The 111,080-nt window shown below is 68.4% G+C and carries 113 protein-coding genes, 2 tRNA genes and 1 pseudogene (1 of these 116 running past the window's edge); 71 read left to right on the forward strand and 45 right to left on the reverse strand.

Translation table 11 applies throughout. The features are described 5' to 3' along the window. Positions 1–293, reverse strand: a 293-nt coding sequence (locus GGR33_RS23280; protein ID WP_246413425.1) for a GTP-binding protein, incomplete at its 3' end; no start/stop codon positions are given. A gap of 323 nt (positions 294–616) precedes the next feature. On the opposite strand from GGR33_RS23280, the gene GGR33_RS23285 reads away from it, so the two are divergent. From GGR33_RS23285 to GGR33_RS23295, 3 genes are all read left to right on the forward strand, one after another. Further along, positions 617–1,651, forward strand: a complete 1,035-nt coding sequence (locus tag GGR33_RS23285) for an aspartate-semialdehyde dehydrogenase (protein ID WP_183512042.1) — start codon at positions 617–619, stop codon at positions 1,649–1,651. A gap of 201 nt (positions 1,652–1,852) precedes the next feature. Next, on the forward strand, positions 1,853–3,046 hold the full coding sequence (locus GGR33_RS23290) for an HlyD family secretion protein (protein WP_183512048.1): 1,194 nt from the start codon (positions 1,853–1,855) through the stop codon (positions 3,044–3,046). Further along, positions 2,983–4,650 carry a DHA2 family efflux MFS transporter permease subunit gene (locus tag GGR33_RS23295; protein WP_183512051.1) on the forward strand — a complete coding sequence of 556 codons (1,668 nt, stop codon included), beginning with the start codon at positions 2,983–2,985 and terminating at the stop codon, positions 4,648–4,650. Before GGR33_RS23290 ends, GGR33_RS23295 begins: the two co-directional genes overlap by 64 nt. On the opposite strand, the gene GGR33_RS23300 is transcribed toward GGR33_RS23295, so the two are convergent. Beyond that, positions 4,644–5,777, reverse strand: coding sequence for a transglycosylase SLT domain-containing protein (locus GGR33_RS23300; protein ID WP_183512062.1), 1,134 nt, complete (start codon positions 5,775–5,777; stop codon positions 4,644–4,646). The two genes, GGR33_RS23295 and GGR33_RS23300, sit on opposite strands and share 7 nt — an antisense overlap. A gap of 311 nt (positions 5,778–6,088) precedes the next feature. On the opposite strand from GGR33_RS23300, the gene GGR33_RS23305 reads away from it, so the two are divergent. The 13 genes from GGR33_RS23305 to GGR33_RS23365 all read left to right on the forward strand — a co-directional run bounded on the left by GGR33_RS23305 (position 6,089) and on the right by GGR33_RS23365 (position 21,951). Then, positions 6,089–7,279: an inositol-3-phosphate synthase gene (locus tag GGR33_RS23305; RefSeq protein WP_183512064.1), complete on the forward strand. Its 1,191-nt coding sequence runs from the start codon at positions 6,089–6,091 to the stop codon at positions 7,277–7,279. After that, entirely contained in the window at positions 7,279–8,199 is a 921-nt protein-coding gene (locus GGR33_RS23310; RefSeq protein ID WP_183512066.1) for an HD domain-containing protein, read from the forward strand. Before GGR33_RS23305 ends, GGR33_RS23310 begins: the two co-directional genes overlap by 1 nt. A 31-nt stretch (positions 8,200–8,230) precedes the next feature. Next, positions 8,231–9,415, forward strand: a complete 1,185-nt coding sequence (locus GGR33_RS23315) for a class I SAM-dependent methyltransferase (protein ID WP_183512072.1) — start codon at positions 8,231–8,233, stop codon at positions 9,413–9,415. Beyond that, positions 9,415–10,431, forward strand: a complete 1,017-nt coding sequence (locus GGR33_RS23320; protein ID WP_183512078.1) for a Gfo/Idh/MocA family protein — start codon at positions 9,415–9,417, stop codon at positions 10,429–10,431. Before GGR33_RS23315 ends, GGR33_RS23320 begins: the two co-directional genes overlap by 1 nt. A gap of 165 nt (positions 10,432–10,596) precedes the next feature. Then, a complete protein-coding gene (locus tag GGR33_RS23325) occupies positions 10,597–12,216 on the forward strand; it encodes a YcaO-like family protein (RefSeq protein ID WP_284212093.1) in 1,620 nt (539 codons plus the stop codon). Next, positions 12,213–13,115: a sugar phosphate isomerase/epimerase family protein gene (locus GGR33_RS23330; protein WP_183512082.1), complete on the forward strand. Its 903-nt coding sequence runs from the start codon at positions 12,213–12,215 to the stop codon at positions 13,113–13,115. The genes GGR33_RS23325 and GGR33_RS23330 overlap by 4 nt, the downstream gene beginning before the upstream one ends. After that, complete coding sequence (locus GGR33_RS23335) at positions 13,115–14,341, forward strand: glycosyltransferase family 4 protein (protein WP_183512086.1); 1,227 nt, start codon at positions 13,115–13,117, stop codon at positions 14,339–14,341. The genes GGR33_RS23330 and GGR33_RS23335 overlap by 1 nt, the downstream gene beginning before the upstream one ends. After that, positions 14,338–15,102 (forward strand): PIG-L deacetylase family protein, encoded by a 765-nt coding sequence (locus GGR33_RS23340; RefSeq protein ID WP_183512855.1) that lies wholly within the window; start codon positions 14,338–14,340, stop codon positions 15,100–15,102. Before GGR33_RS23335 ends, GGR33_RS23340 begins: the two co-directional genes overlap by 4 nt. A gap of 204 nt (positions 15,103–15,306) precedes the next feature. Continuing rightward, positions 15,307–16,353 (forward strand): lysylphosphatidylglycerol synthase domain-containing protein, encoded by a 1,047-nt coding sequence (locus GGR33_RS23345; RefSeq protein WP_183512091.1) that lies wholly within the window; start codon positions 15,307–15,309, stop codon positions 16,351–16,353. A 27-nt stretch (positions 16,354–16,380) separates the two neighbouring features. After that, a complete protein-coding gene (locus GGR33_RS23350; RefSeq protein WP_183512095.1) occupies positions 16,381–17,688 on the forward strand; it encodes an ATP-binding protein in 1,308 nt (435 codons plus the stop codon). 23 nt (positions 17,689–17,711) lie between these two features. Then, positions 17,712–20,225, forward strand: coding sequence for a heavy metal translocating P-type ATPase (locus GGR33_RS23355; protein WP_183512101.1), 2,514 nt, complete (start codon positions 17,712–17,714; stop codon positions 20,223–20,225). Then, the gene (gene cueR / locus GGR33_RS23360) at positions 20,222–20,695 is read left to right on the forward strand and encodes a Cu(I)-responsive transcriptional regulator (protein WP_183512109.1); all 474 of its coding nucleotides are present in this window, start codon (positions 20,222–20,224) and stop codon (positions 20,693–20,695) included. The genes GGR33_RS23355 and cueR overlap by 4 nt, the downstream gene beginning before the upstream one ends. Before the next feature lie 80 nt (positions 20,696–20,775). Next, positions 20,776–21,951: a M20 aminoacylase family protein gene (locus GGR33_RS23365; protein WP_183512114.1), complete on the forward strand. Its 1,176-nt coding sequence runs from the start codon at positions 20,776–20,778 to the stop codon at positions 21,949–21,951. A gap of 106 nt (positions 21,952–22,057) precedes the next feature. Here the strand turns inward: GGR33_RS23365 and truB are convergent, their stop codons facing one another. The 6 genes from truB to rimP all read right to left on the reverse strand — a co-directional run bounded on the left by truB (position 22,058) and on the right by rimP (position 29,879). Beyond that, positions 22,058–23,116: a tRNA pseudouridine(55) synthase TruB gene (truB, locus tag GGR33_RS23370; RefSeq protein WP_183512124.1), complete on the reverse strand. Its 1,059-nt coding sequence runs from the start codon at positions 23,114–23,116 to the stop codon at positions 22,058–22,060. 120 nt (positions 23,117–23,236) lie between these two features. After that, entirely contained in the window at positions 23,237–23,662 is a 426-nt protein-coding gene (rbfA, locus tag GGR33_RS23375; protein ID WP_183512130.1) for a 30S ribosome-binding factor RbfA, read from the reverse strand. 114 nt (positions 23,663–23,776) lie between these two features. Next, positions 23,777–26,644: a translation initiation factor IF-2 gene (gene infB / locus GGR33_RS23380; protein WP_183512135.1), complete on the reverse strand. Its 2,868-nt coding sequence runs from the start codon at positions 26,642–26,644 to the stop codon at positions 23,777–23,779. Continuing rightward, complete coding sequence (locus GGR33_RS23385; RefSeq protein ID WP_183512141.1) at positions 26,641–27,432, reverse strand: RNA-binding protein; 792 nt, start codon at positions 27,430–27,432, stop codon at positions 26,641–26,643. The genes infB and GGR33_RS23385 overlap by 4 nt, the downstream gene beginning before the upstream one ends. Positions 27,433–27,454: 22 nt before the next feature. Continuing rightward, positions 27,455–29,089 (reverse strand): transcription termination factor NusA, encoded by a 1,635-nt coding sequence (nusA, locus tag GGR33_RS23390; RefSeq protein ID WP_183512147.1) that lies wholly within the window; start codon positions 29,087–29,089, stop codon positions 27,455–27,457. 58 nt (positions 29,090–29,147) lie between these two features. After that, positions 29,148–29,879, reverse strand: a complete 732-nt coding sequence (rimP, locus tag GGR33_RS23395; RefSeq protein ID WP_183512152.1) for a ribosome maturation factor RimP — start codon at positions 29,877–29,879, stop codon at positions 29,148–29,150. A 452-nt stretch (positions 29,880–30,331) separates the two neighbouring features. Between rimP and GGR33_RS23400 the strand changes: the two genes are divergently transcribed. From GGR33_RS23400 to GGR33_RS23410, 3 genes are all read left to right on the forward strand, one after another. Continuing rightward, positions 30,332–30,589, forward strand: a complete 258-nt coding sequence (locus GGR33_RS23400; protein WP_183512156.1) for a hypothetical protein — start codon at positions 30,332–30,334, stop codon at positions 30,587–30,589. Positions 30,590–30,599: 10 nt separating this feature from the next. Continuing rightward, positions 30,600–30,833 carry a hypothetical protein gene (locus GGR33_RS23405; protein WP_183512162.1) on the forward strand — a complete coding sequence of 78 codons (234 nt, stop codon included), beginning with the start codon at positions 30,600–30,602 and terminating at the stop codon, positions 30,831–30,833. A gap of 116 nt (positions 30,834–30,949) precedes the next feature. Beyond that, on the forward strand, positions 30,950–33,436 hold the full coding sequence (locus GGR33_RS23410; protein ID WP_183512166.1) for a PBP1A family penicillin-binding protein: 2,487 nt from the start codon (positions 30,950–30,952) through the stop codon (positions 33,434–33,436). Positions 33,437–33,460: 24 nt separating this feature from the next. Here the strand turns inward: GGR33_RS23410 and GGR33_RS23415 are convergent, their stop codons facing one another. The 4 genes from GGR33_RS23415 to GGR33_RS23430 all read right to left on the reverse strand — a co-directional run bounded on the left by GGR33_RS23415 (position 33,461) and on the right by GGR33_RS23430 (position 36,121). Continuing rightward, positions 33,461–33,865, reverse strand: a complete 405-nt coding sequence (locus GGR33_RS23415) for a carboxymuconolactone decarboxylase family protein (protein WP_183512171.1) — start codon at positions 33,863–33,865, stop codon at positions 33,461–33,463. A 28-nt stretch (positions 33,866–33,893) separates the two neighbouring features. After that, positions 33,894–34,184 (reverse strand): DUF1330 domain-containing protein, encoded by a 291-nt coding sequence (locus tag GGR33_RS23420; protein WP_183512177.1) that lies wholly within the window; start codon positions 34,182–34,184, stop codon positions 33,894–33,896. A 167-nt stretch (positions 34,185–34,351) separates the two neighbouring features. Continuing rightward, positions 34,352–34,609, reverse strand: coding sequence for a hypothetical protein (locus tag GGR33_RS23425; protein ID WP_183512182.1), 258 nt, complete (start codon positions 34,607–34,609; stop codon positions 34,352–34,354). Between the two features lie 18 nt (positions 34,610–34,627). Beyond that, positions 34,628–36,121 carry an AMP nucleosidase gene (locus tag GGR33_RS23430; protein WP_183512193.1) on the reverse strand — a complete coding sequence of 498 codons (1,494 nt, stop codon included), beginning with the start codon at positions 36,119–36,121 and terminating at the stop codon, positions 34,628–34,630. Between the two features lie 123 nt (positions 36,122–36,244). On the opposite strand from GGR33_RS23430, the gene tsaA reads away from it, so the two are divergent. After that, on the forward strand, positions 36,245–36,745 hold the full coding sequence (gene tsaA, locus GGR33_RS23435) for a tRNA (N6-threonylcarbamoyladenosine(37)-N6)-methyltransferase TrmO (protein ID WP_183512206.1): 501 nt from the start codon (positions 36,245–36,247) through the stop codon (positions 36,743–36,745). Positions 36,746–36,893: 148 nt separating this feature from the next. Here tsaA and GGR33_RS23440 read toward each other — a convergent pair whose 3' ends face one another. The 3 genes from GGR33_RS23440 to GGR33_RS23450 are packed head-to-tail and all read right to left on the reverse strand — an operon-like array spanning position 36,894 to position 42,204. Beyond that, positions 36,894–39,986: an efflux RND transporter permease subunit gene (locus GGR33_RS23440; protein WP_183512218.1), complete on the reverse strand. Its 3,093-nt coding sequence runs from the start codon at positions 39,984–39,986 to the stop codon at positions 36,894–36,896. Then, on the reverse strand, positions 39,983–41,071 hold the full coding sequence (locus tag GGR33_RS23445; protein WP_183512224.1) for an efflux RND transporter periplasmic adaptor subunit: 1,089 nt from the start codon (positions 41,069–41,071) through the stop codon (positions 39,983–39,985). Before GGR33_RS23445 ends, GGR33_RS23440 begins: the two co-directional genes overlap by 4 nt. Further along, positions 41,068–42,204, reverse strand: a complete 1,137-nt coding sequence (locus GGR33_RS23450; RefSeq protein WP_183512228.1) for an efflux RND transporter periplasmic adaptor subunit — start codon at positions 42,202–42,204, stop codon at positions 41,068–41,070. Before GGR33_RS23450 ends, GGR33_RS23445 begins: the two co-directional genes overlap by 4 nt. Positions 42,205–42,302: 98 nt before the next feature. Here GGR33_RS23450 and GGR33_RS23455 point away from each other — a divergent pair, with 98 nt between their 5' ends. After that, complete coding sequence (locus GGR33_RS23455) at positions 42,303–42,869, forward strand: TetR/AcrR family transcriptional regulator (RefSeq protein ID WP_183512232.1); 567 nt, start codon at positions 42,303–42,305, stop codon at positions 42,867–42,869. Positions 42,870–42,926: 57 nt separating this feature from the next. On the opposite strand, the gene GGR33_RS23460 is transcribed toward GGR33_RS23455, so the two are convergent. Beyond that, positions 42,927–43,823, reverse strand: a complete 897-nt coding sequence (locus tag GGR33_RS23460; protein WP_183512237.1) for a histone deacetylase family protein — start codon at positions 43,821–43,823, stop codon at positions 42,927–42,929. Positions 43,824–44,031: 208 nt separating this feature from the next. Between GGR33_RS23460 and GGR33_RS23465 the strand changes: the two genes are divergently transcribed. Beyond that, complete coding sequence (locus GGR33_RS23465) at positions 44,032–45,192, forward strand: ceramide glucosyltransferase (RefSeq protein ID WP_183512240.1); 1,161 nt, start codon at positions 44,032–44,034, stop codon at positions 45,190–45,192. A 65-nt stretch (positions 45,193–45,257) separates the two neighbouring features. On the opposite strand, the gene GGR33_RS23470 is transcribed toward GGR33_RS23465, so the two are convergent. After that, positions 45,258–45,692, reverse strand: coding sequence for a Ros/MucR family transcriptional regulator (locus tag GGR33_RS23470; protein WP_183512245.1), 435 nt, complete (start codon positions 45,690–45,692; stop codon positions 45,258–45,260). A 317-nt stretch (positions 45,693–46,009) separates the two neighbouring features. On the opposite strand from GGR33_RS23470, the gene GGR33_RS23475 reads away from it, so the two are divergent. After that, positions 46,010–47,170 (forward strand): helix-turn-helix transcriptional regulator, encoded by a 1,161-nt coding sequence (locus tag GGR33_RS23475; protein ID WP_183512250.1) that lies wholly within the window; start codon positions 46,010–46,012, stop codon positions 47,168–47,170. An 83-nt stretch (positions 47,171–47,253) separates the two neighbouring features. Here the strand turns inward: GGR33_RS23475 and GGR33_RS23480 are convergent, their stop codons facing one another. Together GGR33_RS23480 and queE are read right to left on the reverse strand one after the other, a co-directional pair. After that, positions 47,254–47,583 carry a PAAR domain-containing protein gene (locus tag GGR33_RS23480; RefSeq protein ID WP_183512254.1) on the reverse strand — a complete coding sequence of 110 codons (330 nt, stop codon included), beginning with the start codon at positions 47,581–47,583 and terminating at the stop codon, positions 47,254–47,256. Between the two features lie 165 nt (positions 47,584–47,748). Next, complete coding sequence (gene queE / locus GGR33_RS23485) at positions 47,749–48,381, reverse strand: 7-carboxy-7-deazaguanine synthase (protein ID WP_183512259.1); 633 nt, start codon at positions 48,379–48,381, stop codon at positions 47,749–47,751. A 292-nt stretch (positions 48,382–48,673) separates the two neighbouring features. Here queE and GGR33_RS23490 point away from each other — a divergent pair, with 292 nt between their 5' ends. The 11 genes from GGR33_RS23490 to GGR33_RS23540 all read left to right on the forward strand — a co-directional run bounded on the left by GGR33_RS23490 (position 48,674) and on the right by GGR33_RS23540 (position 58,946). Next, complete coding sequence (locus tag GGR33_RS23490; RefSeq protein WP_183512265.1) at positions 48,674–50,128, forward strand: D-alanyl-D-alanine carboxypeptidase family protein; 1,455 nt, start codon at positions 48,674–48,676, stop codon at positions 50,126–50,128. A 317-nt stretch (positions 50,129–50,445) separates the two neighbouring features. Further along, complete coding sequence (locus tag GGR33_RS23495; protein ID WP_183512268.1) at positions 50,446–50,925, forward strand: MarR family winged helix-turn-helix transcriptional regulator; 480 nt, start codon at positions 50,446–50,448, stop codon at positions 50,923–50,925. Beyond that, a complete protein-coding gene (locus GGR33_RS23500; protein WP_183512272.1) occupies positions 50,922–52,964 on the forward strand; it encodes an FUSC family protein in 2,043 nt (680 codons plus the stop codon). Before GGR33_RS23495 ends, GGR33_RS23500 begins: the two co-directional genes overlap by 4 nt. After that, entirely contained in the window at positions 52,961–53,170 is a 210-nt protein-coding gene (locus tag GGR33_RS23505) for a DUF1656 domain-containing protein (RefSeq protein WP_183512277.1), read from the forward strand. The genes GGR33_RS23500 and GGR33_RS23505 overlap by 4 nt, the downstream gene beginning before the upstream one ends. Before the next feature lie 48 nt (positions 53,171–53,218). Beyond that, positions 53,219–54,130: an efflux RND transporter periplasmic adaptor subunit gene (locus GGR33_RS23510; protein ID WP_183512282.1), complete on the forward strand. Its 912-nt coding sequence runs from the start codon at positions 53,219–53,221 to the stop codon at positions 54,128–54,130. A 268-nt stretch (positions 54,131–54,398) separates the two neighbouring features. After that, positions 54,399–54,782, forward strand: coding sequence for a response regulator (locus tag GGR33_RS23515; RefSeq protein WP_183512290.1), 384 nt, complete (start codon positions 54,399–54,401; stop codon positions 54,780–54,782). A gap of 203 nt (positions 54,783–54,985) precedes the next feature. Then, the gene (locus tag GGR33_RS23520) at positions 54,986–55,186 is read left to right on the forward strand and encodes a hypothetical protein (RefSeq protein ID WP_183512293.1); all 201 of its coding nucleotides are present in this window, start codon (positions 54,986–54,988) and stop codon (positions 55,184–55,186) included. Between the two features lie 373 nt (positions 55,187–55,559). Then, positions 55,560–55,733, forward strand: coding sequence for a hypothetical protein (locus tag GGR33_RS23525; RefSeq protein ID WP_183512294.1), 174 nt, complete (start codon positions 55,560–55,562; stop codon positions 55,731–55,733). 114 nt (positions 55,734–55,847) lie between these two features. Then, positions 55,848–56,972 (forward strand): CobW family GTP-binding protein, encoded by a 1,125-nt coding sequence (locus GGR33_RS23530; RefSeq protein WP_183512298.1) that lies wholly within the window; start codon positions 55,848–55,850, stop codon positions 56,970–56,972. A 113-nt stretch (positions 56,973–57,085) separates the two neighbouring features. Next, positions 57,086–58,090 (forward strand): GNAT family N-acetyltransferase, encoded by a 1,005-nt coding sequence (locus tag GGR33_RS23535; protein ID WP_183512300.1) that lies wholly within the window; start codon positions 57,086–57,088, stop codon positions 58,088–58,090. A 340-nt stretch (positions 58,091–58,430) separates the two neighbouring features. Further along, a complete protein-coding gene (locus tag GGR33_RS23540; RefSeq protein WP_183512304.1) occupies positions 58,431–58,946 on the forward strand; it encodes a hypothetical protein in 516 nt (171 codons plus the stop codon). 129 nt (positions 58,947–59,075) lie between these two features. On the opposite strand, the gene GGR33_RS23545 is transcribed toward GGR33_RS23540, so the two are convergent. Both GGR33_RS23545 and GGR33_RS23550 read right to left on the reverse strand, forming a co-directional pair. After that, entirely contained in the window at positions 59,076–59,402 is a 327-nt protein-coding gene (locus tag GGR33_RS23545; RefSeq protein WP_183512308.1) for a hypothetical protein, read from the reverse strand. Continuing rightward, positions 59,399–59,971, reverse strand: a complete 573-nt coding sequence (locus tag GGR33_RS23550; RefSeq protein WP_183512313.1) for a hypothetical protein — start codon at positions 59,969–59,971, stop codon at positions 59,399–59,401. The genes GGR33_RS23545 and GGR33_RS23550 overlap by 4 nt, the downstream gene beginning before the upstream one ends. Positions 59,972–60,178: 207 nt before the next feature. Here GGR33_RS23550 and GGR33_RS23555 point away from each other — a divergent pair, with 207 nt between their 5' ends. The 3 genes from GGR33_RS23555 (at position 60,179) to GGR33_RS23565 (ending at position 61,398) form a co-directional block, all read left to right on the forward strand. Continuing rightward, a complete protein-coding gene (locus GGR33_RS23555) occupies positions 60,179–60,448 on the forward strand; it encodes a DUF6894 family protein (protein WP_306484383.1) in 270 nt (89 codons plus the stop codon). A 144-nt stretch (positions 60,449–60,592) separates the two neighbouring features. Beyond that, entirely contained in the window at positions 60,593–60,913 is a 321-nt protein-coding gene (locus GGR33_RS23560) for a hypothetical protein (protein ID WP_183512318.1), read from the forward strand. Positions 60,914–61,182: 269 nt separating this feature from the next. Next, positions 61,183–61,398 (forward strand): hypothetical protein, encoded by a 216-nt coding sequence (locus tag GGR33_RS23565; RefSeq protein ID WP_183512324.1) that lies wholly within the window; start codon positions 61,183–61,185, stop codon positions 61,396–61,398. Positions 61,399–61,485: 87 nt separating this feature from the next. Here GGR33_RS23565 and GGR33_RS23570 read toward each other — a convergent pair whose 3' ends face one another. The 4 genes from GGR33_RS23570 to GGR33_RS23585 all read right to left on the reverse strand — a co-directional run bounded on the left by GGR33_RS23570 (position 61,486) and on the right by GGR33_RS23585 (position 64,245). After that, positions 61,486–61,683: a hypothetical protein gene (locus GGR33_RS23570; RefSeq protein WP_183512329.1), complete on the reverse strand. Its 198-nt coding sequence runs from the start codon at positions 61,681–61,683 to the stop codon at positions 61,486–61,488. 67 nt (positions 61,684–61,750) lie between these two features. Further along, positions 61,751–62,077: a DMT family transporter gene (locus GGR33_RS23575; RefSeq protein ID WP_183512333.1), complete on the reverse strand. Its 327-nt coding sequence runs from the start codon at positions 62,075–62,077 to the stop codon at positions 61,751–61,753. Next, complete coding sequence (locus GGR33_RS23580) at positions 62,074–63,240, reverse strand: SDR family oxidoreductase (protein ID WP_246413427.1); 1,167 nt, start codon at positions 63,238–63,240, stop codon at positions 62,074–62,076. Before GGR33_RS23580 ends, GGR33_RS23575 begins: the two co-directional genes overlap by 4 nt. A gap of 138 nt (positions 63,241–63,378) precedes the next feature. Then, positions 63,379–64,245 (reverse strand): MipA/OmpV family protein, encoded by an 867-nt coding sequence (locus GGR33_RS23585; RefSeq protein ID WP_183512337.1) that lies wholly within the window; start codon positions 64,243–64,245, stop codon positions 63,379–63,381. A 372-nt stretch (positions 64,246–64,617) separates the two neighbouring features. On the opposite strand from GGR33_RS23585, the gene GGR33_RS23590 reads away from it, so the two are divergent. The 12 genes from GGR33_RS23590 to GGR33_RS23645 all read left to right on the forward strand — a co-directional run bounded on the left by GGR33_RS23590 (position 64,618) and on the right by GGR33_RS23645 (position 76,623). Next, complete coding sequence (locus tag GGR33_RS23590) at positions 64,618–65,715, forward strand: efflux RND transporter periplasmic adaptor subunit (RefSeq protein WP_284211903.1); 1,098 nt, start codon at positions 64,618–64,620, stop codon at positions 65,713–65,715. Continuing rightward, complete coding sequence (locus tag GGR33_RS23595) at positions 65,712–68,813, forward strand: efflux RND transporter permease subunit (protein ID WP_183512348.1); 3,102 nt, start codon at positions 65,712–65,714, stop codon at positions 68,811–68,813. Before GGR33_RS23590 ends, GGR33_RS23595 begins: the two co-directional genes overlap by 4 nt. Before the next feature lie 253 nt (positions 68,814–69,066). Next, positions 69,067–70,407 (forward strand): aminotransferase class I/II-fold pyridoxal phosphate-dependent enzyme, encoded by a 1,341-nt coding sequence (locus GGR33_RS23600; protein ID WP_183512361.1) that lies wholly within the window; start codon positions 69,067–69,069, stop codon positions 70,405–70,407. Between the two features lie 156 nt (positions 70,408–70,563). Further along, positions 70,564–72,255 carry a single-stranded-DNA-specific exonuclease RecJ gene (recJ, locus tag GGR33_RS23605; protein WP_210302187.1) on the forward strand — a complete coding sequence of 564 codons (1,692 nt, stop codon included), beginning with the start codon at positions 70,564–70,566 and terminating at the stop codon, positions 72,253–72,255. Between the two features lie 119 nt (positions 72,256–72,374). Further along, positions 72,375–72,458 (forward strand) — tRNA-Tyr (locus GGR33_RS23610). 57 nt (positions 72,459–72,515) lie between these two features. Next, a tRNA-Gly gene (locus GGR33_RS23615) sits at positions 72,516–72,589 on the forward strand. A gap of 263 nt (positions 72,590–72,852) precedes the next feature. Beyond that, positions 72,853–73,296 (forward strand): hypothetical protein, encoded by a 444-nt coding sequence (locus tag GGR33_RS23620; protein ID WP_183512365.1) that lies wholly within the window; start codon positions 72,853–72,855, stop codon positions 73,294–73,296. Between the two features lie 287 nt (positions 73,297–73,583). After that, the gene (locus GGR33_RS23625) at positions 73,584–74,459 is read left to right on the forward strand and encodes a hypothetical protein (protein WP_183512368.1); all 876 of its coding nucleotides are present in this window, start codon (positions 73,584–73,586) and stop codon (positions 74,457–74,459) included. A gap of 2 nt (positions 74,460–74,461) precedes the next feature. Then, a complete protein-coding gene (locus tag GGR33_RS23630; RefSeq protein ID WP_183512372.1) occupies positions 74,462–74,731 on the forward strand; it encodes a hypothetical protein in 270 nt (89 codons plus the stop codon). Positions 74,732–74,779: 48 nt separating this feature from the next. Beyond that, the gene (locus GGR33_RS23635; RefSeq protein WP_183512376.1) at positions 74,780–75,106 is read left to right on the forward strand and encodes a hypothetical protein; all 327 of its coding nucleotides are present in this window, start codon (positions 74,780–74,782) and stop codon (positions 75,104–75,106) included. A gap of 217 nt (positions 75,107–75,323) precedes the next feature. Next, positions 75,324–76,184 (forward strand): ArdC family protein, encoded by an 861-nt coding sequence (locus tag GGR33_RS23640; RefSeq protein ID WP_183512380.1) that lies wholly within the window; start codon positions 75,324–75,326, stop codon positions 76,182–76,184. 52 nt (positions 76,185–76,236) lie between these two features. Further along, positions 76,237–76,623, forward strand: a complete 387-nt coding sequence (locus tag GGR33_RS23645; protein ID WP_183512384.1) for a hypothetical protein — start codon at positions 76,237–76,239, stop codon at positions 76,621–76,623. A gap of 208 nt (positions 76,624–76,831) precedes the next feature. Here the strand turns inward: GGR33_RS23645 and GGR33_RS23650 are convergent, their stop codons facing one another. Then, positions 76,832–77,080, reverse strand: coding sequence for a hypothetical protein (locus GGR33_RS23650; protein ID WP_183512389.1), 249 nt, complete (start codon positions 77,078–77,080; stop codon positions 76,832–76,834). Positions 77,081–77,258: 178 nt separating this feature from the next. Then, on the reverse strand, positions 77,259–77,927 hold the full coding sequence (locus GGR33_RS23655) for a hypothetical protein (RefSeq protein WP_183512394.1): 669 nt from the start codon (positions 77,925–77,927) through the stop codon (positions 77,259–77,261). Between the two features lie 387 nt (positions 77,928–78,314). Here GGR33_RS23655 and GGR33_RS23660 point away from each other — a divergent pair, with 387 nt between their 5' ends. From GGR33_RS23660 to GGR33_RS23680, 5 genes and pseudogenes are all read left to right on the forward strand, one after another. Then, complete coding sequence (locus GGR33_RS23660) at positions 78,315–79,058, forward strand: hypothetical protein (protein WP_183512399.1); 744 nt, start codon at positions 78,315–78,317, stop codon at positions 79,056–79,058. A 146-nt stretch (positions 79,059–79,204) separates the two neighbouring features. Next, on the forward strand, positions 79,205–79,561 hold the full coding sequence (locus tag GGR33_RS23665; protein ID WP_246413428.1) for a hypothetical protein: 357 nt from the start codon (positions 79,205–79,207) through the stop codon (positions 79,559–79,561). Continuing rightward, a complete protein-coding gene (locus GGR33_RS23670; protein WP_183512407.1) occupies positions 79,558–79,740 on the forward strand; it encodes a hypothetical protein in 183 nt (60 codons plus the stop codon). Before GGR33_RS23665 ends, GGR33_RS23670 begins: the two co-directional genes overlap by 4 nt. A gap of 143 nt (positions 79,741–79,883) precedes the next feature. Further along, a pseudogene (locus GGR33_RS26615) lies at positions 79,884–80,108 on the forward strand (relaxase/mobilization nuclease domain-containing protein); the annotation flags it as partial. Between the two features lie 493 nt (positions 80,109–80,601). Beyond that, positions 80,602–80,829 carry a hypothetical protein gene (locus GGR33_RS23680; protein WP_183512415.1) on the forward strand — a complete coding sequence of 76 codons (228 nt, stop codon included), beginning with the start codon at positions 80,602–80,604 and terminating at the stop codon, positions 80,827–80,829. A 238-nt stretch (positions 80,830–81,067) separates the two neighbouring features. On the opposite strand, the gene GGR33_RS23685 is transcribed toward GGR33_RS23680, so the two are convergent. The 7 genes from GGR33_RS23685 to GGR33_RS23715 all read right to left on the reverse strand — a co-directional run bounded on the left by GGR33_RS23685 (position 81,068) and on the right by GGR33_RS23715 (position 84,185). Beyond that, complete coding sequence (locus GGR33_RS23685) at positions 81,068–81,703, reverse strand: hypothetical protein (RefSeq protein ID WP_183512420.1); 636 nt, start codon at positions 81,701–81,703, stop codon at positions 81,068–81,070. Further along, on the reverse strand, positions 81,703–82,113 hold the full coding sequence (locus GGR33_RS23690; RefSeq protein WP_183512424.1) for a hypothetical protein: 411 nt from the start codon (positions 82,111–82,113) through the stop codon (positions 81,703–81,705). The genes GGR33_RS23685 and GGR33_RS23690 overlap by 1 nt, the downstream gene beginning before the upstream one ends. Continuing rightward, positions 82,113–82,547 (reverse strand): hypothetical protein, encoded by a 435-nt coding sequence (locus GGR33_RS23695; RefSeq protein WP_183512428.1) that lies wholly within the window; start codon positions 82,545–82,547, stop codon positions 82,113–82,115. Before GGR33_RS23695 ends, GGR33_RS23690 begins: the two co-directional genes overlap by 1 nt. After that, complete coding sequence (locus GGR33_RS23700) at positions 82,540–83,040, reverse strand: hypothetical protein (protein ID WP_183512433.1); 501 nt, start codon at positions 83,038–83,040, stop codon at positions 82,540–82,542. The genes GGR33_RS23695 and GGR33_RS23700 overlap by 8 nt, the downstream gene beginning before the upstream one ends. Before the next feature lie 109 nt (positions 83,041–83,149). Next, the gene (locus tag GGR33_RS23705; RefSeq protein WP_183512438.1) at positions 83,150–83,518 is read right to left on the reverse strand and encodes a hypothetical protein; all 369 of its coding nucleotides are present in this window, start codon (positions 83,516–83,518) and stop codon (positions 83,150–83,152) included. Positions 83,519–83,672: 154 nt separating this feature from the next. Beyond that, positions 83,673–83,957 carry a hypothetical protein gene (locus tag GGR33_RS23710; RefSeq protein ID WP_183512444.1) on the reverse strand — a complete coding sequence of 95 codons (285 nt, stop codon included), beginning with the start codon at positions 83,955–83,957 and terminating at the stop codon, positions 83,673–83,675. A gap of 60 nt (positions 83,958–84,017) precedes the next feature. Then, a complete protein-coding gene (locus tag GGR33_RS23715; protein WP_183512446.1) occupies positions 84,018–84,185 on the reverse strand; it encodes a hypothetical protein in 168 nt (55 codons plus the stop codon). Between the two features lie 223 nt (positions 84,186–84,408). Between GGR33_RS23715 and GGR33_RS23720 the strand changes: the two genes are divergently transcribed. Then, positions 84,409–84,906: a hypothetical protein gene (locus tag GGR33_RS23720; RefSeq protein ID WP_246413429.1), complete on the forward strand. Its 498-nt coding sequence runs from the start codon at positions 84,409–84,411 to the stop codon at positions 84,904–84,906. A 7-nt stretch (positions 84,907–84,913) separates the two neighbouring features. On the opposite strand, the gene GGR33_RS23725 is transcribed toward GGR33_RS23720, so the two are convergent. The 4 genes from GGR33_RS23725 to GGR33_RS23740 all read right to left on the reverse strand — a co-directional run bounded on the left by GGR33_RS23725 (position 84,914) and on the right by GGR33_RS23740 (position 88,734). After that, positions 84,914–85,186 carry a hypothetical protein gene (locus tag GGR33_RS23725; protein WP_183512448.1) on the reverse strand — a complete coding sequence of 91 codons (273 nt, stop codon included), beginning with the start codon at positions 85,184–85,186 and terminating at the stop codon, positions 84,914–84,916. Continuing rightward, a complete protein-coding gene (locus GGR33_RS23730) occupies positions 85,183–85,674 on the reverse strand; it encodes a hypothetical protein (RefSeq protein WP_183512449.1) in 492 nt (163 codons plus the stop codon). Before GGR33_RS23730 ends, GGR33_RS23725 begins: the two co-directional genes overlap by 4 nt. Before the next feature lie 456 nt (positions 85,675–86,130). Further along, positions 86,131–87,423: a hypothetical protein gene (locus GGR33_RS23735; RefSeq protein ID WP_183512451.1), complete on the reverse strand. Its 1,293-nt coding sequence runs from the start codon at positions 87,421–87,423 to the stop codon at positions 86,131–86,133. 864 nt (positions 87,424–88,287) lie between these two features. Then, positions 88,288–88,734 (reverse strand): MerR family transcriptional regulator, encoded by a 447-nt coding sequence (locus GGR33_RS23740; protein ID WP_183512456.1) that lies wholly within the window; start codon positions 88,732–88,734, stop codon positions 88,288–88,290. 70 nt (positions 88,735–88,804) lie between these two features. On the opposite strand from GGR33_RS23740, the gene GGR33_RS23745 reads away from it, so the two are divergent. The 16 genes from GGR33_RS23745 to GGR33_RS23815 all read left to right on the forward strand — a co-directional run bounded on the left by GGR33_RS23745 (position 88,805) and on the right by GGR33_RS23815 (position 102,399). Further along, a complete protein-coding gene (locus GGR33_RS23745; RefSeq protein WP_183512461.1) occupies positions 88,805–89,542 on the forward strand; it encodes a cation efflux transmembrane domain-containing protein in 738 nt (245 codons plus the stop codon). Between the two features lie 37 nt (positions 89,543–89,579). Beyond that, a complete protein-coding gene (locus tag GGR33_RS23750; RefSeq protein ID WP_183512467.1) occupies positions 89,580–90,551 on the forward strand; it encodes a cation diffusion facilitator family transporter in 972 nt (323 codons plus the stop codon). 7 nt (positions 90,552–90,558) lie between these two features. Then, positions 90,559–91,245, forward strand: a complete 687-nt coding sequence (locus GGR33_RS23755) for a ZIP family metal transporter (protein WP_183512473.1) — start codon at positions 90,559–90,561, stop codon at positions 91,243–91,245. A 15-nt stretch (positions 91,246–91,260) separates the two neighbouring features. Further along, positions 91,261–92,010, forward strand: coding sequence for a response regulator transcription factor (locus tag GGR33_RS23760; protein WP_183512478.1), 750 nt, complete (start codon positions 91,261–91,263; stop codon positions 92,008–92,010). Next, complete coding sequence (locus tag GGR33_RS23765) at positions 92,007–93,335, forward strand: ATP-binding protein (RefSeq protein WP_183512489.1); 1,329 nt, start codon at positions 92,007–92,009, stop codon at positions 93,333–93,335. The genes GGR33_RS23760 and GGR33_RS23765 overlap by 4 nt, the downstream gene beginning before the upstream one ends. A 99-nt stretch (positions 93,336–93,434) precedes the next feature. Next, complete coding sequence (locus GGR33_RS23770; protein ID WP_183512494.1) at positions 93,435–93,692, forward strand: hypothetical protein; 258 nt, start codon at positions 93,435–93,437, stop codon at positions 93,690–93,692. 40 nt (positions 93,693–93,732) lie between these two features. Next, positions 93,733–93,864, forward strand: coding sequence for a hypothetical protein (locus GGR33_RS26325; protein ID WP_281381212.1), 132 nt, complete (start codon positions 93,733–93,735; stop codon positions 93,862–93,864). A 119-nt stretch (positions 93,865–93,983) separates the two neighbouring features. After that, positions 93,984–94,220: a hypothetical protein gene (locus tag GGR33_RS23775; RefSeq protein ID WP_183512500.1), complete on the forward strand. Its 237-nt coding sequence runs from the start codon at positions 93,984–93,986 to the stop codon at positions 94,218–94,220. 70 nt (positions 94,221–94,290) lie between these two features. Beyond that, positions 94,291–94,653: a hypothetical protein gene (locus GGR33_RS23780; protein WP_246413430.1), complete on the forward strand. Its 363-nt coding sequence runs from the start codon at positions 94,291–94,293 to the stop codon at positions 94,651–94,653. Between the two features lie 144 nt (positions 94,654–94,797). Then, positions 94,798–96,204: an efflux RND transporter periplasmic adaptor subunit gene (locus GGR33_RS23785; RefSeq protein ID WP_183512506.1), complete on the forward strand. Its 1,407-nt coding sequence runs from the start codon at positions 94,798–94,800 to the stop codon at positions 96,202–96,204. Positions 96,205–96,215: 11 nt separating this feature from the next. Next, entirely contained in the window at positions 96,216–99,473 is a 3,258-nt protein-coding gene (locus GGR33_RS23790; RefSeq protein ID WP_183512512.1) for an efflux RND transporter permease subunit, read from the forward strand. Positions 99,474–99,477: 4 nt separating this feature from the next. After that, the gene (locus GGR33_RS23795; protein ID WP_183512515.1) at positions 99,478–100,026 is read left to right on the forward strand and encodes a threonyl-trna synthetase; all 549 of its coding nucleotides are present in this window, start codon (positions 99,478–99,480) and stop codon (positions 100,024–100,026) included. A gap of 73 nt (positions 100,027–100,099) precedes the next feature. Further along, on the forward strand, positions 100,100–100,270 hold the full coding sequence (locus tag GGR33_RS23800; protein WP_183512519.1) for a hypothetical protein: 171 nt from the start codon (positions 100,100–100,102) through the stop codon (positions 100,268–100,270). 60 nt (positions 100,271–100,330) lie between these two features. Continuing rightward, positions 100,331–100,597, forward strand: coding sequence for a metal-sensing transcriptional repressor (locus GGR33_RS23805; RefSeq protein WP_183512532.1), 267 nt, complete (start codon positions 100,331–100,333; stop codon positions 100,595–100,597). A gap of 10 nt (positions 100,598–100,607) precedes the next feature. Further along, positions 100,608–101,933 (forward strand): MFS transporter, encoded by a 1,326-nt coding sequence (locus GGR33_RS23810; protein WP_183512538.1) that lies wholly within the window; start codon positions 100,608–100,610, stop codon positions 101,931–101,933. Positions 101,934–102,126: 193 nt separating this feature from the next. Next, complete coding sequence (locus GGR33_RS23815; protein ID WP_147076138.1) at positions 102,127–102,399, forward strand: hypothetical protein; 273 nt, start codon at positions 102,127–102,129, stop codon at positions 102,397–102,399. A 155-nt stretch (positions 102,400–102,554) separates the two neighbouring features. Here the strand turns inward: GGR33_RS23815 and GGR33_RS23820 are convergent, their stop codons facing one another. From GGR33_RS23820 to GGR33_RS23850, 7 genes are all read right to left on the reverse strand, one after another. Then, complete coding sequence (locus GGR33_RS23820) at positions 102,555–103,301, reverse strand: glutaredoxin family protein (protein WP_183512543.1); 747 nt, start codon at positions 103,299–103,301, stop codon at positions 102,555–102,557. A gap of 46 nt (positions 103,302–103,347) precedes the next feature. Next, positions 103,348–106,521, reverse strand: coding sequence for an efflux RND transporter permease subunit (locus GGR33_RS23825; protein WP_183512548.1), 3,174 nt, complete (start codon positions 106,519–106,521; stop codon positions 103,348–103,350). Next, positions 106,518–108,020 carry an efflux RND transporter periplasmic adaptor subunit gene (locus tag GGR33_RS23830; protein WP_183512552.1) on the reverse strand — a complete coding sequence of 501 codons (1,503 nt, stop codon included), beginning with the start codon at positions 108,018–108,020 and terminating at the stop codon, positions 106,518–106,520. Before GGR33_RS23830 ends, GGR33_RS23825 begins: the two co-directional genes overlap by 4 nt. Further along, the gene (locus GGR33_RS23835) at positions 108,017–108,412 is read right to left on the reverse strand and encodes a FixH family protein (protein WP_183512557.1); all 396 of its coding nucleotides are present in this window, start codon (positions 108,410–108,412) and stop codon (positions 108,017–108,019) included. The genes GGR33_RS23830 and GGR33_RS23835 overlap by 4 nt, the downstream gene beginning before the upstream one ends. 82 nt (positions 108,413–108,494) lie before the next feature. Then, a complete protein-coding gene (locus GGR33_RS23840; protein ID WP_183512900.1) occupies positions 108,495–108,890 on the reverse strand; it encodes a hypothetical protein in 396 nt (131 codons plus the stop codon). Positions 108,891–108,935: 45 nt separating this feature from the next. After that, on the reverse strand, positions 108,936–110,102 hold the full coding sequence (locus GGR33_RS23845) for an MFS transporter (RefSeq protein ID WP_183512562.1): 1,167 nt from the start codon (positions 110,100–110,102) through the stop codon (positions 108,936–108,938). 31 nt (positions 110,103–110,133) lie between these two features. Then, positions 110,134–111,080: the 3' portion of an arsenic resistance protein gene (locus GGR33_RS23850; protein ID WP_183512567.1), read on the reverse strand. The gene runs 34 nt beyond the window's last position; only the last 947 of its 981 coding nucleotides appear in the window; the start codon falls outside the window, past its right edge; the stop codon is at positions 110,134–110,136.

Below are 111,080 nucleotides of genomic sequence, written 5' to 3' on the forward strand. Positions count from 1 at the left end.
TGCGCCGCGCCCGTGATCATGTTCTTCACGTAGTCGGCGTGGCCGGGGCAGTCGACGTGGGCGTAGTGGCGGTTGGCCGTCTCGTACTCGACGTGCGCCGTCGAGATCGTGATGCCGCGCGCCTTCTCCTCGGGAGCCTTGTCGATCTGGTCATACGCCGTGAACGACGCGCCGCCCGACTCCGCCAAAACCTTCGTGATCGCCGCCGTCAGCGACGTCTTGCCGTGGTCGACGTGGCCGATCGTGCCGATGTTGCAGTGCGGCTTGCTGCGGTTGAATTTTTCCTTGCCCATCGGTCCAATCAATCCTGAGCGGGGGCGCCCGGACCAAGACCGGGCGCAAGGCGCCGTCCGCTTAGAGGTTCGGCCGGCTCCGATCAAGTCTAGGCGCGTCGGGCATGCTTTCGGACGTCTTGACAGCCGGGCGCACGAGGCGTCTTGCTCCGCGCGCCGAGAGAACCCACCTCGTCCACACGGGGGCGGGTTCTTTCGTTTTGGCGCAGTGTCGAACCTGCGCGAGGGGCCGGAGGGGATCCGGCAGCCGGGCCGGCCGACGGATCGCGTCGGCGAGCCGGCACAGAGCGGTCGCGATGAGACCGCGAAGTGGAGTGATCGAGATGGGTTACAAGGTCGCCGTCGTCGGAGCCACGGGCAATGTGGGCCGTGAGATGCTCGACATCCTGGCCGAGCGCGCCTTCCCGGCCGACGAGGTCGTGGCATTGGCCTCCCGCCGCAGCCAGGGCCAGGAGGTTTCCTTCGGCGACAAGATTCTGAAGGTCAAAGCGCTCGATACGCACGACTTCTCCGACACCGACATCTGCCTGATGTCGGCCGGCGGCGAGACCTCGAAGGAGTGGAGCCCCCGCATCGGCGAGCAGGGCTGCGTCGTCATCGATAACTCATCGGCGTTCCGCTACGATTCGGACGTGCCGCTGATCGTGCCCGAGGTGAATGCCGACGCGATCGTCGGCTTCACCAAGCGCAACATCATCGCCAACCCGAACTGCTCGACCGCTCAGCTCGTGGTCGCGCTCAAGCCGCTGCACGACGCGGCGACCGTGAAGCGCGTCGTCGTCTCGACCTACCAGTCGGTCTCCGGCGCCGGCAAGGAAGCCATGGACGAACTGTTTCAGCAGACCCGTTCGGTCTTCACGGCCGGCCAGATGACCATGGCCAAGTTCCCTAAGCGCATCGCCTTCAACGTCATCCCGCACATCGATGTGTTCATGGAAGACGGCTATACGAAGGAAGAGTGGAAGATGGTCGCCGAGACCAAGAAGATGCTCGATCCCAAGATCAAGCTCACGGCGACGGCCGTCCGCGTTCCGGTCTTCATCGGGCACGCCGAGGCGGTGAACGTCGAGTTCGAGCGCCCGCTCTCCGTCGAGCAGGCCACCGAGATCCTGCGAGCGGCGCCGGGTGTGCTCGTCGTCGATAAGCGCGAGGCCGGCGGCTACATGACCCCGCACGAGGCGGCGGGCGAGGATGCCACCTACATCTCCCGCATCCGCGAGGATGCCACGATCGAGAACGGCCTGAATTTCTGGTGCGTATCGGACAACCTGCGCAAGGGCGCTGCGCTGAACACGATCCAGATCGCCGAGGTCCTGATCAACCGCAAGCTCTTGAACCGGGCCAAGCAAGCCGCCTGACCTTCCGACGGCCGGACAGCCCGGCCGTTTAGATCAGGTTCGAGATCGGGCCGCCGTGCATTCCGCGGCGGGCCGATCTGCGTTTCGCGTAAGCGACGGACACCCGTCCGGAACATTTCGCGCTGCATTGCTTTTGCACCGCGAGGCGGGTTTCCGGCGTTCGAATCCTTTGGAGGCGGGCGCAACGACTGTGCGACCGCAATGCTCGACGACCAAAATCAGAATCCCGACGGCGGCAAACCCGCCGCCGGCGCGAAGCCGGACACGGCTCGCGCCGAGCGACCGGTCGACCTCGATCGGAAGCCAGCCACCGCGGCGCCCGATACGGAGCCGGACGATGGGTCCGAGCCGGATTCGGAAAAACAGCCGGGGCTGATCCGCCGGCACCCGATCCTGACCTTCGTCGCGCTCGTGGCCCTGGTACTGCTCGGCGTCGGCGGTTTCCTGTACTGGCAGGCCTTCCTCCACCCCTACGAGAGCACCGACGACGCCTTCGTCGACGCGCGCAAGTTCACCATTGCGCCAAAGGTCGGCGGCTACGTCGTCGACGTTCCGGTGACCGACAACCAGCATGTCGAGGCGGGCGCCGTCCTCGCCCAGATCGACAAGCGTGATTACGAGGTTGCCCAGGCCCAGGCCCAGGCTCAGGTCGAATCGGCGGAGGCCTCGATCCAGAACATCCTGGCGCAGATCGAAGGCCAGAAGGCGCAGATCGATGTCGCCAAGGCGCAGGTCGAGACCTCGAAGGCAGCCCTGCAGTTCGCCAAGGAGGATGCGGATCGCTACCAGACCCTGGCCCAGCGCGGCGCCGGCACCGTCCAGCAGCAGCAATCCACCGCTTCGACGCTGGAGCAGCGCCAAGCGGCTCTGACCAGCGCCAATGCCAGCGTGATCGCCGCGCAGAAGCAGATCGGGTCGCTCGAGGCGCAGAAGGCCTCAGCCGAGGCGAGCCTCGCCAATGCGAAGGCCCAACGCGATCAGGCCAAGCTCAACCTCGGCTACACCACCGTGACCGCGGCCCAGGCCGGCCGTGTCGTGCAGCTCACCGGGGCAAAAGGCCAGTACGCGCAATCGGGGCAGAGCCTCGCGATGTTCGTACCCGACGACATCTGGGTGACCGCAAACTTCAAGGAGACGCAGATCACCGACATGCGGCCCGGACAAAGCGTCGACGTCGAAATCGACTCCTATCCGGACCGCAAGATCACGGGGAAGGTCGCCTCAGTGCAGCCTGGCTCGGGCACCGCTTTCAGCCTGCTGCCGGCGCAGAATGCCACGGGCAACTACGTGAAGGTGACCCAGCGCATCCCGGTGAAGATCGTCGTCGACAAATGGCCCGACGACGTCGCCATCGGGCCGGGCATGTCGATCATCCCGACGGTTCGCGTTCGGTGAGCGCGGCCACGGGCTCCGCCAAGGATTTCTCGTCGAGTGCGCCGGGCGGTCATAACCCATGGGCCGTCGCGGTCGTCGTGGCGCTCGCGACCTTCATGGAGGTGCTCGACACCACCATCGCCAACGTGGCGCTCCGCTACATCTCCGGTGGATTGGCGGTCGGCCCCGACGAGTCGGCCTGGGTGGTCACGACCTATCTCGTTGCCAACGCGATCACGCTCACGGCGTCGAGCTTTCTGGCCAAGCGCTACGGGCGCAAGATGTTCTTCATGTGGAGCGTCGGGCTCTTCACCGTCTCGTCGGTGCTGTGCGGCTTCGCCTGGAGCCTCGAATCCCTGCTCCTGTTCCGCGTGCTGCAGGGGCTCGGCGGCGGCGGCATGGCGCCGCTCGCGCAGTCCATTCTCGCGGATTCCTTCCCGCCTGAGAAGCGCGGCCAGGCCTTTGCCCTCTACGGGATCTCGGTGGTGGTGGCGCCGGTGATCGGGCCGACACTGGGCGGCTGGCTCTCCGACAACCTGTCCTGGCACTGGTGCTTCCTGATCAATGGTCCCGTCGGCGTGATCGCGCTGGGGCTGATGCATCTGCTGCTGCACGATTCCGATGCGGCCATCGCCGAGAGGAAGGAACTGCGCCGCAAGCGCGTCCGCTTCGACGTCATCGGCTTCCTGCTGGTCGCGACTTTTCTCGGAGCGCTGGAAGTCGTGCTCGACGAGGGGCAGCGAAAGGACTGGTTCGGCTCGAACCTGATCATCGGCTTCGCCATCCTGGCGGTGGTCGCCTTCGTCGCGATGATCCCCTGGCTGCTGAAGCACGAGAATCCCGTCGTCGACCTGCGGTTGATCGGTCAGCGCCAGTTCGGCTCCTGCTTCATGGTGATGCTCGCCGTCGGCGCGATCCTGATCTCGACGACGCAGTTCATCCCGCAGATCACGCAGACCTATTACGGCTACACGGCGACCCTGTCGGGGGTCCTGCTGCTGCCCGGCGGCATCGTCACCGTGATGGCGATGGCGGCGGCCGGACGCCTGTCGGCGGTAGTGCAGCCGAAATACATGATCATGGGTGGCGCGCTGATCATCTTCGCGGGCCTCTACGACCTGACGCGTCTCGATGGCAGTTCGACCTTCGGATATTTCGCGCTTTCGCGCGTCTTCATCGGCGCGGGCCTGCCGTTCCTGTTCCTGTCGATCACCGCAGCCTCCTACGAGGGCATCGCGAAATCGCAGACCGACCAGGCCTCGGCGCTGATCAACGTCGCGCGTAACGTCGGCGGCTCGATGGGCGTGTCGCTGGCTCAGAACGTCCTGGCCTACCGCCAGCAGTTCCATCAGAGCCGGATCGGCGAGGCGGTGGACTCTACCAGCCCTGCCTATCGCGAGACGCTGCGCGCGGCGACGCAGTACTTCTCGGAGCATGGCTATGCCGGACCGGATGCGCAGAGCCAGGCGATCGCCTGGATCGGCCAGCAGGTCGACACCCAGTCGGCCTACTGGGCCTATATCGACGTGTTCTGGGTGCTGGCGCTGATGGCGCTCTGCGCCATCCCCCTGGCGATGCTCCTGAAGACGGTGAAGCTCGGGGGCGGCGCCCCCGCGGCTCACTGAATCGAGGGCGCCACCGACGCCGGGACGACGTCGTTCTTAAGAAGGAGGCGGGCATCGAGCACGGGATAATCGTTGCCGTGTTCCCGGTCCGCGATTTCCGATTCCTGCGTGATCATGTCGGTGATCGCCTGGAACTGGCCCATCCGCTTGTCGATCATGCCGCCAAGCCGTTCGTGCACCTCGGCCACCGTGAGGCTGCGCTTCTTGCCACCGTCCTTTGAGGTGAAGATGCCACGATTGGCCCGTGCGGCCCGGCTGAAGACGGCCTGGGCGTTGCGCGCGGGGGCCTCGGCACTGAGCGACAGGAACTTGCCGGCGCTCGCGGTGCCTAGGAAATGCGCGAGGTAGAGCTCCGTCGTCTTCAACTCGCGGCCGAGACGGCTTTCGATGCGGGCGCGGTCGCGTTTGATCATCTCTCCCGCCATGAGGCCGGAGACGTAGGGATCGTTGCGCAGGCCCAGCACGCGTTTGCGCATGGCGTCGTCGGCAATGCCGATGGCGCTGCCGCGGCCCTTCACCGCAGCTGCCTCGGCTTCGAGCCCGTGCCGGCCGCCATAAGTCCGGATCATTTCCAGCCAAGTGCCGGTCACGAACTGGAACAGTCCCTGCGCTGACGATGCCGACGACTTCACATCAGTGTCGAAGCTCGATTCCTTGTCGGCGAGCGCCATCATGTATGCGGGATCGACGCCGGTCGCTTCCGAAGCGCGCAGGATCGTCTCGGCCAGCGGGCGCGGCACGCTGGTCTCTCCGAAGCGGAGCGTATCGGCTGTGAACCTCGGTTCGGGCGGACTTGCGGGAGAGCCCGCCATCACGCCCTGCGTCACGCCGTCGCCGGCCGCGAGCGGGGTGGCGCCCCAATCGGACGGACGGCTGCCGCCGGGCAGCTCCATGAGTACAGGGCCGAGGCTGCTGCTCGCTTGCGCCTGCGCTATGGGCAGGCCCGCGCCGAGGGCGAGACCGATCATGAGCGTCGCGGGGAGGTTGCGCTTCGGCCCCTGTTTTGATGCAGGGATGCGGGTCGTGAGCGGGTTGGCCGCCTTGGTCTTTTTGACAACGATCGACTCAATACGCACGAGTCGGCTCACGTCGTCGGCGCAAGGCGCCGGCTCCGGGTAAGCCCCCATCAAACTTCCTTTTGTCGTGCCGCGGCGTTCTAGGGCGCGGCTTTGCGTTGGTGGCCAGGGTGTCGCCGTCGGGTGTGACGACAATTCGACCAGCCCGTGATCCCAACGTGGCGGCCTTAACACCGCGTTAAGGCATTGTTTTCACGAAATATTAACCAAAGCAGCGGCGGTCGCTCAGCCGCCGTTCACGCAAAACATGGCACCCCTGCCTTGGAACAGTCCCCTGGAGACCCAGTTGTTACGGGCCTGGGGGCCGACTACTGCGAAGCCATCCGAGCCCACTGCGCGATCTAACAGAGAGTTCTTCCCCGATGAGTATGCAGACCGGTCGCCGCGTGGGCGTCGCGTTCGTTGGCATGGGTGGCGCCGTCGCCACCACCGCCATCGCCGGCATCGAGATGATCAAGTCCGGATCGAACCGGCTCGACGGCTTGCCTCTCGCCGGCGTCTCGGTCCAGGGCATGACCGATTACAAGGATCTCGTCTTCGGCGGCTGGGACCTCAACGGCGACGACCTCGCATCCGCCGCAACCGGTCACGGCGTGTTGACGCAGCAGGACATCGAGAACGGTGCCCAGGTGCTCAAGGGCATCACGCCCTGGCCGGCCGTCGGCAGCGCGAAGTTCTGCAAGAACATCGACGGCGGCAACCGCATCGTGGCCAAGGACCATCGCGAGACGGTCTCGATCATCGCCAACGATCTCAAGCGCTTTCGCCAGGAGAGCAACCTCGACGAAGTCGTGGTGATCAACCTCGCCTCGACCGAGCGCTGGCCCGACCTCAGTGCGGCGGTGCTCAACTCGACGGAAGCCTTCGAGAAGGGCCTCGACACCGACGACGAGTCGATCTCGCCGGCGATGCTTTACGCCTATGCGGCCATCAAGAGCGGCGTGCCTTACGGCAATTTCACGCCGAGCGTCGCTGCGGATATCCCGGCGCTACTGAACCTCGCCAAGGAGATGGGCGTCCCTGTCGCCGGCAAGGACGGCAAGACCGGCCAGACCATGATGAAGACCGTGCTGGCGCCCGCCCTCAAGGCGCGCGCGCTTCATGTCGACGGTTGGTTCTCTACCAACATCCTCGGCAACCGCGACGGTCTCGCCCTGAACGATCCGAATTCGCTGCAGTCGAAGATCAACACCAAGGGGACGGTGCTCGACTCGATCCTCGGCTACCCCGTCGAGGACCACCTCGTGCACATCCACTATTATCGCCCGCGCGGCGACGACAAGGAGGCCTGGGACAACATCGACGTCACCGGCTTCATGGGTCAGCGCATGCAGATCAAGGTGAACTTCCTCTGCAAAGACTCGATCCTTGCGGCGCCGCTCGTCATCGAGATCGCCCGTGTGCTCGACCTCGCCAAGCAGCGCGGCGACGGCGGCGCGCAGGAGCAGCTATCGAGCTTCTTCAAGGCGCCGATGGTCAAGAACGGCGCCGGCCCGGTGCACGACTTCGGCAAGCAGCAGAAGATGCTGCTCGACTGGCTCGGCACGAACTGATGTCGGCCCAGGGCACGGCTCCTGCCGCGCCCATCCCGCTGCGTGAGCTTCTCGTCGAACTCGGTGATCTCAAGCGCGTCCGCTCCGCCGGGCGCGCCGGATCGGTCGCCGAGCGGCTGTTTGCGCAGGGATGGGGCGCTCTGACCGGCGGAGCCTCGTCGGAGACGGTGGCCCTGCAGGTCACCGCCAACGCTCTGGCGGCAACGCGCCTCTGCGACATCGACGGGGCCTTCCTCGCCGCCGCTGGCCTCGACGAGGAGCAGGCTTCGGACGTGCTCGTGGCCGGTTTCGATGCCGTGACCGAGCAGGTCGATCCCGAATTGCGCGACCGGCTTCGCGACTGTCTGCGTGCGCCGATTGCGGCGCTTCCAGTTGGTCACCTGCCCGACTTCGTCGCGGCTCAGGCAGCGCAGCCGCGCGCCGGCGTGACCTGCCCCAGCAAGCCGCGCATCCTCCTCGAGCCGCCGGAAAATCACGCCGAGCATTGCCTGATCGTGGCGGTCTACGGCGTCGTGTTGAGCCCGTTCTATCGGGCCGATCCAGCGGTGGTCTTTCTCGCCGCCATGGCCCACCACTTCCACAACGCGCTGATGCCCGATGCCGGCTTCACCGGCGAGATGCTGCTCGGCGAGCATCTCTGGCCGATCGTCGAACGCTGCTCGGAGCGCGCGCTTAACGAACTGGAGCCCGGCCTGCGAGAGACCGTGCGTCGCGCCCGAGCCGTGCTGCCGGACGACGCCACGGCGGAGGGTCGCGCCTTCCACGCTGCCGATTCCATCGACCGCGTGCTGCAGATCGCCCAGCACCTGCGCGCCGCCTCGCTCACGATGGACACGGTGCTTGGCGAGATGGAGCTGGTCCATGCCGGCCCCGTGAAGGATTTCCAGGATCGGGTGCTTAGCGACATGCAGATCCCGTGAAGTCCGGCCCTCGCTGCCCTATCATCCGGTCATGATCCCGTTCGATCTCCTCTCGCCCGAGACCGGCAGTCCGCTCGAGGCCGACGGCGCGCATGTCCTGCGCGACACCGAGACCGGCCAGCGCTGGCCGGTGCTCGACGGTATTCCGTATCTGCGCATCAACCGCGGCGAACTGATCGCCGCGACGCTCGCACATCTCGATGCGGGCGAGACCGATGCGGCGCTTGCCGGCCTCCTCGCCGACCAGGACGATTGGTGGAACGGGCCGCCCGCCGACCCGGAGGCTTTGCGTGCTCTCGTCGCGAACCGGGACACCGTGACCCTGCGCGATGCCGTGGACGGCCTCGGCTGGGGACGCGTCGGCGACTATTTCGTCAACCGCTGGAGCGATCCGACCTATCTCGCCGGGCTCACCCTGCTCGAGGCGCACTGGAACGAACCGGCCTGCGCCTTCGAACTCGCCTGCGGGATCGGCCACTACTTGCGCGAGATGCAGGGGCGCGGCGTGAAGGTCGCTGGCGCAGACGTCGTCTTCGCCAAGCTCTGGGTCGCGCGCCACTGGGTCGTCGAGAAAACCGCGCAGCTCGTCTGCTTCGACGCGTCCTCGCCGCATTGGCCGATCGCCGAGGCGCCGGTCGACCTGGTGCTGTGCAACGACGCCTTCTATTTCCTCGACGACAAAGCCGACATCCTGGCCAACCTGCGCAAGACGGCTGGCGAAGACGGCTGGCTGGCGGTGAGCCACATCCACAACAGCGACTGCCCCGGCTTCTCTGCCGGCAAGGCGGTGACCGCCGCCGAAATCGAAGAGCTGTTTCCCGATGCCCTCGTCTACGACGATGCCGAGCTGACCCGGGCGCTGGTCGAGGCCCGCGCGCCGACGCCGCGCGATCCGCACGAGATCAAGACGTGCGAGGCCTTCTCGCTGGTGGCCGGTCCGGGTATGCGCCCTGCCCCACGCTCGGTGGTCGATGGGATCACGCTGCCGCTCGCTGGCACGGCCCTGCGATTGAATCCGCTCTACAAGGTCGATCTCAGCGGGGCCTACGCCATCCGCTGGCCCTCCGAGCGGTACGCGGCGGAATATGCCGATCGCGTGACCTACCCTCTGCATTCAGACGGTCCGAAATCGCTTGACTGGGAGGGCGGTCCGCAGACGCCGGTTGCCGAACGCGTGCGCCGGCGCGAATACGTCGATCTCCCGGAGCGCTGGTGATGGGCGACGCGGTCGGCTGGGGCATCGTCGGCTACGGTTGGGTCGCGCGCGATTACATGGCGCCGGGCATCCGCGCCGCCGGCCATCGCCTCGTCGCGGTCGCCGATCCCGGCGCGGCCTCGCGCGCAGCCGCGGAGTCGGAGGGCGCACGGGCACATGCCGATATTGCCGGGCTGATCGCCGAACCCGAGGTCGAGGCGGTCTATGTCGCGACCCCGAACCATCTCCATCGCGCGGCCGTCGAGGCCCTGGCCGCCAGCGGCAAGGCGATCCTGTGCGAGAAGCCGATGGCCGCCTCGCTTCGCGATGCGGAGGTCATGGCGGCAGCCGTCGCGCGCTCCGGCGCCTTCTACGGCACTGCCTTCGACCAGCGCCATCACCCCGCGCACCGCGCCATGCGCGACGGCATTCGCGAGGGGCGCCTCGGCACGGTGACGGCGATCCGCATCGTGTATGCCTGCTGGCTCGACCGCGGCTGGGCGTCGTTCCAGGGACAGGACAACTGGCGCATTGACCCCAAGCAGGCAGGAGGCGGTGCGCTGATCGACCTCGCGCCACACGGACTCGACCTCTGCGACTTCCTCCTCGACGAGTCGGTCGCGGACATCGCCTCCCTCACCCAGGCCCGCGCCCAGGACTACGCCGTCGATGACGGCGCGCTCCTGATCGGCCGCACGGACTCGGGCGTCCTCGCCAATCTCCACGTCGCCTATAACTGCCCCGACGTTCTGCCCCGCCGCCGCCTGGAGGTGGTCGGCACGAAGGGCATGCTGACCGCCATCGACACGATGGGCCAGACGCCCGGCGGCCGGTTGATGTTCACCGACGGTACAAGCGGTGACTCCCAAAACATGGTCTTCGATGCGGAGGCCTCGCCCTTCCAGGAGCAGGTGCGCGCCTTCGGTTCGGCCCTGCGCCGTCCGGAGGAACGTGCGGCTTATTCCGCGGAGCGCGACCTGCACACGATGCGCCTGCTGGCGCGAGCCTACGGCAAGGCCCTGGCACCGGCAGCGTGAGACGACGAGGAAACGCAGCGATCCCACCAGACGACCTCGTCCTGAGGTGCTGCGGAGCAGCCTCGAAGGAGGGCTCCGGGGATCGCGTACCAAGCTGGAGCCCTCCTTCGAGGCCTCCGCTGCGCTTCGGCACCTCAGGATGGGGGGTCGGGTTGGATCGAGCGGGTGAGTGAGCCTTTGACGACCGAGATCGACCAGGACGACCGCGCCCGCCACGCCAGCCTCAAGGCGCCGCGCCGCTACCGCTATGGTGCCACCCGTCGCATCGAGGGGCTGCCCGAGCGGCTGCCCGATGCCGTGAAGGCCTATCTCGACATCCTGCCCGAGGGGCGTGTCGTCGGTTTCAACCTGGCGCCGCTCGATCGCACCGGCATCCCGGTCTGGTTCGTTGCGCTGTTTCTCGATGACCCGTTCTTCGTCGGCGCGATGCCGTCCGGCATCGGCTACGGCGCCACCGACGACGAGGCACTGATCGGTGCGGTTGCCGAGATTGCTGAGAACCTGATGCCTTCCCTCGCGGTGATGCCGCGCGAGAAGCAGGTCCAGCTTTCCTATGACGATCTCGTGCGGGTGTTCGGTGCGAGCAGCGTCGCCGATCCGCTGACGCTCTGCCTGCCGGCCGGATCGCATGTCGGCCGCGGCACGCCGCTCGACTGGACGACGGTGGTCCGTGCCCGCACCGGTGAGAGCGTCTGGATGCCGCTCGATATCGCCGCGACAGATTATTTCGAGCTGCGGCCGGGCTATACGCCCTTCACCAACCTGATCACCAACGGCCTCGGCGCCGGTCCGGATACGGATTTCGCCCTCGGCCACGGCCTGCTCGAACTGCTCCAGCGCGATGGCAACGGCCTGCTGTTCCGGGCGCTCGACCAGGGCGTGATGCTCGACCTCGACGGGATCGGGCCCGATACGCGAGCGATGCTCGACCGGCTGAAGGGCCTCGGCATCCGAGCGCTCCCGAAATTCGCCACCGACCAGTTCGGCCTGACCAATCTCTACGTCGTCGGCTACGACGAGAACGGCGCCGATGCCCCCGCCCCCGTCGCCCTCTCCGCCTGTGGCGAGGCCTGCGATCCGGATCGCGAGCGCGCCCTGCGCAAGGCGCTGCTCGAATTCCAGGCCGCGCGTGTCCGAAAGACCTTCGGCCACGGCCCACTGGACCTGGCCGACACCGTGGCGCCCACGGGCTACGTCGAAGCCTTCATCCAGAAGGCGCTGCCGAGCCTCGACCTCGAAGAGAGCCGCGCGCTCCAGGCGATGCTGGCCTGGATCGAGCTGTCCGGCGAGGAGCTGAAGCAGGTCTTTTCGGGGACCGTCTATTCCGAGCGCTCGACCAAGCGCTTTTCGGAGCTGCCGACGACGCCGGCCGCCGACGGCCATGCGCGCGGTCAAATCGCCCGCGAGCGGCTGGAAGAGGCCGGCTTCGACATCCTCTACGTCGACTGCGCCCCGCCCGACAGCGAGATCGGCATCGTCAAGGCGATCGTGCCGGGCCTCGAAGTCGAGACCATGAGCTACTACCGCATCGGCGAGCGCAACACGCGAAAGCTGATCGAGCGTGATCACCCGCTGATCAAGTTCGGCAAGGAGAGCAACACGCTGCTGCCGGTCCGCCTGACGCCGGAGGCCATCGAGCGCTTCGGCGGCCAGCCACTCTTCGATACGGCCCTGGCCGAAGAGATCGTCGGCTCGCATTATCCGCTCTATCGTGAGCCGGAATCCCACCACGCTCCCTTCCGCTTCGAGCGTCAGGGACGAAGGGCCGAGAGGAGGCGCGCGTGACGCTCCGCTTCGCCTACAACACCAATGGCACCGCCCATCACAGGCTCGAAGACGCGATCCGGCTGATCAAGGATGCCGGCTATGACGGCGTCGCGCTCACCCTCGACATCCACCACCTCGACCCCTTCGCCGAGAACTGGCTGGTGGAGGCCGACCACGTCTCGACGCTTCTGCAGCGACTCGAATTGGGCTCGGTGATCGAGACCGGCGCCCGCTTCCTGCTCGACCCGACCGCCAAGCACGAGCCGACCCTGGTGACGGCCGATGCCTCGGGACGCGCGCGGCGCGTCGGTTTTCTCAAGCGCGCCATCGACATCGCGCATGTGTTGAACGCGGAGGCCATGTCCTTCTGGGCCGGCGTGCCGCGGGACGGCGTCGACCGCGAGGCCGCGCATGGCTGGCTGATCGAGGGGCTCACCGAGGTCGCGGCCTATGCCGAGGAGAAGGGCGTCGTCGCAGCCCTCGAACCCGAGCCTGGCATGCTGGTCGAGACGCTCGACGATTATGCCGCGCTGACCATTCCGAACCTGCGCCTGGCACTCGATACCGGCCATTGCCTCGTCACCGAGGAGCGTGATCCGGCCGTCGCCGTGAAGGAATTCGCCGAGCGCCTCGGCACCGTGGCGATCGAGGACATGAAAAGGCGCGAGCATATCCACCTGCCCTTCGGTGAGGGCGACATGGACGTGCCTTCCGTGCTCGACGCGCTGGAGAAGATCGACTTCCAAAAGCTCGTCTGCGTCGAACTCTCCCGCGAGAGCCACCGCGCCGACCTCATGGTGCCGCGCTCGCTCGACTACCTGCGGACCTGCCGTCGGCCGGGGCCGGGCCTGCCGCCTCCCGACGAGCGGCTTCACGAGACGCCGGCGCCGCAAGTGACGATCGGAGTTGCAACCTGATGCGGATCTGCTTCGTCAGCCGCCGCTATTTCCCGGCCATCTCCGGCATGAGCGTCTACGCGCAGAATCTGTTGCGCGAGCTCGTCGGTGTGGGTCACGACGTCACGATGATCTCGCAGTATCGCGGCGACGAATTCGGCACCCGCGTGTATGGCGGCGGGCCGCCGCCGCCGGTGCCGGGCGTCCATGTCATTGGTCTCGAACAGATCGGTGAGCAGACGGCCGGTGATTTCGAGCGCGACATCGAGACGATGGTCGAGACGATCTGCGCCGAGCACGCGAAGAAGCCCTTCGACATCCTGCACGCGCAATACGGCTATCCCACTGGCTGGGCTGTCCTCCTCGCGTCAAAAAAACTTGGCGTGCCGAACGTCGTCTCGATCCAGGGCGGCGACGGCCACTGGGTCGGCTCCTGCTGCGAGACGCATCGGCTGGCCATGTGCGAGGTGCTGGCCCATGCTAACGCCCTGCTGATCGGCGGCCCGTCCTTCGTGAAGGAGGTCTGCGACCGGCTCGGCTCCGACCCGTCGCGCTTCACCATCGTGCCCGGCGCCGTCGACACGGCGCGCTTCACGCCCGGAAAGCCGGTGGAGGGCGAAGATCCGGTGCGGCTGTTCTACCACGGCCGCGTCGACCGCCGGAAAGGCGTGCTCGACTTCCTCGACGCGCTGGAACGCGTCTGGGAGGCCGGCCTGCCCTTCGAGGCGACGATCTCCGGCATCGGCCCGGACGTGGAGGCCGCCCGCGAGAAGGCCGACGCGATCGGCTTCACCTCGGCCCACGTCGCCTTCACCGGCTATGCCGATTACGACACCGTGCCGGACCTTTACCGGCAGGCCGACGTCTTCGTGTCTCCAACCTATGCGGAGGGATTCTCCAACACGATCCTGGAGGCGATGGCCGCGGGCCTCGCGGTGGTCTCGACCCATTCGGTCGGCGTCTCCGACTGCCTGCGCGATGGCGAGAACGGCCTGCTGGTGCAGCCCGGCGACGTGCGGGCTCTCGCCAAGGCGCTCGGTCGCGTGATCGAGGATGCGGATCTGCGGATGGAGCTTGCCCAGGCCGGGCTCGAGGAATGCCGCCGGGTCTATTCCTGGACGGCGGTCGGCCGGCAGATCATGGACGTCTACGACAAGGTGATCGGCGAGCGCCCGCACACGGATTTCGTCGAGGCGCTGCCCTACGATCCCGAGTGCCGCTTCCGCGCTGAGCCGCACCTGCTCTGATGCCGACTGCGCTCGCCGTCTCGCCGCATCTCGACGACGCCGTCTTCTCGGCTGGCGGCACGCTCGCGCATCTTGCGGGGGCGGGCTGGGGAGTGACGATGGCGACGGTGTTCAGTGCCTCCGTCCGACAGCCGAAGGGCTTTGCGCTGGCCTGCCAGCTCGACAAGGGCCTGCCGGCAGATGCCGATTACATGGCGCTGCGGCGTGACGAGGACCGGGCCGCGGCCAGCCATCTCGGCATCGACGAGCCGGTCCACCTGCCCTTCCGGGAAGCGCCGCATCGCGGCTACGGCTCAGCGCCGGAGCTCTTCGCCGGGCTTCGCCCCGACGACCGCATCGAGCTCAACCTCGCGGACGCTTTCGAGACTCTGTTCCGGGAGCTGCGCCCCGACCTCATCCTGGCGCCGCAGGCCGTGGGCGGCCATGTCGACCACGTCCAGGTGGTGCGGGCGATCCGCGCGGCGCGGCCCTCGGCGGCGGTGCTGTGGTGGCGCGACTATCCCTACACGGTCCGCCATGCCGAGCCGCAGGAGCCCCTGCGCCAGACCTTCGCGCATTGTCCCGGCTACGAGATCCGCTTCGATTCCACCTGCGAAGACCGCAAGGCGGCCGCCTGCGCCGCCTACACCACGCAGATCGGCTTTCAGTTCGGCGGGGCCGCGCAACTCGAGGAGCGGCTGCGCGACGAAGGCGCCGTCGAGCGCTTCCGTCTCGAAGGACGCCTCGATGTCGACCTGCCGCCCGATGCGCGTCGGCCCTGAGCCGGGCGCGACCATCGGTCCTCCCGGTCTCCGAAGCCGGATCGAGGCGATCCGGCCGTCATTCGCATCGGCCCCCGGTTGTAGGGCCGGCCGTCCCTGGCCTTTGGCCGGTGATCAGCCTACATGCGCTGGGCGGGCCATAGCTCGGGACGACCCGCGTTCCAACTCAAAGGCGAGCGACCAGCGAGGCGGACGCCGTTCCAGATGAACTTCGTCGAAAAGCGAAAGGAACGCGTCGGGAGCGAGGCCGTCGGGGCGTTGCGCGCCGAGGCTGCCGGCCCGGCCGAACCCAAGCGGGGCTGGGTCAAGCGTCACTATGCCTGGATCGGCACGTGCGCGAGCCTCCTGCTGCTCGCCGCCTCCGCTGTGGTGCTCTGGAAGCTGTCGGAGGAGATCACCTGGGCCAAGCTCAGTGCGGCCCTCACCGGTGTCGGCGGTATGCAGCTCGCGGTGGCCTTCGGCTTCGTCGCGATCAGCTACTTCTTTCTGACCTTCTACGATGCGCTGGCACTGAAGCAGCTCAAGCTGAAGGTGCCCTACCGGATTACCGCGCTCGCCTCGTTCACGAGCTACGCGGTGAGTTTCACCCTCGGCTTCCCGCTCTTCACGGCCGGGACGATCCGCTACTGGGTCTATTCGAGCCGGGGGCTCTCCACCGCGAAGATCGCGGCGCTGACCGTCATCGCTGGCTTCACCTTCTGGCTCGGCATGGGCGTGGTGCTCGGCCTGAGCCTGGTCGTCGAGGCCGGCCAGCTCGCCGGTCTCGCCTTCACCAGCATCCGCGTGAACCAGGGCGTCGGCGTCGCGGCCCTGTTCTCCGTGGTCGGATACCTGATCTGGGTCTCGATCAAGCGGCGCTACATCACCGTGAAGCATTGGCGGCTCGAACTGCCCGGCGCCACGGTGTCTTTCAGCCAGATGCTGGTCGGCATCGGCGATGTCTGCGCCGCTGCCGCCGTGCTCTACGTGCTGATGCCGCCCGAGCTGACGCTCGGTTTTTCGACTTTCGTGGCGATCTACGTCCTCGCCGCCATGCTCGGTATCGCCTCCAACGTGCCGGGAGGCGCGGGCGTCTTCGAGGCGACGATCATGCTGGCCATGTCGAGCCTGCCGCGGGGAGAGGTGCTGGGCTCGCTGCTGCTGTTCCGGGTCTGCTACTACCTCGTGCCGTTCTTGGTGGCGCTGGCCATGCTCGGCATCTACGAGGCGGGCAAGCGCCTGCGCCGTCGCCGCGCCGCCAACGATCCATGATGATCCCCGAGCGCGCCTGAGCTGACGATGCCCGGTTCGATCCGCCGATCCGCCGTCTCCGGCGCTTCCGTAGCCACGCTGATCTTCGGCGTGATCGCCCTGATCGACGGCACCGTCGACATCGTCTTTCTCCTCGGCGCCTCCGTCGCTCTCGTTGCCGGGGCGCTTCTGAGCCGCTCGGGCTCGCCTATCGTCGTGACGCCTCAGGAGACCGAGCGCCGCGAGCGCCATTCGGTGGCGGAATCGCTCCTCGCCAACATTCCCGACCCGGTGATCCTGGTAGACCGCCGCATAGTGGTGCTGGAGGCGAACGCGGCGGCGCGCGCGCTGCTGCCGGGCTTGAAGCTCCGCCACCCTCTCTCATTCGCCCTGCGCTCGCCGGACGTGCTCGATGGGATCGAGCAGGTCCTGCAGAGCGGGGCGCCGCTGAAGACGAGCTACGTGACCCGCGTGCCGACGGAACGCGCCTTCGAGGTGCAGATCGGTGCGCTTCCGATGGCCGCTGCGCCCGGGGTGGGGCAACCGAACGTCGTCCTATTCTTGCGCGACCTCACGGAGGCGCGCCGCCTCGAGACCATGCGGGTCGACTTCGTCGCCAATGCCAGCCACGAGCTCCGCACGCCGCTGGCCTCCCTCTCCGGCTTCATAGAGACCCTGCAGGGCCCTGCGCGCGACGATGAGCGCGCACGTGAGCAGTTCCTCGGCATCATGCGCACCCAGGCCCAGCGCATGACCCGGCTGATAGACGACCTGCTCTCGCTCTCGCGCATCGAGCTGCGCGAGCACGTGCCGCCGACGCAACTCGTCGATCTGCGGCGGATTGCGCGGCAACTCGTGGATGAGAAGGCGCCACTCGCGGCGGAGCGGGGCATCGCCCTGACGATCCAGGCGCCAGAGGGACCGTTTCCGGTGCTGGGAGACCGCGACGAGCTGTTGCGGGTTGTCGAGAATCTCGTCGAGAATGCGCTGAAATACGGCGGAGGCGGTGGCCTGGTCGAGGTGAGTCTTGAGCGCGAGGAGGGTTCGGACAGCCGCCCTCCGCATCTCGTCCTCGCCGTGCGCGACCAGGGTCCGGGCATCGCTCCAGAGCACATCCCACGGCTGACCGAGCGCTTCTATCGCGTCGACACTGCATCGAGCCGGCAGCAGGGCGGCACCGGTCTCGGGCTGGCGATCGTCAAGCACACGCTCAACCGGCACCGCGGCCGTCTCGCAGTCGAGAGTGAGCTTGGGCGGGGCACGATCATGCGCGTGGTGCTGCCCGAGCATCGCCCCGGCGACAGGGCTGACTCGCGATCACTAAATCCCTCACATCCGCTCTTGACCTTCCCATGATGGGAAGCCTCATCTGAGTGGGCATGGATGCGAGAACCGACTTCCCCCTGATTCATCCGGTCGCCGTCGAGCCCGTTCGACCGCGCGGCGCCCTCAGCCTTCCCGTTGAGGGATTGAGCTGTGCTTCCTGCGTCGGCCGCGTCGAGCGCGCGCTCGCAGCTCTGCCCGGGGCGCGCGACGTTTCGGTCAACCTCGCCACCGGCAAGGCCAGCCTGACCGTTCCGGCCGACCTGCCGGCTCAGCGTGTCGTGCAGGCGATCGCGGATAGCGGCTACACTGTGCCGGAGGCGACGACCGCGATCGGCATCGACGGCATGACCTGCGCCTCCTGCGTCGGGCGGATCGAGCGAGCGCTCGCGGCCCTCCCCGGCGTGACACAGGCCAGCGTGAACCTCGCAACTGGGCGCGCGGAGCTGCGCCACGCCGCTGGCATGCTCGCCCTCTCGAAGGTCGAAGAGGCGGTGAGATCGGCGGGCTATGAGCCTCGTGCCGCTGACGGCGCGGCTGGCGTCACGCCCGAGCGCCAGGAGCGGCAGGCGCGCGAGACGACGCAGCTCTGGCGGGATGTCACGCTCGCAGCGCTGCTCGCTATGCCGGTGGTGCTGCTCGACATGGGAGGGCACGTTGTGCCTGGCTTCCATGAGCTGATCGCCGGATGGCTCGGGCATTATAGCAACGCCGTGCTCCAAGCCATTCTCGCGACGGCGGTTCTCGCGTGGCCCGGTCGCCGCTTTTTCCGGCTCGGGGTGCCCGGCCTGCTGCGCGGGCATCCCGACATGAACGCGCTCGTCGCGCTCGGCGCCGGTGCTGCCTACCTCGCCTCGATGGTCGCCGTTCTGGCGCCGGGCCTGCTGCCTGCGGACGGGGCTAACCTCTATTTCGAGGCGAGCGTCCTCATCGTCACACTGATCCTGCTCGGGCGCGCCCTCGAAGCCCGTTCTCGCGGCCGCACTGGCGCGGCGATCACCCGCCTGCTCGACCTCGCGCCGAAGACCGCTCGGGTGATCCGTGACGGCGAGGAGCAGGAGGTTCCGGTCGCCGCGCTGGCCGTCGGCGACCGGGTGCGCGTCCGCCCAGGCGAGCGCGTTCCGGCGGATGGCCGCATCGTCGACGGGGCCTCCTGGATCGACGAGAGCATGGTCACAGGCGAGGCCGAGCCTGTCCGGCGTGAGCAGGGCGATGCCACCGTCGGCGGCACGCTCAACACCTCGGGCGGCTTCGACATCGAGGTCGAGAGAGTCGGCTCCGATACGCTGCTCGCGCAGATCGCGCGGATGGTGGAGGACGCGCAGGGCGGCAAGCTGCCGGTCCAGGCGCTCGTCGACCGCATCACTGCCCGCTTCGTGCCGGCCGTGCTGGCGGTTGCGGTCGCCACCGTCCTCGCCTGGTTGGCCTTCGCGCCTAGCCCGGCGCTCGGCCCTGCGATCGTCCATGCCATCGCCGTGCTCGTCATCGCCTGCCCCTGCGCGATGGGGCTGGCGGTGCCGATGTCGATCATGGTCGGGACCGGACGTGCCGCCGAGCGAGGCGTGCTCTTCCGCCAGGGCAGCGCGCTCCAGGCGCTGGGCAGCGTGAAGGTGATCGCCTTCGACAAGACCGGCACCCTGACGGAGGGTGGCCCGCGCCTGACCGATCTCGTCACCGCCGAGGGCTTTTCGCGGGATGACGTGCTCGCCGCGGCAGGCGAAGTGGAAGGCCGGTCCGAACACCCGATAGCGCGCGCCATCGTCGATGCGGCGCGTGAGAGCGGGACCATTCCCGCTGTTCAGGCTTTCGAGTCGGTCGCGGGATACGGAGTGAAGGGGCGCGTCGGTGGCCGGAGCGTCGCCGTCGGTGCGAAGCGCTGGATGGATCGGCTCGGGATCGCGACGTCGGACCTCGACGCCGAGGCACAGAGGCTCGGCCGCTCCGGCCGCAGTCCTCTCTACGCGGCGATCGACGGACGGTTGGCTGCCCTGATCGCGGTGGCCGATCCCGTTCGTGCCGACGCCGCGACAGTCGTGCGCTCCCTGAAGGCCAGTGGCCTCACCGTCGCGATGATCACCGGGGACGACCAGCGCACGGCCCGAGCCGTCGCCGACACGCTCGGCATCGATGCGGTCGCTGCCGAGGTGCTTCCGGATGGAAAGGTGAAGGCCCTGAAGGATCTGCGTCGGGCGCACGGTGCCATCGCCTTCGTCGGCGACGGCATCAACGACGCTCCGGCACTGGCTGAGGCGGAGGTGGGCATCGCCATCGGCAGCGGTACGGACGTGGCAATCGAGAGCGCCGACGTGGTGCTGATGTCGGGCGCGCTGCGCGGCGTCGAGGAAGCGATCGCGCTCTCGCGGGCGACGATGGCGAATATCCGCCAGAACCTCTTTTGGGCCTTCGCCTACAACGTGGCGCTGATCCCGGTGGCGGCGGGTGCGCTCGCGGTGGCAGGCGTCCCGACCCTGTCGCCGATCGCGGCGGCAGGTGCCATGGCGCTCTCCAGCGTTTTCGTCGTGATGAACGCGCTGCGTCTGCGCCGCGCCGGAGTGGAGCGGGCGGCATGAGCGCGCAATCGGTCACCATCGGCGAGGCGGCGCGGGCAACCGGCGTCTCGGCCAAGATGATCCGCTACTACGAGGAGACCGGCCTGCTCGGCGCTGCCGAGCGGACGGCCTCCGGCTACCGTGTCTACAGTGAGAGCGAGCTGCATGCCCTGCGCTTCGTGCGCCGGGCGCGCGATCTCGGTTTCTCGATGACGGAGATCGCCGAGCTTCTGGCGCTCTGGCACGACCGCTCGCGGGCCAGCGCCGGCGTGAAGGCGGTCGCACAGGCTCATGTCGCGGATCTCCGCCGGCGCATCGCCGAACTCGAAAGCATGGCCCGCACGCTCACTGATCTCGCCGAGCGCTGCTGCGGCGACAGCCGCCCGGATTGTCCAATCCTCGACGATCTCGCTGCTGGCCCGGTCGACGACTCGAGCGGGATTCCGCAGTCGGCAAAGCGCCCTCGCCGACGGTCTTCCGCCCAAGCTTGAGCATTGACCCGAGTGTTGGCCTCCTGTTTGCTGGATGAAAGGCGAGGCCGCGACGTGCCTCGCGACAGTGACGAGACCCGATGCCCATCATCGACCGGATCGCCGGCTTCGCGGACGAGATCGCCGCGTGGCGGCACGATCTCCATGCGCATCCGGAGCTTCAATACGACGTGCACCGAACCGCCGGGTTCGTCGCCGAGAAGCTGCGCGCCTTCGGCTGCGATGAGGTCGCCACCGGCATCGGCCGCACCGGCGTCGTCGGCGTGATCCGAGGACGCGCGCACGGCTCGAATCGCGCGATCGGCCTGCGCGCCGATATGGACGCGCTCCCGATCCAGGAGGTGCGCGACCTGCCCTATCGCTCGACGGTGCCGGGAAAGATGCATGCTTGCGGCCATGACGGGCACACCGCCATGCTCCTCGGCGCCGCCAAGTACCTCACGGAGACACGAGATTTCGACGGCAGCGTTGTGCTGATCTTCCAACCCGCGGAGGAAGGCGGCGGTGGCGGTGCGGCGATGGTCGCGGACGGCATGATGGAGCGCTTCGGCGTCGAAGCAGTCTACGGCCTGCACAACATACCGAACCAGCCGCTCGGCACCTTCGCGATCCGGCCTGGCGCGATCATGGCTTCGACCGACCGCTTCACCATCACCGTGCGCGGCAAGGGCGGCCACGCTGCCCTGCCCCACAAGGCCGTCGATAGCGTGCTGGTGGCGGCCCACACAATCGTCGCCCTGCAGTCGGTCGTCTCTCGGACGGTGTCGCCGCTCGATTCGGCCGTCGTGTCCGTCTGCCACGTTGATGCCGGCGAGACCTTCAACGTGCTGCCTGCGGAAGCGGTCTTGCGCGGCACCATGCGTGCCCTCACGGCGGAGTGCCGCACGCTGATGCTCGAGCGGATCGAGGCCATCGTGACGGGCGTCGCCGCGGCCTTCGGCGCCGAATCCGAGATCGTCTTCGATGGCGGCTACCCCGTCACCGAAAATCATTCGGCGGAGGCGAGCTTCATGGCAGACGTCGCCGCGCGGGTAGTCGGCGAGGACGCGGTCGAGCGCGATGTCGCGCCGATGATGGCTGCCGAGGACTTCGCCTACATGCTGCAGGAGCGCCCCGGCGCCTACATCTTCATGGGCAACGGCCCCTCGGCCGGCTTGCACCATCCGGAGTATGATTTCTGCGACGAGGCAGCGCCTTACGGTGCATCGTTATGGGCACGGTTGATCGAGACGGCTCTGCCTGTCGCCAACCCCTGACCTGCCACCAGGAGGAGCAGGCGAAACGACCAAGAGCCGACACGCCGAGGTTGCGTGTCGAGCTCTGGAACATTCGGCCACGCTCAAAACGACGGAGCGAGGTGTCTTACGCGTCGCCCAACCGCTGCGGCGCCGTCCCGCCCAGGTGAAACACCCGGTGCGGCACCAGCTCGCCGCGCTCGACGTCGCCCACTGCCACGAGGACGCCGCCGCAGGTCGCGAAGGCCTTGCCCTCCACTGGCGCGTCGCGGCCGCGCAGGATGACCGGCTGACCGCGCATCAGGCGGAGCGCCATGTCGCGCGAGATCTCCACCGAAGGGATCTGGTCGAGGGCCGTCTCGACCGGCTGTAGCTGTGCGGCGACGCCATCGGCGCCTGCCTCCTCAAGCCCCGGGATGGTGCAGGCGGCCTCCTCGACGAAGGGGCCGACGCGGGTGCGGCGCAGGGCGGCGATGTGGCCATGGCAGCCGAGCATGCGGCCGAGGTCGCGGGCGATGGCGCGAACATAGGTGCCCTTGCCGCATTCGGCGGCGATCACCGTGCGCTCTCCGTCATGCTCGATTACCGAGAGATGATCGATCTGCACTTCGCGGGCGACCAGTTCCACCACCTCGCCGTCGCGGGCGAGATCGTAGGCACGCTCGCCCTGGATCTTGATGGCCGAATAGCGCGGCGGCACCTGCTGGATCGTGCCGACGAAGGACGGCAGCGCCGCCTCGACCTGCTCGCGGGTCGGCCGCACGTCGCTCGTCGCGACAGGGCGCCCCTCGGCGTCGTCGGTATCGGTCTCGACACCCCATTGCACGGTGAAGCGGTAGGCCTTGCGGCCGTCCATCACGAAGGGGACGGTCTTGGTCGCCTCGCCGAGCGCGATCGGCAGGATGCCGGAGGCCAGCGGGTCGAGCGTGCCGGCATGGCCGGCCTTCTTGGCGTTGAAGACGCGCTTCACCACGGCCACCGCATGGGTCGAGGTCATACCGACGCCCTTGTCGAGGATGACCCAGCCGCTGACGTCCTTCTTCTTCGGACGGTCGGGTCGCGGGCCACCACGCTGAGGACGGCGACCATCCCTGCGCCCTTCACCGGGAACTCGCTCCGCTCCGCGCGCCTCGGCTGCGCCGGGGATGCGGGGAGGCGCCGATTGTCCGAGGGTTTCGTCCTGCATGATGTCCTCGATCGATGACGATGCGACGTCCCCGGCGCCCGCGGCCCGTTGGCGGCGAAGGTCGTCGAGGTGTCTCAAAAGTGGCGGTGGCGGTGCGTCTCCGAGCCGATCAGCTCGGGATCAATGTCCGGATTCGGTTTCGGGTTCGTCCGGGTCCGGCCCGGAGAGATCCCGCTGGACTTTTTCGCTGCGCAGGAGCGCGTCGATCCGCGAGGCTTCGTCGAAGGTCTCGTCACGGCGGAAGCGCAGGTCCGGCGCGAATTTCAAGTTCACGCGGCGCGCCACCTCCTGGCGGAGCACCTTCTTGTTGCGCTCCAGCGCCTGGATCACCGGCGTCTCGTCCTGGCCGCCGAGCGGCATGACGTAGGCCGTCGCGATCTTGAGGTCGGGCGACATGCGGACCTCGGGCACGGTGATGACGTGCGAGTTCAGCACCGGGTCCTGGATGTCACCGCGTTGAAGCACCTCGGCGATGGCGTGGCGCACCAGCTCCGCAACGCGCTGCTGGCGCTGCGAGGGGCCGGTTTGGGAGGGTTTCTGAGCCATCGGTTGGGTTCGGCAAAACTCTGTTCGAAAACGGGAAGGCGCGGCGGACCCCGAAACGAACGGGGCCGCAGCTTGCGCCGCGGCCCCGTCCTCATCGAAGCAGACGCGTACGGGTTACAGCGTTCTGCGAATCTCTTCGACCCGATAGCACTCGATCTGATCGCCGGCGCGCATGTCCTGGAAGTTCTCGAAGGACATACCGCACTCGTAGCCCGAGCCGACTTCCTTGGCGTCGTCCTTGAGGCGCTTGAGCTGCGAGAGCTTGCCCTCGTAGATCACGACGCTGTCGCGAACCAGGCGGACATGGGCGCCGCGCTGGACTGTGCCATCGGTGACGCGGCAACCGGCGATCTTGCCGACCTTCGAAACGTCGAAGATCTGCAGGATCTGCGCCTCGCCGAGCTTCTCCTCGCGCAGCGTCGGCGGGAGCATGCCCGAAAGCGTGTCTTTGATGTCGTCCACGAGGTCGTAGATGATGCTGTAGTAGCGGATCTCGGCATCCGAGCGCTCGGCGGCCTCGCGGGCCTCCTTGTGGGCGCGCACGTTGAAGCCGATGACCACGGCCTTCGAGGCGGTAGCCAAGGTGATGTCGGATTCGGTGATGCCGCCGACACCCGAATGCAGGATACGCGCGGAAACCTCGTCGTTGCCGATCTTGCCGAGTGCCCCGACGATCGCCTCGACCGAGCCCTGCACGTCGCCCTTGATGATGACCGGCAGTTCGCGGCGGCCGATGCCTTCCTTGGCCTCGCGCATCATGTCGACGAGCGAGCGGTTGGCGCCCCCAGTGCGGGCGGTCATGCGGTCGCGCTTGATCCGGGCGCGGTACTCCGCGACCTCGCGGGCACGCGCCTCGTTCGGCACCACGACGACGCGCTCGCCGGCATCGGGCGTGCCGTTGAAGCCGAGAACCTCGACGGGAACCGACGGCCCCGCATAGGGGATGTGAGCACCCTTGTCGTCGATCAGGGCGCGCACGCGGCCCCATTCGGCGCCGGCCACGATGATGTCGCCGGTGAACAGCGTGCCGCGCTGGACGAGCACGGTGGCGACCGGGCCACGGCCGCGATCGAGCTGAGCTTCGATGACGGTGCCTTCGCCGTCGCGCTGCTCGTTGGCGCGTAGGTTCATGATCTCTGCCTGCAGCTGCAGACCTTCCAGCAGCTCGGGCAGACCATCGCCGGTCTTGGCCGAAACCTCGAATTCGAGGGTCTCACCGCCCATCGACTCGACCTGGATGTCGTGCTGCAGCAGCTCGGTACGGACCCGCTGCGGGTTCGCATCGGCCTTGTCGATCTTGTTGATCGCGATGATCAGCGGGACGCCCGCCGCCTTGGCGTGGGCGATCGCCTCGATCGTCTGGGGCATGACGCCGTCATCGGCCGCCACCACGAGCACGACGATGTCCGTCACCTTGGCGCCGCGGGCGCGCATGGAGGTGAAGGCGGCGTGGCCGGGGGTGTCGATGAACGTGATCAGGTCGCCGGACGGCGCCGCCACCTGGTAGGCGCCGATATGCTGAGTGATGCCGCCGGCTTCGGCGTCGACCACGTTCGCCTTGCGGATCGCGTCGAGCAGCGAGGTCTTGCCGTGGTCGACGTGACCCATGATCGTCACGACCGGCGGACGGGTCTCCAGATCCTCCTCGAGATCCGGCTCCTCGGAGCTGAGGCCTTCCTCGACGTCGGATTCGGCGACGCGCTTGACGGTGTGACCCATCTCCTCGGCGATGAGCTGAGCGGCATCCGAATCGATCACGTCGGTGATCTTGTGGATTTCGCCCTGCTTCATCAGCAGACGGATCACGTCCACGGCCCGCTCCGACATGCGGTTGGCGAGTTCCTGGATGGTGATCGTCTCGGGGATCGTCACCTCGCGGGCGATCTTTTCCTTCGGCTCGTCGTGCCGATGGCCGCTCATGCGCTGCTGGCGGCGACGGAACGACGCGACCGACCGCGTGCGCTCGTCCTCACCCGAGGTCGCCGTGGCGATGGTGAGACGGCCACGGTTACGGTCGCCGCCCGGCGATTTCGGGGTCTTGGGCGGCGTGATGATCTTGAGCGGCATGCCGGGACGGCGGATCACCCGCTTGGTCTCGGGCTCCTCCTCCGCCGCCGTGGCTCCCGAACGGGCCGGGCGCGTGACGGTGACGCCGTCGGGCTGGCGGGCCGTTGTCGGCGTGGCCGAACGCTCGGGCTCCGGGGCCGGGGCCGGACGGGCCATGAAGTTCAGGTCGCGCGGCTTGCGCACCTCGGCCGTGATCGTCCGGCGCGGCTCGGCGGGAGCCGCGGGCGTCACGGGAGGACGGGGCGCGACGGGCCGGGCCGTCGCGGCCGGACGGGCCGGCGCGGCCGCCGGGCGCGGAGGCGTGGCGGCGGGCGGTGCGGTGCGGGCCGGGGCCTCCTGCGGAGCCTCCGCCGGTGCACTGCGGGCAACTGCCTCGTCATCGTTACGGCGGCGCAGCTCGTCGGAGGCGCGGCGGCGATGCTCGTCGTCCTGCTTGCGGCGGTCTTCTTCCTCGCGGCGGCGGGTCTCAGCGGCCTCGCGCTCACGCTGATTGGCCTCCTCGCGGTCGCGACGGGCCTGCCTTTCGGCATCAGCCAGGGCACGCATCTCCTGCTCGCGCTTCTGCGAGTCGGCGAGGGCACGGTCGCGCGCCTCTCGCTCGGAATCGCTCAGCGTGCGCAGGACCATACCGGAGCCCGATCCGGGGCGCGCGGCAGGCGGCCGTGCGGCGGGCGCGGCCGGAGCCGGCGTGGCGGGACGGGGCGGCGGCGCGGCCGGAGCCTCGCGCGTCGGCGCAACCGGTGCGGGCGCCGCGCCGATCGTGCGGCGCTTGACCGTCTCGACCAAAACCGACTTGGAGCGGCCGTGGGAGAAGCTCTGGCGAACCGTACCCTGCTCGATCGGGCGCTTCAGCGTCAGGGGCTTTGCCGGCGCCCTGTTCTGCGTCTTGTCGCCCGGTGTCTTCGTATCGCTCATTCAGTCCCAACCCTGGGGGTTTGCATCGTCCCGTCGACCGGCAGTCCCGCGTCAACGGGCCGGTCCATCGTCTCATCGTCGTGCGGATCGGAGGCGGGTGCGCCGGCCTGAGCCGGGTGTGCCTCCGCGAACACCGTCGCCGCGCCCTCAAAAGCACGGAGCCGACGCCAACGCGCGAGACAGCCGGTCGTGCCAGCCCCCGCGACGAGCGCAGCGTGTATCACATGATCCCGACCCAAGGCCATGTCCAATTCGTCTTCGGACAAGTCGTCGATGATCGGGACTTGATAAGTGGAGTCGCCCTGTCGCCGACGCAAGGCTTGGCCGATCTTGCGTCGGCCATCCGCGGCCCCGTCCGAGGCGTGGATCACGGCGGCGACGCCGGTGCGACCACCGATCTCGGCCTCGACCTTGCCGAAGCCCATGACCACACAGCCGGATTTGTTCGCCATGGCGATGGCCTGGCGCAGGTCCGTGCGCATGCCCTCGGCGATGCGGTCGGCAGTATCGGGGGCGGCGTCGGCCCGCTCGTTCTTGAAGGCGCGGCGGAAGAGGCGGCGCTTCAATGCGGTCTCGACCGCCTCGCGCGTGCCGCTCACCCAGGCACCGCGGCCGGGGAGCCGCGCACGGAGATCGGGGACGACCTGCCCCTCGGGCGACAGCACGAAGCGGATCATCTTGCGCGGAGGCTTGGCCTCGCGCGTGACGATGCACGTGCGCTCCGCACCTTGTCGGCCCCGGCCGGGGCCCGGGTCGAGTTCAACCTCGCTGTCGATCGCCTCGATCATCGTGATCCTTGCGGGGCCCCCGTCAGGCGGCCGGCTGAGGTTCGGCGCCGTGTTCCGCGTGCTCGCCTTCGCCCTCACCCTCGCCTTCCTCGGCCTCGGGCTCCGGCAGCGCCTCGATCCAGCCGGCCTTGAGGCGCGCTGCCATGATCAGGGCCTCGGCCTCGGTACGCGACAGCTCGAAGCCGTCGAGGAAGCCGGCATGGCGCACGGCCTCCGGCCCGCGGCCTTCGGTGTAGCCGACGAGGTCGTCGGTGGCGCAGCCGGCGAGGTCTTCGACGTTCTTCACGTCGTTCTCGCCCAGCGCGACCATCATCGGGGTGGTGATGCCGTCGATCTCGCGCAACTCGTCCTCGACGCCGAGTTCGACGCGGCGGGCATCGTGCTCCGCCTCGATGCGGGCGAGGTAATCCTGGGCGCGGGCCTGGATCTCGTTGCCGGTCTCCTCGTCGAGGCCCTGGATGTTGGCGAGCTCGGACGGGTCGACATAGGCGACCTCCTCGACGTTGCGGAAGCCTTCCGCCGCAAGCAGTTGGCCGACAGTCTCGTCGACGTCGAGCGCCTCCATGAAGGCCTGCGTGCGCTCGGCAAATTCCTTCTGACGGCGCTCGGATTCCTCGGCCTCGGTCATGATGTCGATGTCCCAGCCGGTGAGCTGGGAGGCGAGGCGCACGTTCTGGCCGCGGCGGCCGATGGCGAGCGAAAGTTGGTCGTCGGGCACCACCACCTCGATACGGTCGGCCTCCTCGTCGAGCACCACCTTCACGACCTCGGCCGGCTGCAGTGCGTTGACGATGAAGGTCGCCTGATCGACCGACCACGGGATGATGTCGATTTTTTCGCCCTGGAGCTCGCCGACGACGGCCTGCACGCGCGAGCCCCGCATACCGACGCAGGCGCCGACCGGGTCGATCGAGCCATCATTCGAGATCACCGCGATCTTGGCGCGCGAGCCCGGATCACGGGCCACCGCCTTCACCTCGACGATGCCGTCGTAGATCTCCGGCACTTCCTGGCCGAAGAGCTTGGCCATGAACTGCGGGTGCGAGCGGCTGAGAAAGATCTGCGGGCCGCGCACTTCCGAGCGCACGTCGAACAGGTAGGAGCGGATGCGGTCGCCCGGCCGGAAGGTTTCGCGCGGAATCATTTCGTCGCGGCGCACGATGCCCTCGCCGCGGCCGAGATCGACTATGACGTTGCCGTACTCGACGCGCTTGACAGTGCCGTTGAGGATCTCGCCGATGCGGTCCTTGTACTCTTCGTACTGGCGGGCGCGCTCGGCGTCGCGCACCTTCTGCACGATGACCTGCTTGGCCGACTGGGCGGCGACGCGGCCGAAATCGAAGGGCGGCAGCGTGTCGGAGATGACGTCGCCGACCTGGGCGGCCGGGTTGTAGCGCTTGGCCTGGTCGACGGTCAGCTCGCGGGCATCGTTCTCGACCTCCTCGACGACCAGCAGGTGGCGCGACAGGCGCAGCGCGCCGGTCTTGGTGTCGATCTCGGCATGGACGTCGGTCTCGGCGCCGTAGCGCGAGCGAGCGGCCTTGGCGATCGCCTCCTCCATCGCCTCGATGACGATGACGCGGTCGATCACCTTCTCGCGGGCCACGGCCTCGGCGATCTGGAGGAGTTCGAGCCGGTTGGCGCTGACGACGGACATGGTGGCGGTCCTTCTCTCGGTCGTTCTCGTGTTCGCCGCGCGAGCGCGGCGGATCAGGTCAGTGGAGGCTGTCGCGGTTCTTGAGCCGCACGGCCTTGGTGATCGCAGGCTTGGCGCCATCGGGCTTCGGCTTCGGAGCCTTGACGGGCTTGGTCTTCTTCTGGCGCACGGGCTTGTGCGGGACGGTGCGGACGGGCTCCTCGGTCTCGCCGTCGAGATCCTCGTCCTCGTCGTCCAGAGGCGGCGCGCCGTCGCGTCGCAGGGATTCACGGATCAGTTCGTCGGTGAGGACGAGATGCGCCTCGGCGAGATCGCGCAGCGGCAGAGAGATCTCGCTCGGCAGTCCCGCCTTCACGTCGGGCAGATGGATCGGCACCGTGGCGCCGTCGGCGCTCGGCACGCCGATGATGCCGCGAAAGCGCTTGCGGCCGTCGAGCGGCACAGCGAGCTCGACCTTCGCCTCGTAGCCGGCCCAGCGCTCGAAATCCGAGACGCGCACCAGCGGGCGGTCGATGCCTGGCGAGGACAGTTCGAGGTAGTAGGCGCCGCCCACCGGATCGTCGAGATCGAGGAGCGGCGAGATCGCGCGGCTCACCGTCTCGCAATCGTCGACGCTCATGGTGCCGTCGGGCCGTTCGGCCATGATCTGAACGGTGCAGCCGTTCGTGGGCGAGACCTTCACCCGCACGAGCCGGAAGCCCAACCCCTCGATCGAGGCCTCGATCACGCGCGCCACCTTCGCGGCGACGCCGTGCTCGACCACCAACCGCTTCTCGGAAGCGTCCGCCATGCCCTGCCCGATAGACCCGAACTCGTGAAGAGGATTCGATCCCGGTGGCGCGTCAGGCGGCTGCGTTACGGAATAAAAAAAGAGCGGGTCCTTTGGGACCCACTCCCGTACCGCAGCCTGACACTGCAACCAGAATGTTGCGGCAGACGTAGCGCCGGACGCCTCGAATATCAAGAGATCTCGGCAGCGATGGCTGGGGCCGGGATGCACCCCACCGTCACCGGCCCGTTCGGCGCTCTTCTCTGCGCGATCGCATGGCCACGGGAGAGTTTCATCCCAGGCAGTATCGCCCAAATTATATACAAAATGCAGCCAATAAATTGGATGACTTAATCCCATTTGCAGTGTGTGTCGGCGCACATATCACCGAATAGTTCGTCATATAGAAGTAATATAGAAGTAAAAACCATAACGACGACGAGTTTTAATCCAGATTGTACGAGGAGAATTTCATGAAAGTGCAGTTGGCTGCCATGTGTGCCGTGGTTATGCTGGTCGGCATGCCGGTCCCACCAGCGATGGCATTCGGATTCAACGATTACTTCTCGCAGTCGTCTCCGCGGAAGGCCGACAGGCGGCAGTATCTCGGGGTTCACGATGGACCCAACTACGAACGCTGCCGCAGGAGTTCGGCGGCAGAGGGCAACGCCAACCAGCAGACGCGGCCGGTCAAACAATACGGCCAGACCTCCGGCGGCCCGCTCTGCTGAGACGCGCAGCATGTCGGATCATGAAATGGACGAGAGGCCCTGGAGTCCCACACACGCCCAGTGCCGTGAAATCCGGGCGGTCGCGGCAGGCAAGGCCGCGCCGCGAAACTTCAACGCCGCACGCGTGCGCGAGGAACTGTGCCGGCGGGGCATGCTCCGCCGTGAGGGCTCCGACCCCGTCCGTCATAGGCTGACGGAGCGCGGCCGGCTGGCGGCCGATATCCTGGTGGTGCCGGAAGACTAGCGGGCGTTGCGCGGCCAAGCGTAGCCTTGTGGGCCTTCGCGACCTACCATGCCATTGGACCGGCGGGGCTTCATTGGCCCAGCCGGCACTGGCTGAAGGGTCGACGTCACCGAACGATGGTTTCGCGAGATCCCCGCGACACATCCGACCGCCCTGCCCCGACCGATGGGCCGGACGGCTCACGCTCGCCTGGGCAACCCGATCCGCGTGAAGCGGCACGAGAGGCCGCGAGCGCGGCCCGCGTGCTCGTCCGCCAGCTCGGGTTGCTCGCGACTGCCGGATTGCGCGGAGCCGGCCGGAGTGGTCTCGACGCGGCGCGTGCGGCCAAGCCGTTCTTCGCACGCGTCACAAAACGCACCGGGCCAACGGCCGGCGAGGACGTCCCTGCACGATCAGCGCAGCTTCCGGATCAGCCGGCCACGCGCGGCGGCTGGCTCAGCCGGCTTCGTCGGCGACCGATCCTGGCGATCGGCCTCGCCGCGTTAGCGCTACCCGCTCTCCTTCTCGGCTTCACCGTTTTGCAGGCCTTCGCGACGCTGCCTCCCCTCGGTGGCGTGGTGCCCGAGGGCGGCCAGCGGGCGATCACGGTCGAGGCCGACGACGGCAGACCCTTCGCCACCCGCGGCGCCTATCGCGGAGAGCGGCTGACCGCCGCTGACATGCCGCCGCATCTCGCCCAGGCGATCACCGCCATCGAGGACCGGCGCTTCTACAGCCATTGGGGCATCGACCTGCGCGGCCTCGCCCGCGCCGTCTACCGCAACGTCACAGGCGGGGGCGTGCGCGAGGGCGGCTCGACCATCACGCAGCAATATGCCCGGCTCACCTCGCTCACCCAGGAGAAGACGCTCCGGCGCAAGATCCAGGAGGCGCTGCTGGCGCTGCGGCTCGAGAGCACGATGACGAAGCAGGAGATCCTGCTCGGCTATCTCAACACCGCCTATTTCGGGGCCGGCGCCTACGGGGTCGACGCGGCGGCGCGGCGCTATTTCGGGCACGGCGCCAAAGCGCTGAGCTTGAGCGAATCCGCGATGCTCGCGGGGCTCGTGCGCGCGCCCTCGCAGCTCGCCCCGACCCGAAATTTCGGCGGGGCGAAGGAGCGTGCGGACCTCGTGCTCCAGGCCATGGTCGAGACGGGCGCGATCACGCAGGCGCAATCCGACAAGACCCGCGCCGAGAAACTGACGCTGCGCACGCCGCCGGAGACGCCACCCGGCGCCAACTACTTCATCGACATGGTCGCGGGGGATGCGAAAAAACTCGCTGGCGATGCCGGCGACGTTACCCTGCGCACGACCCTGAACATCGACCTGCAGAGTGCGGCCCAGGCCGCGCTGGCGCGCAAGCTCGACGCCGAAGGCGAAAAGAAGAAGGTCGGCCAGGGCGCCCTGATCGCGATGTCGAAGGACGGCGCCATCCTCGCCATGGTGGGCGGCCGCGACTACGAGGACAGCCAGTTCAATCGGGCGATCCAGGCCAAGCGCCAGGCCGGGTCGCTGTTCAAGCTCTTCGTCTATCTCGCCGCCTATCAGCGCGGCTACACGCCCGAGACCGTACTCGTCGACCGTCCGACCCAGATCGGCGAGTGGGAGCCGCAGAATTCGAACAACCGGTTCCGGGGCGCCCTCCCCCTGCGCTCGGCCTTCGCACTGTCGGTGAACACGATCGCGGCCCAGCTCGGCGACGAGATCGGCATCGCGAGCGTGATCGAGGCGGCACGCAAACTCGGGGTCCAATCCGACCTGCCAAACGTGCCGAGCCTAGCGCTGGGCTCGGCCGACGTCTCGCTGATGGAGATGACGCGGGCCTATGCGGGCGTCCTCACCGGCGCGCCGCCCGTGGACGCCTTCGCGATCCACACCATCAAGGGTTCGGCGCCGAAGCCGCTCTACCTGCATGAAGCGAAGCCGGCCGGCGCCGCCCTCTCGCGGGACGTGCAGTCGATGATGCTCGACTCGATGGAGGCCGTGGTCGAGGGTGGCACCGGCAAGGCGGCCCGCCTGCCGGGGACGCCGATCGGCGGCAAGACCGGCACCAGCCAGGATTATCGCGATGCCTGGTTCGTCGGCGTCACCTCCGACATGGTCGTCGGCGTCTGGGTCGGCAACGACGACAACGCACCGATGAAGGGCGTCACCGGCGGCGACATTCCAGCCCGCGTCTTCCACGATTTCGTGCAGCGCGCGCAGGTGATCCTGAAGGGCAAAAAGCGCCCTGCTCCATCGGCCGCCAAAGCCGAACGCGCCCCGGCGGGCGAGATCTCGACGAGCCCAGTCTCCTCGGATCTGCGCGGCGTGCCGGAGGTCATCGATACCGGGACTCTCGCCATCCGCGGGCGCACGGTGAAGCTCGCTGGAATCGTCGGCGAGCGCGGCGCCCTCGCGCAGCAACTCGCGCGCTATCTTCGCCGCCGCGAGGTTGCCTGCGCGCCCGAAGGCGCCAGCGGCGCCATGCGCTGCCGCCTCGACGGCGATGACCTCGCCTCGCTGATCCTCACCGCAGGGGGCGCCAAGGCGACCGAGGATGCGCCGCAGGACCTGTTGGAGGCCGAGGATCAGGCGCGCTCGGAGCGGGCCGGTTTGTGGGGGCGCGAGCGGTACTGATCGCTGGCGTGCCCTTGTGGACGCTCAGGCCTGAAACTCGGGATCGACCGGGATCTGCATGGTGGTGACGAGAGCGTTGGTCTCGCAGGCCATGCCGATCACCGCCAGCAATTCGCCATGCTGGGCCTCCGTCATACCCTTGCCGCGCGCAGCCGCCGTATGGGAGTGGATGCAGTAGCTGCAGCCATTGGCAACCGAGACGGCGATGTAGATCAGCTCCTTCGTCAGCGGGTCGAGGGCGCCGTCGGCGGCCATGATTTCTTTGAGACTCGCCCAGGTCCGCTCCAGCGCGGTTGGCTGGTTGGCCAGGCCGCGCCAGAAATTGTTGATGAAGTCGGAGCGCCGCGTCGCCCGGATGTCGTCGAAGACGGCCTTCACCCGCGGCACGGCGTCGGCCTCGGCGTCGGTCCACAGCTTTACGGTCGTCACGTCGGCTCTCTCCCGTCACGCATGGCGTTCAGACGCCCTCGACGATGCGGATCTCGCGCTCGGCGCCATCGGCCAGCGCAGCCAGGGCCTTCTGATAGGCCGGGCTGTCATGCGCGGCGCGGGCCTGATCGACGCTGTCGAACTCGATGAGCACCGTGCGCATCGAAAGGCCCGCCTCGTAGACCTGCGCCGGCACGCCGCGCGCCAGGATACGGCCTCCGGCGGCCGCGATGGCCGGGCCGCTGAGCTGGGCATAGGCCGCGAGCGCATCGGGATTGCTGATCGCGCGATAGGTGGCGACCCAGTAAGCTTTGGCCATCGTGAACATCTCCTCGGGGACGCGTCGCGCGCATCCGGTCGTCTGGGCGGGCTCGCTTCGGCCCGTTCGGCTTCTAGCGCATGCATGGCGCGAAAAACGGTGACCACCTTCGCGTCGCCAGGATTCCGCAACTCTCGATATTCAGGCAGCGAGAAAGGGCGGCCGCGTCATTCGCTCCCGGATCGATGATTGTCGGCTCTCCGGGTCCGCGTGGCCATCGTCCAAGCCAGGCCGAGGGTAACGAGACCCAGCGGCACCAGCAGAACGAGTTCCAAGACTGGCTGATCCCGCTTGAACGCGCTCTCGACGCCCATGCCCGTGAAGAGCAGGACGCCCAAGACCACGACGCAAACCAATCCGCGCCAGTTGACGATGGCAAAGCGGCCGAGGCCGCGCTCTTCGAACCAGGCGTCCTCGTCGCGCATCGGGTCAACCGTCTCCCACTAACGGAACGGCGGCTCGTCGAAGCTCCTGAGCTTGCGCGAATGCAGCCCGTGGCGGTCGGCGCGCAGCGCATCGAGGGTGGCGAGGCCGATGAGAAGGTGCTCGTTCACCGCGCGCTCGTAGAAGGCGTTGGCTGCCCCGGGCAGTTTGATCTCGCCATGCAGCGGCTTGTCGGAGACGCACAGCAAGGTGCCGTAGGGGACGCGCAGGCGGTAGCCTTGCGCGGCGATGGTGCCGCTCTCCATGTCCACCGCGATGCAGCGGCCGAGATTGATCCGGCGGCGCTCCTGGGTGAAGCGCAGCTCCCAATTGCGGTCGTCGTAGGTCACGACCGTGCCGGTACGAAGCCGCCGCTTCAGGGCCTCGTCGCGCTCGCCGGTGACCGCTGCGGCGGCGTTCTGCAGAGCGATTTGGACCTCGGCCAACGCCGGCACCGGCACTTCCGGCGGCACGAGGTCGTCGAGGATGCGGTCGAGCCGCAGGTAGCCGTGCGCGAGCACGTAGTCGCCAATCGTCTGCGACTGCCGCAATCCGCCGCAATGGCCGACCATCAGCCAGCAATGCGGACGCAGAACCGCGAGATGATCGGTGATGGTCTTCGCGTTGGAGGGGCCGACGCCGATATTGACCAGCGTCGTGCCCTGCGGGCTGCCATCCTCGCCGTGGGCGACGAGGTGATAGGCGGGCATCTGGAAGCGGTGCCAGGGCGAGGCCGCGACCAGGGCCTCGGCACTCGCCGAGGCGGCTTCCGAGCGGCTCACGCTGACGCCGCCCGGCAGCACTAGGCGCTCGAACGGGCTGTCCGACGCCTTCAGGCGGTCGAGCCCGTGCTGAACGAAGCGGTCGACGTAGCGGTGATAGTTGGTCAGCAGGATCCAGGGCTGGATCTCGCGCCAGTCCGAGCCGGTGTAGTGGACGAGGCGGCGGAGCGAGTAGTCGGTGCGCACGCCGTCGAACAGGGCGAGCGGGCGCGGCTCGTCCGGATGCTCCTGCCAGAGCCCGTCCGCGATTTCGTCGCCGACCACCGAGAGCAGCGGCGTCGGGAAATAGGTGGCGAGCTGGCTCGCGGTCACGCCGTTGCGGGTCAGGTCGGCACCCGGCTCGACGATGTAGGAATACGGGATTTCCTGCCCGCTCAGGCCCACCTCGAGGGTCGCGCCGTAGTCACGCACGAGGTGGCGCAACTGCTCCAGCAGGTAGGGACGGAAATGGCCGGGATGGCTCAGCGTCGTCCCGTAGGTGCCCGGCGCCTGGAATTTTGCCGTCGCCCGGCTGATCCGGGGCATCGGGCCACTCGGATGGTAGGTCGCGCGCAGCTCGGGGTAGCGGAATTGCAGACGTTCGGTGGCGTCGGGCGGTATGCCCTCGTCGAGGAAACGCGTCAGGGCAGACCGCAGCGCCTGGGTCGCGCCATCGTAGAGCGCCGCGAGCCGGTCGACGGCGGTCTCCGGATCGGAGACGACTTCCATCGGGCGTAGCTCTTCGCTGTCCATTCCGCCTCCCGCGAGTCTCGCTTCGGGCTGTACACCCAGGGTGCGAGGAAGGCGACCGCGCGGCCCTTGCCGGCGAGCGCTTGCTCGGCGCAGATCGATGCGCGAGGCAGAGGGCGGCAGCGAATGAGCGACGAGTTCGGGCGGCGCGAGGGCGAGGAGAGCGTCGTCCTGCCGGAGACTTTCGATGCCGGCCTCCACTTCATCGGGCGCATCCGCACGCCCTGGACCCGGCGGAGCGAGTGCCCGAAGAACGGAACGCAGACCGATGCGGTCTGCACGCTGGAGGTCGATCCGCTCTACGCGCCGGCCCTGCAGAACGTTGGTGGGGCGAGCCATCTCATCGTGCTCTACTGGATGGACAGGGCGGTGCGCGACCTCGTGCGCCAGCAGCCGCGCCATGCCGATGGCAGCCGCGGCACCTTCTCGCTGCGCTCTCCTGCCCGGCCGAACCCGATCGCGGTGGCGGTGGTGGAGCGGCTCGGAATCGAAGGCGGAAGCGTATTGGTGCGCGGTCTCGATTGTCTCGACGGCACGCCGCTGCTGGACATCAAGCCGTATTACGCCTCGACGGATGCACGGCCGGAGGCGACGGTGATGCGGTCTGGGCGTGACGGCGGCTCGTGAGCTCAGCCCAATCCAGCGTCCGTCATCCCGGGGCCGCCAAGCGGAATCCAGAATCCACGACTGGCCTCGGTGCTTTGCCAAACCGTTGCATCACGGGTGGATTCCGGGTTCTCGCCTTTGGCGAGCCCCGGAATGACGGTGTGGTGGGTCAGGCCGCTGACGCCTTCGCCGGCGGCTTGATCCGGTACCAGCCGACATAGAGGGCCGGCAGGAAGAGCAGCGTCAGAAGCGTCGCGGCCAAAATGCCGCCGATCATCGCGTAGGCCATAGGCCCCCAGAAAACCTCCCGGGCGATGGGGATCAGGCCGAGGCTCGCCGCCGCTGCCGTGAGCAGGATCGGACGCATGCGGTGGCGCGTCGCCTCGATCACCGCATCCCAGGGCTCGTGGCCCTCGGCCTCCGATTCCTCGATCTGACTGACCAGGATCAGCGCGTTGCGGATGATGATGCCGATCAGCGCCAGGATGCCGAGGATGGCCACGAAGCCCATCGGCTTGTTGAAGATCAGCAGCGCCGGCACCACGCCGATCAATCCCAAGGGCGCGACTGAGAATACCAAAAAGAGCTTCTGGAAGCTCTGGAGCTGGATCATCAGCAGCGTGGCCATGGCGAGCAGCATCACCGGCACCACGGCGGCGATCGGGCCCTGGCCCTTGCCGGCCTCCTCGACGGCGCCGCCCGTGGCCAGCGTGTAGCCCTCGGGCAGCGCCTTGATGAAGGCGTCGATTCCCGGCTGCAGCGCGGCGACGATCGTCGGCGGCTGGGTGTCGTCCTTGATCGTGGCGCGCACGGTGATCGTCGGCACGCGGTCGCGGCGCCAGACGATCGGCTGTTCCAGGTCGTAGTCGATCTTGGCGAAGGCAAGGACCGGCACGACGGAGCCATTGGACAGCGCCACCTGCAGGCTCTGCAAGGTTTCGAGCGACGTGCGCTCGATGGTCTGCGCGCGGCCGACCACGTTCACGAGGTAGATCGAGTCGCGGACCTGCGTGATCGCCTGGCCGCCGACGACGCCGTTGAGAATGCCGGCGATGTCCTGGCTGGTCACCCCGAGCTGACGCGCCTTGTCCTGCAGGATCTCGACGCGCAGCACCTTGCCGGGCTCGTTCCAGTCGAGGGTCGGGTAGGCGACGCGCTTGTCGGTCGCCACCACGTCGGCGAGCTTGAGCGCGAGGCGGCGCACTTCCTGCACGTCGGGGCCGCTGAGCCGATACTGGATCGGGCGGCCCACTGGCGGCCCGAGGTTCAGCGGCTGCACCAGCACGTCGATGCCGACGAAGTCGCGCCGGCCGATCTCCTGGAGCCGCGCGATGACCTTGTCGCGAACTTCGAGCGACTTCGTCACGATGACGGCCTGTCCGTAGAAGGCATTGGCGAGCTGCTGGTCGAGGGGAAGGTAGAAGCGGACCGCACCCTGTCCGACATAGGAACTCCAGCGGACGATGTCGGGATCGTTCTTCAGCCCGGCCTCAAACCTGTCCATCTGCGCCTTGGTCTCGGCGATGGTGGCATTCTGCGGCAGCGTCAGGTCGACGAGCACCTCGGTGCGGTCCGAGGACGGGAAAAACTGCTGCTGGACATGGCTCATGCCGAAGACGGCGGCGCCCATCAGCGCGATGCAGATGATCACCGTGATCCAGCGCAGGCGCATCGCCACCTTGAGCACGGCGAGGAAGACGCGCGTGAACAGCCCGCGCTTCTCCTCGTGATGCTTCATCTTTTTTGGGAGCAACGTCACGCCGAGCAGCGGCGCGAACAGCACCGCGACGACCCATGAGATCGCTAGCGAAGCCGCGATCACCACGAAGAGCGAATAGGTGTATTCGCCGGCCGACGAGCCGTTGAAGCCGATCGGCAGGAAGCCGGCCACCGTGACCAGCGTGCCAGTGAGCATCGGGAAGGCGGTGGAGGTGTACGCGAAGGTCGCCGCCTTCTTGAGATTGTCGCCGACTTCGAGCCGCGCGACCATCATCTCCACGGTGATCATCGCGTCGTCGACGAGAAGACCGAGCGCGATGATGAGCGCGCCGAGCGAGATGCGCTGCAGCGTCACGCCCATCACCTGCATCACCACGAAGACGATGGCGAGCACGAGCGGGATCGACACGGCGACGACGAAGCCGGCGCGCAGGCCGAGGCTCACGAAGCTCACGAGCAGCACGATCACCACGGCCTCGACGAGGGCCTGGGTGAAGCCGCCCACCGCCTCCTCGACGATCTTGGGCTGGTCCGACACGAGATGCACGCCGACACCGATCGGCAGCTTCGCCTCGACCTTGCGCATGCGCTCCTTCAGGTTCTCGCCGAACTTCAGCAGGTTGGCGTTGGGCCGCATGGCGATGGCCAGCCCGATGGCCGGCTTACCGTTCACCCGGAACATCGCGGCCGGCGGGTCCTCGTAGCCGCGATGGATCTCGGCGACGTCGGCGAGGCGGAAGAAGCGGTCGTTGAAGCGCAGGTTGACGTTCTTGACCGACTCTTCCGAGGCGAACTGGCCACTGACGCGGAGCGAGACCCGCTCCGGCCCGGCCTGGACCACACCCGACGCGGCCACCGCGTTCTGCGATTGCAGCGCCTTGATCAGCGCCTGGATGTCGATGCCGAAGCCGGCGAGCTTGCGAGTCGAGAAGTCGAGATAGACGGTCTCGCCCTGCGTCCCCATCAGCAGGGTCTTGCCGATATCAGGCACCTTGAGGATCTCGGTGCGCACGCCCTCGACGTAGTCGCGCAGCTGCCGGTGGGTCAGCCCGTCGGCGGTGAAGGCGTAAACGTTGCCGTACACATCGCCGAATTCGTCGTTGTAGGACGGCCCCTGCACGCCCTCCGGGAAGGTGTACTGGATGTCCCCGAGGCGCTTGCGGACCTGGTAGAAGGCCGGCTGGATCTCGTCCTTGCGCGTGGTGTCCTTGAACTGCACGAACACCGTGGCCTGGCCCGGCGTCGTGTAGCTGCGGACGTAGTCGAGCACACTGATCTGCTGAAGCTCTTTCTCGATCCGGTCAGTGACCTGATCGAGGGTGTCCTTGATGGTGGCGCCCGGCCATTTCGCCTGGACGACCATGGTCTTGATCGCGAAGGGCGGATCCTCCTCGCGGCCGAGGCGCGAATAGGACATCACGCCCGCCAGCATGCAGCCCAGCATCAGGAACCACACGAGCGAGCGGTGCCGCAAAGCCCAGTCGGACAGGTTGAACCCGGTTTCGGAGTGGCGCTCCGGCGAGTCGGTCTTCTGATCGGTCACGGCGTGATGTCTTCGATGCGGACGGTCTGGCCGTCTTTCAGCGAATGGATACCGGCGACCACGACGCGCTCGCCGTCCTTGACGCCGCCGCGCAAGCTGACGCGTTCGGCGCCCTTGGTGGCGACGGTGACCTCCCGGCGCTCGACATGGGTCAGGCCGTCCTTGTCGACGGGCGGCGCGATCCAGACGGTGGTCTTGCCGTCCGCGTCCAGCAGGGCAGTGGCTGGCAGGAGCACGTAGGGATCGACCTTCCGGGTGAGCCCGACCGTGATGGTCGCGCCGAGGCGGAAGGCCGAGGGCGGGTCGATCAGCGTCAGCTTGATGCGGCGGGTCCGGGTGCTCTGGTCGGCGAAGGGTGCGATCTCGCGCACGGTGCCGACGGTGGTGATCTCGGGCGCGCTCTGCAGCGAGATGGTGAAACGGCCCTCGCGTGGCATGGTGCCGACGAGATCCTCGGGGATGTCGACCACCGCCTCGCGGACCTCGGGACGAGCCACTGTCACCACCGCCTGCCCGGCGCTGAGCACCTGCCCAACCTCGGCGAGGCGTTGGGTGACGACGCCATCGAAATCGGCGTGGAGTTCGGTGTAGCCCATCTGGTCGCGCGCGCGCTGCAGGCTCGACATCGCCTGGGCGAGACGGGCCTGGGTCGTGTCGCGACTCGCGACCGACGAATCGAGCTGGGCCTGGGTGACGTTTCCGCCCTCCATCAGCTTGCGCGAGCGGGCCTCGGTGGCGGCGGCATTCTCGGCCTGAGCCTTGGCGTCGGCGACGTCGGCCTCTGCGCGGGTCAGGGCGAAGCGGGTTACGACCGGGTCGAGGGCGGCGAGGCGCTGGCCCTTCTTCACGGTGTCGCCGACCGTCACGTCGCGGGCCGCGACACGACCGCCGATCTGGAAGCCGAGTTGCGACTGGTAGCGCGGCTCGACGGTGCCGGCGAAGGGGCCGAACAGGTCGGTCTCGACGCGCTTGGCCACCGTGACTAGCACCGGGCGGATCGGCGCAGGCTCGTGGCCCTCCTCGGCGGAGGGCGAGCAGCCCGCGACGAGCAGGCCAACGAGGGACAGGGCAAGGAGCCGCGTCATTTCGCGATCCCTTCCGCCTTGGCATCCGCCACGGCGACGTTCTGGCCTGGACGCAGGAATTGGATGCCGGCGGTGACGACGGATTCGCCGGGCTCGACGCCCGACGCGAGGGCAATCGTGTCGAAGGCATACCGATCGATGCCGACGATGCGCGGCGCGACGGTGCCCTTCTGCCGGTCGTAGATCCACACGGCGGGCTTGCCCTCCCAGCGGTACAGCGCCGACCAGGGCAGCACCACGGCCTCGCGTGCCTTGAAGTGTCCCCTGCCGATCACGACGGCGCCGAGGGTCATGGCCGGGGGCGTCTCCGCGAGGCCGATCTTCACCCGGACCGTGCCGGAGGCTTGATCGACGGAGGGCGAGATCTCGCGAACCGTACCCGTCGTGGTGACCCGCGGATCGGCCTGGAGCGCGATCGCCACGCTCTTGCTCGCGGGTGGGTTGGCCGGCAGCGCCTCGTAGACGTTAAAGACGGCATCGCGTGGGCCGTCCTGGGCGAGAACCAGCACGGTCTGGCCGGCTTGGACGACCTGCCCCGTCTCGAACGAGCGGCTCAAGACGATGCCGGCGACGCCCGCGCGCAGATCCGTATAGGAGAATTGCTCCTGCGCGGTTCCGAGCTGCGCCTTGGCCGATTCGACGCTCGCCTGGGTCGTGCGCAACTGCTGCTCGGCCTGATCGTAGCTCGGCCGCGTGGTGTAGCCGCCAGACAGCAACTGCTCCTGCCGCCTGAAGGCGACCTTGGCCTGAGTAAGCAGGGCCTCCGCCGAGACGAGCGCCGCCTTGGCGTTGTCGAGATTGGCCTGCTGCTCCTGCGGATCGAGGGTCGCCAGCACCTGATCCGCTTCGACATGGTCGCCGACCTCGACGAGGCGCCGGGCGATCTTACCGTTGGTGCGAAAGGCGACGTTGGTCTGGGCCTGCGCCTGGATGTCGCCCGTGAAGATCACGTCGGCGGCCACCGAGGAGCGCTTTGCCTCCACCGTCCTCACGAGGACGACGGAGGTGTTGTTCGGGTCGTGGTCCGGATCGGTCTCTGCCGCCCAGGCCCGTGAGACTAAGACAGCGAGCAGTGCAACCGCCACGAGGGCAGCGCGGTTTCCGTACGGGCGGGTCGAGGGGCACGAAGGCATGGGACGGGGTCCGCGGCTTTCGAATCCAAGCATCTATCGCCGGACAGCCATATCCGGTAGTTTACCAACCGTCCAGACGGTTTTTAAGAGGCGGGCGAATGGAGCCGAGGACGCGGAGCCGGCGCGAGGACCGGCCCGAGATCATTCTCGATGCGGCCGAGAGCGTGATGCGCCGTCACGGTGCTCGGGCCTTGACCATCGACGCAGTCGCGGTCGAGGCGTCCCTAAGCAAAGGCGGCGTCCTGCATCACTACGCCTCCAAGGACGCGCTGATCTGCGCGCTGGCGAAGCGAAAGCTGCAGCGCCTGCGCGACGGAATCGCCGCTCATGAGGCCAGCCAGGATCCGCCTTCGGCCTCGCCGGCGCGGGCCATGATCGCCAATGCCCGCGACACCTATTGCGAGGAGGACGGCTTTCCTCGCGCACTCCTCGTCGCCTCTGCGGAGACGCCGGACGCCCTCGCGGATTTCCGCACCTTCGTCGCCGAACGTCTCGATCAGATGGCGCGTATCGAGGGCAAGCCCGGCGCCGGCGCGGTTCTGGTCTTCGCCCTGATCGGGCTGGCGGTCGGGCGGACGCTGGGCTTCCACGACCTGACGGGCGAGCAGGCCGACCGGGTGTTCGATGCGCTCGATGAGGTGGCGCGGGAATTGGGGAAGACCTGACGTTCTCGGACGTCATTCCGGGGCTCGCCGCAGGCGAGAGCCTGGAATGAGGTGAGATCATCCCCAAGCCGCCATTGCCTCGAACACCAGCGCGTGCCGTGCCGCCAGCGCATCGATGTCGGTGTCGTAGCCGCCGCCGATCACGGTGACGAGTGGGATGCCGCGGCTCTTCGCCTGCGCGATCACGAAACGGTCCCGTGCCAGGAGGCCCTCGTCGGTGAGCTCAAGGCGTCCGAGCCGGTCGTCGCGATGCGGGTCGACCCCGGCGTTGTAGAAGACTAGATCGGGTGAGAACGCCGCGATCAGCGACGGCAGCCGGGCCTCCAGCACGGCGAGATAGCCGGCATCGTCGAGGCCGTCCGGTAGACCGATGTCGAGGTCGCCCGGCACCTTCGGGTTCGGGTAGTTGTTCTCGGCGTGTATCGAGAGCGTGAACAGGTCCGGCTCGCCTGAGAGGCAATCGGCGGTGCCGTCGCCCTGGTGGACGTCGCAATCGACGATCATCGCGCGCTGCACCACGCCCTCACGCTTCAGGGCGAGGGCCGCGATGGCGACGTCGTTGAAGACGCAGAAGCCCCGTCCTCCATCCCGGCGCGCATGGTGGCTGCCGCCGGCCGCGCTGCCGGCCAGTCCGTGCCTCAGCGCGAGCCGTGCCGCGGCGAGCGTCCCGCCGGATGAGGCGCGCGAGCGGGCGACGACGCCCTCGTCGCATCGGAAACCGATGGTGCGCTCGACCTCGGGCGACAGGGTCTGTGAGAGAACGGCGTCGACATAGGCGCGGTCATGCGCGAGCGCTAGCAATTCCGGGCTGGCTGGTACCGGCCGCGTGAAGCCGTCCGGCACGAGGCCGCGCTCCGTCAGGATCTCGGCGAGTCGCCCGAACTTGCGCATCGGGAAGCGGTGGCCCTCAGGAAGGCTCGCCTCGTAGGCGGGATGGAACAGGATCGGCACCATGCGGGCCTTAGATGGTGCGCGTTTCGGGAAGGCTAAGGTCCCTCGATCTCTCGACCCACTTGCCGGACGCCTTCCGCTTCGCTCCGGGCGTCCGGCAAATGACTGCGCGTGCGGATGCTGCGGCCAAGCTTTGTCACACGGCTGAAATCGGCCGCCAGCTAAGGGCATTCGATGCGCTGGTGGGAACGGCGCGGCGGAGTGATCACGGATGTTCGACGACATCGGGAGCGCAACCGTGATCGCCCTGTCGGTCTGTGGCGTCCTGACCCTGATCCATCTTGCGAGCATCGCCCTGGCTGCCAGCCGCCTCGGCCGTAGCCGGGCCGGTTCGGCCTTCCCCGCCGGTGCGCCGATCTCGCTGGTGCGCCCGGTCTGCGGGCTCGAGACCTTCAGCGAGGAGACCCTCGCCCGCGGTTTCGCCCTCGACTACCCGAATTACGAGATCATCTTCTGCGTCGCGGACGGCAACGACCCGGTGCTGCCACTGGTGCGCCGCGTGATGGCCGCCCATCCCGCCGTGCCGTCGCGGCTGATCGTCGGCGACGTGCGGGTCAGCGACAATCCGAAGCTCAACAACTGCGTGCGCGGCTGGGATGAGGCGCGGCACGACTGGGTAGTGCTCGCCGATTCCAACGTGCTGATGCCGATAGACTACCTGCAGCAGCTCCAATCGGCCTGGCGCGAGGATACCGGCCTCGTCTGCTCGACGCCGATCGGTTCTCGGCCGGCCGGGTTCTTCGCCGAGGTCGAGTGCGCCTTCCTCAACACCCTGCAGGCGCGCTGGCAGTATTCCGGCGCGGCCCTCGGTTTCGGCTTCGCGCAAGGCAAGAGCATGCTCTGGCACAAGCCCTTCCTCGAAGCACGCGGCGGCATCCGGGCACTCGGCGCCGAGATCGCCGAGGATGCGGCGGCGACGAAGCTGGTGCGCGCAGCCAGCCGGAAGGTGCATCTCGTCGCGTCCCCGTTCAGCCAGCCCCTGGGGCGCCGCAAGCTCTCCGAAGTGTGGTCGCGTCAGCTGCGTTGGGCGCGGCTGCGCCGCATCACCTTCCCGCTTTTCTTCGCTCCCGAGATCGGCATCGGCGCGCTCGGCCCCTTCGTGCTGGCGGGCTGCCTCGCCGGGACGCAGGAGGCCGCCGCCGGCCTCGGCCTCATGGCCGTGCTCTGGTACGGCGCCGAGTTCGCCCTGGCGCGCCATGCCGGCTGGTACCGCCCGGCTCGGCTCCTCTCCGCGATGATCGTGCGCGACGCGATGCTGCCGGCGATCTGGGCCGGCGCCTGGTTCCGCAGCGCCATCGTCTGGCGCGGCAACGCGATGGACATCCGCACCAAGACGCCGCTGCGCCTCAGAGCGCGCGCGACGGCGGCCTGAGCCGAGATCGCTGCACAACGGCTCTTTCGTGACGATCCTGGCACTCGGCGGCCGAGCCGCGGCCTTCAGCCCTTATTGCGCAGGCCGAAGCCGCGCTGCTTGGCCATCTCGGATCGCTTGGCCGAGTAGGTCGATGCGACCATCGGGTAGTTCGATGGCAGACCGAAGCGTGCGCGATAGCCCTCGAAATCGAGCCCATGGGTCGAGAGATGCCGCTTGAGCGTCTTGTAGGACTTTCCGTCGATGAAGGAGATTAGCGCGTCGGGCGTGATCGAGCGCTTGATCTGGCCCGGCGTCGGCATGTCCTCAGGGTCGTCCGGTGTCTCTCCGGTGGCCGAAAGGGTCGAGAGCGCGGCATGCACTCGTGAGATCAGGTTCGGCAATTCGTCGGAGGGCAAGGAGTTGTTGGCGACGTACATCGCAACAATGTCGGCGGCCAATCGTATCGGCCGCGAGGTTTGGAGCGTCGGCTCCGTGACGGCGTCGTCCGGTTCGCTCATTCAATAGACCTTGATCGGTACGGTGTCTGACCTTTGTTCGGGCCGTCGCAATCTTCAACAGCCTTCGAACGAAAGGAGATCACGATGCGCTTGACGATTGCTGTATGCTCCACCCAAATGGGTGGGCATCGGGGTAAAGCGGACTAAACTTAGAATTTAATCGGTCGGGTTTCCCGTGCGAGCCAGACCAGATCTGATCACCTGGAGTCCTTTCCAGTCATCTCCTCTATGCGAGGGCTGGCTCTGGGGGGCTCAACTCGGGTTCCGATCGGCTTAATTGGCCTGCCGTCTGCCATTCGAGATCCGCGACCATCGTCATGGCCCGTCACACGCTTCGCGATGCGATCGAAGATGTTGGCCAGTTGATCGACGAGGCGGCGTTCGACGTCGGCCGCTGGCAGGATGTCTTGGACACCCTGACGCACAGCCTGCCCGGCACACGCGCCAATCTGCAGGTGGTCGATCCGGCCCTGGGGCGCGCCGCTCCGATGGTGGGTTCGGGCTGGCGCGCCGACGAGATGGACGCCTACGCGCGCCATTTCGGAGCGATCAATCCTTGGGTCTCGGTTCTGCTCCGCTCGTCGCCGATGGCCGCGATTTGCGGCGAGCGTGAGCTGCCCTATTCCGAACTCCGCAAGAGCGAGTTCTATCAGGATTGGCTCCGGCCGATCGGAGAGGTCGATGGCTCGAGCGGGATCAAGTTGTTGGATAGCGGCGGACGGTTCGGCGCGTTGACCTTGAGCTACGACGTCAAGCGAACGGACCGGATTTATCCGGACATCGCCCGCCTGCTCCAGGCGCTCGCTCCGCGCATCGAGCGCTCGCTGAACATCAGCCGCGTCGGCGTCGGCGCTTCATGGCGCGCAGAGGGTACGTCGCTGGTGGGAGCGATCGCCGATCCGGCCTTGGTCGTGACCTGGGACGGGCGTTTGCTGGACGCGAACACGCCGGGATCCGACCTGATGTTATCCGGCGCTGCATTCCGCCTGGGCGCGGCCGACAGGCTCCGCCTGAAGGACGCCCGCATGACGGCGCGGTTTCAAGCGGCCCTGCGCGCGGCCTGCCAGGGACGTCAGAGCCCGGAGCCGGCGGGCGGATTGCGGTTCTCTACCTTGGCCGGCGACTTCGCGCTGACCATCGTCAGCCTTCGCCCCGACCTCACGCGGATGCGCGGCCTTACCCCATGGCTGGCCGCGGGCGAGATCGCGCTGGTCGTGCTGAAGCGCTGTGGCTCGCGGCGGCGAGCGGATGCCGCCGAGATCTTGTCGCAGCGCCATCGGCTGTCGCCGGCCGAGGTTCGGTTGGTCCTGGCCATGGACGGCAAGCGCGCGCTACCCGAGGTGGCGGCCGACCTCGCCATCTCCTACGAGACGGCGCGTTGGCACCTCAAACGCATCTTCGCTAAGCTCGGCATTTCGCGACAGGCCGAGCTGGTAGCCATGGCCATTGAGCTGAAGGGCTCGGCCTCCGAGGTTTGAGACCCGCTCCCGCCGAAGGCCCGGCCGCGTGCGGGCATGGCGGTCGCCCTGCCCTCTCGTCGATGTGCGAGGCCCGCGGCCGGTCAGTGACCGCAGGTGGTGGCATCGCCGGAGGTGGCGATGGGGCGGCCGTTGATGAAGACGCCTCGCGCGCCGCTGGCGATCTTGCCGCATCCGGCCCCGTCGCCCACCGTCGCCACCGGCTTGCCGTTGATGAACACGTTCGAAGAGCCGCCGTGGATCGTACCGCCGGTCGTGGCGTCGCCCTGGCGCGCAGCGGGCCGGCCGTTGATCGTCACGCCCGGCGCGCCCTCGACGATGACGCCGGGCTTCCCCTCCTGCGCGAGCGCGGCAGCCCCGACGAAAGCGAGGCCGGCGGCGAGAGCGGGCGGCAGGATCGTGCGGAGCAGCATGATGCAAGTCTCCCGAAAATCGTCGCGGCGCGCCTCCGAATCCGTGCGCCCGTGAGCGTACTCTAGCCCGAGACGAGCGTGGCCGTCACGACGCGCTCCCGGTTGGACTCATCGCTCGTGCCGGCACAACAGGCTTCGCGCGAAGGGCTTGCCTGTTCGCGGCGCCTACGGGATGCCCAGGATCTTGTGCGTCTGCAGGGACAGCCGCCAGCGCGCGTCGCGCCGGCAATAGGCGATCGCGGCCTGGGTGTTGGCGAGGCGGTCCGGCCCGTCCATCGGCTGCAGGAAACGGCGGCGGAAGGCGAGGTCGGCGTAGCGTTCAGGCTCGGCGCCGGCTTGTGGAAAGACCAGCTTCAGCTCGTGCCCGCTCGTCTGCACAAGCGGATTTCCGGCCTTCGGGCTGACGCAGATCCAGTCGATCCCGTCGGGCGCCTTCAGGGTACCGTTGGTCTCCACCGCGATCTCGAAGCCCTTCGCATGCACGGCATCGATCAGCGCGGGATCGAGCTGCAGCAGAGGCTCGCCCCCGGTGAAGACGACGAAACGGTCGCTGTCCCCACCCTGCCAAGTCCGGGCGACCGCCGTGGCGAGGTCGGCCGCCGTGGAGAAACGACCGCCGCCTTCACCATTCAGGCCGACGAAATCCGTGTCGCAGAACCGGCAAGCAGCATCCGCCCGGTCCTCCTCGCGGCCGGACCAGAGATTGCAGCCGGCGAAGCGGCAGAACACGGCGGCGCGGCCGGCCTGCGCGCCCTCGCCCTGTAGCGTGTGAAACACTTCCTTGACCGCGTAGGCCATCGCTCGTCCCGCCAGTGAACTGGCCTGCCTCTCGACCCGTTACCGCCGCAGATAACCCCACCGACCCCGGACCGCCACCGGCCGCTTTGCGTCCCTGCCCCTCATCCGGAACCGTGGCCGAGATCGATGGGGACAAGCGGCTTCGCCTTGCTCTCGCCAAAGAGCCCGCGTTGAAGTCCGGCGGTGTGTGTTCGACACTCGCGTCGGCGCGCCATGGTTCGACGATGTCCGCGCCGCCGGACCGGCACGCTCGGCGCCTGTCCCTAGCCTCTCGCGACTGAGACTTTTTTCGATGCTGAACCGGGTTGTTGGACGGGTGATCGGCGCTTTCGCGGCGCTCACGGCGCTGGCGGGCAGCGCCGGCGCGGTCACGGCGCCGATCGTCGTAGTCGAGGTCGATTCCGGCAAGGTGATCTACAGCCAGGCGGCCACCGACCCGTGGTACCCGGCCTCGATCACGAAGCTGATGACCACCTACGTCGCCCTCGACCTGGTGCGCCAGGGCAAGATCTCGCGCGACAGTCTGCTGACGATCTCGCCGGCGGCCGCGGCCGAGCCGCCCTCGAAGATGGGCTTCAAGCCCGGCACGCAGCTCACCCTCGACAACGCGCTCAAGATCATCATGGTCAAGTCGGCCAACGACGTGGCCTGGGCGGTCGGCGAGAATCTCGGCGGTTCGATCGAGGGCTTCGCCGACCTGATGAACGAGACCGCGCGCCGGATCGGCATGCGCGAGAGCCGCTGGTACAACCCCAACGGCCTGCCCGAGCCGCGCCAATGGACCTCCGCCCGCGACATGGCGACCCTGGCCCGCGCCCTGATGCGCGACTTCCCCGAGGCGCACGACCTCTTCAACATCTCGGCGATCCAGTACGGCAAGTATGTGGTGGCCAACCATAATGGCCTGCTCGGGCGTTATGCCGGGGCCGACGGCATGAAGACCGGCTTCATCTGCTCGGGCGGCTTCAACGTGGTGGCGAGCGCCACGCGCAACGGCCGCCGCATCGTCGCCGTGGTGATGGGCCAGGCGAGCGCACGCGAGCGCGACCTCAAGACCGCCGACCTGTTCGATTACGGCTTCAGTCAGTCCGCCGGTTGGACCGCGCCGACGCTCGAAGCCCTGCCCTCCTCCAGCCTCTCCGAGCCGCCGGACATGCGGCCCTTCATCTGCGACCGCAAGAAGCCGATGCCGGTCGACGAGGGCCAGGGAGCGATCACCGCCGGCGGCCCGGCCGGGGCCGACAACGCCTTCTCGCAGCTGCTCGGCTCGCCGACCTCGGGTCAGGCGCCGCTGGCGCTGGCCACGCTGAACAGTGCCAACATGCGCGGCCGCAGCCTGCCGCCGCGCGCACCCCTCCAGCCGATCGCGGTCTGGACCGGCAGCAACCCGGCCGAGGGCGCGGCCATGCTCGCGGCGGAAGAGGAAGCCGCCAAGAACACCAAGGCCACCAAGCTTGCCGCCGCCAAGGAGAAGCGCGAGGCGGCGCGGCAGGCCGCCAAGCAGGCCAAGGCCGAGAAGGCCGCCAAACAACGCGCCGCCGCGGTGACCGCGCCGCACTCTCACAAGGGCGCCCTCCCCGCCTCGGCCAGCGCCTATACGGCGCCCGATACCAAGGAAAAAAAGGGCTCGGCCAAGTCCGCCGCCAAGCCGGCTCTGAAGGCCGCAGCGAAGCCGGCCGCCAAACCCGCCGCGAAGGCTGCCGCCAAGCCTACGGGCAAGAAGAAGAGCGCGGCGGCAGACGAGTAGGACCAGCGTTGGGGCCTCGGCTCTGAGGCGCGACGACCGGCTGGACGGTTCGTCCGGGACTTCTCGCGCCCGATTTTCCCTACCCGACTATCTCCTCATCCTGCGGTGCCTGCGCCAGCCGGCCTTGACGGAGGGGCCATATGTCTCGCGATCCCTGGAGCCCACCTTCGAGGGGGGCGCTTGGCGCCGCCACCTCCGGATGAGGACAGGGAGTGGGATAGCGAACCGGCTGCTGAACCGCTTGCAAGATAATAGATAGTATTCTATTTAATAGGCATCTCTTCATTGCGCCGTGTTTGCCCGGCGCAGGTCATCGCATGTCCGCTGATCTGGCCCTGCTCCGCCAAGCCTACACGCAGGCCCTACTGCTCGCCGGCCGCCACTGGCGGCGTGCGGCAGACGCCGTCGTGCAGCCGCATGGCATCTCGGATGCAACTGCGCTTCCGCTGCTGATGATCGGGCGCATGCAGGGTGAGCCCCGGCAGAATGCCTTGGCGGATGCGGTCGGGATCGAAGGCCCCTCCCTGGTGCGGCTGCTCGACCAGCTCTGCGCCGCAGGTCTCGTCCAGCGCAAGGAGGACCCCACCGACCGCCGCGCCAAAGTCCTCAGCCTCACGCCGGCGGGCCAGTCGACGGTCGCCCGCATGGAAACCGATCTCGATCATCTGCGCGAATCGGTGTTCGCCCGGGTCAGCAGAGCCGACCTCGAGGCCAGTCTGCGGGTCTTCCGCGTGCTGCAGGACGTCGATCGGACGACCGCGCGGGGCGAAGCCCCGATCCGGGAGGCGGCGCAATGACCGTTCCCGGCTGGCGCGACTGGGCCTTCGCGCTCAAGACATTCGGGGCGGCGATGCTGGCCCTGTATCTCGCGATGTGGATCGATTTGCCGCGTCCGTATTGGGCGCTCGGCACGGTCTTCATCACGAGCCAGGTGCTGGCGGGCGCGACGCGCTCGAAGGCGATCTACCGGGTCTTCGGAACGCTGCTCGGCGCCGTCGTCAGCGTCATCCTGGTCCCCAATCTCGCGAATGCACCCGAACTGCTGACCGTCGCCATCGCGCTCTGGGTCGCCGTCTGCCTGTACTTCTCGCTGCTCGATCGGACGCCCCGGAGCTACCTGATGATGCTCGGCGGCTATACGGCGGCCCTGATCGGCTTCCCCGCCGTCGGCGAGCCGGGCACGATGTTCGATACCGCCGTGGCGCGGGCAGAGGAGATCACCCTCGGCATCCTCTGCGCCTCCCTCGCCAACACGGTAGTGCTGCCCCAATCGGTCGCCCCGCTGATTGCCGGGCGGCTGGACCATTGGCTGCGCGATGCGCGCGCCTGGGTCGTGAGCGTCCTGAGCCGAAGCAGCGACGCGGGCGACATGCAGATCAGGCGCCTCAAGCTCGCCTCGGACGCCATCGCCTTCGATGCCCTGGCGACCCCGCTGCGCTACGACATGTCTGGCGCGGAGCGCTCGGCCGAGGCCATGGCGACGCTACGCCAGCACATGCTGATGTTCCTGCCCATCGTCTCGGCGCTTGCCGACCGCATCGAGGTTCTGAGGCGCGCGGGCACGATGCCCGGACGCCTCGACGCCTTGCTCGACGACGCGGCGGCCTGGCTCGCCTCCGGGCGCACCGACCCGATCGAGGCGCAGGGCCTGCGAGCGCGGGCCGACGCGATGTACCCGCCCCTGAGCCACCACGCGTCCTGGACGGACCTGGTGCTCGCAAGCCTGCTGGCGCGCTTGCGCGACTTCATCGACCTTCGGCAGGATGCCCGCCTCCTGCAGCGCCACATCCTCGACGGGACGCCGGCCACGGAGGATCTCGCCTTCAGCTACACCGCGAAGGCGCGCACGATCCGCCATCGTGATCATGGCATGGCCCTGCTCTCCGCCATCGGCGTGTTTCTCTCGGTGCTGCTGACCTGCGCGATCTGGATCGCCACAGGCTGGCCGGATGGCGCGGGCGCTCCGATGATGGCCGCGGTCGGCTGCTGCTTCTTTGCCGTTCAGGATGATCCCGCCCCGTCCATCGTCGGCTTCGCCAATTCCGCCATCGTCGGAGGCATCGGCGCGGTGATCTACCTGTTCGGGATCCTTCCGCTCGCCACGAATTTCGAGATGCTGACGCTTGCTCTGGCGCCGGGTCTCTTGCTGTGCGCCCTCTTCATCACCCAGCCCAAGACGCAGCCGATCGCCATGGGCGCGGCCGTGAACGGCTCGGCGATGATCGCGCTCCAGGGCAGCTATACCGGCGATTTCGCGGCCTTCGCCAACTCCTCCATCGCCGTCGTTGCCGGAATGTGGATCGCCGCGCTGGTGACGCGCCTAGTCCGCTCGGTCGGGGCGGGATGGACGGCCCATCGCTTGCGCGGCGTGAACCGGCGCAGCCTGGCGCAGGCCGCCGAGCGGCAGGGCGCACAGAACGGCCTGGAGCTCGCGGCGATCATGCTCGATCGCGTCGGCCTGATCGCGCCTCGCCTGGCGAGCCTGCCGCCCGACGATGCCGAATGGACGGCCGATCTCCTGGCGGAGGTGCGGGTTGGCATCAACGTGGTCGAGTTGCGCCGCGACCGCCGGTCTCTCACCAGGGATGCGCGCATGGCGATCGAGGCGCTGCTCGCGTCCCTGGCCGCGCATTTCCACAGTGCTGTCGCGACACCGCCCGACGGCCTCCTCGTCGATATCGATGCCGCCCTGGATGCGGTGATCGCCGATCCGATGCGCACGGCCCGCGACGCCGCACTGATGGGTCTCGTCGGCGTCCGGCGCGGGCTATTTCCCGATGCGGCGCCCTACCGTGCGCCCACACGCGCAACCACCGAACCGGGATTGGCCGCATGACCGGCGAACTCGACGTCTACGGCGTCTTCATTCCGAGCCTCGCGGCCTGGATGCTTCTGGCGTTTCTGGCGAGCATCGTCCTTCGCAGGTCGCTCGCCGCCGCCGGCTTCTATCGGCTCGTCTGGCATCGCCCGCTCTTCGATCTCGCGCTCTACGTCATCGTGCTCGGCGCCGTCGTCTCGGTCGCGCTGCCCCTGACGTCCTGACGATCACAAAAACCAACCCTTCGCATCCTCACGTCGGTTCGGCCTCCCATGACACGGTTCCTCGCCCTCGGCTTTCGTCTTCTCGTCACCCTGGCGATGGTTGCCGTGGCGATCGTCGTCGGGCTGGCGCTGTGGGACTACTACATGGACGCCCCATGGACGCGCGACGGTCGGGTCAGGGCCGACGTCGTCGCCGTGGCGCCCGACGTCTCCGGCCTCGTCACCGAGGTCCTGGTAGGGGACAACCAGTTGGTGAAACGCGGCGACGTGCTGTTCCGGATCGACCCCGAGCGCTTCACCCTTGCCCTGCGTCAGGCCGACGCCATCGTGGAGGGCAAGAAGGCGAGTGCCGACCAAGCCAACGCCGATTACGTCCGCTACAGCAAGCTGAGCGACGCGGTCGTCTCACAGCAGAAATTGGAGGCCGCCCGCGCCACCGACCTCGAGGCCAAGGCCGCCTACGACCAGGCCCTGGCCGACCGGGATCTGGCCAAGCTGAACCTGGAGCGTTCTGCGGTGAAGGCGTCGGTGAACGGCCGGATCACCAACATGGAGCTGCGGCCGGGTGCCTACGTGACCACCGGCAAGGGTGTGATGGCGCTGATCGACAACGACACGCTTCGCGTCGAAGGCTATTTCGAGGAGACGAAACTTCCGCGCATCCATATCGGCGACAAGGCCAGCATCCGCCTGATGGGCGACGACGCGGTGCTGACGGGCCACGTCGAGAGCTTTGCCGGTGGCATCGAGGATCGCGAGCGGAGCGCCGGCAGCAACCTGCTCGCCAACGTCAACCCCACCTTCGCCTGGGTCCGCCTCGCCCAGCGCGTTCCCGTCAGGATCGCCCTGGACAGCCCGCCCGAGACCCTGCGCCTCGTCTCTGGCCGCACCGCCACGGTCGCCATCGGGCCGACCGGCGGACGGACCTGGCTCGACGCGTTCGGCGCTTGGCGGAAATAGGCGGTCGGCGATTCAGCCGAAGGATCAGGCCCGCTCGTGCGCAAATTCTGCGACCGTGTTGCCATGTGTCCATCGCCGCACATCGAGGCGTTAACCATCTCCGTGAAGACTGTTTTGCGACCCGCAACGAAGGCCGAAGCTTGCGAAGCATAGGGTAAGCTTTCATGCAGGAGCATGCGTCGGCCGATCGGGGAAAAGCGATCTTCTGCTCGCGCTGTCTCGCATTTAACGGCGTTACGATCGCTTCATGCACCGCAGAGCGGGTCTTATGCAGAAAGAATACGTTTCCCGACACCGCATCGTTCTACTGGTCGAGGATGAGGCTCTCTTGCGCGTGATCACGACCGAGATGCTCGAGGATACCGGCGCGACCGTCATCGGGGTGGAAACCGCGGACGCGGCTTGGCAAATTCTTCAGACGAGGTCTGACGTCGACATCGTGTTCACGGACGTGAACATGCCCGGCTCGATGAATGGCGTCGTGCTGGCTCACCGCGTCCGAGAGCGGTGGCCGCACATCGCTCTCGTCATCACCTCTGGGCGCCACCTCCTGAGCGAGGCCGAGATTCCCGCCAGGGGGCACTTCCTTCCGAAACCGTACCGCTACCAGCAGATCGTCGGTGCCATGGAACTGGCCGCTCCTCGGCAATGAAGCATGGCGGCCGGGACGCCGTGACCCGGGTCGATGACGTCGACCGGTTGCAACGAGGACCATCGCGTCGGAACTGCCACGCGAAGCCGTGCATTATGAGAAAGTGTTTTCTGTTTTCGGCAAGCGTTGGCGCTTTTGCCGTCCGTAGCTTTCAATATTGGACAGTAATGCGTCTTAACTCGTTGGAAACCATCCGCGGTCTGATGGATCGCATCGTGGCCGAGGAAGCCTTCGCGGCCCATCTCGACCGGCTCTGGTCCAAGGCCTGCGTCGTCGGCGATTCCGAGAAGGCCCAGGTGCTGCAGATTCTCGTCGACAAGCAGCGCAGACAGACCCGCGACCTTCGGGGCCGGATCGCCGTGCTGAGCCAGCGCTACAGCGGGACCTACCACGTCAACTTCTGATGCCGCTGTCGCGACGCTCAGGCTGGCTGTCGGCGAGCGACGCCAGTAATCTCTGAAAACATTTCACGGGCGAGCGGCGCAGGACCGATGCTGTTTTTCGGCTGTCTTGCGTTCTCGAAATACAAAAACGACGCACTACAGGCTATGAGGCCTGAAATGGTTGAGTATGCACATATTGCGTACGGCCCCATTTCTTCACGAGATGCGTGCGGCCGCGTAAAACTCACTTGCACGCAACTGTATACAATTCCGCATCTTCCAGAAATTTGTTTCCGAATAACGCAAGTTCGATTACCTTTCTCTCGAAGATGGTTGCAACCGCACCGCTCGCGTTGGGGTTCGGGATTGTGACGGACCGCAGAGGGAGAGCGGGATGACACATGATCAGGCGTGCAACGAACATATCCGCGCCTTGGTGGAGCAAGCCCGGCGCGTAAGCGATCGCGGCGGATCGTTTCGGGTGCGCGTGTTGCTCGAGATGGTCTCGATCGAACTGGACAGGCAGCAAGCCGCTGCCCAGCCGGTGAAGCAGAGAATGCGCGCCTAGCGTTGCGCGCGGCGGCGCGTACGCTTCGCGCCGGTCTTCGATCAGCGCAGTGGCGGCGCGTGGGCCGACCGCCTATCTCCCGGTGACGTTTCCACCGGGACCACGCTTCGCATCATGTCCGAACCCGCCGGCCGCCCGACGCCGATCCCGCTGACCGTGCTCACGGGCTTCCTCGGCGCGGGCAAGACCACGCTGCTGAACCGGCTGCTTCAGGATCCCGCGCTCTCCGATACCGTGGTGATCGTGAATGAGTTCGGCGAGATCGGGCTCGATCACCTGCTCGTGGAGACACTCGACGAGGACATGATCCTGCTCGGGGCCGGCTGCCTGTGCTGTACCGTGCGCGGCGACCTGATCTCGGCCCTCGAAGACCTGCTGAGAAAGCGCGACAATCACCGCATCAAGCCTTTCCGCCGCGTCGTGATCGAGACCACCGGCCTCGCCGACCCGGCGCCGATCCTGCACGCGCTGATCGCCCACCCGTATCTGTCGCTGCGCTTCCGGCTGCAGGGCGTCGTCACCGTGGTGGACGCGGTGAACGGCGCCTCGACGCTCGATGCGCATCCGGAGGCCGTCCGCCAGGCCGCCGTCGCCGACACGCTGGTGACGACCAAGGCCGACCTGCCCGGCGCGGAGCCCGAACGGCTCGCGGCCCGACTGCGCGCGCTCAACGCCCATGCCCGGCTCGCCGGGCCGGACATTGCGGCCGAGACCCTGCTCGGCGGGTTTTTCGGGCTAGATGGTACGAGCGCGGACGTTCGGGCCTGGCTTGGCGCCGAGGACGAGCGCGCGAAGGGCCATGATCATCATCACGACCATGACGGCGAGCATCGCCATCATGGCCACGCGCATCACGACGTGAACCGGCACGATGCGGCGATCCGGGCCTTCCACCTCGTCAGCGACACTCCCGTGCCGCGCCCGGCCTTCGATATGTTCCTCGACCTGATCCGCTCGGCGCATGGGCCGAAGCTGCTGCGGCTCAAGGGGCTGGTCGCGATGGCCGACGATCCGGGGCGGCCGGTCGTGGTGCACGGCGTGCAACACGTCGTCCACACGCCGGTGACCCTCGACGCTTGGCCCGACCAGGACCGCCGCTCGCGGCTCGTCTTGATCGTGCGCGACCTGAGTCCCGCCTTCGTCGAGCGGATCTGGGATGCGTTTCTCGGACGTCCGCGCATCGACGCGCCGGATGCGGCGGCACTCACCGACAATCCGCTCGCCATCCCGAACGGTTGAATTCGGGACGGCGCGGTCCGGCATCGTTCTTGAAACCTTAACCCCGTGCTCAACGGCAAACCGGCCTTCCGTCCCCGGACGGGACAACCGGTGCAGCGGATCAGGACGGGTCGATGCAACCACGTTTCACCATCATCCAGGGCGGCCTGCCCGAGACGGCGCCGCGCGCCGCCTCCGCAGAGAGGCGTCCCTGGCTTTCCCTGGTGAGCGACGCGCCGGTTGCGGATTCGCAGACGCCCGATGGCTGGCGGGTGATGCTGCGCCGGCCCTCGGAACTGCGCGATGCGGAGATCGAGGAATGGCGCGCGCTGGCCGCACGCCGCACCTGTCTCGAACCCTTCTCGGACCCCGATTTCCTCGCGACGGCGGCCCTACACCTGCCGCGCGGCCAGACCGGCGGCGTCGCCTTCGCCATGGCCTACGCCACTGGCGAAGGCGGCATCGAGCGCCTGCGCGGCGTGATTCCCCTCGTCCTGCCGGGCCCGATCTGGGGCGGCGCGTCCGTCTCGCTATGGCATGCTCCGCTCTCGCCACGCCTCGTCGAGCCGGTCTTCGATGATGGGGCCGCCGGCGACGCGGTCGAGGCGGTGCTCGGCCATCTCGCACACGTCAAGCCGACGGCCGGCCTGCGGCTGCCGGGGCTCGACGCCACTGGCGATCTCCTCGCGGCGCTTCGGGTCGAGCCGCGGCTGCACGTCGAGATGTGCCAGGCGCCGGCCGCCATCCCGGAGGCTCAATTCGTGACGCTGGCGAGCCGTGAGACCGTCTCGTGCGTCGAGCGGGTCACCGGAGCGGACGCGATCCGCGACGCGGTCGAGCGCTTCCTTCTGGTGGATGCCCAGCGTTCGCGTCGCCCGATCCTGTCCGATCCTGCGGCTGCCTCGACTCTGCGTGTCGTCTCGCGCCTCTTCGGCCGCCGCGGTCTCATCGAGGTCGAGCTGAATTCCGCCGGGGGCGACGTGGTCTCCGGTGCGATCCGTCTCGGCCGAGAGGGCGAACGCGTGATTTGGCGCTCCGCGAACCTCGACGAAGCCGGGCCGGCGCAACCCCGCACGGTCGACGTCGAGATCAGCCTGTCGGAGCCGGTGATGCGCGCTGGCGTGGTGGGCCAGGCCTGAGCCGAGGCTCGACCCTCGACGCGCCGCGCTATTCGTGCGGAACCATACGCTTTTCGATTGTGAACAATTCAATCTCTGCTAGATTGAATTCATCATTCGAAACGCGCGGTAGGCCGTGTCGTGGGAGAGCAATGCGATGATGCTGCTGTGCGCGGGCTGTGCGGCGGTGATGGCTCTCTGTATTGCGGCAACCTTCGTGGCTCTCAACCTGTGATGAAGCCATAGTAGGGCCGATCGCATCTGGCCGGGATGGCCCGCCATGCAGTTCAGATGTTCTCGTCATGAGCCGTGCCGGTGACGGCACGGCGTCGGGCCCCTTCTCCAATCTCAGCGGAATGACATGAAGAAGCGCGTCGGAGCGTTGGTCGCCATCACGGGGGCCGTCTCGACGGCCATCGTCGCGTTTCCGCAGAGCGCAGCCGCCCAGACGGATGCAAGTCCGTATGGGTTCTCGGTGCAGGTGTCGCTGTCGCCGAAGGCATTGCAGAAGCTGACGACCCTCTCCGAGAGCGTGGCCGTCAACTCGTTCTATTACGGGAAATCGGCCACGAAGCCGACCCGTGCCGACATCAAGCGCGCACACGCCGAGGGCCGAGAGCCCGATCAGATCGAGATGGCTGGCGACCTCGTCACCCTGCCCGCCGCGGGCGGCGTCGCCGGTCTGCCCGGTCGAAACCTCGACGCGACCGAGGTCGCGGCCGTGGGCAGCAATCCGCTCAGGGTGAACGTCAACGTCTTCTCGGCGCGCAAGGCGGCACAAGACAACCTGCTGGATTGCGACCTCTTCGAGGATGAGCTTCAGCTCGCGAGGGCAAAGCCCGTCATCATCGGGTGTCGTCTGATCGGAGAAAGGTGAGGCGAACTCGTAACGTCCTCGCACCGGACGTTTCGATACGAGCTCCGGCTCGCATTCTCGGACGTCAGGAACTCGTCCCGGTGCCGAGCTTGATTCCGGAACGACGGAAGAGTTCCAGCAGAACGAAGTTCAGCTCGCTGCGGGTGGTGTCGGCGAGCACGCCGTTCTTGAGGAAATCACCGCGCGTTCCAGCGCGGCCGCGCTTTCGGCCCGCAATTCGCGGCTCTCCGCCATCACGGCCTCCGTCCGATCGCGAAGCGTGGACAGTCCCTTGAAATCGGATTGCCGGAGCGGGAGCTCAGCCTTGATCTCGGTCAGGGCTTGGCGAAGAACGGCGCGCGCATCCTCCTGCGCTAGGCTGGCGGTCGAGATGGCGGCCAACATCGTGGCGAGCACCAGGACGGCAAGCGCCAGCCGCCCGATCATGCCGCCGAGGGCGGCGCCCCGCTCGATCATTGCGCGTAGGTGCAGACGGCCTTGGTGCCGCGGGTGAGCGTTCCCGTTGCGAGGTCGACGCTCGACGGCACTCCGATCTCGCCGGAGCCGCCCTGTTTCTTGAACCCGGCGAGACCGCGGCAGGTCTTCGCTGTTCCCGCTTCCGACCGAATGGTGAAGCTCACCCGATTTCCGGCGGTCTTGGTCTGGTTTGCCTCCGTCAGCGGCTCGCTGACCACGGCCTTGCCGGTCGAAAGGTCGTAGACGTGGAGGGTGCCGGCCATGCCGACGAGTTCGGTGACCGCCAGGAAGCGGCCGTTCATGCCTTCGACCACGTAGGGCTTCTCGGGCGCGCCGAGCCGGAGATCCCCCTCCTTTGGCGCGAAGGCGCACGGCATCGTCTCGCCGGAGCTCGCCCGCCGGCGCCCATAGAGCTCGACGCCGATCTCGTCGGGCAGGTTGCGGGCGACCACCATGAAGTCCGGCGTCGTCCGGCAGGAGAGTGCCGCTGTCCCGGTCACCGTCGCGGGTTGGGCGTGTGCCGTTCCGATCGCGGCGAGGGACATCAAAGCCACGACGATAGGCTTCATCCGGACTGCACCTGTTCGAACGACTTGAGGCTTCGACTGCCGAGCTTCGGCAAAGCAGGTTCCGCGACCCGTCGCAATCACGTGCACTGCGTTTTGCAGACCAATTCGCCGGCGTCCCGGAGGCCGCTCGCAATCCACGAAAATGCCGCCGTAGGCCCCTGCGACCTAGAAGGCCCTCGCAATCCTGCAGATCGTGCGCATGTGACGGTGCGTCAGCCGCCCCGTTTCAGCCAGATGCCGCGCTACTTCATCGATCTGCACGACGGTGCGAATTACGTGAAGGACGATGTCGGCTTCGACGTGCCCGACGCCGATGCCGCGCGGGCGCGCCTGCTCGGCGTCGTCGCCCGCTACGCCCGGGACCTGAGCGCCGACGAGGACAGGCAGGATCTGTTCGTGATCGTCCGGGACGAGGCCAACCGCATCCTGTTCCGCGCGCACCTCTCGCTCGACTTCGAGCCCCTCGAAACCGCCTGAGGTTCGGCGCGCCGACATCATTCGGACCTGCCTGGCGCATGTGGATTACGCGGATAGCGCTGCTGGCAGCGCGCGCACCTGTCCGGCCGTTCAGGTTCGATCCCCGATAGTGCTTCTCGGAACGGCGGATCGGGAGCGGCAGCGATGTCCGGACACAAGGCGCGGCGGCAGGGGCTCGACGACGTCGCCGGGCTGGTCCGCACCCTGACGGAGCGAATGATGACGGCCTATGCCGTCGGCTCCCGCCCAAGCGAGCGGGAGGTGATGGCGTTCTGCCAGGGCGTGCTGCTCCTCGAGGAGCATCGGGTCGCGCTGCCGTGCTTTGCCGAGGACGTCATCAAGCGGCTGCAGGCCCAAGACGTCGTGAACGCACCGCCGCCTGCTCCGCCATCGGCTCCGCCCACGCGCGGCCCCTCGCTCTTCGAACGGATGCTGTCGCCGTTCAGGCTGCTGCGCATGGCGTGACTGTGCTCGCGCTGCATGGATGTCGAGGGAACGGGCCTGCCCTTCGTCCTCGCTGCTTGACGGGCGTGAACTTCTCCCGCAATCGAACGTTGCCGGCATGTCTGCGTCAGTGACGCTGCGCGCGGGCTCCACAGGACCATCGAACCCCATGCCAGACGACAGTAGTCGATCGACCACGCCGCCCGTGGCCGTCCGCGTCAAGCGCGCCTGATCCTCTGGTCCGGCTCGCCCGCGACCGGCCCTGGCGGCTGGTCGGAACGAGGTGAGCCATGAACGCTTCAAACATCCTGCCACGCGGGAGAGGTCGCCGTGAGGCCGAGCCGGCACGGGATCATTCCGTGCTGATCGTCGTCATTCTGATGATGACGCTCGTCTTCGCCCCGGTGATCGGCTTCCATCTGGCCATGCCGGTTTCAGGCACCCACGACCAAGTGGCGCCGTCGACGAACCTCGTCGTCGCCGCACCGACGAAGGAGCCCGGCTAAGCCTGGCTCCGATCCTTCCGTCGTTTTACGACACTCGAAGCGCGGCAGCCGATCAGGCCGCCGCGTCTCGCCTTGCGCCTGCCTGCTTCAGCGGTCGCCGACGCCGGCCAGCAGCTTCTCGATCTGCGCCATGCCGTTCTCGCGGGCCTTCGCCTCGGAATGGTGGTTGCGGTCGGATCGCTGCGCCATCTTGCCGTGCTTGCGGATCGCCCACTGATAGGAGCCTCCGTCGGCCTTCGGCGGGATGATCTCGAGGGTGTAGGGGTAGGTCTCGTTGTCGCTCATGCCGGCTCCATGACACGGCAGCGCTCCCGAACCAAGCCGGAACGCGCGGTTCCGTGCCGGGAACTGTTCAGTGCTGCACCTGGCCCGAGGCCAGGATGGTCACGCCGAGCGCGATTACACCGATTCCGACGATCATCGTCCAGTTAACCGCCTCGCCGAACAGGAGAGCGCCCCCGAGCGCTGCCCCGATCATGCCGACGCCGGCCCAGATCGCGTAGACGACCCCGATCGGCAGCATGTCCATGCTCGTCGACATCAGCCACAGGGCGGTCCCGTAGCCGAGTACGACGATCATGGTCGGGATCGGCTTGGTCAGGCCGCCGGCGGCCTTCAGTGCCAGCGTCGCCGTCACCTCGGCGCCGATCGCCGTGGCGAGGAGCAGGAACGGGTTCATGCAGTCGCTGCCAGCGGCATGGGATCGACCGGCGCGGGTGTTGCCGCGACGGAGAACATCTCCATGTCGTCGGCGAATTGCTCGACGATTCCCGCCGAGTTGGCGAGGCAGACCGGCAGGTAGGACGGCAGCGAGGGCGGCGGCGCGAAACCCTCGTCGAGCAGACGCTGGTTCGAGAAGGCGAGGTCCAGCGCGCAGAAGACATAATAGGCGCGGGTCGCGCGCAGCATCACCTGCTTGAGCGCGCCGTCGAGGCCGAACACCTCCGCGAAGCGCTTGCGCAGGGTCGACCGATCACGCTGCAGGTCGAACTGCGTGAAGGCACGCATGCCATCGGTCGGCTCGGCCGCCTCGAAGGCGTCGATCACGTCGGCCCAGCGCGTGCGGCCGCCGGTGCCCGCCGAGACGTGGTAGAGATTGTGTGCCAGCTCGGACTTGGTGAGGAGGCCGACCAGGGTCTCCGCCACCCAGTCCGCCGGCACGATGTCGACGGCGCTTTCCGGTGCGCAGGGCAACATCCGCAGCCGGTCCGCGGCGCGCACCACCCAGAGGATGCTGGAGCTTGGCGCGGCGCCCAAGGTTGAATGACCGACCACGATCGAAGGCCGGGCGATCACCACCGGCAGGTCGGGAAACAGTTCCGCCAGCGAGGTCTCGGTCGCCGCCTTCGAGATCGTGTAGGCGACGATGTGGTTGGCATCCGCTGCCGGATAGGCCCGCTCCTCGACGACGTTGGGCGCGTTCGAGCCGCAGATCATCGCCGTGCCGACATGCAGGAAGCGCACGAGGCCGGGCATGGATCGGGCGCGGCGCGCCAGCGCCAAGGTGCCGTCGTGGTTGGTCCGGTAGACCCGCTCGTCACCGAACCAGGAGGTGTCGGCGGCGAGATGCAGCACATGGGTGCAGTCGTCGAGCCGCGGGTCCATGTCGAGGTCGGCGCGGGTGAAGTCGCCGGGGACGATCTCGACCTTGCGGGCGAGGCGCTGGGCCGTGAAGGGGTCGGTGAATCGTTCGAGACGGCTGGCGACCCGCTGGCGGCCCTGCTCGACGCTGCCACATCGGACCAGACAGACCCACTGGGTGTCGTCGCCTCGATCGAGCGCATGATGGAGCACGGCGCCACCGATCAAGCCGGTTGCGCCCGTCAGCAGAATACGAGCCAAGATGTCCTCCCCCTTATTGGGAGGAGCATTAGCGGGAAACATTCAGAAATAATCCGTAGAAACAGCGCAGAAACATTGTGCGCCAAGCGATTGCGCCGCCATGTGGCGGCGTTGCAACGTACGGACGGTTGGGTGCGATCAGGGGTTCAACGAGAACGAGTAAACCGCTCCGGTCGAGACGGTCACCTGGTCGGCGGTGCCGATCCGGCGCACGATCGGGCTCGCTTCCGCCGAGCGAACCAGGCGGTCGTAGCGGACCGAAGTGATGGTCTGCCAATCGGCGGACCAATCGTAGGACGCACCGAGCGTCGCTCCGACGGAGCGCAGGCCGGCCGAGGCGCGGAAGGGCGTGAGCTGCGGATTCAAGAGGCTGGTCCCAACCGGAACGTCGAAGTCGAGCCGCATGGCTGCCGAGTCCGCCATGACGACGCGCGGGCCGCCGCTGACGGTCAAGCGCCCGACCCGCCCGATCAGGTCCGCCGAAAGCTTGGCGACGAGCCCGTCATCCGCGCGCACCCCCTGCGTCAGCTCTGCGCGCAGGCGCAGGATGTCGATGATGGGCCAGACCTCGCCGTAGAGTCCGAGCCCGATGGTGACTGGCAGCTTCGGCAGGCCGACGAGCCGGCGGTCGTCCTTGAGGTCGCGGCCTTCACGAAAATCCAGCACGACGCCCGCCTGAGCATGCGCATCGCCGAGCAGAGAGACGCCGACGCCGTCGTCCGGCGACCACCATTCCCGGGGCTCGTCGGGCCGGCGGAACGAGAGGTAGGGTAGGCCCCAGAGGCCGGCCTTGTTGCCGCCCTGGAACCGTGGCCCGGAGCCGACGAGGCCGCCGACCGAGATGATCGTGCCGGGATCGAACAGGGCGCTGAGGTCGTCGGCGCGGCTCGTATCCGCCCAACCGAATGCAAGTAGGGCGGCGAGGCCGGCCATCGCCCGGACAGCGCGCCGAGGCAGAGCATGACCCACCGGGCCTTTGCCCGGCCACATCGCCTCACCGCTCACGTCTCGTCCCCCAGTCCCGAAGACGGCATTAGCATGAATAGCGTTCGCGAATTGCTTTCCTTCGCGCGAGGACAGGAATCGCGGCGAGCGTGGCGCGCTGGGCGCAGTCGGTCGCGCCGTCTCGCAAAGACGTCGTGTCAGACACGGACTTGCTGACCACTCTCGAGCTCGAGTGAGGACGGTCAGATTGGCCTGATCAGGGCATCTCCCGAATGGCCACCTGGGCTCACGAGGCACCTCCAGCGCTCGCGGCGGCAAAAACAGGCCGCGACAAGACCGCGCTCAACCCCAACGTTAGTCTGCCGTAAACCCCAATTTGGAAAGATCGCTCCCGGTCGCGCCTGTCCGGCGATCGCCCGAGGAGGCCCGTTCGTGGCAGGATTCCCGCGTTTCGCGCGGCTGACACCCGTCTCGGCCCTGGCGGCGCTCGCGCTCGCCTCGTGCGGGCCGGATTCCGATGGGCCGCTGCCGCCGCTGGTGCGCAGCTTCGTCGTGGCACCGGCCGGAACCGGCGCGCAGCGCTTCACCGGCGTGGTTCGCGCACGGATCGAGAGCGCGTTGGGCTTCCGCGTCGCCGGCAAGATCTCCGAGCGACTCGTCGACCCCGGCGAGCGTGTGCGGCGCGGCCAGCCGCTGATGCGGCTCGACCACGCCGATTTCACCCTGGCATTGCAATCGGCCAAGGCCACAGTCGACGCGGCCCGTGCCCAGATGGTCAAGACGGCCGCCGACGAGAAGCGCAGTCGCAAGCTCGCCACCGAGGGCTGGGTTTCGATCGCGGCCTACGATCAGACGAAGGCCTCGGCCGACGCTGCCGCGGCGCAGTTCGCAGCCGCCGAAGCGCAGGCCGGCCAGACCGGCAACCAGGCCGGCTATGCCGAGTTGCAGGCCGATGCCGACGGCGTCGTGATGGAGGTGCCGGCCGAACCGGGCCAGGTCGTCGGCGCCGGACAGACCGTGGTGCGGCTTGCCCGCGACGGCGCTCGCGAGGCGGAGGTGTTCCTCCCCGAGGGCGCTGAGCGCATGGCCCAGGCCGACGCCACGGCCACGCTCTATGCCGGCCGCGACGCGGCCTTTCCCGCGCATCTGCGCGAACTCTCGGCCATGGCCGATCCGGCCACCCGCACCTACCGCGCCCGCTACGTGCTGGAAGGCGCCGGAACATCCGCGCCGCTCGGGGCCACCGTCACGATCGCCCTGAAGCCCAGCCTACGCGGTAATGATTCCAGCTACGCGGTGCCCCTGGCCGCGATCTTCGACAGCGGCGACGGCCCGTCCGTCTGGAAGATCGATCCCGCCCAGCACACGGTCACGGCCCAACCGGTGCTCGTCACGCGCATGCGCGAGGAAAGCGCCGACATCGCCTTCGGGCTCAGCGAAGGCGACCGCATCGTCGCGCTCGGTGCGCATCTGCTGAAGGGTGGCCAGCACGTACGCGTCGCGGCGGACCGTGTGGCGGCGGCGCCATGAGTGGCTTCAATCTCTCCGCTTTCGCCGTGCGCGAGCGGGCGATCACGCTGTTTCTGATCATCGCCACGATCGGCGCGGGGCTCTTCGCCTTCGTGAAACTCGGCCGCGCCGAAGATCCCTCCTTCACCGTGAAGACGATCGTCGTCTCCGCCGCTTGGCCCGGCGCCACGGCCGAGGAGATGCAGCGCCAGGTTGCCGACCCGCTCGAAAAGCGGCTGCAGGAGCTGACTTGGTACGACCGCGTCGAGACGACTTCGCGTCCCGGCATCGTGCTGATGAAGCTCAACCTCAAGGACGGCACGCCGGCCCATGAGGTCCCCGACCAGTTCTACCAGGCCCGCAAGAAGCTCGGGGACCAGGCCAGCGCCCTGCCCCGCGGCGTGGTCGGCCCCTTCGTCAACGACGAGTTCTCCGACGTCTATTTCTCGCTTTACGCGCTCCAGGCCAGGGACATGCCGCACCGGCATCTCGTGGTGCAGGCGGAGGAGCTGCGGCAGCGGCTCCTGCGGGTGCCGGGCGTCGGCAAGGTCAACATCCTGGGCGAGCAAGCCCAGCGGATCTATGTCGAGATCTCCTATCAGCGCCTCGCCACGCTCGGCATCAGCGGGCAGGCCCTGTTCGCTGCCATTGCCGCGCAGAACGATCTGACGCCCGCCGGTTTCGTCGAGACGGCAGGTCCGCGCACCTATCTGCGCCTCGACGGTGCGCTGGAGGGCATTGAGGCGGTGAAGGCCATCCCCGTCGCCGCCGGCGGCCGCAGCTTGAAGCTCGGCGATGTCGCCGAGGTCACCCGCGGCTACGAGGACCCCAAGAGCGTCCTGATCCGTAACGATGGCGAGCCGGCCCTGCTGCTCGGCCTCGTGATGAAGCCCGGCACCAACGGCCTCACCCTCGGTGCGGCCCTCACGAAGGAGGAGGCGGCGATCCGCGCAGGCCTCCCGGCCGGCCTGACGTTCGAAAAGATCTCCGATCAGGCGCGTGTGATCGACGAGTCGATCGACGAGTTCATGGTGAAGTTCTTCACCGCGCTTGCCGTCGTCGTCGGCGTCAGCCTGCTGACGCTGGGGCTGCGTGTCGGTATCGTCGTGGCGCTCGCCGTGCCGCTGACGCTGTCCGCGGTGTTCGTGGTCATGCTGGCCACCGGCCGCGACTTCGATCGGATCACGCTCGGCGCACTCATCCTGTCGCTCGGGCTGCTGGTCGACGACGCCATCATCGCCATCGAGATGATGGTGGTGCGCATGGAGGAAGGCGCCGACCGGATCAGCGCCGCGACCCATGTCTGGGGCACCACGGCGCTCCCGATGTTGTCCGGCACCATCATCACCATCGCCGGCTTCCTGCCGGTCGGCTTCGCGCATTCGACCGCTGGAGAATATGCCGGCAACATCTTCTGGGTGGTGGCGTTTTCGCTGATCGTGAGCTGGGTCGTGGCCGTGAGCTTCACGCCGTATCTCGGTGTGAAGTTGCTGCCGCAGATCAAGCCGGTCGAAGGCGGCCACGACGCGATCTACGCGACCAAGCATTACGAGCGCCTGCGCCGGCTGGTCCGACTCTGCGTCGACCGCAAGCGGGTCGTCGCCGGTACGACGCTCGGTCTCTTTCTCCTCGCGGCCGCGGGCGCGGGCCTCGTCGAGCAGCAATTCTTCCCGAATTCCGATCGGCCGGAGCTGATTGTCGAGGTCAACTTGCCGCCCGGCACCGCCTTCGACGTTACCGATGCCTCGGTGAAGCGGATCGAGGACGCACTGCGGGCCGAGCCCGAGGCCAAGATCGTCACGGCCTATGTCGGCCAGGGCCTGCCGCGCTTCATCCTGCCGCTCGATCCCGAGCTGCCCGACCCAGCCTTCGCGCAGATCGTGGTGCTCACCGCGGACAGCCACGCGCGCGACGCCTTGAAGCTCAAGGCGCGTCGCATGATCGAGAACGGGATGTTTCCCGAGGCGCGGGTGCGCGTGTCTCAGTTCGTCTTCGGTCCGCCGATCCGCTATCCCGTGCTCTTCCGGGTGATCGGACCGGATCTCGACGAGCTGCGCAAGATCGCCGCCCGGGTGCGCGACGTGGTCGCTGCCAATCCCGACATGCGCCTCACCCATCTCGACTGGGGCGACAAGACACCGAACCTGCGTCTCGCCTTCGACCAGGAGCGCCTGCGCCTGATCGGCCTGACCCCGAACGCCGCTGCGACCCAGCTCCAGACCATGCTCAACGGCGCCCCCGCCACGCAGGTCCGCGAGAACCTGCGCCCGGTGGATGTCGTGGTGCGCAGCCCCTCCTCCGAGCGCCGCACGCTGGGCTCGATCGGCAGCATGACCTTGGTGACCAGCGACGGGAAGGTGGTGCCGCTTTCCCAGGTCGCCCGGCTCGTCAGCAACACGGAAGACGCGGTGCTCAAACGCTATGACCGCGAGCCCTGCATCGCCGTCGAGGGTGACGTCCGCGACGGCCGGCAGCCGCCAGACGTCACCGCGGCGATCCTGCCGAAACTCGCCGCGATCAAAGCGAGCCTTCCACCGGGCTACCGCATCGACACCGGCGGTTCGGTCGAGGACAGCGCCAAGGCTCAGGAGGCGCTCGCCGCCGTGTTCCCCCTGATGCTCATCGTGACGCTCGCGGTGATCATGTTCCAGGTGCGCTCGTTCTCGACCATGTTCATGGTGCTCGCGACCGCCCCCCTGGGCCTATGCGGCGCGGTGCCGACGCTGCTGATTGCGGGGCAGGCCTTCGGCTTCAACGCCATCCTCGGCCTGATCGGGCTGTCCGGCATCCTGATGCGCAACACCCTGATCCTCGTCGACCAGATCGACCGGGAGAAGCAGGCCGGCCTCTCCGACTACGACGCGATCGTCGAATCCACCGTGCGCCGAGCACGACCGGTGATCCTCACTGCGCTCGCCGCGATGCTCGCCTTCATCCCCCTCACCCACTCCGTGTTCTGGGGCGCTCTGGCGTACGTCCTGATCGGTGGCGTCGGCGTCGGCACCGTGCTGACGCTGCTCTTCCTGCCGGCGCTCTATGCGCTGTGGTTCCGGGTGAAGGCGCCCATCAGGGTGATGACGCGCAAGGGGTGGGTGGCGGCCGAACCAGTCGGTGCGTGACGCGAACGAGCCTGTCTCCCGCAGAAGGAGAGCGTTCGTAGCCTGCCACATCTCGCGGGCTCGATGGTAACGGTCGAATAACCCTAAATATTTCTTCGTTGCCTTGCGTAAATCGAAACCATTTCCCGAAGTCATCCATTAATTGCGTTCGAGGCCACCGCCGCTACGCCTCTGAGAATTAAGTCAAAAGCAATTCGCACCCGCAAAACTCTTTCCATTACGCGCAAACACAAGCGCGACTGGCGGGCACGACATGAGCATCAGCGGTAAGAACGACGTGACAGGATCGGGCCTCACCGGCAGCGCCCGCGATTTCCGGGTTCCGTCGGGCCCCGACCTGCTGGCGCGCGGCGACGGCTTCTTCGCTTGGCAGGAGGGTCGTCGGCAGAACGGCTACTGGCCGTTCTCGCGCTCGACGGAGACCCGCCCCGGCACCGCCTGCAAGGCGCGCGACGACCGCGGTAACCCGCTCGAAGGCATCAACTTCTCCTCGCAGGACTATCTCAGCCTCGCCTCCCATCCGGAGATCGCGGCGGTTGCTGCGGATGCGGTGCAGCGCTTCGGTGTGCACAGCGCCGGCTCGGCCGTGCTCGTCGGCAACACCGCGAGTTCGGTCGCCCTGGAGCGCAAGATCGCCGACTTCCTGCAGATGCAAGAGGTCGTCCTCTACCCGACCGGCTGGGCTGCCGGATATGGCGTCATCCGCGGGCTGGTCCGCTCGGCCGATCATATCGTGATGGACGCGCTTGCCCATACCTGTCTGCAGGAGGGCGCCAACGCCTCCACGCAGAATATCTCGCTGTTCCGCCACCTCGACCTCGCGCATTGCCGCGCGAAGCTCGAGGCGATCCGCGCCCGGGACACCCAGAATGGGATCATGGTGATCACCGAGGGCCTGTTCTCGATGGACTCGGACACGCCCGACCTCCCGGCGATGCAGGCGCTCTGCAACGAGTTCGGCGCCACCCTGATGGTCGATGTCGCGCACGATCTCGGCGCGCTGGGCGCCGAAGGCCGCGGCCATATCGGCATCCAGAACATGCTGGGCAAGGTCGACCTGGTGATGGGCTCCTTCTCCAAGACCTTCGCCTCGAATGGCGGTTTCGTCGCCACCAACCGGCGCGAGATCAAGGAATACCTGCGCTACTATAGCCCCTCGACGACCTTCTCGAACGCCCTCTCACCGGTGCAGACCGCCGTGATCGGCAAGGCCTTCGACATCGTCGCCTCGGCGGAGGGTAAGGCCCTGCGAGAGGCACTGATGCGCAACATCGTCAGCCTGCGCACGCAGTTCGCGGAGGTCGGCCTCGACGTCTACGGCGACCCGTCCGCTATCGTCTGCGCCAAGGTCGGCCGCGAGAGCATCGCCCGTATGGTCAGCCGCCGCCTGCCCAGCCTGAGCCTGCTCGCCAACCTCGTTGAGTATCCGGCGGTGGCCAAGGGCGCCGCGCGCTTCCGCCTGCAGGTGATGGCCGGTCACTCGGAAGAGAACATCCGCCACGCCGTGAGGTCGATCAAGCTCGCGGTGGACGAGGCCCGGATCATGGCGGCGGTCCAGGAATCGCGCTCGCAGGCGCTGGCGATGGCGGCCTGACGCATCAAGCCCTGATCACCGGCGTGGTTTGCGGCTATATCCGCGCCGGTGATCGCAGTTCAGCCTAAACCCTTTCTCGATGTTTCGCGCTCCGTCCTCGGCCGGCCCTGGCGCGAACGCGGCGCCGATCCGTCGGTCCAGGCGCTCGCCGCGACGATGACTCAGGCCCACGGGCTGCCGGACATTCTCGCGCGTATCCTCGCCTCGCGCGGCGTGCGGCCGGACCAGGCCGAAAAGTTTCTGGCTCCGAAACTCCGCGACCTGATGCCGGACCCAGCGGTCCTGGTCGACATGGAGGCGGCCGCTGATCGGCTGGCGCGTGCTGTCACCGCCCGCGAGCCCGTGGCGATCTTTGGCGACTACGACGTCGACGGTGCCGCGAGTGCCGCCCTCCTCGCCGGCTACCTGCGCGACCTCGACGTGCCTGTGCAGGTCTGGATCCCCGACCGCATCACCGAAGGGTACGGCCCCAACGTTGCGGCGGTCACGAGCCTCGCCGAGGGGGGCGCCCGTCTCCTCGTCTGCGTCGATTGCGGCACGGCCGGACATGCTCCGCTCGAAGCGGCGAAAGCACTCGGTCTCGACACCATCGTCCTCGATCACCACGCGGCGACGGAGCACCTCCCACCCGCTGTGGCCCTCGTGAACCCGAACCGGCTCGACGACCTCTCCGGCCTCGGCCAGCTCTGCGCGGCGGGCGTGGTCTTCCTCACCCTCGTCGCCCTGAACCGGCGGCTGCGCCGCCTCGGCGCCTTCGCGAACCGCGACGAGCCCGCCCTCACTGACGCCCTCGACCTCGTGGCGCTCGCAACCGTAGCCGACGTGGTGCCCCTCGTCGGACTCAACCGCGCCTTCGTCGTGCAGGGCCTCGCCGTGATGCGCGGGCGTAGTCGCCCCGGCCTCGCCGCGCTCCTCGACGCGGCTGGCTTGAGCGAGCCGCCGGAGGCCTGGCATCTCGGCTTCCTCGTCGGACCGCGCATCAACGCCGGAGGCCGCATCGGCGATTCCGGCCTCGGCACGCGGCTGCTCGGCACCGCGGATACGGCGGAGGCCTACCGCATCGCCGCCGAACTCGACCGGCTCAACCGCGAGCGCCAGACCATCGAGGCGGTCGCCGTCGAGGAGGCGGAGGCCGCAATGGACCGCGACCTCGCGGGCGATCCGGACCGGTCGATCCTCGTCACCGGGTCGCCCGAATGGCATCCCGGCATCGTCGGGCTGATCGCGGCCCGACTGAAGGAGCGTTTCGGCCGCCCGGCCTTCGCCTTCGCGGTGAAGCCCGACGGCACGGCGACGGGCTCCGGCCGCTCGATCCTCGGTGCCGATCTCGGCCGCGCCGTCCACGCAGCGGTGGAAGCCGGGATCGCGCTGAAAGGCGGCGGCCACGCCATGGCGGCCGGCGTCACCCTACCCACTGCGGACTTCTCCGCCTTCACCACCCATCTCGCTTCCGCGCTTGGCGCTGCGGTCGCCGAGGCCCGCGAGGCGGAAGCGCTGCTGATCGACGGAACGGTCAGCGCCGGCGGCGCCACCGCCGAGCTCGTGAAAACGATTCAGCGTGCGGGTCCCTTCGGCCAGGGCGCCCCCGAACCGGTCCTCGCCCTCCTCCGCCATCGCCTCGTCGATGCGGCGATCGTCGGCAATGGCCATGTCCGCGCTCGACTGCGCAGCCGCGACGGTCAAAGCATCGGCGGCATCGCCTTCCGCGCCGCGCAAGGTCCTCTCGGCGCGGCGTTGCTCAACGGCATCGGAGCCGAGTTTCATGTCGCCGGCACCCTGTCGGTCGATCGCTGGCGTGGGGCAGAGCGCGCGCAACTGCGGATCTGCGATCTCGCGGCGCCGGAGTGACACCCTCGGCCGTGTCGTCGTGCGGCCGCGCGATCCTGTTGACACCCGTCCGGGGCCTCACCATAAGGACGCCCTGTCGAGACCGCCGGTCCACTGCGTGGCTGGCGGTCCTGCGGTTTGGGGGAATGTCCCGAGCGGCAAAGGGGGCGGACTGTAAATCCGCTGCGTAAGCTTCGTAGGTTCGAGTCCTACTTCCCCCACCAAACCAGCCCGACCAATGCCTTCTCAATGCCCCGGCGCCATGCTATCCGGCGCCGCATGCGGGTGTAGCTCAATGGTAGAGCAGCAGCCTTCCAAGCTGAATACCCGGGTTCGATTCCCGGTACCCGCTCCACTCTTTTCCCCCTTGAAAACAGTGACTTAGGAGGCCCGGTTTGGGCCTCCTCGCCGACCGTTTCGCGGTGATACCACGGCGATACCACCGAGCCGCTCCTAGCCACTGATTCCCCGCCCGGGGCGGGGACGGACCGTCCCCGCTATCCACAGGCATCAGGGACCAGCCTGGCACGCCCCGCGTGGCCCGTGCAGCGTCACGCCCGTTAACCGTGGACCCTCGCGGCGATTGCGCCGGGGGCCGCCTCCCGGCACCGTCAGGGCATGCCTCGCACACTCCTCATCCGCACCACGCTCGACCTGCCGAGCCTGTCCGTCATCCGGGCGGTGCCGCTCGATCGGCCCCTGGAGCACGGCCACCTGCCCCCCGCGGGGCATCGGCATTGGGTCTACCTCAACACCCTCGCCGAGGACGGCCCGCATACGCTCGTGAGCGCCTACGAGATGCAGGACGGCGACGGCGGTTGCATCGGCGTCACCTTGCAGCCTGCCCACACGACATGGACCGTAATCGGCGAGTGGATCATGTTCCGGAGCGGCCGCCAGGCCATCGACCGGACGAGCCGTCTCCAGCGCGCCATGACCCTGCGGGCGTGCGCCCAGGAGCTCGCTCTCCGCGAGGAGCGCAGCGTCCGGGACTGGTCCCGTCGGCGCCGCATCCGAGCCGCCGACCGCGAGGCCATTGAGGGCCTTGTGCCGTCGCTCTAGCGGTCTATGTGGTGGATCTCGCCGCACAGGCGGTTCCCTCCGCCCCGCATGCGGGCGGGCCGACCCTCGTCGACCTTCGCGGCAAGCGCCTTTGCGTCATCCGTCCCATAGCGGGCGGGCTACTCCACTCCGCCGCTGACAAGGACTGCGACGAACCCCCTCCACGCCGCTCCATACGCGAGCGGGTCAACCGGGTGCCACAGCACCCCTTGACGCATTCACCATGTCCCTACATATTAGGGACATGGTGAGGGCACTGCCCCGCCGTAGCCGAGAGGGAAACCCCGATGTCCAAGACCGCGCTCACAGTCGCCATGTCCGCCCTGCCGAAGGCCGTCAGGGCCTGCGTCATCGCCGTCGCCAAGAATGAGCCGCGGGCGACGACCGCCCGCCTCGCGCTCGACAAAATCGAGAAGTCGGAGCGCCCCGGCTTCAACCTCACGGACGGTGCCCGCGAGGTCGTCCGGCTGGCCGAGGAGGTCAGGACGGCGCGCCGGATGCGGGACAACGCCCATAGGGGGATCGGCCGGCGCTCCTCCCGGACCTCGCCGCTCGCGCGCGACCGCGCCGTCCTTGCCCGGCACCTCGCGGCCGGCATCACCGAGCGCCCGCTCACGCGCTCCGCCGAGCGTCTCAGGGCCGCCTCCATCGAGACCCTGCGCACCGGCGCGTCGGCCGGGTCGGACTGGAGCATGACGGCCGGCGCGCCGGCCTACGAGGTCACCGTCGAGGAGGTCAGGGACCACTATCGCGGCGCGTTCAAGGGCTACTCCGGCAAGCGCGACTGCCACGTCGTGGCCCTCGATCCGCTGTGGTGGGTGCGGATCCGGAGCGTCGGCGACGGCAGCGGAGTTGTCGACGGCCGCGTCGTGCTGGACGCACGTCGCGTCGTGAACGTGCCCGGGGCGCAGGCGGTGCACGAGGTCCTCCTCGTCCGGCAGGGCCGCGGCTACACCGTCATCGTCGAGCAGGCCATCCTCGCGACGTGGGCGCCGGACGTCGTGACGCGGCACCGGACCGTCAGGTCCGCCATCGAGGCGCGCGTGCCCGAGGCCATCATGGAGCGCGACCGAAAGCGCGAGCAGGCCGCGATCCGGGCCGAGGCCGAGCGCCGGCGCCTGGAGGAGATCGACGAGGACGTCCTCGCCGACCTGGAGATCTGAGCATGGACATCGACCACCTTTCCGCCGCAGCCCGGCTCCTCTACGGCGACGACTGGCAGCGCCCCCTTGCGAGGGGGCTCGGCCCTCTCCACCCGGACGGTGCCCGCGACAGCATCGACGACCGTCTCGTCCGGCGCTGGGCATCCGGCGAACGACCGGTGCCCGGGTGGGTGCGCGGTGCCGTCGTGGCTCTTTTGGAGGGGGAGGCCTCCGCCCGCGAGCGGCAGGCGATCAGTCTCAGGGCGCAGGCGGCCGCCCTCGTGGCCCGTTAACCGGTCGCGTCAACCCGGTGGCAACCCCCGGGCGCTACGCCGGGGAGCATGGCACACCCCAAAGACGACCTCTCCACCCGTGCCGGCGGGCTCGACACGCTCTGCTGGGAGGCGCTCGACCTCCCGGACGTCCCGGAGCCGCGTCGGGAGCTCCTTAGGGCGATCAAGCTGTGGGCGCAGGTGCATCGGGGATCTGGCTCTCACGTGCCCCCCGTGAGTACGGCGGCCATGGCGTCGCTGGAGCGGCAGCTGCAATTCCTCAAGAGCTTCGTGCACGAGGACCGTCGGGCCCCCCAGCGGTCAGGCGGCCCGAGGCAGAACACGCGCGCGGACGGGGACGGCGACAACCTGCCCGTGACCGACTGCATCGGTTGAGCGCTGGCACGAATTCCTGACAGGCGGCCCGAGCCACAGGCTTCCCTACCGGCTCCACACGGCCTCTCGATTGGGGGGTCATACGACAGCCGTCGCTGGTCCCCGCAACCCCTATCGGGGTCGTCCACTCCGTTCCCGCGCTGCGCGTGCGGGTCGCTCCCGGCCGTCTCCAGGCCTCCCCACGAGGCCGCGTTGGGCGGCCCGACGGGAGAGCGACATGGCCTTCGACGTCCACCAGACAGTAACCGACGCGATCATCAAGACCCTCGAAGCTGGCGAGACCGGCACCTGGACTTGCCCCTGGCACCGCACCGGCGGCTCACTCCCGGTCAACGCCAAGACCGGCAAGGCGTACCGCGGGGTCAACACTCTCATGCTCTGGTGCGCCGAGCAGGCCGCAGGCTACGGCGACACGCGCTGGGCGACGTACAAGCAATGGTCGGAACTTGGTGCACAGGTCCGGAAGGGCGAGCGCAGCACCATCATCGTGTTCTTCAAGGAGTACGACGCCGCCGAAGGCTCTGAGGACAGCCGGAGGCGCTTCGTTGCCCGGGCGAGCTACGGTTTCAACGCCGCGCAGGTGGAGGGCGCGCCGTCGGCTGGGGAGCCGTTGCCCGCCTCGGAGTGGACCCTGCCCGAGATCTTCGACGGGTTCGTGAGCCGCACCGGAGCGCGGGTGATCCACGGGGGCGACGCCGCTTTCTACCAGCCCAGCGAGGACCGGATCGTGATGCCGCCCCGCGAGCGGTTCCCCACCGCACACGGGTACGCGAGCACGATGGCGCACGAGCTGACGCACTGGTCGGGAGCCAAGGGACGCCTCGACCGGGACCTGACCGGAAGGTTCCGCACGCAGGCCTACGCCGCGGAGGAACTCGTCGCCGAACTGGGGAGCGCCTTCCTGATGGCGGAGCTCGGGCTGGAGGCCGAGCCGCACCCCACGCACGCGAGCTACATCGGGTCCTGGATCAAGCTCTTGAAGTCCGACCCCAAGGCGATCTTCACCGCCGCGAGCGCGGCCTCCCGGGCAGCCGGGTACCTCACCAGCCTCCAGTCCCAAATGGCCGAGGCGGCCTGAGCAATCGGGCCCCGGTGACCCCGGGGCCCTTACTCCCTACCTGGAGACAGTCATGCGCGCCGCCCTCATCGCCCTCATCCTATCGACCTCGGCGGCCGCGGCCGGCGGCTACACGAAGGGCCCGGTCACCGAGTACCGGGCGGCGTATCTGAAGGCGCGGACCTACGCCCTCGCGCACCAGGCCATCGAGTGGCAGCCCTCGTGCCGGGCGGTCATCGGGCGGCGGTCGACGGCGCCTCTCCTGGAGGCCTGCGGCCTCGTGGCGGGCGGGACGACGCACATGTACTGCCGGCCATTGATGTCCTGCGAGGCGATCCTGGAGCGGCTCTCTCTCTACTGCATGCAGTGGCAGGGTGACGTCCCGTGCGTCGCCATCGAGGACGGCGGCGAGGATCGGAGTGACCCGGCGAAGCGAGGCGAGTGGAGGCCTCGGCCCTAGAGCGCCCGCTCGACGGCGACCTCGACGCAGCGCGCCCACCAAGCGCGCCGCTCCCGATGGGTTTCGCCTTGGTCATTCCAGACGTCGTCCGGCACGACACACTGGTGCCGATAGCAGAGGTAGCTACCGTACCGGACACGCCTGGCGAGCCGGGTGTATCCCCGGCAGTAGGGCACTGCGCAGCGCGTGAGGGGGGCCGGGGCCGAGATCACCACAGTCCCCGCCAGCGGCACTCGGCGTTCAACTTCTCGAATAGGGCGTCGGGCATCTCCGGCAGGAATGTATGGTCCCCGGTGCTTTCGCCGACCTCAGTCCCGTTGGGATCGTCCCACGCCCACGCCTCGATGCCCTCGCACTCGGGATACCAGGTCGTCGCTCGGACCGTGTACCCCTCGTGCAGGGCCCAAGCCGTGACGATGGCCCGGCGGAGAGGGGTGTCCTCGCGAAAGTCAGTCATCCCCGCCTCCTCGCCTTCGCCGCGGCCGCCCGGCGCGCCTTGCGGTTGCCCTCGCCCCGGCGGCGTTCCCGGACCTCCTCCAAGGCCTCGTTGACCGCGTGAAATCGGGTGTGGATGGGGCCCTCCGCCAGGCGGGAGAGGACCTCGTCTCGATGCTCGCGGAGCTCGCGGGGGTCCGTCATGCCGCCCTCCGGTGCTCGGCCGGGGCGAGCTCGATGGCGGCCGCAGGGTCCTCGCCGGCGACGTCGAGGTAGACGGACAGAAGGCTGTGCCGGGTGGTCAGCACCTTCCCGTCGTAGCGCTCGACGATGGCCAGGTGCCTCTCCCCGAGGGTGATGGGCCGCCGGGTCCAGTGGCAGACCCAGGGCTTGCGCGCCCGCACGACCTGGCGGCGGAGCTCTTCGGCTCCGTCCTGATCGCCTTCGAACGGCGACGCCGTCAGGATCAGATCGTCCGTCAGGGCCTCCGCCTGGACGAGGAGCCAGGCGAGATCGGCGGGGCTGGACTTGTGGTTGTTGATGCGCCTGACGATGCGCGACAGCCGGCTGGCGTTCTGCGTCTCGACCTCCTCGAAGACGTCGTTGCACAGCCTGACGACCTCGGGGACGTCCTCCTCCCCGAACAGGGCAATGAGCGCGGCCGTCCTTCGGCCGCCATCCGCTCCACGCCGGCCGCGCCCAATCTCGACCGCGAGGACGTCGAACAGGTCGGCCGAGGGCGCACCCCAGTACGCCCCGTCGAGAACAGTCAGATGCTCCTGCGCGGTGCGGTCGCCGCACATCGCGGCCTCCCGCTGAGCGAGGAATTGCGTGATGGCGTTGGCAGGCAACTCGTTGATGTACCGCATGGGGCCTCCGGGGGTGACCGGGACAGGGTCACCCCCGCCGCCCACCGCCGCCAGGGCCTCGGCTTCCTGAATATTTGTTCATCTCCAGGTACCGACAGTGGGCCCTCGGGGTCCGACAGCGGGCTCTCCGGTGCCCCGAGAGCCCAGCGTCGGCCTCGGTTTCGAGGCCCTCGACCCGGCTGTGCGCAGACCGATTCGTCGCCATCCGGGCTCAAGGCGCCCTGCAACCCCCCGTGGGGCGGGATGCGACCGGGTGTGGCGGGGGCCGGCGCAGATTTCCGCGAGGCCCCTACGAGACGAGGCCCCGTGCGGTCCGAAAATGACTGTTGTGACGGCGAGCGGCGGCCGGACAATCCATGTCGGGACAACGCAAAACTGGACCTCGTCATGCTGACCTCGCTCCTCTCGATCATCGGTTTCACCAAGGCTCCGCCCCCGCGGCCGCCGTCCCGGCGCCGGGTCGCGCCGGTTTCCAAGCCCGTCGTCGCCGCCCCCGCGCCCAGGCTCACGGACGACGAGCGCAGCGCCATGCAAGAGCGCCTCGCCGCCCGCGCCGAGGAAGCGGCCGCGCAGCGCCAGGCGGACGCCGACCGCCGGTTTGCCGTCGCAGTCCGCCGCGTCGTGCGTCACCACTCGGGCAACCGCGTCCTCTCCCCCGAGGAGCTCGCGGCAGCCGAGGCCGGCGTGGGTGCCGAGACCCTCGAATACCTGCGCGCCTGCCGTCTCGCTGGCATCCAGACGCCCATTCTCGGCGACGATCGCATCACCGACCGCGTCAGGACGGCGGCGTACCGCGCCGACCTCCTCGCGCGTGCCCAGACCGACGCAGAGGGATGGGACCGCGCGTGGGTCGCTCTCCTCAAGGCGCAGGCGGACGCCCGGCGCGTCGGGGATCCTGAGCCGGCCGGTCTGGTGATCCCCGGCGACGTGCAGAACCTGATCGCGAAGCTCCACGCCGACCGCCTCGCGCGGCTCACGCGGCGCCAGGGAGGCCAGGCGGGCCAGGGCGGCACGGCTGCCTCCACGATCCCGGGCGCGGTGGTGCCTCCCAAGGGGCCGACCGATGGCAGGAAGGATGGCCCCGAGGATGACGAGCCGGAGCCTGTGGCCCCGGCCGGCCCCAAGCGTTGAGGGAGGGAGCGATGCTGGATACGACGGTTGTTCCGGGGGCGTTGCCCCGACAGACGGAAAGTAGGGTTAAGCCAGCCATGGCGGGGCAACCGTGCCCCGCCAGAACGCCCGCTCCGGCGGTCGTTGCTGACCAGGGGCTCCGCCCCGTGGACCCCGTGAAGCGCCCCCTGCCGTCCGTGCTGGGGGTGAAGCTCTCCTCCGACCTCCGCGGCAGGATCGCCAAGGCCGCCGCGGCGGAAGGCGTGTCGGACAGCGCGTGGCTCCGGCTTCGCGCCCTCGATGCCCTCGGCCTGGAAAGCGCCGTGGACGCCGCCTCGGGCCCCCGGCCGCGGATCCCGCCCGAGGAGCAGGCGGTGCTCGCCGGTGCCCTGCGCGACCTAGGCGCGCTGTACGAGCCCCTCAGCCGCTCGACCGTCAATGCGGACGAGATCAAGGCGGGTCTCGACCGCATCCGCGGTGCGGTCATGCCCATCGTCATCGGCCTCAACGCGAGGTCGGCATGAGCGTCCAGCGCTGGGCCCTCGTGCCCGACGATCCTGCCAAGCCGGTGCGGGTCTTTACTGCGCGCGAGGCGGCCATCGCGGCCTCGCGCTGGTGCCCGGGCAGGGTCTCGCCGGCGTGCGACGAGGACGCCCTCGCCGAGCGTTGCAGGAGCCCCGTCCCGGCCGGGAGGCGGCCATGATCTCCGGCGCGATGCGCGGCCGCGGCGAGGGCGACGCGCTCGCGAAGCACTTGGTTAAGCCGGAGAATGACGAAGTCGCGGTCATCGTCCCGCGCGGCCTCGGGTCACCCGACCTGAAGGGCCAGATCCGCGAGCTCGTCGCCATGTCCCTCGGGGGCAGGACCGCCGAGCCCATCTACCATTGCCACTGCAATCCCGAGGACGCCATCGCGGACAACGCGGGGGCCAGGCGGCGGTGGTGGGAGCTTTTCGAGCGCGAGTTTGGCCTCGGGCAGCAGCCCTACTGCGGCGCCGAACATTTCAAGCACGACCGCCGGCACGAGCACCGGGTCTACGGCCTCGTCCGCCCCGACGGCCGCGTCATCGACCTGCGGCACGATTTCGCCAGGCGAGAGAAGATTTCCCGCATCGTCGAGTTCGAGCACGGCGCGCCCGCGGTCCCGTCCAAGCACGCGCGCTTGATCGAGGCGACCCTTCGCCGGGAGGGCCGCACGGACGTCGCAGACTGGCTCGTCGCCTCCGGCACGCTCGACGCCGAGCGTCCAGTCGCGGCGCTCAGCCCGCAGGAGCGCCTCATTCAGGAAAGGACCGGCGTCCGCCTTGACGACCTGCGCACGGCGACGCTTGCGGCCTGGCGGGCAAGCGACGACGGCGCGTCTTTCCTCGCCGCGCTCCGGGCCCGCGGCCTCGACCTCCGCGAGGGCCGGTCCGGCGCCGTCGTCGTGGACGGCACCGGCACGGCGCACCTCGCGACGAGGCTCGTCGGTGCGGCCGCGCGCCGCGAGGACGGCACACGCATTCCCGCAGCCGCCGTGAAGGAGCGGCTCGCCGGGCTCACCCTACAGACACATGGAGATGGAAATGGACGACAGGCTGGACCGGATCATCGCGGAGCAGGCGGCGCAGCGCAGGCTCCTGGAGGCGCTCATCAGTGCCCTGGCTCCGGACGAGACGCCCGCGGAGAAGTCGCTCTTGGAGGCGCTGGGGGAGCTCACGCAGACGGTGGACGATCAGACGGGAGTGCTCACGAGCGTGCACTCGACCGTCTCGCGGCTCGCCCCGGCGCCGCGCGTCTCCGAGCCCGCTTGAGGCTCATGCCGCGGGACCGAAACGAGGCGTTGGCGGACCGCATCGACGCGATCCGCCACCGGCAACCGATCGCGATGCCGGGGGGGCCGCTGGATATCTGGGGGATCCCGTATCAGTCGAACGCCAGGTGGACGGCCTAAGCGGCCTCTTTCCGGGGCCGCTTGCCCATAGCTGCCGGCGGTGTCCGCCCGATGCGGGCCCAGCCGGCGGACGTGAGCGTCTCACCGCGACCCTTCTTCTACGGACGGTACCAGCCGTCCTCAAGCCCGTGCACAGCCCACCATGCACCGCGCGGGAGGCACGAGATGCCCCCGCTGGTGCCAGGCGAGATACCGTCCCACTCGGCCGCGCTCCGGCCGTCGGGCTCGACCGACCCAATGGCCGCGAGCAGGGCCCGGGCGTTCGCCACGGAGAGCTCGCCCCACGTGAGCTTGAGCCCGACGGCCTGTTCCACTGCCTCGACCGTAGTGTGCGCCATCGAGGACGCGAGCCGGCGCCAGTCCGCGTCACTGGCGAGGTCTATGGCATGGTGCCACTGCCCATTGGCTGCGCGCGGATCCCAGACCGCCCGCATGCCGGTGACTGCCTCCACTCGCTGCACAAGGGGAATGTCGGCGCAGGCCGGCGTGTTCAGGTAGAGGCGCGGCTCGGGATCGTACCAGGTCTTGATGTACGCAACCGGGAAGCACAGCGACCGGGGCATAAATGGCTGGTCAGGATCCGGGATATGTCCGCCGGAGCACAGGTGGACGTTCCGGATGATGCCGGCCTCGACCAAGGCCTCCAGGGGAGACAGGACGGGCGCCGGGGCAAGCGTCAGGTCGAGGAGATCGGCGAGGGAGGTCTGGCGGGGATCAGGGCGGCGGCAGGGCATCAGATGTCTTCCTTCGCGTCAGCCACGGAGGCCTCCAGCGTCACCATCGCGAGGGCGACACGGGCGACGTGGCGCTCCATGGCGAGCCTGAGCCTAGCGAGGACGTCCGGCCAAACCGGCGTCTCGCCGTCGGCCATACGGTGGATCGTCCGGACGGATAGCCCGAGATCGGCGGCGAGCTCGGTCTTCCACCGCTCGCCGTAGGCCGCCTCGCCGAGCCGCACGAGGGCCTCCGCCGGGCTCAACGGCGCGCCGTTACCGCCGACCTGGTGCCGGCGCTCGCCGGCCGGGAGGGCGTGCCGGTACACCCGCTCGGGCCGGGGAGCGTCGCCCCCGTGGGCGGCCTGGTAGGCGGCCCGGGAGCGGGCGAGGTGCGCCATGACCTCCTCGCGAGTACGGGGAGCGGCCATCAGAAAATCCTCGTCGAGACGATGGCGGCCGCGACGCGGTGCCCGAACACGGTGGGCCGGGCCTCGATGTCCAGGTCGTCCGGCGGCAGCGTCAACGTCACGAGCCCGCGCCGGCACAGCGTGTCGACGTCCGCGACGACGTCGGCCTCCGGGCGGCCGGTGACGCCCATCAGCCCCCAAACCGGGACGCCGCGGCCGGCGACGCCGTCGGCGGCGAGCACGAGGAGGCGCCGGAGCCGCGACGGGAGCGCGGCCGCGGTCGCCACCGGGTGGGGCGCGATGCTCCGGAGCAGGCGGGTTTCCCGGATCCCGGCGACGTGCGCAGGTGCAGCGTTGTCGGCCGACTGAGCCTGGCGGCGGGCGGCCCAGTTCGCCATGAACGCCGCGGCGGTCGACAGGTCGCTGTCGTCGGGCGGAGAGGTGGTCTCACTCATGGCGTGCCTCCCACTCCGCGGCGGCCGCGGCGGCCTCTTGCCGGGAAAGGAGGCCCCAGCCGACGTCGACCAGGCCGGCAGGCGCGGGGCACGGCGCCGGGATCCGCGCCGGCGGGGTCGCCGGCTCAGGCTCCGGCTCCAGGCCGCCCGGGAGCAGGCACGCGTAGTGGTACGCGTGCCGGGCGGCGCGCTCGTACTCCTCGACGTCGAGGTCCTCGCCGGCGCGCCGCAGGGACGTCATGAAATCGTGGGCTTGGTGGAGTTCGTAGCCGCCGCGAGCGAGCAGGTGCAGCCTCTCGGACAGCGTCGCGAGGTGCGCGGCGAGCCGCGAGTACGAGTGGCGCGTGGCGCTCGGCAGGGCCGGATCTTGCGACCGGCGGACGGCGACGAGGCCCATTTCCAAGGTGCAGAGACGGTACTCGGCGAGAGGCCCGGGCAACTCCTTGAGCCCGTCGAGCAGCGGCGTGAACGTCGTGGCGGTCCGGATAGGCACCTGTCTGTCTCCTGGTGGGTGGTGGGTGGCGGGGATGCCGGCCCCGGTCGGGACGCCCATGCCGGCGGGCGTCCGGATCGAGGCCGGGGCGCGAGGCCCCGGCGGGTGGTCAGGCGGCGCGGCGCTCCAGGTCGACACGGAGCAGGTCGAGGGCGGCACCGATGGGGTTGCGGCGCGCGTATGCGACGGTCCGCTCCTGCGCGTCTGGCTCGGCCGGCTCGTCCGAGATCTCGCGGTAGTCGGAGGCGGTGAGCCCTGCCGGATTGGAGACGGAGTAGACGAGGTCGACGGTGCCGTGACGCTCCAGCACGCAGAGGCTCAGGCAGTCGCAGATCCCCAGGGCCTCCGCGTCCTCGCGGGCGAGACGGACGAGGAAGCGGGACCTGGCATTGGCCATGCCCATCTTGCAGGTCGCGCGGGCCTCGGCGGCCTCGATCAGGGCGGCGATGTCGGCGGTGTCGGTGGTCGGCTTGCTCATGGTGTCTGTCTCTCGGCGTGCCGGCCGCGCCGGCGTTCATGGGGACCCGCTGGGGGTGCGTGGGTGGCCGGGTCGGCCCCCGGCGAGCGTCCCCGATTAGGGACGCCGGCGGGAGGTCGGGGTGTGTGCGCGGATCGCACACACCCGGCGGCGGTCAGTCGGACGGCGGCAGGGACGGCATGCCGTGGTCGAAGGGGGACGCGAGGATGAGCCGGACGGCCTCGGCGCGCTCCCGGAGCTCCTCGCGGCCGCGCTCGGCGACGCGGAAGGCGGCGGCCCCGACCCAGTCAGGGATCCGGCGCTGGCCCTTCACCCACATCGTCACGTGCGGCGGCTGGACGGGCTGGGGCGCGTGCCTGGAGAGAGCCTCCGCCAAGGCGCTGACGTAGCGAGGCCCGTAGAGGGCCTTTCCGAGGGCATCGAGGCTTTCGGGGTGCATGGCGTTCTGCCTGGCGTCGTTGGAGCGGAGAGCCGGGGCCCGGAGGCCCCGGCGCTGGTCTCAGGCGTCGTCGAGACCGAAGAGCGGGTCGAAGGTCAGGGTGGGCTCGGCGGCGGCGCAGGCCGCCTGGTAGGCCTCGGCCTCGGCATCGCCGTGGATGCCGGCGAGGGCATCGAAGTGGATCTCGGCGGCGGGGGCGGTCTGGGTGGTGGTGTTCGGCTGGGTCATTTTCGGTCTCCCGGGAGCGGCTCGTCCGTCCCTGTAAAGAATATTACGGTGACTGCGTCGGATCGCAAGAGGGGTCCGTAAACTATTTTACGGCCGGTCGGAGGTTGTCCCTGGTCTCCGTGCGCGACGGGGGATTCGCCCCTCGCGTGCCTCCGCTAGACTCCTTCCAGGGCTCGCTTTTCGGGCCGGACAGGAGGGGGCGATGCTCGATTGTGAGCGGATTTTGCGCGCGCAAGCGTACGGGCAGGCCGTCAGGCGGGAGCGGGCGGCCGCGGGCGAATGGGAGCAGCGCGCAGTCGATCTTGCGCACGAGCTCGCGGTCGCGAGGGCCGAGGCGGCCGCGCATGACGCTGGTCGCCTTGCCCAGATTAGGGCCCTGCGGACGGCCCTCGAAGCGGTCGCGCCAATGGACCCGGTCCTGCGACGGACGGGACGCCTCTACGCCGACGGCGAGCGGGAGCAGGTCTGGCAGGCGTTCTATGTCGACGCGTACGACGCCATCGCGAGGGCGAATGGGCTGAGCAGGTGCCGGGGGGCGATGACGCCCCAGGAGCGGGCCGACGCGGCCGAGGCGGCCGTCCTGGCGGAGCCCGTACGGATGACCTGGTGGCTCTGGCACCGGCGGTGGTGGTGGCGGAACGTCGAGCACCGAACCGAAGCCGGGGCTATCCGTGCCCGCTCCGCGGCCGCACGGGCTGCCCGGGAAGCGACTGCCCGCTAGGTGCCATTTACGCGGTCCGGTCGGGGCCGGGGCGGATCGGGACAACGTTGTCACGATTGCCTGCCCCTGGCGTCTCTTCGCGCCAGGGGCTCCACGTCAGCCCGCGCAGGACTACGAGGAAGCCTCCCCAGAACGCCGCGGCCCCGAGCCACGCGAGCGCCTGCGCCCCGGCCCCGGGGACGTCCGGCGCGGTCACGACGCAATGTACCGCGCACGCGAGCGTCAGCCAGACCGCGTGCTCGGGCAGCCAGACATCGACGACGTACTCACGGCGCGTCATGGGTGGAGCTCCGGGATCGAGGCGGTGACGCCGTAGCGCCAGTCGAGGCGGTCCAGCGTGACGCGATAGGCGACCGACAGGCCGTCACGGCAGTCGTGCTGGCGGCGATGGGCGCGGGGGTCGCCCTTGGCCCGGGCGCGGGAGACGATCAACGTTACCGTCCTCCACCGCATCTCAAGGATCGAACCAATGGTGGGCGCGTCCATGCCGCAGGCCCATGCGTCGAGTATCGCGGCCTTGCGCGCCTGGTGCTCGTCCGCGGATCCCATTGCGGCCTTGACCGCGCGCAGCAGCGCGGCCCGGGGCGCATCGACAACGATGGGCTCTGCCGCCGGGGGCGGCGCGGGCGGGGCGGACAGGCGGACCCGGCCGGCGACGGCGTAGCGGTAGCCCGCTCGCGGATCCCCGCGCCGACGGGCCTCATGCAGGATCGCGGATACGTGCGACGCCGCCGCGCCCAGGTCCGTGCCGATCAGGGTGTCGGACACGCCTGCCGCCCATTTGTCGAGGACGGCGTGCCACAGGACTGTCGCCTTGGCCGGGACCGGCGGTCGCGCATTCTCGGATGCGAGCCCACTTGGGTCCTCCGCAAAACAGCACGACCGTGACGATGCAAATATCGCCCGTCCGAACTTCGACGACATCAGTGATCCAGATTAGCTCGGCTGGATCGTGGTCCTCAAGAGCCGCGACGTCGCTCAGCTTCCGGCACATCATGCAAAGCACTTAGAGTGAATAGCGCTGACGCTACGCTGCTCGGAAGACGCTCCGTCCAGCGCTATTCAACAATATAATACGACATGCGTAAATTAAAGTTGTCGTCGTCAGCAACGATTGCATGGGCAGCCAATGGCTAAAGTTGAAAACGTATCTAGCCGAAAATCCGACCACCATTCTGTCGGACCCGCGCGACATCGCCGATACAAAACAAGATAAATATATCTTCACATCCGCATTCCTCGAACCGGTCGACGCCCTCGTTTGTGGCACGCGGCGGTCCGCTCGATTTCTTCAAAGTAATCCTCGAAGGATATAAATTTAATTGCCTTCGCGCGTAGTTCCTTGAACCGCTCTATGGAGGCGGGATCACTCCTCATCTCTAATCGTGCCTGCCAGTTGCTTACCTCAATCACTCGTTCGACGACGAGATTGGCCCTGCCGTCTCTTCCTATCGCACTAAGATCCTTCAGTAAAGATGAGTATAACTTGAGTATGCGTGCATTTTCATGTGAAACATACATCCATCGAGCAGCGTCCGCCATTTTATATGGCAGAACTTCAATATCTCTGCTCTGATTATGATACAAGAAATCAATAATATGAAGAGGTGAAACAATTTCTAAAGTAAAACCGCAGGCTTCAAATAGGGATTGTAGATCGTCCCACTCAAAAATGTTAAATGCAATCCTATAGGCCGCCATCACTTCGCGGCCCTCTTTTGATCCCCATACCGGACCTAGCCGTGATCGTATGACAACGTCAGGAATGGTCATAAATTTTGAGTGCGATCGGGCCAAATCGATGTCTAGATGCAGATCAGACATTGATTTCCAATGATCTCCACGCGATATTGCTGCTATCATTGGGATTTTTTCAAATAATTGAACGCTTATATCTAATCCGGCCGCTATAATATGTTTCAAAGCATCAGCCAGACGCTTCTGCCTCATCAGGGCTGTTGTTCTAGCGACCGGCCCGTCGCCCCAAAGGATGGCGCTGACCTGTTGGATCTGGATGATCCCGTAGCCCCTGCTTGGCAATGAAGCCTCCAACACCTCAAGCACGCTACGTGCAGTCGGGCTGAGAGACATCCGGAGTGCCTTGGCATCCCGCCGGGCGCGATCCGCCTTTAAAATGCGGCTAATTTTGCTTTTGCTCAGGCCGGTCTTGCGAGCGAGCGATCGCACCGATCCGGCACGCCGTCGCTTGATCGATCGCCTGCCGTTGAGCTCATCGGCCATCATAACTAGCAAGCTCGCCTCAAGCTGGCGATTGAACCGGGAGCGCCGCCCCTTCGCACTGCGGCGTGGCTCGAAATTATCGAGCGTCCATCGCACGACGCTCTCGACGATCGTGGTGGCCTCGATTTCAGTCAAGTCGAAACCGGGCCGGTGCATGAGCTTGGCCATGTCTTTTGAGAGCTCAGCCCTGAGGCCGGCCTCATCCAGGCCGTGCTTGGTCACCCAGCTATAGGCCAGGATCCGCACACGGTCGAAGGCGTCGGGATTAGAGCTCACCTGACATCCGCGCTCCGTCGCCTACCCTAACAGAAGGCTTTTTACCGATATGCGAAAGTGGGACACTTAAGGAGCCTGCAGAGGGAAGGCAGCGCCGGTTTGGGGAAAATCATTGTGACAGTTACCTCCGTGTTCAGGGCTCATGGAATTTTGCGGTACAGGCGCCAAGGATAACGCGCCGCACCAATTGTCATGAGGCAAGCCATCCCGATGGGCGCGGCCGATCCCCATGGAGCATGCTTGCAGGTCCCCATGGCATCGGTCCTGAAATCATATGACCGCCCCCTAGGCCAAGTCATTGTTGTTGCTCCATGACCTTTCGCGACACCGATGGGTCGCCGTGGTGTCGTGCTCCCTCGCGAGCCACTCCAGTAAGCCTCGTTAGGCGATGCCATGAGGCCCCATCCCCATGGGGCCTGCCCTAGTGCCCCATGGGGATGGGGCCATGGGGATGGGGCCATGGGGATGGGGCCATGGGGATGGGGCCATGGGGATGGGGCCATGGGGATGGGGCCATGGGGATGGGGCTATGGGGATGGGGCTATGGGGATGGGGCTATGGGGATGGGGCCATGGGGATGGGGCCATGGGGATGGTGATGCGTCCTAACGCCATTGGTGGTGTGGAGCCCGACCTACGGAGGTAGCCTATGCAGCGACATGCTGCCCACTTTCACCGTACTTCGATGTTAGGCGTGACCGTCCTTCTCGGCGCTATGGATGCACCGCTGCCCGGCATGTCGGACCAGAAGTCGGTCTTGACGATCTCTGCCTTGCCGATGCCCCCAACTGAACCGGACAATGACGGAACCTTGATCCTAAAACACGTTCGCAGCCTCACGCGGGCGTCGCCGTTGCCGGCCACGTCACAGGAGACGGGCATGCGGCTCGCCCCGATGCCCGTCGTCGTCGCATTGCCCGTGGTCGGAGAGGACCGCGATGACCCGGCACTCGCCGACACGCCCCTGGCCGCAATCGGAGAGCATCCGGTTCAGCTCCCCCCGCAACGCCGCGAGCCGCTCTATCCGCCGCTCGACCTCGGCCAGGTGGCGACGTGCGATCCGGTCGACGTCGGCGCAGGACCGGTCCGGGTGCGCGTTCATCGTCAGCAACTCCCGGATGGCGTCGACCTCGAAGCCGAGCTCGCGGGAGTGGCGGATGAAGTTCAGGCGGGACACCTCGGCCGAGCTGTAGCGGCGCTGCGACCCAGCCGTCCGAGGCGGGACCGGCATCAGCCCAACCTGCTCGTAGTACCGGATCGTCGGGACCTTTACGCCGGTCCGACGGGACAACTCCCCAATTGCAATGTCCATGATTTTTCCGCTTGCACCTCTAGCCGCTAGAGGTTGTAGCGTCGCCTCCGACCGTTGGGAAGGAGACGTGATGAGCGAGCATTGCTGCGGTACGACCAAGGCCGACCCGTGCCGCTCCACGCCGTCCGGCGCCCCCGCGCAGACACTCGACCACGCCCCCGCCGGCGGCTCTTGCTGCTCCGGCGGCGTGCCTGTCTTCGACGGCGTCGACCCGCGCTACAAGGCGGTCCTCTGGACCGTCATCGGCATCAACGGCGCGATGTTCGTGATCGAGATGGTGGCCGGACAGATCGCCGGATCGCAGGCGCTCAAGGCCGACGCCCTCGACTTCCTCGCCGACACCGTGACCTACGGACTGAGCCTCGCCGTGATCGGTGCCTCCCTGGCCGTCAGGTCGAAGGCGGCCCTGTTCAAGGGGGCGTCCCTGTTACTAATGGCGCTCTGGGTGTTAGGCAGCACCGTCTACCAGACGATGGTCCTCGGCGTGCCCAAGGCCGAGGTCATGGGCGTGATCGGCGTGATGGCGCTGGCCGCGAACCTCGGGTCGGTCCTACTCCTGCGCCGCTACAAGGACGGCGACGCCAACGTGCGCTCGGTCTGGCTGTGCTCGCGCAACGACGCCATCGGCAACGTCGTCGTCATGGTCGCGGCGCTCGGCGTCTGGGGCACCGCCACGGCCTGGCCCGACCTCATCGTGGCGGCCGTGATGGCCGGCATCTTCCTGACCTCGTCCGTCCAGATCCTCCGGCAGGCCTGGGCCGAGCATCGGGAGGGCACCGTCGCGACCTTTTCCGCGCCGGCCAAGTGAGCCCCCGAACAATCCCGACGACCGTTACAGGACCAACATGGCATCGCACGACGCACACGCAGGACACGATCACGAGGCCCACGGGTCAGACGGCCATGCCGGGCATTCCCATGGACCGGGCCACGCGCACGCTCCGGCGAGCTTCGGAAAGGCGTTCGCCATCGGCATCGCCCTGAACGTCGGCTTCGTCGCCGTCGAGGCGACCTACGGCGTCCTTTCGAATTCCGTCGCCCTGCTGGCAGACGCCGGCCACAACCTCTCGGATGTGCTCGGCCTCGTCGTGGCGTGGGTCGCCATGGTTCTGGCCAAGCGCGCCCCGAGCGCGCGCTACACCTACGGGATGAAGGGCTCGTCGATCCTGGCGGCCCTGTTCAACGCGGTGTTCCTGCTGGTCGCGGTCGGCGCCATCGCCTGGGAGGCGATCCAGCGCTTCGGCGAGCCCGCCCCGGTCGCCGGCAAGACCGTGATGATCGTCGCCGCGGTCGGCATCCTGGTGAACGGCATCACCGCCTGGCTGTTCGCCTCGGGCGCCAAGGGCGACATCAACATCAAGGGCGCCTTCCTGCACATGGCCGCCGACGCCGCCGTCTCGGCGGGCGTGGTCATCGCCGGCCTCGTGATCCTCTACACCGGCTGGACGTGGCTCGATCCCGTCGTCAGCCTCGCCATCGTCGCGGTCATCGTCTGGAGCACCTGGGGCCTCCTGCGCGACAGCCTCACGCTGTCCCTCGCCGCCGTCCCGCCGGGCATCGACCCGGACGCGGTCCGAAGCCACCTCGAAGGACTGCCCGGGGTCGCCGCCCTGCACGACCTGCACGTCTGGGCGATGAGCACCACCGAGACCTGCCTGACGGCGCACCTGGTGATGCCGGGCGGCCGTCCGGACGACGCCTTCCTCATGACGGCGGCGAAAGGGATCAAGGAGCGGTTCGGCATCGGCCACACCACCCTGCAGGTCGAGACGAGCGCGGACACCCCCTGCGCCCTCGCTCCCGACCACGTGGTCTGAGCCCGACATGCAGGCCTGGGCCTACACCCTGATCCCCGCCGCGGCCGCCATCGTCGGCGCCGCGGTCGCGGTGAACCTCCGGCCGGGCGCCGTCCTGGTCAGCGCGATCCAGCATTTCGCGGCGGGCGTGGTCTTCGCGGCGGCGGCGGGGGAAATCCTGCCCGACCTCAAGCATGCCGGCTCACCGTGGGCGACCCTCGTCGGAGGCGCGCTGGGCGTTTTCGCGATGCTGCTGGTCAAGAGCCTCGGCAAGCGGGCGAAGGGACCGGTCGGGCTGATGGCGGTCACCGGCATCGACATCCTCGTCGACGGCCTCGTCCTCGGCATCGCCTTCGCCGCCGGTGCCAAGGCCGGCATGCTGCTCACCGTCGCCCTGACCATCGAGGTCCTGTTCCTTGGCCTGACGGTCGCGACCCAATTCGGGGAAACCGGCGCGTCTAAGGCCAAGGTCGTCGGCCTGACGGCTGCCCTGGTCGTCCTCCTGCCGTTGGGAGCCCTTCTCGGCGGCCCCGTCTCCACGCTGTCCACGCCCGTCCAGGCCGGCTTCCTGTCCTTCGGCCTGATCGCGCTCCTCTACCTCGTCACCGAGGAGCTCCTCGTCGAGGCGCACGAAACCGAGGACCGGCCCTGGGTCACCGCGATGTTCTTCGCAGGCTTCCTGCTGCTGCTCATGCTCGATCAGGCCGTCGCCTGAGCGGAAGGAATTCCCATGCTCCCGCAAATCGAGACGATCCCGCCGGCCGGCGACACCGCGCACATCCTCCTCGTCGAGGACGACGACGGCCTGCGCATGCTCGTCACCCGCCTGCTCCGCGAAAGTGGATACCGCGTCACGGGCTGCAGGAGCGGAGCCGAGTTCTGGCGGCTGCTGCCGACCGGCGGCGTCGATCTCGTGCTGCTCGACGTGATGCTGCCCGGCGCCTCCGGCCTCGACCTGCTCCGGGCGTTGCGGGCGAAAAGCACGGTACCGGTGATCATGGTCAGCGCCCGCAACGAGGAAGCCGACCGCGTGCTCGGGCTTGAGCTCGGCGCCGACGACTACGTGGCCAAGCCGTTCGGACGGCCGGAGTTGCTTGCGCGTGTCCGTGCCGTCCTTCGTCGCTCCGCCATCGCACCGTCGCCCCTCGCCGCTCCGAAGGCGGAGTGCCTTTCCTTTTCCGGATGGCGGCTCGACCTGCGAAGCCGGTCGCTCCACGATCCGGAGGGGGCGGGCGTCGATCTGTCCGGTGCGGAGTACGACCTGCTCCTCATGTTTCTCGAACATCCCGGCCGCGTCCTCGGCCGCGAGATGATCCTCGAACTGTCCCGCGGCCGGCTCGGGTCGGCGACGGACCGCAGCGTCGACACACTCGTCAGCCGCCTGCGGCGCAAGCTGGAACCGCCCGAGGGCCATCCTCCGGTCATCAAGACCGTGCGCGGGGCCGGCTACATGCTCGCCTCGAAGGTCGAGCGCGCGTGAGCCGCCTCGCCCCCCTGGCCCGCAGCCTCGAAGCCCGCACCGTCGCCGTCCTGCTCCTCGCGATCCTCGCCGTCCATGGCGGGGCGCTGCTTCTCTATCGGCAATCCGCGACCGCCGCGGCGGACGATGCGTTCGCGCGGCAGGTCGCCAACCAGCTCACCCTGGCTCGCGAGGCGGTGCTTCGACGCCCCCCGCCCGAACGCGACGCGGAGGCGAAGGCCCTGTCGTCCCCGCATTTCGAGCTAGGGTGGTCGGCGACCTCGCCCCTGCGCCAGGACGAGGCGGCCGACCCAGGCCTGTGGTCGTTGCGAGCCCGGATGCTCTCCCTGGAGCCCGGCCTCGGACCCGGGCTCGCCCTGGCGATGGGCGGCGGGGACGAGGCCGTCCACCAGGAGGACCTGGGGGGCGCGCTCGCGCTGGCCGACGGGAGCTTCCTGACCTTCCGCTCGGCCCATGCCCCCGGCCTCGCCCGGCTCGGATCGTGGGCCTACCTCGCGACGGCGATGGCCATCCTCGTCGGCGTCGCGGCCGTCGTCCTGATGCACCGGATCGCCGGGCCGCTACGCGACCTCACACGAGCCACGGGGGAGATCGGGCACGGAAGGGTCGTCCCCGTGCGGGAGGCCGGCCCCGACGAGACCCGCGGGATCGCCCGGGCCCTCAACGCGATGCAGGACCGCATCCATCGGCTGTTGACGGAGCGGACCCAGGCCCTGGCCGCCGTCTCGCACGACCTGCGCACCCCCATCGCGCGGCTTCGCCTTCGGCTCGACGGCCTGCCCGAGGACGACGAGACCCGGGCGATGGGCTCGGACCTCGAGGACATGCAGGCCATGGTCGATTCGACCCTGGCGTACCTTCGGGGCGACGCCGATCCCGAGCCACGCCAGGTGACCAACGTCGCGAGCGTCCTCATGAGCATCGCCGACGCGTCGTCGGATGCGGGCCGCGACGTCAACTATGCGGGTCCAGGCCGCGCCCTCGCGACGGTCCGCCCGGTGGCCCTGAGACGCGCGCTCGACAACGTCGTCGACAACGCCGTGCGCTACGGGACCTCCGCCCGCATCACCCTCGCCGTCGATCCGGAAGAGCTCCTGCTGACGGTCGACGACGACGGTCCCGGCATCGCGCCCGACGAGGTCGCGCGCGCCTTCGAGCCGTTCACCCGGCTGGAAGCGTCGAGGAACCGCAACACGGGCGGGACCGGCCTCGGCCTGACCATCGCACGCCGGATCGTCGAGGCGGAGGGAGGGAGCATCGCCATGGCCACTCGACCGGAAGGCGGCCTGAGGGTCCGGATCTGCCTGCCGCGCGCCGGTCGCTGACACACTTCGTCACGAACCGGGCGTCCGGGTGTCAAACGGGGTCGCTATCTCAGGTCTCGAAGCGGCCGCGCCGGCCGCCGAACCCTGGAGACCAAGACCATGAAGCGTACCATCGCCGCCCTTCTCGCCGCCGGCCTGCTGGCGAGCCTCTCGGCTCCCGCCTTCGCCGCCGAGGACGGACACGGGAACGCGAACAACCCCGAGCGGTCCGTGCCGAACACGGGCGGCGTCGCGGGTGGCCCGGCCCATCGCGACGATCCGCGCACGAGCGAGGCCCGCGAGGTCGGCAAGGACGGCAAGCCGGCCCATTCCGACAAGGACGGGCACGCCCACGGTCACTCGCACGACAAGAAGTAAGCGGGCCGCGATAGCCCCGGACGGACGGGAGGATGCACCGATGCGTATGCTTCCCCTCCTGGTCGTCTTCGCCTTGCTGGCCGCCGGCATCGGCTACGCACTGGCGGCGGAAGGCCGGCACGCTCCCGCTCACAGCCTTCGCGGTGCGCCAGTGCCCCCTCGCGTACCGTGAAAAGCCCGCCTCGGCTTACTCGTCGAGGCGGGCACCTGCGTCCTGACTGAACGGGGGCGTCAGATGCGGTTCAGGTCGGCACGACCACTCTCACGGCTTGGATGTTCGAGGGATGTGTCATGCGAAAGCGTCTTATGGGACTCGTCGCGGCGAGCCTGATCCTGGCCCCGGTGGCCGCGTCGGCCCAGTATTACGGCGGCGGTTACGAGGAACGGGGCCGGGACGTCCACGTCGACCGCTACCGGCATGGCGATCACGACGACGTGGTGATCCATCGCGAACGGCGGGACTACGACGGGCGCGGCTTCTACGGGGAGCGACGCCACCATCACCACCACCATCACGACGACGATTAGTCCCACGGCGTCCAAAAGCCGTGACCATCCGCGTTGTACGGATGAGCGTGAATCGTCCATAAGGACCGAGATGAACCCCGGACGTCCGATCAGGGCCTACGAGACGATGCGCGGCTGGTGGGCGACCGCCGTCCGCGTGCTGTCATTCGTCCTGGTCCTGGCGCTCGTCGTCCCCGGCGCGATCCACTCCGCCGAGGCCCATCGTCCGGCCAGCCACGAATTGTCGGTATCCGCGTTGTCCGAGGCGGGTTCGGCCGACCATTCCGACGCCTGCCCGGCCTGCCACGCGAACTGCGGCTGCCACCAGGCCCTGAACGTCGACGGGACGCCCGTCCTGCCGTCCCGCGGGACGGCGCGCTCCTCCTACGCGACCGAGGTCACCGCCATCGGGTCCGTCTCGCCCGACCGTCTCCCAAGGCCCCCTCGCGCCTGAGGCCACGCCGCCACGCCAGTGGCGCGTTTCGGTCGGCCCCTCACGGGTCCCGGCTTCCTCACAATCGCGAACCACCTTGTACGGGACCGTCCCAGACCGCCTGAGCGGCGACGCGACGTCCCGGTCGGAACCCGGCCCATTCCCATGCGTGCATTCCTCTCCGTGGCCTTCCTGGCCATCGGCATCGCCATCGGCGGTGCCTTCCCCCGCGTGTCCGAGGTCGTGCAGGGCGCCCTTGCCGCCGCCGGCCTGACGAACGCCCGGACGACGCCATCCACCAATGCGGCCATGACCAAGCCCGCGGCTCTCACGGCCGACGACGGGCACGGTCACGGCGAACACGGCCACGAGCATGCCGACGGCGAGCCCAAGCCGGACGGCGAGCACAAGCATTCCGAGGGCGAGGCCAAGCCCGAGGCCGGTGGCCACAAGCATGCCGAGGGCGAGGCCCACGGCCACGACGAGGAGGGCGAGGGCAAGATCAAGATGACGGCCGAGCAGGCCGCGGAGCAGGACATCACGCTGGCCAAGGTCGAGGGGGGCGTCCTCTCGCGACACCTGCTGGTGCCCGGAACCATCACCCAGGACGCCGACCGGATCGCCCGCGTGCCCGTTCGGGTCGTCGGCACCGTCTCGGAGATGCGCAAGCGCCTCGGCGAGGCGGTCGCCAAGGGCGAGGTCGTGGCGGTCCTCGACAGCCGCGAGGTCGCCGAGGCCAAGAGCGACTTCCTGACCGCGACGGTCAAGGCGGACCTTGAGAAGACGAACTTCGACCGCCAGCAGGCCCTGTGGGACAAGCGGATCTCCGCGGAATCGGCATTCCTGAACGCGAAGGCGGCCTACTCGGAGGCGACCCTGCGCGTCGACCTGGCGCGCCAGAAACTCTCGGCGCTGGGGCTCAGCGCGGCCGAGGTCGCCACCTCGGCCAAGAAGGACGAGACCACCCCGAACCTGTCGAGCCTGCGCCGCTACGAACTGCGCTCACCCCTCTCCGGGCGGGTGGTCGAGCGCAAGGTCGACGTCGGCACCGCGGTCGGCAAGGAAGGCGATCCGGCCGACGTCTACACCGTCGCGGACCTGTCCTCCGTGTGGATCGAGCTCGCGATCCCGACCACCGAGCTGTCGAAGGTCCGGGAGGGCGCCAAGGTGACCATCGTCGGGGGTGACGACGCCTCCCGCGCCGAGGGCAAGGTCGTGTTCGTGAGCCCGATCCTCAACGCCGAGACCCGCTCGGCCCGGGTCATCGTCGCCCTGCCGAACAAGGACATGGCCTGGCGGCCCGGTACCTTCGTCACGACCGAGGTCGAGATCGCGCAGGACAAGGTCGCGGTCCGGCTGCCGAAATCCGCCATCCAGACCATCGGCGGCGAGAAGGTGGTGTTCGTCCGCACCCCGAAGGGGTTCGAGCGCCGGGACGTGACGATCGGCAAGGCCGACGACGACGCCTTCGAGATCCTGTCCGGCCTCAAGCCCGGCGACGAGGTCGCGGTCGCCAACTCCTTCGCCCTGAAGGCCGAGCTCGGCAAGGCCGAAGCCGACCACGCGCACTGAGGGCGGCCATCATGATCTCGAAGATCCTCGACTTCTCCGTCCACCAGCGCTGGCTCGTGGTGCTCCTCTCGCTGCTGGCGGCGGGCTTCGGCGTGTTCTCGCTGACCAAGCTCCCCATCGACGCGGTGCCGGACATCACCAACAACCAGGTGCAGATCAACACCACGGCGCCGTCGCTGTCCCCGGTCGACATCGAGAAGCAGGTGACCTACCCGGTCGAGACCGCACTCGCCGGGATCAAGGGCCTGGAATACACCCGCTCGCTCTCGCGAAACGGCTTCTCCCAGGTCACGGCGGTCTTCTCGGAGGCCACGAACGTCTACTTCGCCCGCCAGCAGGTGGCGGAGCGCATCGGCGAGGCGAAGTCGACCCTGCCGCCGGGGGCCGAGCCCCACATGGGCCCGATCTCCACGGGCCTCGGCGAGATCTACATGTGGTCGATCCATTACGCCCAGCCGAAGGAGCGCAAGGTCTCCCCGGACGGCAAGGCCGGCTGGCAATCGGACGGGAGCTACCTGACGCCGGAGGGGCAGAGGCTCGCGACGGAGCTCGAACGCACCGCCTACCTGCGCACGGTCCAGGACTGGATCATCCGGCCCCAGGTGAAGACCGTGCCGGGGGTCGCCGGCGTCGACAGCATCGGCGGCTTCGACAAGCAGTACCACGTCCAGCCGGACCCGATGAAGCTGACCGCCCTCGACCTGTCGTTCGCCGACATCGGCCGCGCGCTGGAGGCCAACAACGCCAACCAGGGCGCCCGCTACCTGGAGGACAACGGCGAGGGCTACGTCGTGCGCGCCGCCGGCCGCCTGGAGACCATGGAGGACATCGGCTCCGTCGTGGTGACCACGCGCGGCGGGGTGCCGGTCCGCATCTCCGACATCGCCGAGGTCCGGATCGGGCGCGACCTGCGCACCGGCTCGGGCAGCGAGGACGGACGCGAGGTCGTCATCGGCACCGCCCTGATGTTGATCGGCGAGAACAGCCGTACGGTTTCGGCCGCCGTGGACGCGCGCATGACCGAGATCCGGCGTACGCTCCCGCCCGGCGTCGAGGTCCAGACCGTGCTCAACCGCACCCTCCTCGTCGAGGCCACGATCCGAACGGTGGCCAAGAACCTGGCCGAGGGCGCCGCCCTCGTCATCGTCATCCTGTTCCTGCTGCTCGGCAACATCCGGGCGGCCATCGTCACGGCCCTTGTCATCCCGGTCGCGATGCTGATGACTATGACCGGCATGGTCCAGGGCCGCATCAGCGCCAACCTGATGAGCCTGGGGGCGCTCGACTTCGGCCTCATCGTCGACGGTGCCGTCATCATCACCGAGAACGCCCTGCGGCACCTCGCGGAGCGCCAGACCGAGCTCGGGCGCAAGCTCGACCTGGAGGAGCGCCTATTCACCGTGCGGGCCTCGGCCGAGGAGATGATCAAGCCGTCCCTCTACGGGCAGGCCATCATCATCCTCGTCTACGTGCCGCTCCTGACCTTCACCGGCGTCGAGGGCAAGATGTTCGAGCCGATGGCGCTCACCGTCATCATCGCCCTCGTCTCGGCCTTCGTCCTGTCGCTGACCTTCGTGCCGGCGATGATCGCCATCGTCATCACGGGCAAGGTGACCGAGACCGACAACGTCCTCATCCGCGGGATCAAGGCGGCCTACCGCCCGGTCCTCGGGGCCGCCCTGCGCATCCCGATGACCTTCGTCGCGGTCGCCCTGGTGCTGCTCGTCGGCGCCGGGTTCCTGTTCACCAAGCTCGGTCAGGAGTTCATCCCCCAACTCGACGAAAAGAGCATCGCGCTTAACGCGCAGCGCATCCCCTCGACCTCCCTGACGCAGTCGCAGGCGATGCAGTTGAAGGTCGAGCAGGCGATCAGCCGATTCCCCCAGGTCGCCTACGTCTTCTCGAAGACCGGCACCGCGGAGGTCGCCTCCGACCCGATGCCGCCGAGCTCGTCCGACACCTTCGTCATCCTGAAGCCGCAGGAGGAATGGCCCGACCCGGACCAGACCAAGGCCGCCCTGCAGGAGGACATCGAGAAGGCGGTCGGGGCGCTTGCGGGCAACGTCTACGAGTTCTCCCAGCCGATCCAGCTGCGGTTCAACGAGCTCCTGGCCGGCACCCGCGGCGACCTCGCCGTAAAGGTGTTCGGCGAGGAGTTCGAGCCGATGCTCAAGGCCGCCAACCAGGTCGCCGCGATCCTGCGCGGGACCGAGGGCGCCGACGACGTCAAGGTGGAGCAGACGGCCGGGCTGCCGTTCCTGGAGATCAAGATCAACAAGGTCGAGGCCGCGCGCCTCGGCCTGAGCACGTCCTCGATCCAGGACGTCATCGGCGCGGCCATCGGCGGGCGCGAGGCCGGCATGGTGTTCGAGGGCGACCGCCGCTTCCCCATCGTCGTGCGCCTGAACGACAAGGTGCGCGAGGACCGCGAGGCCCTGGAGAACATCCCGGTCCCGCTGCCCCCGGGGGTCAACGGTCGGGCGTCCTCCGTCCTCCTGAAGCAGGTCGCGAGCTTCTCGGTGACGGAGGGGCCGAACCAGATCTCGCGCGAGAACGGGCGGCGCCGGGTCGTGGTCACCGCCAACGTGCGCGGCCGCGACATCGGCTCGCTCGTCGCCGAGGCGCAAGGGAAGGTGGCGTCCGGGGTCCAGCTGCCGGCCGGCTACTACGTGACCTGGGGCGGGCAGTTCGAGAACCTGGCTTCGGCCCGGCAGCGGCTGATGGTGGTGGTGCCGGTTTGCTTCTTCCTGATCTTCCTGCTGCTGTTCTCGGCCCTGAACTCGGCGCGTGACGCCCTGCTGGTGTTCAGCGCTGTCCCGCTGGCGCTCACCGGCGGCATCGCGGCCCTTTGGCTGCGGGGGATGCCGTTCTCAGTGCCGGCCGCTGTCGGGTTCATCGCCCTGTCCGGGGTGGCCGTCCTCAATGGCCTGGTGATGCTGACCTACATCAAGCAGCTGATCGCGGAGGGGAAGCCGCGCCGCGAGGCGATCCTCGAAGGGGCCATGACCCGCCTGCGTCCGGTGGCGATGACCGCCCTCGTGGCCTCGCTCGGCTTCGTGCCGATGGCGTTGGCCACCGAGACGGGGGCCGAGGTCCAGCGGCCCCTGGCGACCGTGGTGATCGGCGGCCTCATCTCGGCGACCCTCCTGACCCTCGTCGTCCTGCCGGCGCTCTACGCGCGCTTCGCCGGGACCGTGGTCCCGAGGACGGCCACCGTCGAGAAGGAGGGCCCCCATGCCCGCCCCGTCCTTCCCCAAGCGGCGGAGTAGGCCGATGCGCCGCCGCCCAGCGCTCGCACTGGCGGTTGTGGCGTGGACGGGCGCGGCCGTGGCGGCGGAACCGGCGGCGGGCGAGGCGCCGTTCGGATTGGCTTGGGGTGCCGTGGACCGTGTCGATGCGCCCTCGATGGTCGACCGCGAGGCGAACCTGACCGGGCTGTACTACTTCCACGACCGCCCTCTCGCGTCGGGTCCCGACACCGTCGAGGTGGTCCTGGTGGTCTGCCGGGAGCAGGGCCTCCAGCAGGTCGTCTGGGTCGGGCGGCCGCTCCACGGACCGGCTTACGCCACCGCCCGGGAGACCATCCGGCGCGACGGGGTACGCCGCTACGGCGAGCCCCGGCCGGGACCCGTTCCCGGATCGCTCGAATGGCCGGCGGGACGAACCGTCCTGGCAACGCGCACGATGCCAGACGGCACATCGGAGCTTGTGATGTCCGCGTCCGGCCCGGACTACGCGGCCTGTTCGGAAAGCCACCGCGCCGCCACCGGCCACCCTGCCGACGCCCATGTGGCCGACCTGCTCGGCAAGGGCGTGCCATGAGGGTAGCGACGATGCATGCGGAGGAACGCCCGGACGTGCATCGCGGGATCCATCCAGGACGGCCGCCGAGGCGATGACGGGCAAGAAGCTCGGGCGCAGGATTGAGACCTGGGGAGGCGGAGGGGGTGGACGGCGCACGGTCAGGCCGCACGTTCGAAAGGCCGCCGGTCAGGCGTTCCTTATGGCCTACATCCTGATCGCCTTGGTCCTGGCGATGTTCGGCTGGCTCTCCTCGATGCGATGAAGACCCAGGAAGACTTGCCCTGGCCTTTGCCGTATCCCCTCCAGGGGGATAGGATACCGCATGGAACACGCCTCGCACCCGGATATCGTCAAGCGCCTCAGGCGCGCCCACGGCCATCTCGCCGGCGTCATCGCGATGATCGAGGAAGGCCGGCCCTGCGTGGATCTGGCCCAGCAGCTCCACGCCGTGGAGAGCGCGATCACCAACGCCAAGCGCGTGCTCATCCAGGACCACATGGAGCACTGCCTCGGCGACGGGATCGAGCACGGCGGCAAGGGGGCGAAGGATGCCCTCGCCGAGTTCAAAATCCTCGCGAAGTATCTGTGAGACGCCCACGATGCTGAGCGTCCTCTCGAACCGTACTTACCGGCACCTGTTCGCGGCGCAGGTCATCGCCCTGATCGGTACCGGCCTGCTGACCGTCGCCCTGGGGCTGCTGGCGTTCAAGCTGGCCGGCGACCGCGCCGGAACCGTCCTCGGGACGGCGCTGGCCATCAAGATGGTCGCCTATGTCCTCATCGCCCCGGTGGCCCAGGCTTTCACGAGCCGGTTGCCGCGGCGCGCCTTCCTGGTGGGCACGGACCTTGTCCGCGCCGCCATCGCCCTGACGCTGCCGTTCGTCGTCCAAGTCTGGCAGATCTACGCCCTGATCTTCGTCCTGCAATCGGCCTCGGCGGCGTTCACCCCGACCTTCCAGGCCACCATACCGGACATCCTGCCGGACGAACAGGACTACACCCGCGCCCTCTCGCTCTCGCGTCTCGCCTACGACCTGGAGAACCTGCTCAGCCCCACGCTGGCCGCCCTACTCCTGGCGGTGGTGCCCTACAACGCCCTGTTCGGCGGCACCGTCGTCGGCTTCCTGTGCTCGGCGGCCCTGGTGGTGTCCGTGAGCCTGCCCATCGTCGCCCGTACCGACCTGCAGGGCGGCATCTATGACCGGACAACGAGGGGCCTCAGGATCTACCTGGCGACGCCGCGCCTGCGTGGGCTGCTCGCCCTCAACCTCGCGGTCGCCGCGGCCGGCGCCATGGTCATCGTCAACACCGTGGTGATCGTCCAGGGCCTCCTGGATCGTCCGCAGACCGACGTGGCCCTCGCCCTCGGCCTGTTCGGGGGCGGCTCAATGATCGCTGCCCTGACACTGCCAAGACTGCTCGACCGGCTTTCGGACCGCGCAATCATGATCCCGGCGGCGGCCCTGCTCGGCGTGGTTCTCATGGGTATCGCCGCCATGACCTGGGGCGGGACCATCGGCTGGCCGCTTCTCCTCGGAACCTGGCTGGTGCTTGGCATCGCCTACTCCGCCGTGCAGACCCCCACCGGCAGACTCCTGCGCCGCTCGACGACCCCGGAGGACCGACCGGCCGTCTTCGCCGCCCAGTTCGCCCTGTCCCATGCCGCGTGGTTGCTCACCTATCCGCTGGCCGGTTGGCTGGGGCCGTCCGTGGGGATGCCATCCACGCTGGCGATCCTCGGGGCGGTGACGCTTGCCGGCGTCGCCACGGCGGCCCGGCTATGGCCGGCGGCGGAACCCGACGTGATCGAGCATGCCCACTCAGACCTCGACGTCCGGCACCCGCACCTGCATGGGGGCCGCCGTCACGCCCACGCCTACGTCATCGACGACCTGCATCATCGTTGGCCGGCCAGGGCGGGGTGAGCGCCGTTCGATGTCTTTGCCGGCTGGGTCGAAAATCGGGATGGCCGACCAGTGCAGCGGAGCTCGAATGTTTCGTTAGGCACGCGAAGGGGAGAAGAACGTACCCCGCGGAACGGTCTTGGAAGCGGAGCCGTTCCAAAGGCTCGGGTGCCGTCGTTTTCGACGCATTGCCGACAACGACATGAGGAAGCCCATGAAGAAGTCCCTTCTCGCCGCCGCCATCCTGGCAACCCTGGGTGCGGCTTCGGTCGCCCCGGCCTCCGCCGCTCCCGGCATGATCGGCGCCGTCGAGGCCCCCACCACCGTCACCGAGGTCCGGATGGATGGCATGCACGGCCATCGCATGATGGGCCACCATCACCATCGCGGTCACCGCATGATGCGCCATGGGCACCACCACCACATGATGGGCCACGGTCATCGCCGCGGCCACATGATGGGCCATCACCGCGGTCACCGCATGTAGCTCTCGGCGACCCGGGTCCCAGCGACCCGGGGACTATCGGCTGAGGCGGGACGCGGAAAAGCGTTCCGCCTCGCTTACACGGATCCGACCGCTCGGACGGATAAGCGTGGAAGCGCCGCGCCAGCACCTGAGACGAGCCCCCGTCGCGGCGGCGCTTATTGGTGCACCGCCAGCATCCAGAGGGCCATGGCGACCATCATCACGTTCTCGGTCAACGACACGAAGCCTAGCGGCACCTTGCTCGAACCGCCGACGCAGGCGCACTTGATGTCCCGCTTGTCGACGTAGACCGCCTTGAACACCGAGACCGCCCCGACCGTGCCGATGAACAGGGCCACGGGGATCGAGATCCCGTTCAGGGCGCCCGCCACCATCAGGACGCCGGCGATGCCCTCCAGGAACGGGTAGGCGTAGGCGTAGCGCACCCAACGCCGCCCGAGCAGGTCGTAGCCCAGGAACATCGAGGAGAAGCTCTCGACGTCCTGCAGCTTGAGGAGGGCGAGGACGCACATGCTGAAGGCGATGAACCACTCGGCGGCGCGCATCGTGAACGGCGTGCCGTAGACTGCGTGGCTCGCCGCCAGCGCCATCAGCGCCGTCATCGAGAACACCGCGATCACGGGCGTGTAGGTGGTGACGTTCGGGTCGTTCGCCGCCTTGCCGAAGTGGCGCTGCAGGTCGTCGAAGCCGCCGACGCGCTCGCCGTTGATGAACGTCTGCGGCGTCGACTTGACCTGGTGCTCGGCCTTGAAGCGGTCGGTCTCCGCCCGGTCGGTCAGGAGGTGGTCCTCGACCTCGAAGCCCTGGCGTTCGAGGAGGTCCTTGGCCTTCAGGCCGTAGGGGCAGGTGTGTTCAGGGGTGACCATCCGGTAGAGGGTGGCCTTGCGGGCGGCTGAGGACATCGGGTCTTCCTTCCTGAACTGAGGGCGGTTCGGCCGGGGCCGGGACCTATTCGGCGGCCGCGCGGTGGGCCGGCGGCTCGTCCTGGGTTGCCGCGGCCGTGGACGAGGCGGGTGGCAAGCCCCATCCCTTCACGAGGGCGTAGACGGCCGGGATCACGACCAGGGTCAGCACGGTCGAGGAGACCATGCCGCCGATCATCGGCACGGCGATGCGCTGCATCACCTCGGAGCCCGAGCCGGTGCTCCAGAGGATCGGCAGCAGGCCGGCCATGATGGCAGTGACGGTCATCATCTTCGGGCGGACCCGCTCGACCGCGCCGACCATGATCGCCCGCCGCAGGTCCGCGCGGGTGAGCGTGCGCCCCTCCCGGAGGCACCCGGCCCGGACCTCGTCGAGGGCGTGGTCGAGGTAGACCAGCATGATCACGCCGGTCTCGGCGGCGACGCCGGCGAGCGCGATGAAACCCACCGCGACCGCGACCGACATGTTGAAGCCCATCCACCACATCAGCCAAACCCCGCCCACCAGGGCGAAGGGCAGCGAGAGCATGACGATGAGGGTCTCGGTCAGCCTCCGGAAGTTGAGGAAGAGCAGCAGGAACACGATCAGGAGCGTCAGGGGCACCACGATCCTGAGCCGCGCCGTCGCCCGGTCGAGATACTCGACCTGCCCGCTCCACTGGATGAGCGTGCCCTGAGGCAGCGCTACCTCGTTGGCGACCGCAGTCCTGGCCTCGGCGACGTAGCCCCCGAGATCGCGACCGGCGACGTCGACGTAGATGAAGACCGCGAGCTGCCCGTTCTCCGTCCGGATCTGGGTCGGCCCCCGGTTCAACCGGACCTTCGCGACCTCGCCGAGCGGGACCGTGCCCCCGCTCGGGATCGGCACCTGCACCTCGTTCGCGATGGATTGCGGATCGGATCGGAAGGCACGGGGATAGCGAACGTTGACGGTATAGCGCTCGCGCCCCTCGACGGTGTTCGTCACGCTCTCGCCGCCGAGAGCCATCGCGATGACGTCCTGCACGTCGCCCACCGTCAGGCCGTACCGGCCCAGAACCTCCCGGTCGGGGGTGATGTCGAGGAAGTAGCCGCCCTGCACCCGTTCGGCGTAGGCGCTGGATGTGCCAGGGACCGCCTTCACCACGGCCTCGACTTGCCGGGCGACCTTTTCCATCTCGGTCAGGTCGGTGCCCAGCACCTTGATCCCGACCGGCGTTCGGATACCGGTCGCAAGCATGTCGATGCGTGCGCGGATCGGCTGCGTCCAGGCATTCGAGACGCCGGGGAACTGCAACGCAGCGTCCATCTCCGTCCGCAGGCTCGCCATCGTCACGCCGGGACGCCACTCCGCCTTCGGCCTCAGGTTGACGATGGTCTCGAACATCTCGCTCGGCGCCGGGTCGGTCGCGGTGTTGGCCCGCCCTGCCTTGCCGTAGACCGAGGCCACCTCGGGGAAGGACTTGATGATGCGGTCCTGGGTCGCGAGCAGGTCGCCGGCCTTGGTCACCGAGATGCCCGGTAGGGTGGTTGGCATGTACATCAGCGTGCCCTCGTCGAGGTCGGGCATGAACTCCGAGCCGAGCCGGCTCGTCGGCCACGCCGTGGCCGCGAGGATGCCCAGGGCGAGGAGGATCGTGAGCACACGCGCCCTGAGGACGCCGGCGATCAGCGGCCGATAGATCCAGATCAGGAACCTGTTCACCGGATTGCGGTGCTCGGGGATGATCCGGCCGCGGACGAAGAGAACCATCAACGCCGGCACGAGGATCAGGGACAGCACCGCCGCAGCCGCCATCGCGAAGGTCTTGGTGAAGGCCAGCGGCCCGAACAGCCGCCCCTCCTGGCTCTCCAGGGTGAAGATCGGCAGGAAGCTCACGGTGATGATCAGGAGCGAGAAGAACAGCGACGGCCCGACCTCGCTCGCGGCCTCGATCAGGACCTCGACCCGTGGCTTGTCCGACGGCGCCCGCTCCAGGTGCTTGTGGGCGTTCTCGATCATCACGATGGCCGCGTCGATCATGGCGCCGACCGCGATGGCGATGCCGCCCAGGCTCATGATGTTGGCGCCGAGCCCCAGCGCCTTCATCCCGGCGAACGCCATCAGGATGCCGACCGGCAGCATCAGGATCGCGACGAGGGCGCTCCGGACGTGGAGTAGGAAAACGACGCAGACGAGGGCGACGATGGCGCTCTCCTCGACCAGCGTGCCCTTGAGGGTCTCGATGGCCGCCTCGATCAGGTGCGAGCGGTCGTAGACCGGCAGGATCTCGGTGCCCTTGGGTAGACTGGCGGCAACCTCGGACAGCCGCTTCTTGGCGCTCTCGATGACGTCGAGAGCGTTGGCGCCGAACCTCTGGAGGACGATCCCGCCGGCGACCTCGCCGTCGCCGTTCATCTCGGTGATGCCCCGGCGCTCGTCCGGACCGAGCTCGACCCGCGCGACGTCCTTCACCCGCAGCGGGGTGCCCGCCTCCGTCCTCAGGACGATGCTCTCGATGTCCGCGACGCTCTTGAGATAGCCGCGACCCCGGACGACGAACTCGAACTCGGAGAGCTCGACCGTGCGGCCGCCGACGTCCGCGTTGCTCGACCGGATCGCCTCCCTCAGCTTCGCCAGGGTGATGCCCTGCGCCCGAAGGCGGTTCGGGTCGACCACGACGTTGTACTGCTTGACGAAGCCGCCGACGCCCGCGACCTCGGCCACGCCCTCGGCGCGCGACGCCCCGAACCGGACGACCCAGTCCTGGAGCGAGCGGAGCTCGGCGAGGGTGCGCTCCTTCGCGACGATCACATACTGGTAGACCCAGCCCACCCCCGTCGCGTCCGGCCCGAGGGTCGGGGTCACGCCGGCCGGCAGGCGCCTGGCCGCCGTGTTCAGGTATTCTAGAACGCGCGAGCGGGCCCAGTAAGGGTCGGTGCCGTCCTCGAAGATGACGTAGACGAACGACACTCCGAAGAACGAGAAGCCGCGCACGACCTTCGATCTCGGGACGGTCAGCATGGCCGTGGTCAGCGGGTAGGTGACCTGGTCCTCGATCACCTGGGGCGCCTGCCCCGGGTACTCGGTGTAGACGATGGTCTGGACGTCCGAGAGGTCCGGGATCGCGTCGAGCGGCAGGGTTTTGAGGGCATAAAGCCCCGCTCCGCCGGCGAACACGGTCCCGATCAGGACCAGCAACAGATTTCGGGCCGACCAGGCGATCAGGCGGGGGATCATGGCGTCTTCCCCTCGGCGGCGGCCTGCGGGCTCGGCTCGGGCTTGGGCTCGGAAAGACCTTGGAGGGCCGCCTTCAGGTTGCTCTCGGCGTCGATGAGGAAGTTGGCCGAGGTCACCACGCGGTCGCCGGCGACGATGCCGTCGCGGATCTCGACGAAGCCGTCGCCGCGGGTGCCGAGCCTGACCGGCCGCGGTTCGAAGCGACCCTCCCCCCTGTCGAGCAGGACGACCTGTTTCGTTCCGGTGTCGATGACGGCGTCGTCGGGCACGGCGACCACCGGCTTGTCGGAGCCGGTGGCGATCTCGACGTCGGCGAACATCCCTGGGCGCAGGTCCCCGTTCGGGTTGGGCAGCTCGATCCGCAGGCGGGCCGTGCGCGTGCCCATGGCGAGGTGCGGGTAGATCCGCGTCACGGTTCCGGTGAACGCGCGATCCGGGAACGTCCTGGCGCGCACGGTCGCCTTCTGCCCCTCGGCGACGGCCGCGAGGTCACGCTCCGTCACGTCGACGAGCACCCAGACCCGGGAGTGGTCCACGAGCTTGAACAGGGTGTCGCCGGACTTCGCGCGCATGCCGTCTGAGACGTTGCGCTCGACGACCACACCGTCGCGGGGCGCCGACCAGGTGATGGTCGCCGGCACCTTCCGGGTGCGCTCGATCTCGTCGATGACCTCGGGCGGGATGCCGAGGTTCTCCAGGCGACGCCGGGCACCCTCGTAGCCGATGCCCGTCAGGTACTGCGCGGCCGCCGCGTTCATCTCGGGCGAGAACAGGCGCATGAGCGGCTGTCCCTTATGGACGTGGTCGCCGGTGGTGATGCCCTCGACCTTCTCGACGAACGCGTCGGTGCGCATCGCGATCACCGAGATCCGGCGCTCGTCCTCCTCGATGGCGCCCGGTGCCCGCACCGGCATCGACAGCACGCGCCTCGCGGCTACCTCCGTCCGCACCCCGGTGCGCTGGAGCTTGCCCGGCGAGATCCTCACCGTGCCGTCGTCGCTGTCCTCGCCCTCGTAGACGGGGATGTAGTCCATCCCCATCGAGTCCTTCTTCGGGGTCGGCGAGGTGTCCGGAAGGCCCATCGGGTTGCGGTAGAAGCGCACCTTGCGGGCGCTCGCAGGCGTCGTGGCCTGAGCCATGGCCATGTCGCCGTGCCCGGCGTCGGGCATGGCTTCCGCCTCGTCGGGTTCGTCGAAGCTCACGTCCTCGCTGGCGTGAACGGCGCGGTAGTCTCGACCGTCCGCGGTGCGCGTCGGCTCGGAGGCGTACTCCGGCTTCCCGTCCGGGTCCCGGTAGTAGACCACGGGACCCGTCGCCTTGCTCGGGGACTGAGCGGACACCGGGGAAACCTGCCGGGTGCCCGGCAGCCAATGGGCGAACCCGGTCCGCGCCTGCCGGACGAGCGCCGGCACGGGGCTGCCCTCATGCCCCGCGCCAAATCCCAAAACCCCCGCCGCGAGCGCGGCGAGGGTCCCGGCGGCCCATGCCGTCCGGCTCACTTGGTGGCCTTGAACACCAGCTTGTTCTCGACGGTGCCGGTCTCGCCCTGCACCTTGGCCCCGAGAGAGAGGCGCCAGCCGCCGGCCATCGTCAGCTTCGCCTTGAACCGGTAGAGGCCCGGTTCCAGCGACGGCAGCTGCTCGATCTTCGAGGTCATTTCCTCCATGCTGTCGGGCGCCATGTCGATGCGCTTGGCGAAGATGACGGCGTTCGGCACGGGCTTGGACGTGCGCTTGTCGACGAGGCGGACGTCGAGGATGGCCTCCCCCTGCTTGGCCTCGTCCTTCACCAGCTGGAACTCGTAGTCTTTGGTGTCGGCCTTGGCCGCGGTGGTCAGGGCGAGGCCTAGCAGCGAAGCCGTGAGGGCGCGCGAAAACGATGTCTTGGACACGGTCGATGATCTCCTGAAAACGATGGGACCCGGGCCTTCAGGCGCGCGGGATCTGCCGGCGCAGGCGCCGGCGTCATCGGGTTCAGGCTCGGGGAGGCTCGGTTGGCGGCCCTTGCGCCAGGCTGTCGAAGGAGGCGGTGACGCCCCAGGTCTGTCCCTCGACGTCCGCGACGCGATCCAGAGGTCCGAAGGCGCCCGGCAGGCCGGTGGCGACCTTCGCCAGGCAAAGCGCCATCAGGGGGCAGCCCTTCGAGCAATCGGGCATGGCCGGCCGCTCCTTGGGGCAGCAGGGCATGTCGTCCATCGCCATCCCGGCCATGTCGTCCATGGCCTCATCGGGCATTGCCATGGCGTGACCCTGCATCGCCGTGGCGGCGTGCATGCCCGCGGCGGCCGCGGAAGCGGTCACCGGCGCAAGGGCGAGGCTGAGTACCGCCAGGAGCGGTAGCAGTTGCCGAAGGGCGAGCCAGAAGGTCACGAACGGACGATGCCACATCGCATGTCGGCGAGGAAGGGACGGGGACTACCTGATGCGCCAGAGGGATAGGGCAAGCGCGACGTTCGCCAGGGCGAGCACCGCGAGGAGGGCATAGGTCGTGTCGGCGCCCGCCTGCGTCAGCACGACGGCCCCGAGGGACGGCGCTAGCGCCTGCGCCACCAGCCCCGGACGGGCGAGCCGGCCGACGAGCGGAGCGTATCGCTCGGGACCGAATAGCGCGAGGGGTACCGTGCCGCGTGCGATGGAATAGATGCCGTTCCCGGCCCCGTAGAGGATCAGCGCCAGACCGACCACCGGCAGGCCCGCCGCCAGTATTGTCACGCCCAAGGCCACGAGGACCATCGCAGCCGTGAGGGTCCAGAGGGGATGGTGCCGCCCCTTCCCGGCCATCTCGACGATGCGCGCCCCGACTTGGGACGGTCCGATCAGGGCGCCGTACGCCACGGCCGAGGTAAGCGCGACGCCACGGGCCTGAAGCAAGGTGATGAGATGCACCGAAACCAGGGCCATCACGGTCCCGCCGAGGGTCAGCACCCCGGCCAGGAGGAGAAAGGCGCGGCGCTCCCGACCAGCGAGACGAATGACCGGGTTTGGCCCTGCGGATCGCGTGACCGGATGTGCGGGCGGCCGGGGGATCACGAGCAGGACGAGGGGTAGCGTCACCCCGAGGTGCAGCCCGGCGTAGGCCAGGCAGGTCCTGCGCCAGCCCACCTGCTCGATTAGGAAGGCCGAGAGCGGCCAGCTCACCGTGCTGGCGAAACCGCCCCAGAGCGTCAGCGTCGTGATCGCGGGCCGTGCCTCGGCGCCGTAGAGACGTCCGAGCGTGGCGAAGGCGGGGTCGTACAGGCCGGTGCCCATGCCGAGGCCGACGAGGAGCCAGCCCGCCAGGTAGACCGGCAGGTTCGGCGCCATGGCGAGGACGGTCAGGCCCACGGACAGGATGACGGCGGCGAATGCCAGAACGGGGCGGCCGCCATGCTCGCCGATGAAAGCCCCCACCCGTGGCGAGACCAAACCCGCGACGAGGAGGCCGAGGGACAGGCCGCCGATGACCCAACCCAGCGGCCATCCCGTATCCTTCGACATCGGCGCGGCCAGCACCGACAGGAGGTAGAACGAGGAGCCCCAAGTCAGGATCTGGATCACGCCCAGGGCAGAGATCACGCCGAGACGGTGGCGATGCGGGATCATGTGTACATCCCGCAGTCTCCTCGGGGGCGCCCTAGACGGCCGGGACCGGCGACACCGCCGTTCGGCCGAGCCTGGGCACGAGGCGGACGTAGGCGAGTTCGCTCAGAAGCTCGACGAGCGTCTGCGTGACGATGACGGCGGGCAGGAGCGGGACGGCGCCGGGAACGGCGAAGGCCAGCGGCAGGACCACCAGGGAGTTCCGGGTGGCGGCACTGAAGGCCAACGTCCGCAGCGTGGGGGCGTCGAGGCGGAACGCGCGCCCGACCGCCCAGCCCACCAGCGGGGCCGCCACGGCGAAGGCGACGTAGACGGGGACCACCCGCAGGGCATCGTCGAGGGCGGGTCCGAGCTGGGGTAGGACGGACGCGATCACCACGAACAGGACCAGCGCCGTCGCCGGCACCGGCAGGAGTCCGAGGCCCGTAGCCACCCGTTGCCCGGCAGTGCTGCGTCCGGCCCAGAGCTGCACCACCGCGGCAAGCCCGAGAGGGACGGCGATCAGCCAGACGAAGGCATGCACGAACGGACCGACCTGGACGAACCTGGCGGCGTCCTCGCCGAGGAAGACGTTCAGGTAGACCGGCAGCAGCAGCATCTGCGCGATCAGCAGCGCCGGGGTGGAAGCCAGCAGCACCTTGGCGTCGGCCCGTCCGACATGGGCGAAGGTCACGACGTAGTCGATGCACGGCGTGAGCAGGACCATGAGCACGCCCAGCCGCAGCATGGGGTCGGCGGGCAGGAACTGGATCAGGCCGGCGACCAGCAAGGGCACCGCGATGAAGTTCGTGACGAGGAGCGCCGCCAGGAAGCGAAATCGCGAAAAGGCCTTTCCGAGTTCCGGCAACGGCACCTGAAGGAAGGTGACGAACAGCATCAGCGCCAGCGCCGGGTTGATCCCGACCTCCAAGGCCGTGGTGCCGGGCAGCGTCAGGGCGATCAGCAAAGCGGCGCCGATGGCCGCGAAGTAGATCCCGATCT

Source organism: Methylobacterium brachythecii (genome assembly GCF_014196345.1).
GTDB lineage: Bacteria > Pseudomonadota > Alphaproteobacteria > Rhizobiales > Beijerinckiaceae > Methylobacterium > Methylobacterium brachythecii.

Coding starts and splice junctions, on each gene's coding strand:
- GGR33_RS23560 (WP_183512318.1), top strand. CDS start 60,593: ATGTCCGGACACAAGGCGCGGCGGCAGGGGCTCGACGACGTCGCCGGG.
- GGR33_RS23470 (WP_183512245.1), bottom strand. CDS start 45,692: ATGAGCGAACCGGACGACGCCGTCACGGAGCCGACGCTCCAAACCTCG.
- GGR33_RS23475 (WP_183512250.1), top strand. CDS start 46,010: ATGGCCCGTCACACGCTTCGCGATGCGATCGAAGATGTTGGCCAGTTG.
- GGR33_RS23795 (WP_183512515.1), top strand. CDS start 99,478: ATGCGCCGCCGCCCAGCGCTCGCACTGGCGGTTGTGGCGTGGACGGGC.
- GGR33_RS23420 (WP_183512177.1), bottom strand. CDS start 34,184: ATGGCCAAAGCTTACTGGGTCGCCACCTATCGCGCGATCAGCAATCCC.
- GGR33_RS23655 (WP_183512394.1), bottom strand. CDS start 77,927: ATGCGGTACATCAACGAGTTGCCTGCCAACGCCATCACGCAATTCCTC.
- GGR33_RS23405 (WP_183512162.1), top strand. CDS start 30,600: ATGTCGGATCATGAAATGGACGAGAGGCCCTGGAGTCCCACACACGCC.
- GGR33_RS23650 (WP_183512389.1), bottom strand. CDS start 77,080: ATGACTGACTTTCGCGAGGACACCCCTCTCCGCCGGGCCATCGTCACG.
- GGR33_RS23670 (WP_183512407.1), top strand. CDS start 79,558: ATGAGCGTCCAGCGCTGGGCCCTCGTGCCCGACGATCCTGCCAAGCCG.
- GGR33_RS23750 (WP_183512467.1), top strand. CDS start 89,580: ATGGCATCGCACGACGCACACGCAGGACACGATCACGAGGCCCACGGG.
- GGR33_RS23825 (WP_183512548.1), bottom strand. CDS start 106,521: ATGATCCCCCGCCTGATCGCCTGGTCGGCCCGAAATCTGTTGCTGGTC.
- GGR33_RS23575 (WP_183512333.1), bottom strand. CDS start 62,077: ATGAACCCGTTCCTGCTCCTCGCCACGGCGATCGGCGCCGAGGTGACG.
- GGR33_RS23815 (WP_147076138.1), top strand. CDS start 102,127: ATGAAGAAGTCCCTTCTCGCCGCCGCCATCCTGGCAACCCTGGGTGCG.
- GGR33_RS23770 (WP_183512494.1), top strand. CDS start 93,435: ATGAAGCGTACCATCGCCGCCCTTCTCGCCGCCGGCCTGCTGGCGAGC.
- GGR33_RS23780 (WP_246413430.1), top strand. CDS start 94,291: ATGAACCCCGGACGTCCGATCAGGGCCTACGAGACGATGCGCGGCTGG.
- GGR33_RS23430 (WP_183512193.1), bottom strand. CDS start 36,121: ATGGACAGCGAAGAGCTACGCCCGATGGAAGTCGTCTCCGATCCGGAG.
- GGR33_RS23450 (WP_183512228.1), bottom strand. CDS start 42,204: ATGCCTTCGTGCCCCTCGACCCGCCCGTACGGAAACCGCGCTGCCCTC.
- GGR33_RS23535 (WP_183512300.1), top strand. CDS start 57,086: ATGCAACCACGTTTCACCATCATCCAGGGCGGCCTGCCCGAGACGGCG.
- GGR33_RS23365 (WP_183512114.1), top strand. CDS start 20,776: ATGCCCATCATCGACCGGATCGCCGGCTTCGCGGACGAGATCGCCGCG.
- GGR33_RS23460 (WP_183512237.1), bottom strand. CDS start 43,823: ATGGTGCCGATCCTGTTCCATCCCGCCTACGAGGCGAGCCTTCCTGAG.
- GGR33_RS23690 (WP_183512424.1), bottom strand. CDS start 82,113: ATGGCCGCTCCCCGTACTCGCGAGGAGGTCATGGCGCACCTCGCCCGC.
- GGR33_RS23505 (WP_183512277.1), top strand. CDS start 52,961: ATGACCGGCGAACTCGACGTCTACGGCGTCTTCATTCCGAGCCTCGCG.
- GGR33_RS23595 (WP_183512348.1), top strand. CDS start 65,712: ATGAGTGGCTTCAATCTCTCCGCTTTCGCCGTGCGCGAGCGGGCGATC.
- GGR33_RS23740 (WP_183512456.1), bottom strand. CDS start 88,734: ATGGACATTGCAATTGGGGAGTTGTCCCGTCGGACCGGCGTAAAGGTC.
- GGR33_RS23785 (WP_183512506.1), top strand. CDS start 94,798: ATGCGTGCATTCCTCTCCGTGGCCTTCCTGGCCATCGGCATCGCCATC.
- GGR33_RS23790 (WP_183512512.1), top strand. CDS start 96,216: ATGATCTCGAAGATCCTCGACTTCTCCGTCCACCAGCGCTGGCTCGTG.
- GGR33_RS23645 (WP_183512384.1), top strand. CDS start 76,237: ATGCGCGCCGCCCTCATCGCCCTCATCCTATCGACCTCGGCGGCCGCG.
- GGR33_RS23510 (WP_183512282.1), top strand. CDS start 53,219: ATGACACGGTTCCTCGCCCTCGGCTTTCGTCTTCTCGTCACCCTGGCG.
- GGR33_RS23545 (WP_183512308.1), bottom strand. CDS start 59,402: ATGATCGAGCGGGGCGCCGCCCTCGGCGGCATGATCGGGCGGCTGGCG.
- GGR33_RS23530 (WP_183512298.1), top strand. CDS start 55,848: ATGTCCGAACCCGCCGGCCGCCCGACGCCGATCCCGCTGACCGTGCTC.
- GGR33_RS23620 (WP_183512365.1), top strand. CDS start 72,853: ATGCCTCGCACACTCCTCATCCGCACCACGCTCGACCTGCCGAGCCTG.
- GGR33_RS23520 (WP_183512293.1), top strand. CDS start 54,986: ATGGATCGCATCGTGGCCGAGGAAGCCTTCGCGGCCCATCTCGACCGG.
- GGR33_RS23490 (WP_183512265.1), top strand. CDS start 48,674: ATGCTGAACCGGGTTGTTGGACGGGTGATCGGCGCTTTCGCGGCGCTC.
- GGR33_RS23800 (WP_183512519.1), top strand. CDS start 100,100: ATGACGGGCAAGAAGCTCGGGCGCAGGATTGAGACCTGGGGAGGCGGA.
- rimP (WP_183512152.1), bottom strand. CDS start 29,879: ATGGCGGACGCTTCCGAGAAGCGGTTGGTGGTCGAGCACGGCGTCGCC.
- GGR33_RS26325 (WP_281381212.1), top strand. CDS start 93,733: ATGCGTATGCTTCCCCTCCTGGTCGTCTTCGCCTTGCTGGCCGCCGGC.
- rbfA (WP_183512130.1), bottom strand. CDS start 23,662: ATGGCTCAGAAACCCTCCCAAACCGGCCCCTCGCAGCGCCAGCAGCGC.
- GGR33_RS23345 (WP_183512091.1), top strand. CDS start 15,307: ATGAACTTCGTCGAAAAGCGAAAGGAACGCGTCGGGAGCGAGGCCGTC.
- truB (WP_183512124.1), bottom strand. CDS start 23,116: ATGCAGGACGAAACCCTCGGACAATCGGCGCCTCCCCGCATCCCCGGC.
- GGR33_RS23805 (WP_183512532.1), top strand. CDS start 100,331: ATGGAACACGCCTCGCACCCGGATATCGTCAAGCGCCTCAGGCGCGCC.
- GGR33_RS23710 (WP_183512444.1), bottom strand. CDS start 83,957: ATGCACCCCGAAAGCCTCGATGCCCTCGGAAAGGCCCTCTACGGGCCT.
- GGR33_RS23760 (WP_183512478.1), top strand. CDS start 91,261: ATGCTCCCGCAAATCGAGACGATCCCGCCGGCCGGCGACACCGCGCAC.
- infB (WP_183512135.1), bottom strand. CDS start 26,644: ATGAGCGATACGAAGACACCGGGCGACAAGACGCAGAACAGGGCGCCG.
- GGR33_RS23355 (WP_183512101.1), top strand. CDS start 17,712: ATGGATGCGAGAACCGACTTCCCCCTGATTCATCCGGTCGCCGTCGAG.
- GGR33_RS23320 (WP_183512078.1), top strand. CDS start 9,415: ATGGGCGACGCGGTCGGCTGGGGCATCGTCGGCTACGGTTGGGTCGCG.
- GGR33_RS23350 (WP_183512095.1), top strand. CDS start 16,381: ATGCCCGGTTCGATCCGCCGATCCGCCGTCTCCGGCGCTTCCGTAGCC.
- GGR33_RS23635 (WP_183512376.1), top strand. CDS start 74,780: ATGGCACACCCCAAAGACGACCTCTCCACCCGTGCCGGCGGGCTCGAC.
- GGR33_RS23630 (WP_183512372.1), top strand. CDS start 74,462: ATGGACATCGACCACCTTTCCGCCGCAGCCCGGCTCCTCTACGGCGAC.
- nusA (WP_183512147.1), bottom strand. CDS start 29,089: ATGTCCGTCGTCAGCGCCAACCGGCTCGAACTCCTCCAGATCGCCGAG.
- GGR33_RS23725 (WP_183512448.1), bottom strand. CDS start 85,186: ATGACGCGCCGTGAGTACGTCGTCGATGTCTGGCTGCCCGAGCACGCG.
- GGR33_RS23680 (WP_183512415.1), top strand. CDS start 80,602: ATGGACGACAGGCTGGACCGGATCATCGCGGAGCAGGCGGCGCAGCGC.
- recJ (WP_210302187.1), top strand. CDS start 70,564: ATGACTCAGGCCCACGGGCTGCCGGACATTCTCGCGCGTATCCTCGCC.
- GGR33_RS23455 (WP_183512232.1), top strand. CDS start 42,303: ATGGAGCCGAGGACGCGGAGCCGGCGCGAGGACCGGCCCGAGATCATT.
- queE (WP_183512259.1), bottom strand. CDS start 48,381: ATGGCCTACGCGGTCAAGGAAGTGTTTCACACGCTACAGGGCGAGGGC.
- GGR33_RS23500 (WP_183512272.1), top strand. CDS start 50,922: ATGACCGTTCCCGGCTGGCGCGACTGGGCCTTCGCGCTCAAGACATTC.
- GGR33_RS23385 (WP_183512141.1), bottom strand. CDS start 27,432: ATGATCGAGGCGATCGACAGCGAGGTTGAACTCGACCCGGGCCCCGGC.
- GGR33_RS23685 (WP_183512420.1), bottom strand. CDS start 81,703: ATGCCCTGCCGCCGCCCTGATCCCCGCCAGACCTCCCTCGCCGATCTC.
- GGR33_RS23550 (WP_183512313.1), bottom strand. CDS start 59,971: ATGAAGCCTATCGTCGTGGCTTTGATGTCCCTCGCCGCGATCGGAACG.
- GGR33_RS23775 (WP_183512500.1), top strand. CDS start 93,984: ATGCGAAAGCGTCTTATGGGACTCGTCGCGGCGAGCCTGATCCTGGCC.
- GGR33_RS23335 (WP_183512086.1), top strand. CDS start 13,115: ATGCGGATCTGCTTCGTCAGCCGCCGCTATTTCCCGGCCATCTCCGGC.
- GGR33_RS23315 (WP_183512072.1), top strand. CDS start 8,231: ATGATCCCGTTCGATCTCCTCTCGCCCGAGACCGGCAGTCCGCTCGAG.
- GGR33_RS23715 (WP_183512446.1), bottom strand. CDS start 84,185: ATGACCCAGCCGAACACCACCACCCAGACCGCCCCCGCCGCCGAGATC.
- GGR33_RS23660 (WP_183512399.1), top strand. CDS start 78,315: ATGCTGACCTCGCTCCTCTCGATCATCGGTTTCACCAAGGCTCCGCCC.
- GGR33_RS23410 (WP_183512166.1), top strand. CDS start 30,950: ATGGTTTCGCGAGATCCCCGCGACACATCCGACCGCCCTGCCCCGACC.
- GGR33_RS23515 (WP_183512290.1), top strand. CDS start 54,399: ATGCAGAAAGAATACGTTTCCCGACACCGCATCGTTCTACTGGTCGAG.
- tsaA (WP_183512206.1), top strand. CDS start 36,245: ATGAGCGACGAGTTCGGGCGGCGCGAGGGCGAGGAGAGCGTCGTCCTG.
- cueR (WP_183512109.1), top strand. CDS start 20,222: ATGAGCGCGCAATCGGTCACCATCGGCGAGGCGGCGCGGGCAACCGGC.
- GGR33_RS23640 (WP_183512380.1), top strand. CDS start 75,324: ATGGCCTTCGACGTCCACCAGACAGTAACCGACGCGATCATCAAGACC.
- GGR33_RS23565 (WP_183512324.1), top strand. CDS start 61,183: ATGAACGCTTCAAACATCCTGCCACGCGGGAGAGGTCGCCGTGAGGCC.
- GGR33_RS23755 (WP_183512473.1), top strand. CDS start 90,559: ATGCAGGCCTGGGCCTACACCCTGATCCCCGCCGCGGCCGCCATCGTC.
- GGR33_RS23465 (WP_183512240.1), top strand. CDS start 44,032: ATGTTCGACGACATCGGGAGCGCAACCGTGATCGCCCTGTCGGTCTGT.
- GGR33_RS23295 (WP_183512051.1), top strand. CDS start 2,983: ATGGCCCGACGACGTCGCCATCGGGCCGGGCATGTCGATCATCCCGAC.
- GGR33_RS23695 (WP_183512428.1), bottom strand. CDS start 82,547: ATGAGTGAGACCACCTCTCCGCCCGACGACAGCGACCTGTCGACCGCC.
- GGR33_RS23305 (WP_183512064.1), top strand. CDS start 6,089: ATGAGTATGCAGACCGGTCGCCGCGTGGGCGTCGCGTTCGTTGGCATG.
- GGR33_RS23570 (WP_183512329.1), bottom strand. CDS start 61,683: ATGAGCGACAACGAGACCTACCCCTACACCCTCGAGATCATCCCGCCG.
- GGR33_RS23625 (WP_183512368.1), top strand. CDS start 73,584: ATGTCCAAGACCGCGCTCACAGTCGCCATGTCCGCCCTGCCGAAGGCC.
- GGR33_RS23290 (WP_183512048.1), top strand. CDS start 1,853: ATGCTCGACGACCAAAATCAGAATCCCGACGGCGGCAAACCCGCCGCC.
- GGR33_RS23310 (WP_183512066.1), top strand. CDS start 7,279: ATGTCGGCCCAGGGCACGGCTCCTGCCGCGCCCATCCCGCTGCGTGAG.
- GGR33_RS23525 (WP_183512294.1), top strand. CDS start 55,560: ATGACACATGATCAGGCGTGCAACGAACATATCCGCGCCTTGGTGGAG.
- GGR33_RS23445 (WP_183512224.1), bottom strand. CDS start 41,071: ATGACGCGGCTCCTTGCCCTGTCCCTCGTTGGCCTGCTCGTCGCGGGC.
- GGR33_RS23600 (WP_183512361.1), top strand. CDS start 69,067: ATGAGCATCAGCGGTAAGAACGACGTGACAGGATCGGGCCTCACCGGC.
- GGR33_RS23495 (WP_183512268.1), top strand. CDS start 50,446: ATGTCCGCTGATCTGGCCCTGCTCCGCCAAGCCTACACGCAGGCCCTA.
- GGR33_RS23845 (WP_183512562.1), bottom strand. CDS start 110,102: ATGATCCCGCATCGCCACCGTCTCGGCGTGATCTCTGCCCTGGGCGTG.
- GGR33_RS23285 (WP_183512042.1), top strand. CDS start 617: ATGGGTTACAAGGTCGCCGTCGTCGGAGCCACGGGCAATGTGGGCCGT.
- GGR33_RS23745 (WP_183512461.1), top strand. CDS start 88,805: ATGAGCGAGCATTGCTGCGGTACGACCAAGGCCGACCCGTGCCGCTCC.
- GGR33_RS23300 (WP_183512062.1), bottom strand. CDS start 5,777: ATGGGGGCTTACCCGGAGCCGGCGCCTTGCGCCGACGACGTGAGCCGA.
- GGR33_RS23400 (WP_183512156.1), top strand. CDS start 30,332: ATGAAAGTGCAGTTGGCTGCCATGTGTGCCGTGGTTATGCTGGTCGGC.
- GGR33_RS23425 (WP_183512182.1), bottom strand. CDS start 34,609: ATGCGCGACGAGGACGCCTGGTTCGAAGAGCGCGGCCTCGGCCGCTTT.
- GGR33_RS23810 (WP_183512538.1), top strand. CDS start 100,608: ATGCTGAGCGTCCTCTCGAACCGTACTTACCGGCACCTGTTCGCGGCG.
- GGR33_RS23820 (WP_183512543.1), bottom strand. CDS start 103,301: ATGTCCTCAGCCGCCCGCAAGGCCACCCTCTACCGGATGGTCACCCCT.
- GGR33_RS23705 (WP_183512438.1), bottom strand. CDS start 83,518: ATGAGCAAGCCGACCACCGACACCGCCGACATCGCCGCCCTGATCGAG.
- GGR33_RS23540 (WP_183512304.1), top strand. CDS start 58,431: ATGAAGAAGCGCGTCGGAGCGTTGGTCGCCATCACGGGGGCCGTCTCG.
- GGR33_RS23480 (WP_183512254.1), bottom strand. CDS start 47,583: ATGCTGCTCCGCACGATCCTGCCGCCCGCTCTCGCCGCCGGCCTCGCT.